Below are 103295 nucleotides of genomic sequence, written 5' to 3'. Positions count from 1 at the left end.
TAATAGGTAATAGTTAAATTCGTATTTACTCCTTCGATCTGAGTCGTACTTACCGTAAAGTCAAAATCCGTAAAGCCGTCCTGCGCTCCTTGATCACAAAGTGTATAATCTGCAGGGGCATTATAAGTTGGTAGCGGGTTTACCGTAATATCAAACTGAGCCTCTGTAATACAACCTGTCGTTAAATTCTCAACAGCTATGTATATCGTTTGAGTATTTGCTGTCGCATTATCATAAGCGGTTTCTGTAGCAATCACATTTGCATTAGCTAAATCTGTAGCGTTTGCATAATACGTTACATCAAAGTTTGCCGGACTAGGCTCATTTGATAAGATCGTTGCTTCATTATCCGTTAAGTTAAAAGTTGCGATACCATCTGTATCATCATCACAAACTTCTAAGGTCGGTAATGGATTTGGTACGTTGGCTCCTTCATTTACTTGTAAATCTACAGTAGTCGTATTGTAACATCCTGCTCCAGCATTATCTTCTACACGAATGTAAATCGTAGCCGTTGGAGAGGTATATAAGTTAGGCAAAGCAGGTGTTCCTGCATCTGCATCATTTTGAGTGGCGTGGTAAGTGATCGTAACATTTGGATCGTTATTTACCGTGGTATCTAAAGTAGATAAATCAAATTGTTCTTGACTGTCTCCATTGGTATCGCACAACTCATAAGTAACAGGCATGGTAGCCGTTGGTATAGCGATGACTTCTAATAATAAAGGCTCTACCGCATAACAATTAGTTGTAGTATCTTCTATACGTACATAGACGGTTTGATTATCAACGGTGGTATTTGTATAAGGGATTCCTAACTGATCTCCTACTAATCCTCCATCTGCTTCCGCTGAAGTTTCATAATAGGTAATGGTCAAATTCGTATTTATTCCTTCGATCTGAGTCGTACTTACCGTAAAGTCAAAATCCGTAAAGCCATCTTCTAATCCATCTTCATCACATAAGCTGTAATCTGAAGGTACGTTGTACGTAGGTAATGGAAGGATGACAAGATCAAAACTGAAATCGGTAATACAACCATCGGTATTTTCCACTCTAACATAGATAGTTTGTGAATTAGGAGTAGTATTGTCATAAGCAGTACTTCCTACTATTTCTATACCATTGGCACGATCATTTGCGCTTTCGTGGTAAGTAACAGTATAATCTCCAGGGTTAGGCTCATTAGAAAGAATTAAAGTTTCATTATCTGTTAGATTGAAGGTTTCTATTCCATCAGTATCATCATCACATATTTCGATATTAGGGATAGGCATGGGGATATTAGGGGCCTCTCCTACAGTTATAGATACAGGTACAATTTCAAAACAATTACCAATCAAATCACTTTCCATACGAACGTAAATCGTTTGTTGAAATGGTGTAGTATTTGTATAATTTGTAGGAGAAGCTATTGTATTAGCATTTCCAGCTATAGCATCATTTTGATCTTCATACCAAAAAATAGTCACATCTTGTTGTCCATTAAGTATTACAGAATGTTGAGTGGTTAAATCGAAAGTTGCAGTTCCGTTTGTTGTCCCGTGCTGACAGTCAAAAAATTCAATAGGAACTACAGGAGGAATAGGTTGCACTCCTATTTCTACATACACCTGATCGGTAGATTCACAGCCTGCTCCTAAATCAACTCCTAACTGATAAGTTCCTGTTTCCGTTACCGTGTAGGTTGGATTGGTCTCCCCTGGCAAAGGAATAAAATCTCCGACACTAGCATCGTATTCATACCATTGATAAGTTGCAAGAGCACTTGTACTAGTATACCCTATATCTATTGATTCATCATCACAATCTACTCCTCCATTAGCGAAAGTTAAATCTGGTCCTAAATCAAATCCAATAAAAAAACTACCCTCTTCGATAAAAACAGCCGCATCATAAGCAGAGTCATTTTTATCTTGAATTACCATTTTCATCTTATAATTAGTCAATGGGACTACTGTAGCAATTGCTTGCATTTTAACTGTATGGCCTTTTAAATTTACAGGCGCCGAATTCCCAGGTAAACCACCAGTGGCTCCATAGAACTTATCAAAATATGCAACATTAGCAGAAGGACAAGACAAATTGTATTGAATGTCTCTAACGGTTTCTACTGAAACGATATCACCTGATACTGGTACTGTAGCCATATTAATAACATTACCATTAGGATCTTCTAAAAAAAATGCGAAAGGATCTCCAAAGCCACATTGAAATGAACCATATTCATTAGAAGAAAAAACGTAATTAAAACTTACTTGGTCGCTCAATGGGAAAAATTCAAATTCTATGAGTGTTGCGTCAAAGTAACTAGCGCTACCTGCTTGTGCTATAGCATAAGCCGTTAATTGAGGATCAGAATTCCATCCTCCTCCTCCAAAACTAACATTTCCTAAGGGCCCCTCTGCATCTTCTGCGTGACCTGTAGCTAAAATTATACCTGACTTTAACGGAAAAGCTGAATTATAATTCTTAAAGTAAGCTATTCCATTTGCCGATGTAGATGATCCTGATTGAGGGTTAATACCTGTATATCCGTTAATATTTTTTGTAAAAGCACAAGGATTATCAATTAAAACATCCGTTACTAGTTGAGTAGTATTATATGTGGTATCATCTACAGAAATATATGTACATTGACTTGTTGATAATTGATTAACAGTGATCGCTAGCAATGCACTTTCACAATTCACTCCATAAGATTGTGAGACATAATAAGTAATTCCATTTACTAAAGGTGAACTTGAAGGGTCATTAATTACAATAGTCCCTGCTGCATCAGAATACCAAATTAAATTATTACCTTCAACCTCTAGCTCACTCAACATCATTCCAGGACAAAAATCTTGTGTTATATCTGCAATTGGGGGAGTTATAATTGCAGCTTCTACAGGTATTAGCTCACTTTCACACCCCCCTATAGTTTGACTTACATAATAAATTGTACCATCGACTAAAACTGTAGTCGTTGGGTTAGTTATGACTGTTGTTCCTGCGGCATCGGAGTACCAAGTTAGGTTTTGCCCACCAACAATAAAATCATTTAAAGTTTCCCCTGCACAAAATACCTGCTCGCTTTCTGCTACAGGAGAGACAGGATCTCTTTCTACAGTTATAGCAATTGCATCACTTAAGCAAGTTCCTACTTGATCTCTCACATAATATGTTGTACCATCAACTAATAATGTAGTAGGAGGTATAACAATTGTAGCACTTGTATTAGAATACCAAATGAGGTTAGTTCCATTTATATTTAAATCTGCCAAGGTTTCTCCCCCACAAAAAGTTTGTAATGAGGCTCCAATGGGAGCTGGAGGTGTTTTATTGGCTGTCACAGCGAAAAAGCTACTTTCACAACCATCTATTGTTTGCGTGGCATAATATGTATTTTGATCCTGCAATTGATAATTGGTAAGAGGTGGAATTGCTGGATATAAAGTTCCTCCAAAATTATAATACCAAGTAATATTATTTCCTACTGCAATTAAATCTAACAACGTATCACCATCACAAAAATCTTGAATAGCATTCCCAGTGGGAGGAGTAGGGGTGTCGCAAGTAATATTCAAATTATAGGTTGTACTTTGACTACCTTGAACAGCATCTGAAGTGATGACAATATAATAATCTTGATTTTGAGTAAGAAGTAATGAATTTACATCAATGTTATTGGTATTTGCTCCATTTACAAAACCGTCTATACAAGTTAAACCTATATCAGTACAATTTTGATAGATAAATAGCCCAGCGTATTGAGAGTTAATATTAGACAAACTTATATTTACAACCTTATCTTGAACTAAATTAAGATTATACACCACTTCATTACCTGTAAAAGCTGTTGGAGATGTTGTATTACATCCAGTAGCCCCTGCTAATCCTACTATATTATTTCCAAAGTTTACCGTATCATCAGCATCCATATAAGGAATGCTAGTCACAGATATTGGATTTGAACAATCAAACCCTTGAGCATTGATAAATAAAGAAAAATTCATAATACATATGAAACAGAAAAAGTATTTTTTTAACATATTAAAAATCTAAAATGGGTTAAATTAATTCAAGTTAAGCGTTTAAAAGTAATCATTATTCTTAAAAACACCTCTCTATCTATATAACAATTACCTAAAGAGAATTCCTATCTGAAAAATAAATTACCTTCTATGTTGATTATATCTTTATCACAATTATTTATAAAGCCTTTGAGTTATAAAAAATCTAAAATACTTATCTTTGCATCTTTAAATTGCTGTAGGAGACTTAAATCATGAAAATAGACAACATATTGGACAATATAGAAGAGTTTGGAGATAACCATATTGCATCAAGCACAGAAAATCCTATCAGGAAAGATGCATTTGACATCTCTGATGAGGAGAAAATTGGTTTAATTGAAAAAGATGTCAATCGCATTTTAGAGACTTTAGGAATGGACCTTACAGATGATAGTCTTAAAGGTACTCCTAAACGTGTTGCTAAAATGTTTGTTCAAGAAATTTTTGGCGGCTTAAATCCAAAGCGTAAACCAAAAGCTTCAGTATTTGAAAATAAATACAAATACGGAGAGATGTTAGTAGAAAAAAACATTACCGTTTACTCTACTTGCGAACACCATTTATTACCTATCGTTGGAAGAGCTCATGTAGCTTATATTTCTAATGGAACTGTTGTAGGTCTCTCTAAAATGAATCGTATTGTCGACTTTTTCGCCAAACGCCCTCAAGTACAAGAACGTATGACCATGCAAATCGTTAATGAATTGCAAGAAGTTTTAGGAACAAAAGATGTTGCTTGTGTAATTGATGCAAAACACCTTTGCGTAAACAGTAGAGGAATACGTGATATAGAAAGCAGTACTGTAACAAGTGAATTTGGAGGAAAATTTAAAGAACCTGCTACCAAAAGAGAGTTTTTAGATTACATTAATATGGATACTGATTTTTAACAACTTAAAAATCTAAAATCAACGATTACCCTTATGGCTTTATACCAAGAACAAGAATTAAAAATATACAATTCTCTTAAAGGCGAAAAAGAAGTTTTTCAATCTATTACCGATGGATACGTAGGCATGTACGTTTGCGGGCCAACGGTATATAGCAATGTTCATTTAGGAAACTGTAGAACTTTTATTTCTTTCGATTTGGTTTTTAGGTATTTAAAGCACTTAGGATACAAAGTACGCTATGTGCGAAATATAACCGATGCTGGTCACCTAGAGAATGATGCCGAAACAGGCGAAGATCGTATCGCTAAAAAAGCGCGACTTGAAGAAATTGAACCTATGGAAGTGGTTCAAAAATATACCGTAGATTTTCATAACACGCTTCAAAAGTTCAATAATTTACCACCCAGTATTGAGCCTACCGCTACAGGACATATTGTTGAGCAAATTGAAATCATCAAAGATATTATAGACAAAGGCTTAGCTTACGAAGCCAATGGCTCTGTTTATTTTGATGTTTTAAAATATAATGAATCTAACGAATACGGTATCCTTAGCGGAAGAAAACTAGAAGATATGATCGCCAATACTAGAGAATTGGCTGCTCAATCTGACAAGAAAAACCCGCAAGATTTTGCCCTTTGGAAAAAAGCCGAACCGCAACACATTATGCGTTGGCCCTCCCCATGGAGTATTGGTTTCCCAGGTTGGCATTTAGAATGTACCGTAATGAGCACCAAATATCTTGGAGAAGAATTTGATATTCATGGCGGCGGAATGGATTTAAAATTCCCTCACCACGAATGTGAAATCGCTCAAGGAAAAGCAGCTACAGGAAAAGACCCTGTAAATTATTGGATGCACGCCAATATGCTTACCCTTAACGGGAAAAAAATGGCAAAAAGCACTGGTAACAATATTCTACCTGAAGATTTGTTCACTGGGAACAACGATGTACTTTCCAAATCATACAGTCCTTCTGTGGCTCGCTTCTTTATGTTGCAAGCAAACTATAGGAGTATATTGGACTTTTCTGATGAAGCTTTAACTGCTGCAGAAAAAGGCTTTCAACGATTGATGGATGCAATTGCGATTATCCCACAATTAAAAAACCATGCTGGTTCTAGTTTCGACGTAAAGCAATGGAGAGAAGAGTGCTATAAGGCAATGAATGACGACTTTAACAGCCCTATTTTAATTGCAAAATTATTTGATGCTGTAAAACAAATCAATTCTATTGCTGCAGAAAAAGGTACAATCACTAAAGAAGATCAAGAGTTACTTAGTAAAACTATGCACGAATTTTCTTTTGATGTTTTAGGTTTAGTTCCTACCAATTCAAATAATAATGTAAACGATAATAACACAACACGCCTCGAAAATTTGGTAGAGTTACTTATCGAGTTAAGAAATAAAGCTAGGACGAATAGAGATTTTGCTTTGAGCGACCAAATTAGAGATGAATTAGCAAAACTAAACATTGAGCTTAAAGATAGTCGTGGAGGGACTTCGTTTAGCTTATAAATTAGTTTTATGGACTTTCAAAAGATTTTAATTGCTCCTTTTTTAGCTCTTATTAAAATCTATCAGAGTCTTATTTCACCACTTACCCCAGCTTCTTGTAGGTTTCAACCCACTTGTTCCGCGTATGCGAAAGAAGCTTTTATTACTCACGGAGTTTTTAAAGGCTTCATTCTTTCGGTAAAGAGAATTAGCAAATGTCATCCTTGGGGAAGCTCTGGTTATGACCCAGTTCCACCAAAGAGAAAATAAACATAAAACTTATTGAAATTCCGTGTAAACGAATTCATATTTTTATCTTTACTGCTTCAATTTTAAACTATACTTCATGTTAGCAAGTGCCATTGTTTGGGATCCCTCTAAAGGAATCGATTTAGGTTTTTTTATGATTCGCTATTACAGCCTTATGTATTTAGTCGCCTTTACTTTAGGCTGGTACTTAATGAAAAATATCTTGGAGCGCGAGCGTATGGGACAAAAAGAGCTAGACGCCATCTTTATGTATACGGTAATTGCTGTATTGGCTGGAGCAAGATTAGGTCATGTGATATTTTATCAACCCGAACTTTTTGTTGAAGACCCGCTTTCTATTATTTTACCAGCGAGATTTGTTCCTGAGTTTGAGTTTACTGGATTTCAAGGTTTAGCGAGTCACGGTGCTGCAATTGGAGTTATTTTAGCTATGTATTTTTATTCCAAAAAAGTAGTAAAAAAGCCTATTTTATGGACATTAGACCGCGTTGTGATACCTGTAGCAAGTGGAGGAGTTTTTATTAGAATTGGAAACTTTATAAACTCTGAAATAATAGGAAAACCTACAAATTCAGATTACGGAGTTATTTTTGCTCAATTAGGAGAAGACTTTGCTCGCCATCCTGCACAACTATATGAAGCGGGTTGCTACGTTATTGTTTTTATCATTCTTATGTTCTTATACTGGAAAACGAATAAAAGAGAAAAGCTTGGCTTTATCTTTGGAGTCTTTTTAGTACTACTTTGGTCGGTTAGATTCTTTGTAGAGTTCTTAAAGGAAGCACAGGTAGAAAATAGAGCCACTTGGGCTTTAAATACTGGTCAGTGGCTAAGTATCCCTTTTATTATTATAGGACTATACTTAATTTTTAGAAAACCAAAAACTACTTCAGCTACAGCTTAATTACTATGAAAAAATTAATAAAAAAAATATCGCTCGTAGGCGGAATTATATTAACACTTACTGCTTGTAAAGAAGAGAGAAAAGATAAAGTTATCACCACACCAGAAATCACCTTCCAAAAAGACGGAGAGCTTTATTTTATCAGTGCAGAAAAAGATACATTAAAACACTTAGAAATTGAAACTGCAGTAAGTTCATACGAGCAGCAAACAGGATTGATGTACCGGAAGCAAATGCAAGAAAATCGAGGCATGCTATTCATTTATGACAATGAAACACCGCGACCAAATTTCTATATGAAGAATACCTACATTCCTCTAGATTTGATTTATATTAATTCAAATAATACAGTGGTAGATATTAATAGAGAGGCAAAGCCTTTAGATGAATCTCCTATTCCTTCACAAGCGCCAGCAAAGTATGTTTTAGAGATTAACGGAAGCAAAGCACAAGAATGGAATATTAGTAAAGGAGATTCGATTATTCTTCATTTGGATTAAACCCTTTTTCTAGGTTTTAATAGAGATTGAATTAATTAGATTTTGAGAGTATTCAAGCGAAAAGGTTTTATGCAGTATATTCATTTGAAAAAACCTGTTAAGATTAAATCAGTTGTATAATCACAAGCCTTAATTAGATATGGGGTTGAAAAACAGCGTCAGTTTGGAGTTTTTAATCGAGTTTCAAATCACCACTAACCACAAGAACTAATAGATCAAAACTTAGTAAATAAAAAAGAGCCTTCTCGACTTGAGAAGGCTCTTTTTTATTTATTAAGATGTAAGGAATTAAATTACTTCTTCTCCCTCTTCTGTTTCTTCTTCTTTTTTAGCTAATAAGTCTTCACTCTTATTTTTAGCTGTGTCATACATAATTGGCGTTGCAATAAATAATGAAGAATACGTACCTACGATTACACCAATAATAAGCGCAAACATAAACCCTCTAATGCTATCACCTCCGAATATAAAGATTGCTAACAACACAATTAAAGTAGTTAAAGAGGTATTAATAGTTCTACTTATAGTACTATTTAATGCCGCATTAATGGTTCTACTAAATGGCCAGGTTTTATGCTCATTGAAGTATTCTCTAATTCTATCAAATACAACCACCGTATCATTCAATGAATATCCTACTACGGTAAGAATAGCTGCTATAAAAGCCTGATCAATTTCCATGCTGAATGGCATGATATTTCTACAAAGAGAGAATACACCAAGTATAATTAATACATCATGGAAAACTGCAGCTACAGCACCTAAACTAAATTGCCATCTTCTAAATCTAAATAAGATATATAGGAACACCACAAGTAAAGAACCTATAACCGCAAAATAAGAAGCACTCTTTATATCATCTGCAATAGTAGGACCTACTTTCATAGATGACATTACTCCCACAGTACTTTCCTCGCCATTAGATACATTAAACTGCTCATAAGTTAAACCTTTTGGTAAATCTTGCTGAAGAGTTTCATATAGTTTTCTAGAAATCTCATTATCTACTTCTGTACCTTCCTCGTCTACTTTATATTTTGTAGTAATCTTTAACTGATTATTAGAACCAAAAGTTTTTGCTTCTGCACTACCAAAGGTTTCAATTAATCTACCTTCAACTTGAGTAGCATTCACACTTTGATCAAATCTTACCGTGTAAGTTCTTCCTCCTACAAAGTCAACTCCTTGGTTAAGACCATTTACAAATAATGAACCTAAACTTACCACAATAGCAACTGCTGAAATGATATAAGCTAATTTTCTTTTTGCAATAAATTTTATTCCTACATTTTGGAATAGATTTTTAGTTGCAGCTGTAGAGAACGCTAAAGATTTACCGTTTTTACCATAACCATCTATAAATAGACGAGTAATGAAAATTGCTGTAAATAAAGACGTACAAATACCTATTAACAAAGTTGTCGCAAAACCTTTAATAGGTCCTGTTCCAAAAATCAATAAGATAATACCCGTTAAACCTGTGGTGATGTTAGCATCTAAAATTGAAGATAACGCATTTCTAAATCCGTCTTTAATGGCATCTATTTGAGCTTTTCCTTTTGCTAACTCTTCTCTAATTCTTTCAAATATAAGTACGTTCGCATCTACCGACATACCAATAGTTAAAACAATACCTGCAATACCAGGAAGTGTTAGTACAGCTCCTAACCCTGCTAAAACCCCGAAAATAAATAAAATGTTTACTGCTAATGCAACATCTGCGAAAGCACCAGCTTTACCGTAATAGAATACCATCCAAACCAATACAAAGCCTAGAGCTATAATAAAAGATAAAATACCGCTATCAATAGCTTCTTGACCCAAAGATGGCCCTACTACTTCACTTTGTACTATATCTGCTGAAGCTGGTAATTTACCTGCTCTTAATACGTTTGCTAAATCTTGTCCTTCAACTACTGAAAAATCTCCTGTAATTTCACTTCTTCCACCTGAAATTGGTCCTGTAGAAATTCCTGGAGCAGAATATACGATATCATCTAAAACAATGGCAATTTGAGATCGCTCATTAAATGCTTTAGTAGTCATTTCTTCCCACTTCTTAGCACCTTTACCGTTCATTTCCATTGACACTGCAATTCCCCCGTACTGATCGTAAGTTTGTGTTGCATTTGTAATCACACTTCCGCTAAGATCAGGTTCGTTTGCTTTGTTTGCTTTTAAAGCATATAAGTCGATTAACTCATCCTCTTCAGCAGATTTACCCCAAACAAACTTAGCATAACGTTGTTCTGCAGGCAATAAAGATCTTACTTGAGACATTCTTAAATACTTACCTACTAAAGCAGTATCTTTCACTGAAAAAGTTGCAATTACTGGTCCTTGTCCTCCACCTGCTTTGATAAGTCCGATAAGTGGATTATTTTGTGTAGCATCTGCAGCATCTTCTTCCTCCTCTGCATTTGCTAATAAATCTTCAATATCTGCATCTTGAGAAACTTTTGTAGAATCTGTAGCTGTAGAATCTACCTCTTTTTCAGTTTCTGTTTCTGGCTTTAAAATTTCTTTTAATCTGCTATCAGCTTGACTGATAAAAGGCGCTAATTCTTGCCCTTTAAATACGTGCCAAAACTCTAATTGAGCAGTACTTTGTAATAAACCTTTAACACGCTCAATATCTTTTGCCCCTGGCAATTCAACTAAAATTCTTCCAGAATTCCCTAAACGCTGAATGTTAGGCTGTGTAACCCCAAATTTATCGATACGTTTTCTTAAAACCTCAAAAGCAGAAGTAATACTCTCATCTATTCTCTTACGTACGATTGGCTTAACCTGAGAGTTATCCATCTCATAAGTAATATCATCACTTAAGTTTTTATTTGCAAAAATATCTGGAGAAGCTAAACGCGCATCTGGAGTTTCTTCAAATGCTTGAAAAAACAAGTCTACGTAATCATCTTGGCTATCTTTTTGTAACTCATCTGCCCTTGATAAAGCTTTCATAAAAGCAGGATCTTTTGAGTTGTTAGTTAACTCGCTCAAAATATCTCTTACAGATATTTGTAAGATAACATTGATACCTCCTTTTAAATCTAAACCTTTATTAAGCTCTTTGTCTTTTGCAGTGTTGTAAGTGATTCCTGCAATAATATTATTATTACCAATTGAATCTAAGTACCTAGTCTCTTCAATTTCTCTAAGAGCCGAGTAATCTTTTACTTCACTACTTATTTTTTGAGCTGCAAAAGCTTCCGCATCATCTTCTGCATTGTTAGCGATAAAAGTAAACGACAATTGATAAATACTTACCAATCCGAATAAAATTGCGAAGAGCTTTATGATTCCCTTATTCTGCATTATTACTTAAATTATTAATTAATCTTATTTTAAAAACGGACAAATATAGGGTTTCAAAAAAGAAATGGCAATAGTTTTTTTAAGATAAATTTCACAAAAAAAGCCTGTTAAGATAGAAATCTCAACAGGCTTGTAAATTATTTGTAATATTTAAGTGCTTATAGCTCTAATAAACCATTCGTTTTCTTCACTCCTTCTGCACTTTCTTTCAATTTATTCATTTCTGCTTCATCAAGCTTAATCTCTACAATTTTCTCAATTCCACCTTTCCCTAATACTACAGGAACTCCAATACATAAATCATTTAAACCATATTCTCCATCAAGTAAAGTAGAACAAGGGAAAATTTTCTTTTGGTCGCAAGCAATAGCCTGAACCAAACCAGATACCGCTGCTCCTGGTGCGTACCACGCACTTGTACCTAACATTTTAGTTAAGGTAGCTCCACCTACTTTAGTATCTTCAGAAACTTGATTTAACCTATCTTCTGAGATAAATTCAGAAACCAATACGCTATTTCTTGTTGCTAATCTAGTTAATGGCACCATACCTTTATCACTATGACCACCAATCACCATTCCATCCACATCAGATATTGGCGCTTCTAAAGCTTCCGCTAAACGGTACTTAAAACGTGCGCTATCTAAAGCCCCCCCCATACCAATAATTCTGTTCTTAGGAAGACCAGTTGTTTTGTGCACCAAGTAAGTCATAGTATCCATAGGATTACTTACTACAATAATGGTTACATCTGGAGAATGCTTTATAATATTTGAAGAAACTTCTTTTACGATTCCTGCATTTATCCCGATTAACTCTTCACGAGTCATTCCTGGCTTACGCGGAATTCCACTAGTAATTACAGCGATATCACTTCCTGCAGTTTTTGAATAATCGTTTGTACTTCCAGTAATTTTGGTATCAAATCCGTTTAAAGAAGCGGTTTGCATTAAATCCATTGCTTTACCTTCAGCATAATCTTCTTTAATATCCAACAATACTACTTCTGAAGCAAAGTTTTTAATTGCGATATACTCTGCACAACTTGCTCCTACGGCTCCTGCGCCTACAACTGTAATTTTCATTATATGATAAGTTTTAAGTGATTAATTTTAAAGTCGCTAAAATACGAAAAGCTTTTACTTTTTTATAATAATGTAAGGTTAAATGACCTCTAAAGTTTAATCAAATTCATCATTTTTATTAGATTCCAAAATTAAGTCCGACGCTAACAGCATCAAATTCCTGAAAGCTATATGAAGCGCTTAAACCTGCAAAGCCAACTTTTAAATTAAATCCTAACGTAGCTGAAAAACCATCTATACTGTTTTCTATCCCTATTGGATTTTTTACAGTTTGCCCCTCAAGCTCTCCTTCAAGAAGAATAAAAGTTCCGTCAAGATTACTTTTTGCATTCCCTGTCATATAGTTAAGTCCTCCATAAAAATTAATAACTGGTAAATTTGTAGAAACGATTCCTGAAAAATTAAGAGTATTTAAACTCGTGTTTACATTTGCTCCATTTCCTTGAACAAGCATTTGATCCAAATCATATTTTGCATCAAAATGAGTATAGCCTATTAAGCCAGAAATAGCAACAGGAAGAACTTTATCTGCTGGAGCTAAACTGGTGAATTCGTATTGTATCCCAGCGCCATACAAGTTTGTAGTAACATCATCGTATTCAATTTCTGGGGCAAATCTAGCTTTAAACTCAAACCCTTTAAATAAGCCTATAGATCCCTGTACGAAAGCTGCTGGCACAGCATTTAAAGACTGGTTAACTGCTCCTTGCGGAAGCATAATTTTAGCTGTCCCCACACTACCATCTGGAGTTGTATAGTCTATTAACACATTAATTTCGGGCTCGTTAATACCAAATACAGTCGCTACTTGCATTTCATTTTGTCCAGAGGAAAACCTAATGTTATTATAGTCGCTTGTTTTTAATAAAAAACTTTTTTTATCATCATCTACGAAAGCAGCATTACCTATAACTGAAATCTCAAAACCTAAGAATTTTTTCGCTTTCGCGGAATTATACCAGCCCGCATTCACTGCATAAAGCGCACCTCTCGCACCTGGTTTAAAATAAGAAGTCATAAAACGCTCGGTATCTTCTACTCCCGCAGTTAACAGCTCTTGTATACTATTTTGTGCAGACAACTGACTTCCAGCTAGAATACACATTATTAAAAAGATTTTTTTCATATTATATTTTTAGGGGGTTTACAAAAAATAACCTACTCCAAAGGTAACGTTAGAAAATTCTTGGATATTGTAAGAGAGGTTAAAGACTATATTCGGTAATTTATAATTAGCGCCAAGCGTTCCGCTAATTCCTGAGTTATTATTTTCTACAGAAAAATTATTTACTAAATCCTGAAAAGCTTCATACTCTTCTTCTAATTGATAGACACCATCAAACTTCGTGTCCGCTTTAGCTGTAAGATAAGCCAGACCGGCGTAAAAATTAAGTTTTTCAAATTTTGTTGACCCAATTACCGCAAAATTCCATGTATTTATTCTAGTATCAATTCCCTGATTCTCATCTTGCTCTCCAGATTCTTTTACATCATAAAAACCATTAAATTTTGTATACCCTACAAGGGCAGACATATAAACTGGAAACGCCTCTTCTTTACTGAACCATTTAGAAAATTCATGCTGAAGCCCAAAACCATATAATTGTTTTTCTACTCGACCATACACAATTTTAGGCGCAAAACGCACTTTAACCTCTGTAGCTTTAAAAACACCTATACTCGCTTGTAAAAAAACATTTGGAGCATAATCTACATTATCATCAATTCCATTAGGAAGCTCAATCGCAATAGGCTCATTCTCCCCATTCAAATTATAATCAATTAAAGCTACAATATCTGCTTCATTCTCTCCAAAAATCGTCGGCACTTCTTTACTTTTAGAACCATCTTCAAAACGCACATTATTATAATTTAAAGTATTTAAAGTAAATTTACTTTCATCCCTTTTAATAAAAGTAACATTCCCCACAACAGAAATTTCAAAACTTAGAACATCTTTTACTTTTGCAGAATTATACCAACCATTATTTAAATTATACATCACCCCTTTTGCAGCAGGATTAGCATACGCTTTACCAAACCTAGTTACATCTTCTATAGTGTTTTCCGCAAATTCACTCACATTATTCTGAGCATAAGTGGCTAATGCAATAAGAAAGATTATAAACGTAAAAGTTCTATTCATTTTATAAGAATGTAGTTAATAGGTTTGAAATTAACACAAAAAAGTCCGTATTTTATAAAAACACGGACTTTTTTATTCTGTAAAACTGCTTTTAATTAAGCATCAATATTTGCATAGACTGCATTTTTCTCAATAAACTCTCTTCTTGGCGGAACCTCATCCCCCATTAACATAGAGAAAATACGATCTGCTTCTCCTCCATTATCTATAGTAACTTGGCGCAGAGTTCTAAATTCAGGATTCATCGTGGTATCCCACAGCTGTTCCGCATTCATCTCACCAAGACCCTTATAGCGCTGAACACCTACACTACCAGCATATTCTTTGGTAATTTCATCGCGCTCTTTCTCACTCCAAGCGTAACGTTTTCTACTTCCTTTTTTAATTAAGTATAAAGGAGGTGTTGCGATATAAATATGTCCCGCTTCAATTAACTCTTTCATATAACGAAAGAAGAAAGTTAATATAAGAGTTGCAATGTGACTACCATCTACATCGGCATCACACATAATAACAATTTTATGGTAACGCAATTTAGAAAGGTTAAGCGCTTTACTATCTTCTTCTGTACCTATGGTTACACCTAAAGCAGTATAAATATTTCTAATTTCTTCGTTTTCGAAAACCTTGTGTTGCATCGCTTTCTCAACATTCAAAATCTTACCCCTTAACGGCAAAATAGCTTGAAAATTACGATCACGACCTTGCTTTGCAGTTCCACCTGCCGAGTCTCCCTCGACTAAGAACACTTCACATTGTTCAGGATCTTGCTCTGAGCAATCTGAAAGTTTTCCTGGTAAACCACCACCGCTCATTACAGTTTTACGCTGCACCATTTCTCTCGCCTTCTTTGCAGCGTGACGAGCTTGAGCAGCTAAAATCACTTTTTGCACTATCGTTTTAGCATCGTTAGGATTTTCTTCTAAATAAATCTCTAACATTTCTGAAACTGCCTGAGAAACTGCCGATGTCACCTCACGGTTACCTAGCTTGGTTTTCGTCTGACCTTCAAATTGAGGCTCAGCTACTTTCACAGAAACAATAGCTGTTAAACCTTCTCTAAAATCGTCTCCTGCAATTTCAAACTTGAGCTTGTCCAACATTCCAGAAGCATCTGCATACTTCTTCAAGGTAGATGTAAGCCCTCTTCTAAATCCAGAAAGGTGAGTTCCACCTTCATGAGTATTAATGTTATTTACATAAGAGTGTAAATTCTCGTTGTATGAGTTGTTATAAATCATAGCCACCTCAACAGGAATGTCATTTTTTTCACCCTCCATTGAGATTACATCACCAATAATTGGCTCTCTCGTACCATCTAAGAAACGGATAAATTCCTTAAGACCTTCCTCAGAGTGGAAATGATCACTTTTGTATTCGCCATTTTCCTCTTTTTCGCGCTTATCAATTAAAGAAATTTTAATTCCTTTATTTAAAAACGCTAACTCTCGCAATCTACTTGCAAGTGTATCATAATTATATCTAGTCCCCTCTTTAAAGATAGTAGGGTCGGGCTGAAAGGTAACCACTGTACCATTAAACTCTGTTTCTCCTACGTTTCTTACAGGATATAAAGGCTTTCCTTTTTCGTACTCTTGCTCCCAGATTTTCCCATTTTTATGGACTACCGCATGTAAATGATCAGAAAGTGCATTTACACAACTAACTCCTACACCGTGAAGACCACCAGAAACTTTGTAAGAATCTTTATCAAACTTCCCTCCTGCTCCAATTTTAGTCATTACAACTTCCAAAGCAGAAACTCCCTCTTTTTTATGAATATCAATTGGGATCCCACGACCATTATCTTTAGTGGTAATAGACCCATTTTCGTTAATAACTACATCTATAGCATCACAATGACCAGCCATAGCCTCATCAATAGAGTTATCTACCACCTCATAAACTAAATGGTGTAAACCTCTATTTCCAACATCTCCAATATACATAGATGGACGCATTCTCACATGCTCCATTCCCTCTAATGCCTGAATACTATCGGCTGAATAACTTTTCTTAACTTCTTCGCTCATATATATCAAAAATTAACATACCAAAAACAAATATAGAAAAAGCCAAGTTGTTACGGAAATCATTACCTTCTACAATAGTTGAAGTTATTAACATTTAAAATACAACTTTAAAAGATTTTAATTAACAAAATTTACTGGATTCTTTAACTAAAAGAAATATTTTAAAAGTTATTTTTACGGAAACTTATTTCATGAAAAATACAATTTACGTTTTATTAGTAGCCTTTCTTACCATCCCAAATCTTACAGCACAAGATTTCTCTGACATAGACAAAAGCCCTATGGATGTGACGATTATAAGAAATCAAAACCACTCCCCTATGGCTAGAGTGATTTACAGTAGACCTAGCAAGAATGATAGAGATATTTTTGGAGACCTTGTTCCTTACGGAAAAATTTGGAGGACCGGAGCTAATGAAGCTACCGAAATTACAATCTATAATGATATGTCTATAAGCGGACAAAAAATTCCTGCAGGAACTTATACCTTATATACTATTCCTAATAAAACAGAATGGACCATCATACTTAATAAGAATATAAATGTATGGGGAACCACAAGTAATTATGATTCAGAAAAAGATTTAATCAGGATCAAGGCTCCAGCAAGAACTGCTGCTGCGACTATTGAAGATTTTTCAATGGCTTTTCAACCTATTGACAATGGCGCTAATTTATTAATGGGATGGGATGATACTTATGTGGAAATTCCTTTTAAAAATGCTGAATAAGAATTAGAACATTTTATAAATAAAAAAGCCTCAAAAAATTGAGGCTTTTTTATTACGGAATATTTAGATATTTATGTGTTTGCAAAGACACTTTCCATTTAGGATTTTTCATTACATAATCTACAATGAGAGGAACAATTTTATCTCTAACACTCCACTCTGGCTGTAAATATAAAATACAGTTCTCACCAACCTTTTCGGCTTGTTGTTCCGCGAAAACGAAATCACTCTTATTATAAACAATTACCTTTAGCTCGTGTGCTTTTTTTGAAACTTCTGCAGTTGGTAATTTTAGCTTTTTAGGCGATAAACAAATCCAATCCCAATCTCCTGTAAGCTTATAAGCTCCAGAAGTTTCTATGTGAGTTTTAGCTCCTTTTTCTTTTAATGACTTAGTGATTCTTGTCATATCCCAAGTAAGTGGCTCTCCTCCAGTAATCACTATAGTATCGCTATATTTTAATGCATTATCTACAATGGTTTCGGTAGCCGTAGGCGGGTGCTTTTCCGCATCCCAACTTTCCTTTACATCACACCAATGACAACCAACATCACAACCTCCTATTCTTATAAAATAAGCTGCCGTACCTTTATGGTATCCTTCTCCTTGAATGGTATAAAACTCCTCCATTAAAGGTAACATCTCTCCTTTCTCTACAAGCTTTTCTATCTCTTCTTTCTTCATAAGCGCACAAAGATAGTCAATCCTATTCAAAAGTTTAATGAATAGATTAAAACCTTAAAACATTCAAGATAATGTTCTATAAATTTCTACGAGAAAATTACTATTCATATTTTTACATCTCGTTATAAAAACTAACTCATTATGGTTAAAAAATACATTTTAGCTGGTTGTTTACTTACTTCTATATTCACTTCTTGCTCTAACGAGAAAGAAGTAAATCCTTTTTTGATTTCTCAAGGAAATGTAGGTAAACTAAATACTGATACTCAGTTAAAAGATTTAGATTCTGTTTTCTCAGGTGATTCTATTGTTAAAAAAGCTGTAGAAAACGGATTTTCAAAAAGTAACGAGGTAACTATTTACGATAAAGAAGGAAACGAACTTCTATTATTAGACCCTGTGAAAGAATTTGACAGCACGAGTACAATTGGTAACATTCAAATTAAAGATAAGCGTTTTAAAACAGGAAAAGGACTTGGTTTAGAAAGCACTTTTAAAGATATCTCTACCAATTATAAGATTTCTAGAATCGAAAACACGTTACGTACGGCTGTAATTTTTTTAGACGAAATAAACACTTACGTAACTATAGATAAAGAATACATTAAAGGAGATGCTCGCTACAATACAGACATTCCTATTGAACCTAGCCAAATTCCCGATGAAGCTAAAATTAAGCACTTTTGGATTGGCTGGAAGTAATTTTAAAAAATCATTTTCTTGAAATACATTACCCTAATCTTCATTTTTTTAAGCTTTTTAAGCTGTAAAGAGAAATTAAGAGAACCCAGTAAAGAGGCTATAGACTATTATAATCTCCCCACTTTTGTTAATGACACCCTACAAGCTGTTATTGAGATTCCTGCTGGAACCAACAAAAAAATTGAATATCATATTCAACTTAGACAGTTTACAGTAGATTCTATAAATCACAAGCCAAGAAGTATTGAGTATCTTCCTTATTTAGGAAATTATGGTTTTATACCTTCCACTTATTCAGACCCAAAAAAGGGAGGTGATGGCGATGCGCTAGACATTCTCGTTTTATCTGAAAGTACACCTAGCGGAAGTATTATAAAAGTTATCCCAATTGGAGTTTTAAGATTGGATGATAACGGAAAGTCTGACGATAAAATTATCGCAGTCCCTGCTCAATTAGCACAGCAAATTTTGCCTATCAAAAGTTTTGAAGAACTTTCTTTAAATTATCCAGAAATTAGGAAAATGATTTCTGTATGGTTTCAAAACTATAACCCGAAGGACGAAATAACTATTTTAAGTTTTAACGGAGAGGACACCGCTTATAGCATCATAAAAAAATGGAGTAAACATTAATATTTCCTTTAGGAAATGTTAATTAGAAAAGAGAAAAAGCAAGTATTCCATAACTTTAACCTCTAACCAAATTTTTTATTATGATTAAGATTTTAGGGATTGTACTTACCGTTGCCGGAATGATTTGTTTAGTAATTGGAGTATTTGGTATTTTTGGAGAAATGAACATAGGTTTAAGTCCGTGGGCTTTTGCAATTATAGGTTTAATATTTTTCCTTTCAGGAATTGGTATTGTTAAGAGAAAGAAAGACACCGACGAGGTTTAGTATATAATTAATTTTCCGCTTTAGCGAATGAAAAAGAAATTTCAAAAATATCTGCCTAAGATTATAGGGATGCAACTTAATTCACAGCACCTCATTCAACCTCAAAAAGCAGCTTCTAAAGCTTTTTACTTATTTTGTTCTCCAAGAAGAGGACGAGTAAAACCAGAACAAGAAGATTTTTTAAACAACGCTAAAGCGGAAGTTTTTAATTTTCAGAATAAAAAAATACAAACCTACAGATGGTCAGGAAGCAAAAAAAGAATTTTATTAGTGCACGGCTGGGAAAGTAATACACATCGTTGGGAAGAATTTATAAAAAAACTCCAGAAAGAAGATTACGATATTTTCGCTTTTGATGCACCTGCTCACGGTTATTCTGAAGGAAAAATAATAAATGTCCCTCTTTACGCAAGCGCTTTGCAGGAAATGGTTAATCAAATTACACCAAGTATTATTGTGGGTCACAGTATTGGGGCTATGACAACAGTTTTTCATCAGCATCAATATAATAATAATAATGTTGAAAAGCTGGTTCTATTAGGTCCGCCGTCTGAGCTGAGCTCCATTATGGATGACTATCAAAAAATTCTTAAGTTAAAACCTCGAGTAATGAAAAGCTTAGAAGACTATTTTCATCAACAGCTTGGGTATCGCTTTAAAGAATTTTCAATTGCAAAATTTGCAAAGGCAATAAGACAACCAGGACTTATTATTCACGATGAATATGATAAGATTGCGCCCATTTCTGCCTCTAAGGCAATTAATAATGAATGGAAAAACTCTAAACTTATCATTACTGAAGGTGCTGGACACTCTTTAAATAATGATTCTATACATAACAATATTCTAAATTTTATCAATAACTAAATCGTACATTTTGTCGCAAGAAAACCTCATCAGAATTAACAAGTACCTTAGTGAAGCAGGCTTCTGTTCTCGTAGAAAAGCCGATAAATTAATTGAAGAAGGTAAAGTGACCATTAATGGAAAAATTCCAGAAATGGGAACAAAAATCGCTGAAGGGGATGAAGTAAGAGTTAGCGGTGAGTTAATTGTTCCAAAAGAAAAACCAGTTTACATTGCGTTTCACAAACCCATAGGAATTGTTTGTACCACCGATACTTCTGTAGAAAAAGATAACATCATAGATTATATTAATTATCCTACTCGTATTTTTCCAATTGGGAGGTTAGATAAACCTAGTGAAGGTCTTATTTTACTTACCAATGACGGAGATATTGTGAATAAAATTTTACGTTCAAGAAACAATCATGGGAAAGAATATTTGGTAAAAGTAAACAGACCTGTGACCGATGCTTTTATTGAAAGAATGTCTAACGGAGTTCCTATTCTTGATACAGTAACGAAAAAATGTAATGTAGAAAAAGTGAGTTCGCACGAATTTAGAATTGTACTTACGCAAGGTCTCAATAGACAAATTAGGCGTATGTGTGAATATTTAGATTATGAAGTAGTTAAGCTAAAGCGGATTAGGATCATGAACATCAAATTAGATGTTCCCGTAGGTAAGTATAGAGATTTAACTTCTGAAGAATTAAAAGGATTGAACAAACTCATTTCGTCTTCTAGCAAAACCGAAGAAGCCTCTAGAAATAAGCCTAAACAAGCTACTTCTAAAAAGTTTGACAGATCTTCAAGAAACAGACGAAAAAACTAACATATTTTTAAGGGTTTTATAATTTGATCTTGGTAACTTTAAATAAAAAATGGAAAAGCCAAGAATTAAAAACGAAGACCAATACGAAGCTTTAAGAGATAAAGGCTATAGCAAAGAAAAATCTGCAAGAATAGCGAACACCCCAAACTCAGGAGAAAAAGGAGGTAAAGCTAAAAAGTATGAAGATTGGACCAAAGAAGAGCTTTACAGTCAAGCTAAAAATATTGGGATTGATAATCGATCAAAAATGAATAAAGAAGAATTAATTAAAGCACTAAGAAACAATTAAGTCTATGAGAAAAGTGCCTCCATTTCATTTAGCCATTCCCGTAAAAGACCTTAAATCTGCTCGAGAATTTTATACCGATACCCTCCATTTCAAAGAAGGCAGAAGTAGTGATCATTGGGTCGATTACGATTTTTTTGGGCATCAGCTAGTTATTCATTTAGACCAAAACGAGCACCTGGCTTCAACTAAAAACCCTGTAGATGGAAAAAACGTACCTGTACCTCATTTTGGTGTAGTACTGCCTTGGGATATTTTTCAATCTTTTGCTGACCAACTTAAACAAAAAGAAATTGAATTTGAAATTGAGCCTTACACTAGGTTTAAAGGGAGAACTGGAGAGCAAATGACCATGTTTTTCTTTGATCCTTCTGGAAACGCATTAGAGTTTAAGGCCTTTAAAGATCCCGACCAATTGTTTGCTTCTTAAGTATATGAAAAAACTACAACCAGAATTTGTTAGACAAATTTTTACCCTATTACTCATCTTAGTTATAGGTTATCTTATTTTTATAGAAATGGTTCCGTACCTATCAGGTGTTTTGGGAGCAATCACATTCTATGTACTCCTAAAAAAATGGATGGCTAAATTGGTTAAAAAAGGATGGAACCAAGATTTGGCTGCTGCGGTACTTATGACATTCTCCTTTATCGGAATTTTAATTCCCATTTCTGGAATTGTACTTATGCTCACTTCAAAAATAGGGAAAGCGGTAAATAATTCAGAAAAAGTTGTCAATGCCTTTAAGCAACAAATGACCGATTGGGAACAGGCGGCCAATTACGAATTTACCAATCAAATTAATACCAGTGAGATAGGAAGCTGGGTATCTAACAATCTACAAAGTTTAGCTGGTGGTACCTTTGATGCTTTTATCGCAATAGGAATCATGTACTTTCTCCTCTACTACCTGCTCACCAATAGAAAAAAAATTGGCGAATCTATCAATGAATATGTGCCAATAAACGCAGAGAATTTGAGCCTTATTCGCAAGGAAAGTACAGAAATGGTAAAGGCCAATGCTATCGGAATTCCTTTAGTTGCCCTGTGTCAAGGTATTATTGCACTTATTGGATTTCTTATTTTTGGCGTTCCAGATCCATTTTTTTGGTTTGTAATTACCACCATTGGTTCTATGATTCCATTTGTAGGTACCGCAATAGGTATTTTACCAGTAACTATCTTATTATTTGCACAAGGCAACAACTGGCAAGCTGTAGCAATTTTAATTTACGGAACAGTAATTGTTGGAAGTACAGATAATATTATTAGATTATATGTACTTAGAAGACTATCAGACGTACATCCACTAATTACGCTTTTGGGAGTTGTCGTTGGAGTTCCATTGTTCGGGTTTATAGGTCTTATATTCGGACCTTTATTAGTATCCTTATTCTTACTTATTGTTAAGATTTACAAGAAAGAATATGGGAAAAGTAATACCCATGAATCAATCCCAAAAGCAGAAGACGAAGAACTTGATAAAAAAGCAGAATCTAAAAAACTATAACTATGGGAATATTTAACAGAAACAAAGAAGTTGATGAAGCTTTCGTAAGAAAGCAAGCATCTGAAGTATCTCCACAAGATCTAGATACTACTATTTCAAAAGAAAAACAAATTGATCAGAAAATTGCTAATTCTGGTGTACTTGAAAAATATGCCTCTTTAGCCAAGCTCATGCTAAAAATGTTGAAAGATTATAAAAATGGTTTATATAGAGAAGTTCCTTGGTTTACTATAGGTTCTATCATATTTTCACTTTTGTATGTCTTAAACCCTTTTGACCTTGTGCCCGATTTTATACCAGGCTTGGGATATATAGATGATTTGAGTGTATTAACTTTTGCTCTTAGATTTATAGAAACAGATTTACATTCTTATCTAGATTGGAAAATTGAAGAAGCAGAACAACCTGTATAAAAAAAGCCTCCAATTGGAGGCTTTTTTTTAAGATCTTTCTCTTAGACGATGACGTTCTCTCGCCAATAAAGTATTTTTAAGCAACATAGCGATTGTCATTGGCCCCACCCCTCCAGGTACTGGAGTAATATGTGAAGCTCTATTTTTTACATTTTCAAAATCTACATCTCCAGTAATCACATAACCTTTTTCTGCGGTCTCATCTGGAACTCTAGTAATCCCCACATCAATTACTACAGCATCATCTTTAATCATTTCTGCTTTTAAGAAATGAGGGATACCTACAGCAATAATAATAATATCTGCTTGAGAAGTAATCTGAGTAATGTTCTTAGTATACTTATGAGTTAAAGTTACCGTAGAGTTACCAGGAAAACCACTTCTTCCCATTAAAATACTCATAGGCCTACCTACAATATGACTTCTACCAATTACTACTGTATGCTTTCCTTTCGTAGGAATATCGTAACGCTCTAAAAGCTCTAAAATCCCAAAAGGAGTTGCTGGTATAAAAGAAGTCATATCTAAAGACATCTTACCAAAATTAGTTGGGTGAAAACCATCTACATCTTTATCTGGGTCAACCGCCATTAAGACTTGTTGTGTATTTATTTGAGGAGGCAAAGGTAGTTGTACAATAAACCCGTCTATGTTATCATCTTGGTTTAATTCCTCTATTTTGTCTAACAATTCTATTTCGCTTGTCGTACTCGACATTCTTACTAGAGTAGACTCAAACCCTACACGTTCACATGCCTTAACTTTACTATTTACGTAAGTTTTACTTGCTCCATCATTACCTACGATGATTGCTGCAAGATGAGGAACCTTCTCCCCTTTTTGTTTCATTTTTGAAACTTCTTCAGCAATTTCATTTTTAATGTCATTGCTAACTTTTTTTCCGTCTAAAATTGTCATTCTTATAAGAATTAAAAAGGGCTAAAGTTTTTGCACTTTAGCCCCAATTAGTCATTTATTGCATTCCTTTCATCATCTGCATCATACGCTTTCCGCCCCCACCTTGCATCATCTTCATCATTTTGCTCATCTGGTCGAATTGCTTTAACAGTTGATTTACTTGTGTTACTGAAGTCCCAGAACCTTTTCCTATACGTTTCTTTCTACTTGCGTTGATTACTGAAGGTTGAGTTCTTTCTTCGGGTGTCATAGAATGAATAATAGCTTCAATATGTTTAAAAGCATCGTCATCTATATCGATATCTTTCATCATTTTTCCCGCACCAGGGATCATTCCGACAAGGTCTTTCATATTCCCCATCTTTTTTACCTGCTGAATTTGTTTTAAGAAATCATCAAATCCAAATTGATTTTTTGCAATTTTCTTTTGAAGTTTTCTAGCCTCTTCTTCATCATATTGATCTTGTGCACGCTCTACTAAAGACACAACATCTCCCATCCCAAGGATACGATCGGCCATACGCTCTGGATAGAACACGTCTATAGCTTCCATTTTCTCCCCTGTACCAATAAACTTAATAGGTTTATTTACTACAGATTTAATAGAAATTGCTGCTCCCCCACGAGTATCACCATCTAATTTGGTAAGAATTACCCCGTCAAAATTCAATACATCATTAAAGGCCTTAGCGGTATTTACAGCATCTTGCCCCGTCATAGAATCTACTACAAAAAGAGTCTCTTGTGGCTGGATAGCGTTATGTATATTAGAAATTTCGGTCATCATCGCTTCATCTACTGCTAAACGACCTGCGGTATCTATAATAACTACATTATGTCCATTCTCTTTAGCATAAGCCAATGCCTTTTCTGAAATAGCTACTGGATTCTTTTCTTCTCTATCTGAAAATACCTCAACACCTATTTGATCACCAACTACGTGTAATTGATCGATTGCTGCAGGACGATAAACATCACAAGCAACGAGAAGAGGTTTCTTTGTTTTCTTTGTTTTTAAGAAATTAGCTAGTTTACCAGAAAAAGTAGTCTTACCACTACCCTGAAGACCTGACATTAAAATAATACTTGGGTCACCAGAAAGATTAATCCCAGCAACTTCGCCTCCCATTAATTTAACAAGCTCATCTTTAACAAGCTTCACCATTAATTGTCCTGGCTTAAGACTAGAAAGTACATCTTGCCCTAAAGCCTTTTCTTTTACCGTACTGGTAAACTCTTTGGCAATTTTATAATTCACATCGGCATCTACTAAGGCACGACGTACCTCTTTTAATGTTTCTGCTACATTAACCTCAGTAATCTGTCCGTGTCCTTTTAAGACGTGTAATGCTTTATCTAGCTTATCACTTAAATTATCAAACATAGTCTTTCTTCTATTTTTAAGATTTGCAAAGTTAAGAATTAGATGTTTAACTATAAAGTCTTAATGCATGAAAATAGAAATTTATAAAAGCAAAAAAGACTGACAATAAATTGACAGTCTTTTTACTAAAACAACAAAAAACTATTTACTTTCTGCGGTGTTCAAGATTTTATAAAAGGTCTAGTTTTATAAAATGAAAGATGGTTTAAATCTCAATCCCATTTCATAAGGGTAATTACTTATATAACAACACATTTACAAAAACTCCTAATAGCAACTCATATTTTTTTTTAATTTTACGGAAAACTCCAACTCATATGACTAAAAATTTACAAGACCATGTTTGCGAAGAGAGTGTTTTTGCTCGCATATATGAAAAACACGCTAAAAACATTCATGATTTTCTATATTATAAGTTTGGAGAACTGCTTCAGCCAGAGGACAAAATGCAAGAAGCATTTGTAAAGTTATGGCAAAACTGCAAAAAAGTTCCGCCTAGTAAAGCAAAAAGTTTTCTTTTTACTGTTGCAAATAACCTTATGCTTAATGAGGTAAAGCATCAAAAAGTAGTATTGAAATATGAAAAAAGAAAAACCCAGCATCAAGATCATCAAGACCCTCAATTTTTATTAGAGGAACAGGAATACCTCAAAAAATATCAAAAAGCGCTTGCTAGCCTTACTGAATCCCAACGGGTTGCTTTTTTGCTAAATCGTACTGAAGGCAAAAAACACAAGGAGATTGCAGAAATCCTCAATATTTCTCAAAAAGCAGTAGAGAAGAGAATTTATGGAGCCTTGAAAAAAATCCGTAAAGAAATAAAAGGAATTTAAAAAAGAAGTAGGATAAATTGCAAGGTTGTTGTTCTATAGGTAGAAAATAAAGCATGAAAGAAGAAGAAATCATAAAGAAGTGGTTAGATAACGAAACGTTATCTGGAGAGGAATTGCAATTTTTGCAAGAAAATGAAGCTTTTAAAGACTATCAAAAAATTGCTGAAAATGCAACCTATTTTAAAGCTCCGCAAATAGATATTCATAATGGATTAAAATCTGTTGTGGAAAAGACCAGAGAGAAAAAATCTAAGAAAGTTTGGATAAATCAGCTTACTAGGATCGCTGCTATTTTAGTGATTGCCATAGGATCTTACTTTTTATTTTTTCATTCTACACAAACTCAAATCGACACTTTAGCTAATGTCACAAAACAGGTAAGTTTACCCGACGACTCTGAAGTAATTCTAAATGCAGGAACATCAATCTCTTATAACAAAGATACTTGGACTGGAAATAGAGAAGTTCATTTAGATGGAGAAGCTTTTTTCAAAGTAGCTAAAGGGAAAAAATTTACAGTAATTACATCCTTAGGTGAAGTGAGTGTTTTAGGAACCCAGTTTAACGTAAGACAGAGAGATAATTCTATTTATGTAGATTGCTATGAAGGACTTGTAGAGGTGAAAATTAATAATAAACGTATAAAACTTCCTGCTGGGAACAGCATAGCTTTTCGTAACGAACAACTTAACGAATATGAAAATACTGGAAATTCTTCAACTTGGCTTCAAGATAAAAGCACCTTTAAGAGTGTGCCGCTAAGAGAAGTATTTAAAGAATTTGAAAGACAGTACGATATTAAAATTCAAACTAAAAACCTTACTTTAAATCAAGATAAATTGTTTACTGGTAGTTTTACTCATAAAAACATCGAAACCGCAATAAAATCAATTACTTTGCCGTTTGGATTAGACTATAGTATTCAAGAAGATGAGATTATCGTGAGTGCCCGTGAGTAAAAATTTATACGTATTCTTATTTATTATTTTAGGTTTATGTTGTAGTGTTACTAAAGCACAAACAACAAAAGATTCTATTGCTTTACCTCAAGTAATTATAGAATTAGAAAATAACTACGATTACAATTTTTCTTTTGCCGATAAAGATATAGAGGATCTATATGTTCCTCTATATGATACAAAAATGCCTTTTACAGATATCATTGCTTTTCTTGAAGCGCATACCCCACTTATTTTTGAAAAAATATCTGAAAGGTTTATTGCGGTTACAAAAAATAAAAATGTTTTAACTGCTGAAAAAATTGAAGAACTAGAAACCATAATTATTTCTAATTATTTAGCTCGCGGTATCACCAAAAAAGATCAAGGTGTTTTTGAGGTAAATTTTGACGATTTTGCGGTATTACCAGGTTTAATAGAGCCCGATGCTTTACAAACAGTAAGGTTTTTACCAGGAGTAGAAAGTATAAATGAGAAAATATCTGACCTCAACATTCGTGGCGGAACACAGGATCAAAACTTGGTTCTATGGGACGGGATAAGAATGTATCAGTCAGGACATTTTTTCGGACTTATTTCTGCGATAAATCCATACATGACACAAAAGGTTTCTTTAACTAAAAACGGAACCAATTCCGCTTACGGAAATAGTGTTTCTGGAATTTTATCGCTTTCTACCAGCGATAAAATTCAAAATGATTTTCATGCAGAAGCAGGTGTAAATTACCTAAGCGCTTATGGTTTAGTAGACGTTCCTTTGTTCAAAAACTCATCATTAAAAATTGCAGCAAGAAGCTCTATAAATAGTTTTTTTAAAACCCCTACTTATGATCAATATTACGATCGGGCATTTCAAAATACAGAAATAACAGATACGAGTGAACAAAGTATCAAAACAAACGATGAGTTTTCTTTCTATGACGTTAGTTTAAGGTGGCTTTACAAGCTTTCTAAAAAAGATCGTTTACGTATTAATTTCATTTATTTAGACAATGATCTTACTTTCTTAGAAAATGCCGTAGTAGACAATGATATTAACACAAAAACTAGTGAACTTTCTCAAAATAGTTTAGGCATCGGCATTAATTATAAAAGGAACTGGAGTGATGTTTTTAAAACAAACTTTCAATACTATTTTTCTGATTATCAATTAAATTCTAAAAATGCTAATGCAGTCACTTCTCAGGATCTTACACAAGAAAATGAAGTGATAGAGAATAGTTTTAAATTTACCACTTCGTATAAGGTAAATGGGAATATTCAATTAGAAAACGGACTGGATTTTATAAAAACTAGAATTGACAACGTTCAAAAAATGATTAATCCCTTATCGGGAAATTTCAGTCAGCTTTACGCAACCAATTATGCGTTGTTTTCTACTTTTTCGTTTAAATCTAATGATTTAAAAACTTCGCTTCAATTGGGTACTCGACTTAATTATTTTAATGAATTTGATTTATTTTTATTCGAACCTCGATTCAGTTTTAATCAAAAAATTTTAGATCATCTTTCCTTCGAGTTTCTAGGCGAAGCTAAAAGTCAATCGAGTACTCAAATCATAGATTTCCAAAAGGATTTTCTCGGTATAGAGAATAGACGTTGGCAGTTAGCAGATCAAGAAGAAGTCCCTATTCTTAAAAGTTTTCAACTATCTTTAGGCGTGCATTATCATAAAAATAATTGGCAAGCAAGTACCGAGGCTTATACTAAAAAAGTGACGGGAATCACTTCTAGAAGCCAAGGATTTCAAAATCAATTTGAATACGCTCCTTTAATTGGCGACTATTATATTCGAGGTATAGACTTTCTACTAAAAAAAAGATTCGGGAGAATAAATGCTTGGGCTAGTTACTCTTTGACCAACAACGACTATACTTTTGAAGATATATCTGAAGAGCCTTTTGATAGTAACTTAGAAATCACCAATTCGCTTTCTTTTACTACTTCTTATGAATATGATCAACTCAAACTTTCAGGCGGAATAAAATGGCGCTCTGGAAGACATTTTACTCCCTTAAGTGAAACAGGATTAGCTAACCATCAATTTGATTATCTAGCTCCAAACAGTGAAAATTTAGACCCTTATGTTCGAGTAGATTTTTCTGCAAGTAAGCAATTTCCTATTCATCCTAAAATAAACGCTTATGCAGGAATTTCAATATGGAATGTTTTAAACACAAAGAATATTGTAAATGCTTATTATGAAAGAAGAAATGAAGAAATATTTTTGGTTGAACAAGAAGGCTTAGGAATAACTCCAAATCTTATCTTTAGACTCATGTTTTAAGCAAAAATTAAAATTTTAAAATTGCTACTTCGCTTCATTTATCATTATCTTCGATTACCTAAACAAGGTTAAAAGATGAATAGAATTTGGAAAGCTTTATTTAAAAGATTCACGAACATAGAGGAGAAGATACCTGCTGAAGAATCTATATCAGACTTTCGAAATGCCAAAGCTTACCGAAAATTTAAAATTGCATCTAAGCAGCTCATTAAAGAATCTATTTTTATCCTTTGCGGAATTTTTTCTGCAGCCTTTGGATTAGAAAGTTTTTTACTCCCAAATAATTTTATTGATGGTGGAGCTACAGGAATCGCTCTTTTGCTTACAGGCTTAAGTGAACTTCCACTTTGGGGGATCATTCTATTAGTAAATGTTCCATTTGTTATTTTAGGTTACAATATCATAGGAAAACAATTTGCGGTAAAAACGGCTATAGCGATAAGTTTATTAGCGCTCATTATCGCAAATATTCACTTTCCAGAAGTAACCGATGACAAGCTATTAGTTGCCGTCTTTGGAGGGTTTTTTCTAGGTGCAGGAATAGGATTTTCAGTGAGAGGTGGTGCCGTAATTGATGGTACAGAAGTTTTAGCTATTTATCTAAGTAGAAAATTTGGAGCTACCATTGGCGATATTATAATTATAATCAATGTTATAATCTTTGGCGCTGCAGCGTACTTCCTTTCTATTGAAGCTGCCCTCTACTCTATGATTACCTATTTTGCAGCTTCGAAAACTTTAGATTTTGTTATCGAAGGTATTGAAGAATATATCTCTGTCAATATCATTTCTGTTCACAGTGAAGAAATAAGAGAAATGATTTTAAATAAACTTCGTCGAGGAGTTACCATTTACAAAGGTCAACGCGGAGTAAAACATGTCAGCGGAAATGATGATTTAGATATTATTTATACCGTCCTCACGCGTTTAGAACTCAATAAACTTAACAACGAGATAGCAAAAATAGACTCTAATGCGTTTGTGGTAATGACTCCTGTTAAAGACACTAAGGGAGGTATGATAAAACGCAGACCTCTTCACTAAATAAAAAAACCGAGTAAAAATTTTACTCGGTTTTTTAGTTTTTACATTCTTTCTGGAACATCTATTCCTAGTAAGCTAAATGCATTTTTTATAGTTTGCGCTACCGCTTTTGCTAATTGAACTCTAAATATTTTTTCTATTTCTACATCGGTTCCTAGAATACTTACATTTTGATAAAAAGAATTAAATTCTTTCACTAAATCGTAGGTGTAATTAGCAATTAATGCTGGACTGTGTTGAGCGGCAGCTTGCTGAATCACTTCGGGAAATAATTGCAATTGCTTCATCACCTCTTTTTCTTTAGCATCCAACGTATAATTACTTACATCTTCACCGTGATTAAAACTTGCTTTACGCAGAATGGATTGTATTCTTGCATACGTATACTGAATAAAAGGTCCTGTATTCCCTTGAAAATCTACAGATTCTTCAGGATTAAATAAAATACGCTTTCGCGGATCTACTTTGAGGATGTAGTATTTTAACGCCCCTAAACCAATAGTGTTATATAAACTCTCTTTCTCCTCATTGGTGTAACCCTCAAGTTTCCCTAAGTCTTCAGAGATTTTCTGAGCTGTTTGAGTCATCTCTACCATTAAATCATCGGCATCGACAACAGTTCCTTCTCTACTCTTCATTTTTCCGCTAGGTAAATCTACCATACCGTAACTTAAATGATAAAGGTGATTAGCCCATTCATAATCTAATTTCTTTAGTATTAAAAACAAGACCTTAAAGTGGTAATCTTGTTCGTTTCCTACGGTATAAACCAAGCCATTAATAGCATAATCTTCTACACGCTGAATAGCCGTCCCGATGTCTTGCGTCATATAAACTGCCGTCCCATCAGATCGTAAAACGATTTTTTCATCTAAGCCATCTTCAGTCAAATCTATCCAAACACTACCATCTTCTTTTTTAAAGAAAACTCCTTTTTTTAATCCTTCTTGAACGACTTCTTTCCCTAATAAATAGGTGTTACTTTCATAATAGTTTTTATCAAAATCTACCCCCATATTTTTATAGGTAGTTTCGAAACCGTCATAAACCCATTGGTTCATTTTTTTCCAAAGCGCAACTACATCTTCATCTCCTGCTTCCCACTGCAAAAGCATTTTCTTAGCTTCTAACAATAAAGGAGCTTCTGCTTTTGCTTCTTCTTCTGTTTTTCCTTGCTCTTGGAGTTCTTTGATTTGACTTTTATATTCTTGATCAAATTTTACATAGTAGTTCCCTACTAACTTATCTCCTTTAAGCCCGGTAGATTCTGGTGTTTCTCCGTTTCCAAATTTTTGCCAAGCCAACATACTTTTGCAAATATGTATTCCACGATCATTAATAATTTGGGTTTTATAAACCGTATTTCCTGCTGCTTTAAGAATTTCCGCGACAGCGTAACCTAATAAATTATTCCTTACATGACCTAAATGCAATGGTTTATTAGTATTTGGCGAAGAATATTCTACCATAATACTAGGAGATTTCTCCGTAGATTTTACAAAACCAAAATGTGCGTCATCTTTTATTACTTTAAATTGTTGAAGAAAATAATGATCGCTTATCACCAAATTTAAGAACCCTTTTACTACATTAAAACGAGCAACTTCTTCAACATTTTCTACTAAGTAGTTACCAATTGCTTCTCCTAAACTTACAGGATTGGTTTTCACTTGGCGTAACATAGGGAAAATTACGACAGTAATATCGCCTTCAAACTCCTTGCGTGTGGCTTGAAATTCGACATTTTCTAAATTAACCTGATGTAAAGCTGTTAACGCTTCTTTAATGTGTTGTTCTAATAATATTTGCATGAAAATTCACTTAAATTTGGAGCTGCAAAGATAATTTAAAAATTAGAGTTGACTAACCTCTACTTGAGCTTTCCTTTTTTAAAATTATTTATTTTTTAAGTTTTTTCATCTACACCCTCATATTTTAATCCTCTAATTTGTAAACCTTCCCTTTTAAATGTAATTTTAAGTTTGCTTAAATTTTGACTTCAATACACTTAATTACAAATGAGATTTCACATAAAAACAATTCTCGTAATTTTTATATCTGTATTTATGCTTACTGCCTTTACAAATACAGATAGCACTTACAATTTTGAAGTTAAAAAAGGAATTGATTTTTATAACGGAGATTATCAAGAAGCTTTAGAGAATGCTAAAGCGGAAAAAAAATTAGTGTTTGTATACCTTTATGCCAATTGGTGCGGAGTTTGTAAGTCATTGAAAAAAAATACTTTTCGAGATGCATCTGTAGGTGAGTTTTACAATAAAGAATTTATTAATTTGTCTTTAAATGCAGAAAAAGGTGAAGGAGCCGAAATTGCCAGAAGTATTGGATTGCGAAGCTATCCTACTTTACTTTATGTAGATGCTAATAATGGCCGAATTTTAAATCGAGTTTCTGGTTATAAAACTCCCATCCAATTTATTAATCTGGGCAAAATTTTCACTCAAAAACAATAACTAATTAACTCAGTCTAAGAACAAATGCTTTTTAATGTTTCTTATCGGAATCCTAAAATCACAAATACCATCAATCAAACAGTCGGACTTCCTTTTACTTTAAAAGAACGATTTGCATTAAAAGGAATTGGTTCTGGTAAATTATATATTAATTCTTCAAGTATAGAAATTCATAATTTATTGGTTTTAGATTCTTATCTTAATGTTTGTAATATTGAGATTAGACCCGATGGTATTATTCTTGGTTTTAGATCGCTATTAGAAAGCTACGCATTGATTATCCCTTATTATCAATTGAAAATCTATAAAGGTAAAGCAGAAGAATACTCAATTTACGGCAACAAACATTTTGTAAAAATCAAAGCCGATTCTCCAAAAATACATCGGTTTATGAAAAAAACATTAGCCTTAAAAGCAGATCATTCCAGTTCTTCTAATCAGGGTTATTATTAGCCTTTTGGTAACTTTCATTTAATTATTTCTTGAACTTCAGCATGGTTTTTAAAAGCATATTTGCCAAAAAAACGATGGATTTATTTATTTATGTTTTTGCCGCATTATTTTCGGTAATTAACCCACTAGGAACCGTTCCTGTCTTTGTTGGCTTAACCAAAGAAGATACTAATGCAGAACGTTCTAGAACCTCTTTACTAGCCGCTACTAATACCTTTGTAATTTTAGCAATCGCTTTTTTTACGGGAAAATACATCTTAAACTTTTTTGGAATTAGTATAGAATCGCTAAGAATTGCAGGCGGACTTATTATTGTGTCTTCTGGTTTTGCCTTGCTTACAGGATCATTTAACAAACACAAAGGAATGGATCGTGAAAAAGTAAAAAATGATGTGCAAGAACGAGATGGCGTATCTCTAACTCCCTTAGCTATTCCTATGCTTGCTGGACCCGGAGCGATTTCTTTATTAATTGGATTGCAAGAAGATCACCATTTAATCTTTGATAGATTAATTATAGTTTTAGCCATTGCTATTACTTGTACCGCTACTTTTTTAATGCTTAAAAGCGCTCACTTTATTGTAAAATTTTTGGGAGCATCAGGAATTAACGCTATCTCTAGAATTATTGGTTTTATTGTAATTGCAATTGGGATAGAATATATTAGCTCTTCAATAATGACAGTACTTGGGGTAGCACTCCTATAAGAGGTTACCTTTTTTTAAAGGCAATACCACAAACCAAAGTAAGAATACCTAAACATATCATGGCAAAGCTTTGGGTATTATCGGTCTTCGCCGGAATTTTACTCGCACCATCTTCCAAAGAAATATGAGGAAAAACTACCGTATAAAGTCCGTAACCAATAAGCACTATTCCTAAAATTAGCAAGACGATTTTTAATGTATTCTGCATTCTTAAAGCTTATTTCTATTTTTAGTGGAAAGTTAAGTATTTAATGCGTAAATTATCTTTAAAAAATCATGAAAATTCTTCTTACTGGAGCCAATGGTTATATTGGCATGCGCTTACTTCCTTTACTTATAGAGATGGAACACGAAGTCATTTGTGCGGTAAGAAGTGCAAGCCGATTTTCTATAGAAAAAGAAGTACTTGAAAAAATTGAGATTGTAGAAATAGATTTTTTAGAAGAAGTTGACAACAACTTACTTCCCAAAGATATTGATGTTGCCTACTATTTAATTCATTCTATGACTGGCTCTACTACAGATTTTGATGATCTAGAAGAAAAGTCTGCACTTAACTTTAATGCTTATCTAGAAAATCTTTCCGTAAAGCAAGTAATTTATCTTACTGGAATGGTGAATGAAGATGAAATGTCAAAACATTTGCAGTCTAGAAAGAAAGTAGGAGATATACTTTCACAAGGAAATTTTCACCTCACTTGCCTACAAGCTGGTATTATTGTAGGCTCTGGTAGCTCTTCATTTGAAATCATCAGAGATTTATGTGAAAAATTACCTGTCATGATCACTCCGCGTTGGGTAAATACGAAGACACAGCCTATTGCCATTAGAAATGTATTAGACTTCTTGACACTTAGCATAGGAAACGAAAAAACCTATGACGACTCATTTGACATTTCGGGTTCAGATGTGATGACCTATAAAACGATGATGTTAGAATACTGTAAGATTAGAGGTTTAAACCTGCATATAGTTGGCGTTCCTTTTTTATCTCCAAAACTATCCTCTTACTGGTTGTACTTTATGACTTCAACCTCATATATGCTAGCTGCTAATTTAGTAGATAGTATGAAAATTGAAGTGGTCTCAAAAGATAATAGATTAGAAAAAATGTTAGGTATACAACCTTTAACTTATACAGAAGCCATTAAAGCTGCCTTCGATAAAATTGAACAAAATCAGGTTTTATCGAGCTGGAAAGACTCTAGAGTTAGCGGTAGATTTACGAGCGACCTCAATAAATATATCAAGGTTCCCACACATGGATGTTTAATTGATCGGCAAGAAATGAAAAGCGATAACCCTAAAGCTTCATTAGAGAAAATATGGAGTATTGGCGGAAAAAAGGGATGGTATTACGGAAATAAGCTATGGAAATTTCGTGGTTTTTTAGATAAACTATTTGGAGGTGTTGGTTTAAGAAGAGGAAGAACCCATCCTAATAAAATTTTTACTGGAGATTCATTAGACTTTTGGCGCGTACTATTAGCCGATAAAGATGAAAAACGTTTATTACTTTTTGCCGAGATGAAAGTACCTGGTGAAGCTTGGTTAGAATTTTATATAGATGAGAACAATATCGTACATCAAACAGCCACCTTTAGGCCCAAAGGAATATGGGGTAGATTATATTGGTACAGCATGCTTCCGTTTCATTATTTTATCTTTGCAGGAATGCTAGAACGTATTGCTAAAAGTTAAATGAAAAACCGAATATTAAATTACATAAAAGAGAACACCCTACTTTGCTTTTCATTTATAAGCATTGTTTTTCTATCCTTATGTATTTTAATTAATCCTCAAAATTTTTACCAACTCATAGAAAGTTATTCGGTAAGTATTAGAAATTACTTTGGTGTTTTTTATTTATGGCTGGGCTTAGCTTGTGTAGTGTTTCTAATAGTTATTGCCATTTCGCCTTTTGGAAAAAAAAGGCTAGGAGGTTCTTCACCCGAATATAATTTTTGGTCTTGGACAGCCATGTTATACAGTGCCGGGATGGGTGCAGGTATTTTACTGCGAGCCGTTCAAGAACCTGTATATATGCAACAAAACCCACCTTTACAGACTTCTACCTCTTCAGAAATTATTGCTTTAGAATATACCTTTTATCAATGGGGATTCACTGCTTGGGCTTTCTATACTTTTTTTGCTCTCATTATAGGTTATTACGTTTACATGAAAAATAAAACTATTTTATTAAGTAATAGTTTTTCAGTCAACGATTACAGCAAAGTAACCCGCGGTGTAGATTATCTAACCGTTATGACTACTGTAATTGGAGTTGTAGCTGCCATTGCTTTAGGCACCACTCAAATAGAAGGAGGTTTACAATTTCTTTTTAAAAATAAAGTTTCTAACTATGGTTATATTTTTACATTTTTAATATTCATCTTAGCTTTTATTTCCGTCTATCGCGGAATTCATAAAGGCATCAAAAAAATCTCAAATCTCAATATTACAATAACCATTTTATTACTGGTTTTCATATTGTTGAAAAGTGATATTGGTCAAATTTTTCATAACTTTTTTACCGCTACTTATCATTACATCATAGATTTTATTCCGCTAAGTTTAGCATTAGGAGATCACAATCCTGGAAAAGAATTCTTAACCGATTGGACTTATTACTATTGGGCATTTTGGTTGTCTTGGGCTCCGTTTACCGGAATTTTTATCGCCCGAATTTCTAAAGGAAGAACGGTAAGACAGCTTATTTTTGGGGGCTTATTTTTGCCATGTTTAGGAAGTTTTTTATGGTTCTCCACCTTTGGGACCTCTGCCTTTCAAATCATTGATAATTGGGGTGTCTATAATGAAGAATTTGGTAATGTATTTACTTCGCTATTTGTGTTTCTAAGGGAATATCCGCTTAGCAGTGTAACCTCTCTAGTCACGATTTTGCTTTTGGTGGGCTTTCTAGTCACTTCAGTAGATAGTGCTATTTTTGTCCTTAGTATGTTTACCGATAAAGGAAAAGAAAACCCAAAGAAATCTCACCGACTTCTTTGGGCTATTGCATTATTCTTATTCACGGAGACTATACTAATACTCGCTAGTTACTCTGCCGCTGAAAATGTTCTTACTGCGATGCAAAAACTTCTAATTATTACTTCTTTGCCCTTTGCATTCTTAAGCGTTTTAATTGCTATTAATTTTACAAAAAGTATTTTGAAAAAAAGCTAAATTAAGCCTCTATTTTTGGTAAAAATACTTCTGCCATCATACAGCGAGCACTACCACCTCCAAGGGTTTCTATAGTTTCTAGATCACTGCTCAAAATTTCACAATGCTTTTCGATGGCGTCAATTTGTTTTGCATTAAGGCTTTTGTGAGCACTTGCACTCATTACTAAGTATTTCTTATCGAATACGCCTTTAACTTGCAACATATTGCCTGCAAAATTATGCATTTGAGCTTCGGTGATAGAGATGATTTCTTTACCATCCTCCTTTAAGCTCGCAATAAGTTTTTTACGTTCTTTTTTATCATCGATCGTATCTAAACAAATCACTGCAAAATTTTCGGCCAAACACATCATTACATTGGTATGATAAATGGCTTTACGTTCACCATTTACGGTTTGATTAGCAGTAAAGACAACTGGCATATATTCAAAATCTTCACAAAACTCAATGAATAAATCTTCATTAGCTCTTTCCGATAAGGCGCAATATGCTTTTTCATTTGCCCTATCTAACAATAAACTTCCCGTGCCTTCTAAAAAAACATTTTCATCTTCTCCTGCAGTATAATCTAATATATTATTAATAGTAAATCCTTTTTCTTCTAGGCTTGCTAAAATATCTTCACGGCGCTCTCTTCTCCTATTTTCAGCAAACATAGGATAAAGTCCGATATTTCCATTTTCATGAAAAGAAACCCAATTATTAGGAAATATTGAATCTGGCGTGTCATTTTCTTTAATATCATCAACTACAATAACCTCTACTCCTACTTTCCTAAGCTTACTAACAAAAGTGTCAAACTCCTTCTGAGCTTTTATTGTAATCGCTTCATTTTCTTCTTCTATAGACTTCTGAAAATAATTATTTACAGCAGTCTCTTCATTCATCCTAAAATTAACAGGACGAATCATTAATATACTATTGGTGATTTGTTTCATTGTATTCTTTTTGGGCGTTCGAGCGGGCTTTTCACTATATCTTTTTCTTGAAAAAAGAAAAAGGATGTCGTTACAATCCCTAACGCATTAATCTCTTATTAACGGTAAAGTTGAACAGCGTAATAGACCTTCCTGTTTAGAAATTTCTGCATACGGAACCTCTTCTACCGTGATACCCTGTGCCCTTAACCAAGCGTTTAATTTTGTAAAATTCTTTTCTGAAATCACTACATCTTCAGCTATAGAGAAAATATTACTATTCATAGCATACATTTGGTCGCTATCTATTTCAAAAACATTTTCTTTTCCGTAGAAATTAACTAACCATTCATATTCATTCTCATTTAAAAATCCGTTTTTATGAATAATAGCTTTATTTTTCCCAACCGGCTGAAAACAACAATCTAAATGCAAGGCATTTAATCTAGGATCGGTTGAAGATTTACGTAAATTAAAAGATTTCACTGTCTTGTTTGGAAACATTTCCTGTAAAGCATTTACAGCCTTCATATTGGTTCTTGCCGTAATGTAATTGCTGTAATCGCTTTCTCTATAAGTCCCTACAAAAATATAGTCTCCTATTGGCATAACATCACCTCCTTCAATATGATGATCTTCAGGAAAACGGTGAACTTTCTTCGGATCTATTTGATCGATTACATACTGTATAGCATCAATTTCTCTTTCTCTATCGGGTAAGATATTAGCTTTAAAAAATATATCATCAATTACAAAACCTATATCTCTAGTGAAAATTTGATTGTAATCTTCAATTTGTTCTGGTCGATATATTTTAACTTCATACTTTTCTAATACATCTCTAACCGCTGTCATTTCTTCTACCATATCTTTTTCTAAAGGGTAGGTTCCCGCTTTTATATATTCAGCAGATTTAGGATCGTAGGCTTCTTCTAATGTTGGCGTTGGTCCATTGCTGTTGGCTAAGCCCAAAATAACGGCCCTAAGCCGCGAAGTTTCGTTGGTAATATGAAGTTTTAACATAATTTCAAATTTTTACAAATATAAAAAAAGCTTCATATCTCTATGAAGCTTTTAACTTTACTTACTGCAAGTGATTATCTTTTAGAGATATCTTTAAAATCTCTTAGATTCTCTCCTGTATAAACTTGTCTTGGACGTCCAATTGGTTCTTTTTCTAAACGCATTTCTCTCCATTGAGCGATCCATCCTGGCAATCTACCCAAAGCAAACATTACCGTAAACATTTCGGTAGGAATACCCAATGCTCTATAAATAATTCCTGAATAGAAATCTACGTTAGGATATAATTTTCTATCAACGAAGTAGCTATCTTCTAAAGCTTCTTTCTCCAAACCTTTAGCGATATCTAAAACAGGATCTTCAACTCCTAATTGATTTAAAACATCATCTGCAGATTTCTTAATGATTTTTGCACGAGGGTCAAAGTTCTTATAAACACGATGACCGAATCCCATTAAACGGAATGGATCCTCCTTATCTTTAGCTTTACCCATATACTTTTTAGTATCTCCACCATCTTGTTTAATACCCTCAAGCATTTCAATCACCGCTTGGTTGGCACCTCCGTGAAGTGGTCCCCAAAGAGCAGAAATACCAGCAGATATTGAAGCAAATAGACCGGCGTGAGAAGAACCTACGATTCTAACAGTAGAAGTTGAACAGTTTTGTTCGTGATCTGCGTGTAAGATCAATAATTTATTTAATGCTGAAGAAACAACAGGATCTACTTCGTAGTTCTCATGTGGCTTCTTAAACATCATTTTTAATATATTGTCAACATAACCTAAAGAACTATCTCCATAATCTAGAGGCTGTCCGTTTTTCTTTCTTAATGTCCAAGCAACTAAAACTGGAAACTTAGCTAATAATTTAATAATAGCATTATACATTTCTTCATCTGAATCTACATTAACTGCACTTGGATTAAACGCAATTAAGGCACTCGTTAACGAAGATAAAACTCCCATGGGATGAGCCGATTTAGGAAAACCATCTAAGATTTTCTTCATTTCTTCATCTACATGAGATTCTTTCTTTATGTCTTTATATAATTTATCTAATTGATCTTGTGTTGGTAATTCTCCAAAAATCAATAAGTATGCTACTTCTAAAAAACTAGCTTTATCTGCTAATTCCTCAATAGAATATCCACGGTAACGTAAAATCCCTTCTTCTCCATTTAAAAAGGTTATTGCACTTTTACACGATCCTGTGTTTTTATAACCTGGATCTAAAGTAATTAAGCCTCCTGTATCTCCACGTAAAGATTTAATCTCGATGGCAACCTCATTCTCGGTTCCTACAACAACTGGAAAGTCATATTTTTTCCCGTCTAATTCTATAGTAGCTGTCTTTGACATATGTATAATATAATTTTTAATTTTAAGTGCTGCTAATTTACAAAAAATAGTATTAATTTTAAGACAAATCTCATTGTAAATTTGAGTGTGAACCCCTTATTGTTGTTAATTTAATCTTAATTTAATACATAAAAAAAAGCTTCACCAAATGGTGAAGCTTTTTTACTTATTTATATACTAAAAATTAGATCTTAAAAGCTCCTTTTTTCGGATAAAAAGCTACATCACCCAACTCTTCTTCAATACGTAATAATTGATTGTATTTTGACATACGATCACTTCTTGAAGCTGAACCTGTTTTAATTTGACCTGTATTTAAGGCCACAGCTAAATCTGCTATAGTATTATCTTCAGTTTCTCCAGATCTGTGTGACATTACAGATGTATATCCTGCATTGTGAGCCATATTTACCGCTGCAATGGTTTCGGTTAATGTTCCTATCTGATTCACTTTGATTAAGATTGAATTAGCTATATTCTCTTTGATACCTTTTTGCAAACGTTCTACATTGGTCACAAATAAATCGTCTCCCACTAATTGTACTTTATCACCAACTTTTTCAGTTAAAATTCTCCAACCTTCCCAATCATTTTCATCCATTCCATCTTCAATAGAAATAATAGGGTATTGTTGAGATAATTCGGTTAAGTATTGAGCTTGCTCTTCGCTAGTTCTTACTTCTCCTCCTTCTCCTTCAAATTTCTTGTAGTTGTATTTTCCACCTTCATAAAATTCCGCAGCAGCGCAATCTAAAGCTATCATAATTTCTGTACCAAAAGAGTAACCTGCATTTTCTACAGCTAATTTAATACTATCTAAAGCATCTTCGGTACCGTTAAGGGTTGGAGCAAAACCTCCTTCATCTCCTACAGCAGTACTTAAATTTCTATCGTGTAATACCTTTTTTAGTTGATGAAAAATCTCTGAACCCATTTTTAAAGCTTCCGTAAAGTATTCTGCTAAAACTGGCATAATCATAAACTCTTGAAAAGCGATAGGAGCATCACTATGAGAACCTCCATTAATTATGTTCATCATCGGTACAGGAAGTGTTTTTGCACTCACCCCACCAACATAGCGATATAACGGTAAACCTAGCTCGTTAGCGGCAGCTTTTGCTACAGCAAGAGAAACTCCTAAAATAGCATTGGCTCCCAATTTAGATTTGTTTGGGGTGCCATCTAAATCTATCATCAATTGATCAATTGCAGCTTGCTCAAATACTGAATGTCCTAGCAAATGGTTTGCAATATCTATATTTACATTTTCAACAGCTTTTAAAACTCCTTTCCCTAGGTAGTCTTTTCCACCATCTCTTAACTCAACTGCTTCATGCTCTCCCGTAGAGGCACCAGAAGGCACAGCTGCTCTTCCCATTATTCCGTTTTCAGTAATTACATCTACTTCTACTGTTGGATTACCACGAGAATCAAAAATTTGTCTTGCGTGAATTTCTATAATTAAACTCATATTCTTGTTGTTATGATATGTCTACAAATTAATACATTCTTAGAAAAACTAAGCTTTAGACTGATTTATATTTTCTATAAATTGATCGAATAAATAAGATGCATCGTGAGGTCCCGGACTTGCTTCTGGATGATATTGCACAGAAAAACAATTTTTATTTTTCATTCTTAAACCTGCGACTGTATCATCATTAAGATGTAAATGCGTAATTTCTAAATTTTCATTTGCCTCTAATTCTTCTTTATTAACAGCGAAACCGTGATTTTGCGAAGTAACCTCTCCTTTACCTGTTACCAGATTTTTTACAGGATGATTTATACCACGATGTCCATTATGCATTTTATAAGTAGAAACTCCGTTAGCTAATGCAATAACCTGATGTCCTAAGCAAATACCAAATAAAGGCTTATCATTTTTTAAGATATTTTTTGCTACTTCTATAGCTTCGCTTAATGGTTCTGGATCTCCAGGGCCGTTAGAAAGAAAGTACCCATTAGGATTCCACTCACTCATTTCTTCGTATGTCGAATTGTATGGAAACACTTTAATATAACAATCTCTACTTGCTAAATTTCTAAGTATATTCTTTTTTATTCCGATATCTAAGGCAGCAATTTTATAAGTTGCATTCTCATTTCCGATAAAATAGGGCTCTTTTGTTGAAACTTTGGATGCTAACTCCAAACCTTTCATGCTTGGTTTATCTGCAAGTTCTTTTTTTAAGGCATCTAAGTCATCAATTTTAGTGCTTATCACAGCATTCATTGCCCCATTATCTCTAATGTAAGCAACTAAGGCTCTAGTATCTACATCTGAAATAGCTAAAAGATTATTTTTCTTTAAGAATTCTTCTAGACTTAAATCTGCCTTGTCTCTAGAATAATTGTAGCTAAAATTTTTACATATTAAACCAGCAATTTTAATATCTTCTGATTCAATTTCTTCGGAATATGTACCGTAGTTACCAATGTGTGCATTCGTGGTAACCATTAGTTGACCGTAATATGAAGGATCTGTAAATATCTCTTGGTATCCTGTCATTCCTGTATTGAAACAAACTTCTCCAAATGAGCTACCTTCTTGGTCACCGATTACTTTTCCCCAAAAAACAGTGCCATCCTCTAATAACAATATGGCTTTCTTACGAATTTGATACTTCATTTTATTTAAATTTATAAATAGGTTAAAAAAAAAGGATAAACTGCGAGAGCTTATCCTTTTTTAAAAATATTTACATAAGAATCATCTTATTCTTCTTCCTTTGATGAGTCTTCTTTTTTAGCAGTTTCTGCAGTAGCTTCTGTAGCATTCCCAGAAGATTTTCCACGTCTACTACGACGAGTAGATTTCTTCTTAGTAGTACCTGAAGTGTTATAGATCTCATTGAAATCTACTAACTCGATCATTGCCATATCTGCATTATCCCCAAGACGATTACCTAACTTGATAATTCTAGTATATCCTCCTGGTCTGTCTCCAACTTTAGGAGCAACATCTCTAAATAATTCTGCTACAGCGTACTTATTACGTAATTTAGAAAAAACAATTCTTCTATTGTGTGTAGTATCTTCTTTAGATTTTGTTACTAAAGGCTCGATAAACTGTTTTAAAGCTTTCGCTTTTGCTACAGTTGTATTGATGCGCTTATGCTCAATTAAAGATCCTGCCATATTTGCAAGCATCGCCTTACGGTGAGCAGTTTTTCTTCCTAAGTGGTTTATTTTTTTTCCGTGTCTCATGACATTTTTATTTAATCATCATCTTGCTACCAAACTCATATTGATGAGGAGCAAAATATGACGTATTAATCTTTATCTAACTTGTATTTTGAAAGATCCATTCCGAAGTTTAATCCTTTTACATTCACTAGTTCTTCTAGTTCTGTTAAAGATTTCTTACCGAAGTTACGGAATTTCATTAAATCATTTTTATTATAAGAAACTAGGTCTCCTAAGGTATCTACTTCTGCAGCTTTTAAACAGTTAAGAGCTCTTACAGATAAGTCTAAATCTACTAATTTAGTCTTAAGTAATTGACGCATATGTAAAGATTCCTCATCATATGTTTCAGTTTGAGCAATTTCATCCGCTTCAAGCGTAATTCTCTCATCAGAGAATAACATAAAGTGATGTATTAAGATTTTAGCAGCTTCGGTTAGTGCATCTTTAGGATGAATAGATCCATCTGTAACGATTTCGAAAACTAATTTTTCGTAATCTGTTTTTTGCTCTACACGAAAGTTCTCAATGCTATACTTAACATTTTTTATAGGCGTATAAATAGAGTCCGTATAAATAGTTCCTAATGGTGCATTACCTTTTTTATTCTCTTCAGCAGGCACATAACCTCTACCTTTATCGATAGTAAGTTCTATATTAAGATTTACGCTTTTCTCTAAATTACAAATTACTAAATCTGGATTTAATACTTGAAATCCAGAAATGAATTTTTGGAAATCACCAGCAGTAACTTGATCTTTACCTGATAATGAAATAGTAACCGTTTCATTATCTATATCTTCTATTTGTCTTTTGAAACGAACTTGCTTCAAATTCAAAATAATTTCTGTAACATCTTCTACAACGCCAGAGATAGTAGAAAACTCGTGATCTACTCCTTCTACACGTACTGAAGTGATTGCGAATCCTTCAAGAGAGGATAACAGTACTCTTCTTAAAGCGTTACCAACAGTTAATCCGTAACCCGGTTCTAAAGGACGAAATTCAAATTTGCCTTCAAACTCGGTTGAATCAATCATGATAACTTTATCGGGCTTCTGAAAATTTAGTATTGCCATATTTTGAGTTCTGTCAATTAAATTATTTCGAATATAATTCGACGATAAATTGTTCGTTTATATTTTCTGGAATTTGAATTCTAGAAGGAATAGATACATAAGTACCTTCTTTCTTTTCTGTATTCCAAGTAATCCACTCATATACTGCACTAGAGTTCTCTAATGAAGATTGAATAGCTGTTAAAGATTTTGATTTCTCTCTTACTCCTACAACATCACCTGCCTTTAATTGGTAAGAAGGAATGTTAACGATTTCACCGTTAACTGTAATATGTCTATGAGAAACTAATTGTCTTGCTCCACTTCTAGATGGAGAAACCCCCATTCTAAATACTACATTGTCTAAACGCGATTCACAAAGTTGTAATAATACCTCACCGGTAATACCTTGTGCGCTAGTGGCCTTTTTAAACATATTTCTAAACTGACGCTCCAATATACCATAAGTATATTTAGCTTTTTGCTTTTCCATTAACTGGATAGCATATTCAGATTTTTTACCACGGCGTCTGTTGTTACCGTGCTGACCTGGAGGATAATTTCTTTTTTCAAAAGATTTATCATCTCCAAAAATAGCTTCTCCGAATTTACGTGCTATTTTAGTTTTTGGACCAGTATATCTTGCCATTTAATTTAATTTTTAGAAGGTGATTATGAATTAAGGTCTTAATATTAATCCTTCGATAATCTTAGTCTCCCTCTTAGTTTATACTTTTAAAATTATACTCTACGTCTCTTAGGAGGACGACATCCGTTATGTGGAATTGGAGTGATATCGATAATCTCTGTCACTTCTACTCCAGCATTGTGAATAGATCTAATAGCAGATTCTCTACCGTTACCAGGTCCCTTCACATAAACTTTAACTTTTCTAAGTCCAGCTTCTTGCGCTACTTTCGTTGCATCTTCTGCAGCTAATTGAGCAGCGTAAGGAGTATTTTTCTTACTTCCTCTAAAGCCCATTTTTCCTGCTGAAGACCAAGAAATAACATCACCACCTTTATTAGTTAAAGAAACGATGATGTTATTGAAAGAAGCTGTAATATGCGCTTCTCCAAAAGACTCAACGATTACTTTACGTTTTTTATTTGTTGACTTTGCCATGGTTAATTATTATTTAGTTGCTTTTTTCTTGTTTGCAACTGTTTTTCTTTTTCCTTTACGTGTTCTAGAGTTATTCTTAGTACGCTGACCTCTAAGTGGCAAACCTACCCTATGTCTAATCCCTCTATAACAACCGATATCCATCAAACGCTTGATGCTTAATTGAACCTCAGAACGTAATTCTCCTTCAATTGTGTAACTACCAACAGCTTCACGTATTCTTCCGATTTCATCATCAGACCAATCTGAAACTTTTGTACTCTCATCAACTTTGGCATTCTTAAGGATTTCTTGAGCCCTGCTTTTGCCAATTCCGAAGATATAGGTTAATGCTATAACTCCTCGCTTTTGTTTTGGTATATCAACACCTGCTATTCTTGCCATAATTAGCCTTGTCTTTGTTTAAATCTAGGATTCTTTTTGTTAATAACGTAAAGTCTACCTTTTCTGCGAACAATCTTGCAGTCGGCACTTCTTTTCTTTATTGATGCTCTTACTTTCATCTTTTTTGATTTTATCCGATTAGTAATTAATTTACTTTAAAAGGATTACTAATATTTTTTTCAGCACGCAAAAGTAATAAAAAAAAATTTAATAATCGATAAATCGAAAATTTAGTATCTATAGGTTATTCGAGCCTTAGTTAAATCGTAAGGACTCATTTCCAATTTTACTTTATCTCCAGGTAACAACTTAATGTAGTGCATACGCATCTTTCCCGAGATATGAGCGGTCACAATGTGACCATTTTCTAGTTCTACACGGAACATTGCATTAGATAATGCTTCTACAATGCTTCCGTCTTGTTCTATTGCTGGTTGTTTTGCCATAATTAAGCTACTGCTTTTCTATTTTTTCCAGATTTCATTAAACCATCATAATGCCTATTAAGCAAATACGAGTTTACTTGTTGAATGGTATCTATCGCAACACCTACCATAATTAATAACGACGTTCCTCCGAAGAATAGAGCCCAACCTTGCTGCACTCCTAAAGAGACAACTATTGCTGGGAATATAGCTATTAGAGCTAAAAATACAGAACCAGGCAAAGTAATTTGCGACATAATGCGATCTAAATATTCACCAGTTTCCGTACCAGGTCTTATCCCTGGAATAAATCCACCGCTTCTTTTTAAATCATCTGCCATTTTATTAGTAGGAACAGTAATTGCAGTATAGAAGTATGTAAATATGATAATCAATAATGCAAAAACTAAGTTATACCAAAATCCAAAAATATTATTAAACGCTGCAGTTACACCTTGTGCCATTTCTGAGTCTGAAAGACCAGCAACAGCGGCAGGGATAAACATAATTGCCTGAGCAAAGATGATTGGCATTACACCTGATGCATTTAATTTTAATGGAATGAATTGTCTAGCTCCACCAAATATATTTTTTTCATATCCTCCAGTAGCGTTTCTACGAGCATATTGTACCGGTATTTGCCTTACAGCCATTACTAACATTACCGAAGCAAAGATAATAGCAAACCAAATAGCCAATTCAATTAAGATCATAATCAAACCACCGTTAGACTCTGTAACACGAGATTGTATTTCTTGTAAAAAAGCTTGAGGAAGTGTGGCTATAATACCAACCATAATCAATAAAGAAATACCATTTCCAATACCTTTATCTGTAATACGCTCCCCTAACCACATTGCGAAAATACATCCTGTAGTTAAGATGATAACCGACGAAACAACAAAACTTACAGAATCTCCTAATAAGAATGCAGAATCTGGCAAAGTAGCAAACAGATTATAAATATAACCAGGCCCTTGAACCAAAGTAATTGCAATGGTAAGCCATCTTGTAATTTGGTTAATTTTCTTTCTACCACTTTCTCCTTCTTTTTGCAGCTTTTGCAAATAAGGAACTGCTATTCCCATTAATTGCACAACAATTGAAGCAGAGATATAAGGCATAATCCCCAATGCAAAAATGGAGGCATTAGAAAATGCTCCTCCTGTAAAGGCATTAAGTAACCCTAATAAACCACCATCAGTTTGATTAGCTAAATCTGCTAATTGAGACGCATCGATCCCGGGAAGAACCACTTGTGTACCAAAACGATAAACAAGTAAAAGCCCAAAAGTAATCATGATACGATTTTTGAGCTCTTCTATCTTCCAAATATTTTTTATTGTTTCAAAAAATTTCATTCTAAACTTGTTATAAGGTTATAGCTTCTCCTCCTGCAGCTTCAATAGCTTTTTGAGCAGATGCTGTGAACTTGTGTGCAGAAACTTTTAATTTCGCTTTAAGCTCTCCTCTACCTAATATTTTAACTAACTCGTTTTTTCTTGCTAAACGGTTTTCAACAAGAGTGTCCATATCGATAGAATCTGTAATTTTTCCATCATCTACTAACTTTTGAAGCGTATCTAGATTTACACCTTGATACTCTTTTCTATTAATGTTAGTAAAACCAAATTTAGGAACTCTTCTTTGAAGTGGCATTTGCCCTCCTTCGAAACCTATTTTCTTAGAATATCCAGAACGAGATTTAGCCCCTTTGTGACCACGCGTAGCTGTTCCTCCTTTACCAGAACCCTCACCACGACCTACTCGTTTGTTATTTCCTTGAACTGAACCTTTTGCAGGTTTTAAGTTATTTAATTCCATTTGTTCGTTTATTTTGCTTCTTCTACAGAAACTAAATGATTAACTTTATTTATCATTCCAAGGATATTGGCTGTATCGTCATGCTCAACAGTTTGTCCAATTTTCTTTAAACCTAAAGCCTCTAAAGTAAGCTTTTGATTCTTGGTACGATTAATAGCACTTTTTACTTTAGTTACTTTTATCTTTCCCATTTTATCCTTGAATTATCCGTTAAAAACCTTATCTAATGATACCCCACGTTGCTTAGCTACAGTTTCTGCACTTCTTAATTGAAGTAATGCATCAAAAGTTGCTTTTACAACATTATGAGGGTTAGAAGAACCTTGATTCTTAGAAAGTACATCATGTACTCCTACAGATTCTAATACCGCACGTATAGCTCCACCTGCAATTACTCCGGTACCTGTTGCTGCTGGAAGCAATAAAACTCTAGCACCACCATATTTACCTTTTTGCTCGTGAGGAAGTGTTCCTTTATTTAAAGGAATACGAACTAAATTCTTTTTAGCATCTTCTACTGCTTTAGCAATTGCTTCTGCTACTTCTTTAGACTTTCCTAAACCTTGACCTACAACACCATTTTCATCACCTACAACAACAATTGCAGAAAAGCCAAAAGCTCTACCACCTTTTGTTACCTTAGTAACACGTTGTACTCCAACTAAACGATCTTTTAAATCTAAGCCACTTGGTTTAACAAGTTCTACGTTTTTATAATCTTGATACATATCTTTTAGAATTTAAGTCCTCCTTCGCGAGCACCTTCTGCTAATGATTTAACTCTACCGTGGTATAAATACCCACCTCTATCGAAAGTAATGGTTTCTACACCAGCTTTAATTGCTTTTTCAGCAATTAATTTCCCAACAGCTTGTGATACTTCATTTTTAGTACCTTCTGTTGTAACACCTTTATCTCTTGAAGAAGCTGCTGCAATAGTTTTACCATTTACATCATCGATTACTTGAGCATAAATTTCTTTATTACTTCTGTAAACAGACAATCTTGGTCTAGCCTCAGTTCCCGAAAGGTTTTTTCGGATTCTTCTTTTGATTTTATTTCTTCTCTTTTCTTTTGAAAATGCCATAACTACACTATTAAGCTGATTTACCTGCTTTTCTTCTAATTTGCTCTCCTACAAACTTGATACCTTTTCCTTTGTAAGGTTCTGGCGTACGGAAAGAACGAATTTTTGCTGCTACCTGACCAACTAATTGTTTGTCAAAAGAAGTTAATTTTATAACTGGATTCTTACCTTTTTCAGTAATTGTTTCCACTTTTACTTCTGGAGCTAAATCTATCACAATATTATGTGAAAAACCAACAGCTAAATCTAATTTTTGTCCTTGGTTAGAAGCTCTATATCCTACCCCTACCAATTCTAGTTCCTTAGTGAATCCCTCAGAAACACCCTTTACCATATTTTGAATTAAAGCTCTATAAAGACCATGCTTTGCTTTGAAATTCTTCTTTTCAGAAGATCTTTCTAAGATTACTTCGTTCTCTTCAACTTTAATATCTATATCAGAAAAGCTTTGGTTTAACTCTCCTAACTTTCCTTTTACAGTTACAACACCATCATTTACGTTTACCGTAACTCCTTCTGGAATTGAAACTGGACTTTTACCTATTCTTGACATAATTTTTGTCTTTTAAATATTAGTAAACGTAACAAAGTACTTCACCACCAACTTTTTCTTTCTTAGCTTGCTTACCTGTCATTACTCCGTGAGAAGTAGAAATGATAGCAATACCTAATCCATTCAAAATTCTAGGAAGCTCATCTGATCCTGCGTATTTACGCAATCCAGGTTTACTTATTCTTTGTAACTTCTTAATTACAGACTCTTTAGTTTCTTTATCATACTTAAGAGCTATTTTGATAGTACCTTGAGCGGTTTCATCTTCAAATTTGTAACTAAGGATATATCCTTGATCGAATAATATCTTCGTCATTTGCTTCTTTAAATTAGAAGCAGGAATTTCTACAACTCTATGACTAGCAGCCACAGCGTTTCTAATTCTTGTTAAATAATCTGCAATAGGATCTGTATTCATCTATCTTAATTTACGGTTGTGGTTTTCATGTTAGAACCTTCAACCTATTTATAATTTTACCAGCTGGCTTTTTTTACACCAGGAATTAATCCCTTATTAGCCATTTCTCTAAACATTACACGAGAAAGACCAAATTGTCTCATATATCCCTTTGGTCTACCTGTTAATTTACAACGGTTGTGTAAACGTACAGGAGAGGCATTTTTAGGTAATTTTTGTAACGCTTCATAATCACCAGCTTCTTTTAAAGCTTCGCGTTTTTCAGCATATTTTTTTACCGTTTTTTGTCTCTTCACCTCACGGGCTTTCATTGATTCTTTAGCCATAATTAGTTCTTTTTAAAAGGTAATCCCAGTTCAGTTAACAATGATTTTGCTTCTTTATCTGTTGGTGCAGTCGTTACAAAAGTAATATCCATACCAGAGATTTTATTCACTTTATCGATATTAATTTCTGGGAAAATTATTTGCTCAGTAATTCCTAAGTTATAATTTCCTCTTCCGTCAAATCCAGTAGCTTTTATTCCGCTAAAATCACGTACACGTGGAAGTGAAGCCGTGATTAAACGATCTAAAAACTCATACATGCGATCTCCTCTTAACGTAACTTTTGCCCCAATTGGCATCCCTTTACGTAATTTAAATGAAGCAACATCCTTTTTAGATATTGTAGATACCGCTTTTTGACCTGTAATTGTAGAAAGTTCATCTACAGCATGATCAATTAGCTTTTTATCTGCAACAGCTGCTCCTACACCTCTACTAATAACAATTTTAGTAAGTTTAGGAACCTGCATTACATTCTCGTAACTAAATTCTTCTGTAAGAGCTTTAATGACCTTGTCTTTATACTCTTCTTTAAGTCTTGGTACGTAACTCATAACTAAATTACTTCATTAGATTTTTTAGAAAATCTCACTTTTTTATCTCCTTCCATTTTATATCCTACTCTCGTAGCATTACCATCTTTATCTAATAAAGAAAGGTTTGATATATGGATAGGTGCTTCTTTTTTCACAATGCCTCCTTGCGGATTAGATGCGCTTGGTTTCTCATGTTTTGAGATCATATTCACACCTTCAACAATTGCTTTATTTTTTTCAATTAATACTTTCTGTACTTTACCTTCTTGACCTTTATGATCACCAGCAACTACACGAACAGTATCTCCTGATTTGATTTTAAGCTTTGTCATTTTTTCTGTATTAAAGCACTTCAGGTGCCAATGATACAATCTTCATAAATTGCTTATCACGAAGTTCTCTGGCCACAGGACCAAATACACGTGTTCCTCTCATCTCACCCGTTGGGTTCAATAAAACACAAGCGTTATCATCAAAACGGATATAAGATCCGTCTGGACGACGCACTTCTTTTTTAGTACGAACAACAACCCCTGTAGAAACTGCACCTTTCTTAATGTTTCCATTAGGCGTAGCTTCTTTTACGCTGACAACTACTTTGTCACCAACAGAAGCATATCTCTTCTTTGTACCTCCCAATACTCTAATTACTAAAACTTCTTTAGCGCCGGTATTGTCTGCTACTCTTAATCTAGACTCTTGTTGTACCATAATTACTTCGCTCTTTCAATTATTTCTACCAATCTCCAACATTTAGATTTACTCATAGGTCTTGTTTCCATGATCCTAACTGTATCCCCTTCGTTGCAGTCATTTTTCTCGTCGTGTGCTACGTATTTCTTAGTCTTCAAAACGAACTTCCCATACATTGGGTGTTTCATTTTTTTAACCTCAGAAACCACAATAGATTTCTGCATTTTGTTACTAGTAACAACACCTATACGTTCTTTTCTTAAGTTTCTTTTTTCCATCTTACTTCAGCAGAATTATTGTAATTCTCTTTTTGTGATTTCTGTAGTCAAACGCGCAATAGTCCTTCTTACAGTTCTTAACTGAGCCGGATTATCTAAAGGCGTGATCGCGTGAGCCATCTTTAAATCTCTATAAGATTGTCTAGAGTTAGCCACTTGTTCCTGCAACTCAGCTACAGATAATTCTTTTACTTCTGATTGTTTCATAATTCAAAAATTATTCTTGATAATCTCTAGCTATTATAAATTTTGTTCTTACCGGTAATTTTTGAGCTGCTAAACGCAATGCTTCTTTAGCGATTGCTTGAGGCACCCCTCCAATTTCAAATAAAATTCTTCCCGGCTTAACAACTGCTGCCCAATACTCAACATTACCTTTACCTTTACCCATACGAACCTCTAAAGGCTTTTTAGTAATTGGCTTATCTGGGAAAATTTTGATCCATAGAGATCCTTCCCTTTTCATGTAACGAGTAGCTGCAATACGTGCTGCTTCAATTTGGCGCGCAGTAACAAAATTAGAGTCTAATGATTTGATTCCGAAAGTACCGTTTGAAAGTCTATGCCCTCTTCCAGCATTTCCCTTCATACGACCTTTTTGTTGCTTACGATATTTTGTTCTTTTAGGCTGTAACATTTCTTGTTCTTTAAAAAATTACTTTCTACGACGTGACTTGTTACCACCTCGTCCAGATCCAGATTTTCCTCCTTGCTTCTTAGACAATCCAACAAGTGGAGATAATTCTCTTTTTCCGTAAACCTCACCTTTCATGATCCACACTTTAATACCCAATCTACCGTAAGTAGTATGAGCTTCCACTAAAGCATAGTCAATATCGGCTCTAAATGTAGAAAGAGGAATTCTACCATCTTTATATGCTTCTGAACGAGCCATCTCTGCTCCGTTTAAACGGCCAGAAATTTGGATTTTAATCCCTTCAGCATTCATTCGCATTGCAGCAGCAATAGCCATCTTAATTGCACGACGATAAGAAATTCTATTCTCAATTTGTCTTGCAACACTTGCTCCTACTAGGTGCGCATCTAATTCAGGTCTTTTGATTTCAAAAATATTAACCTGAACCTCTTTCCCAGTAATTTTCTTAAGCTCTTCTTTTAACTTGTCTACCTCTTGACCACCTTTCCCGATAATTATACCTGGTCTAGCAGTAGTGATAGTAACGGTTACAAGTTTAAGCGTACGCTCAATAATTACTCTAGATACACTAGCTTTAGAAAGACGAGCATGGATATACTTTCTAATCTTATCGTCTTCAGCTAATTTATCGCCGTAGTCATTTCCTCCGTACCAGTTAGATTCCCATCCACGAATGATACCAAGTCTATTTCCGATTGGATTTGTTTTTTGTCCCATACTACTTCTTAGCTTTGTGTATTATTTTTAGATCCCAACACTAATGTAACGTGGTTTGATCTTTTTCTTATTCTATGTGCTCTTCCTTGCGGAGCTGGACGAAGTCTTTTTAACATACTTCCACCATCCACACGAATTTCTTTTACAAACAACTCTGCTTCTTCTACACTCGCATCTTCATTTTTTGATTGCCAGTTAGCTATAGCTGACAACAACAGTTTCTCTAATCTACGAGAAGCTTCTTTAGAATTGAATTTTAAGATTTGAAGCGCTTTCTCTACACCTTCACCTCTTACTAAATCCGCAACTAAACGCATTTTTCTAGGTGAAGTAGGGCAGTTATTTAGTTTTGCAAAAGCTATCTGCTTTTTAGCTTCCTTTATTTGCTCTGCTCTTTCTCTTTTACGAACTCCCATAGCTTCAATTATTTTTTACCTTTATTTTTCGCACCTGCGTGTCCTCTATAAGAACGTGTTGGTGAAAATTCTCCTAATTTATGACCTACCATATTCTCAGTTACATATACAGGAACAAATTGCTTCCCATTATGAACTCCTATAGTTTGCCCTACAAAATCTGGGGTAATCATCGAAGCACGAGACCAAGTCTTGATCACGGTTTTCTTTCCAGACTCAACATTTTGAGCAACTTTCTTCTCTAACTTATAGTGAACGTAAGGTCCTTTTTTTAATGAACGTGCCATATCTTATTATTTCTTTCTACGTTCTACAATATACTTATTACTCGACTTGGTTTTAGAACGAGTTCTGAAACCTTTAGCAGGAAGACCTTTTCTAGATCTTGGATGACCTCCAGAAGAACGTCCTTCTCCACCACCCATTGGGTGATCAACCGGGTTCATTACCACTGGTCTTGTTCTAGGTCTTCTTCCTAACCATCTGCTTCTACCAGCTTTACCAGACACTAACAATTGATGATCACTGTTTGAAACAGCTCCTATCGTCGCCATACAGTCTGCTAAAATCATTCTAGTTTCACCAGAAGGAAGTTTCACTGTAGCATATTTCCCCTCTCTCGCCATTAATTGAGCAAAAGCACCTGCACTTCTAGCCATTACAGCTCCTTGCCCAGGACGCAACTCAATACAAGAAATAATTGTACCTAATGGTATTTGACGTAAAGGCATCGCATTTCCAATTTCCGTAGCAACATCTGAAGCTCCAGAAACTAAATTTTGACCTACCTGTAAACCGTTTTGAGCGATTACGTAACGCTTCTCACCATCTTGGTAATTTAACAACGCAATAAAAGCAGTTCTATTTGGATCGTACTCAATAGAAGCGACAGTAGCAGGAATACCTGACTTATCTCTCTTGAAATCGATCACACGATAACGCTTTTTATGACCACCACCAATATAGCGCATGGTCATTTTTCCTTGACTGTTTCTACCTCCAGATCTTTTGTTCGGAGCAAGTAAGCTCTTCTCCGGCTTATCAGTAGTAATGGCGTCATACCCATTAACTACTCTAAAACGCTGACCAGGAGTGATTGGTTTTAACTTTCTAACCGACATTCTCTAATTCTTAAAGATTAGTATATAAATCTATAGTTTCTCCTTCCGCCACCTGTACAATTGCTTTTTTATAAGCATTTGTTTTACCAGTTACAATCCCCGTTTTTGTATAACGAGTTTTGCGATTAGGACGGACATTAATTGTGCGAACTTTTTCAACCGAAACGCCATAAGCAGACTCAACTGCATCTTTAATTTCAATCTTGTTCGCCTTCTTATTTACAACAAATGCAAAACGATTGTTTAACTCACTATCGTTAGTTGCTTTTTCAGTAATAATAGGTTTTATTAAGATACTCATAACGTCTATTTACTCAAATTCGTTTCAATTCCTTCTAACGCACCTTCTAAAAGAACAACTTTTTTAGCATTAAGTATTTTATAAGTACTTAATTCTGAACTAGTTATAACCTCAGAGGTTTTTAAATTGCGTGATGACAAATATACATTTTTATTTGAATCACCCAACACTATAAGAGATTTTTTGTTATCTGCACCTAATCCCTTTAAAACTTCAATTAAGTTTTTGGTTTTTGGAGCGTCAAAATTAAAATCTTCAACAACAACAATTTCGTTGTTTTTTGCTTTTTGACTAAGAACTGATTTACGCGCTAAACGCTTTAAGTTCTTATTCAATTTAAAGCCATAATTTCTTGGTCTTGGCCCAAACATACGTCCACCACCTTTAAAAATACCAGATTTAATACTACCAGCTCTAGCGGTACCTGTACCCTTTTGCTTTTTAATCTTTCTAGTACTTCCAGTAATTTCTGCTCTTTCTTTAGCTTTATGCGTTCCTTGTCTTTGATTAGCCAAGTATTGCTTTACATCTAAATAAACAGCATGATCATTAGGCTCTATTCCAAAAACAGCATCAGAAAGGTTTGCCTCTCTACCTGTTTCTTTTCCTTTAATATCTACAACTGCTACTTTCATTACTTCTGAATAGTTACGTAAGCGTTTTTATGACCTGGAACACATCCTTTAACGATGATTAAGTTCTTATCAGTCACAACCTTTAACACTTTAAGATTTTGTACTTTCACTTTTTCTCCTCCCATTCTTCCAGCCATACGCATTCCTTTGAATACTCTCGCAGGATATGACGCAGCACCAATAGAACCTGGAGCTCTTAAACGGTTATGCTGACCGTGAGTTGCTTGACCAACACCACCAAAACCGTGTCTTTTAACAACACCTTGAAAACCTTTTCCTTTAGAAGTACCTGCTACATCAACAAATTCTCCTTCAGCAAAATGCTCTACAGTGACTTCGTCACCTAATTTGTGTTCACTTTTAAATCCTTGGAACTCGACAACTTTGCGTTTAGCAACAGTACCAGCTTTCTTAAAGTGCCCTTGGGCAGCTTTTGTAGCAGCTTTGTCTGATTTGTCATCGAAACCAAGTTGAAGTGCTTCATACCCGTCAACCTCTGTGGTTCTGACTTGGGTAACTACACATGGTCCAGCTTGAATAACGGTACAAGGAATATTTTTCCCGTTCTCGTCAAAAATGCTGGTCATGCCGATTTTTTTTCCTATTAACCCAGACATAATTATTAATTGATTTAAATTATTTATTTAAAAGTATTCAGGACTGAAAATACTTTCCAATCCTGAATGTATTTTTCCGTTTTTCCTTCGCACGAAGCTCTGGACATGTTGTACTGAAATATTTCAGCAACTTAATTCGATCAGACTTTGATCTCTACTTCAACACCACTAGGTAATTCTAATTTCATCAACGCATCAATCGTTTTTGAAGAAGAACTATAAATATCTAATAGTCTTTTGTAAGAACTAAGTTGAAATTGCTCTCTCGCTTTTTTGTTAACGTGAGGAGAACGCAATACGGTAAATATTTTTTTGTGTGTTGGCAACGGAATTGGCCCCGTTACTACAGCACCAGTAGTTTTTACTGTTTTTACAATCTTCTCAGCAGATTTGTCTACCAAGTTATAATCGTAAGATTTTAATTTTATTCTGATTTTCTGACTCATGTTACTTGATATTAGTCGTTAGCTCCTTTTGCTGCTTTAATTACTTCTTCAGAAATATTTGAAGGAGTTTCAGCATAATGAGAAAATTCCATTGTAGAAGTAGCTCTACCTGAAGATAAAGTTCTTAACGTAGTTACATAACCAAACATTTCTGATAATGGCACTTCTGCTTTAATTACTTTAGCACCAGATCTGTCTGACATATCATTAACTTGACCTCTTCTTTTGTTAAGGTCACCAACGATATCCCCCATGTTTTCTTCTGGAGTAACTACCTCGTTTTTCATAATTGGCTCAAGAATTACAGCTCCAGCTTTCTTAGCTGCTGCTTTGTAACCCATTTTTGCTGCCAATTCGAATGATAACTGATCAGAATCTACAGGGTGAAAAGAACCATCTTTTAAAACAACTTTTAAAGAATCCATCTGGAATCCAGCTAAAGGTCCGTTTTTCATTGCTTGAGTAAATCCTTTTTCCACAGAAGGAATAAATTCCTTAGGAATACGACCACCTTTAATTTCATCAACAAACTGCAAACCAGTTCCTTCAAAATCACTATCAATAGGTCCCATCTCAAATACGATATCTGCGAACTTACCACGACCACCAGATTGTTTCTTATAAACTTCTCTGTGCTCTGCAGGTCTAGTTACAGCCTCTTTGTATTCTACTTGTGGTTCACCTTCGTTCACCTCTACCTTAAATTCTCTTTTTAAACGATCTACTAAAATTTCAATATGTAATTCTCCCATACCAGAAATAATAGTTTGACCTGAAGCTTCGTCTGTTTTCACAACGAACGTAGGATCTTCTTCAGCTAATTTAGCTAAAGCCATACCCATTTTATCAACATCTGCTTTAGTTTTTGGCTCTACCGCAATACCAATTACTGGTGCTGGGAAAGTCATTGATTCTAAAACAATTGGATGATCTAAATCTGTTAAAGTATCACCAGTTTTAATATCTTTAAAACCTACAGCCGCTCCAATATCTCCAGCCTCAATTCTATCGATAGGCTCTTGCTTATTAGAGTGCATTTGATACATTCTTGAAATTCTTTCTTTTTTACCAGATCTGTTATTTAAAACATAAGACCCAGCATCTAAAGTACCTGAATAAGTTCTAAAGAAAGCTAAACGACCTACGAAAGGATCGGTAGCAATTTTAAAAGCTAATGCAGAAAATGGAGAATCAACGTTTGGCTTACGAGACTCTTCCTCTCCTGTCTCAGGATTAGTTCCCTCAATTGCTTCAATATCTACAGGAGATGGCAAGTAACGCATCACTGCATCTAACATAGCCTGAACACCTTTATTTTTGAAAGCAGAACCACACATCATAGGAATAATAGACATATCGATAGTTGCTGCTCTTAAAGCTGCAATAATCTCATCTTCAGTAATAGAGTTTTCATCTTCGAAAAACTTCTCCATTAACTGCTCATCATACTCTGCAACAGCCTCAACTAACTGAGTTCTGTACATATTCACATCATCCATCAACTCAGCAGGAATTTCAACTTCCTCGTAAGTCATACCGTGATCCTCGTCATTCCAAATAATTGCTTTTTTAGAAATCAAATCAACCACACCTTTAAAATCCATCTCTTCGCCAATTGGCACTTGTAACGGAACAGGGTTACCTCCTAACATTTCCCTAACCTGCTTACACACGTTAAAGAAATCCGAACCTTGACGGTCCATTTTATTTACGAATCCTAATCTAGGAACTCTATATTTATCGGCTTGCCTCCAAACTGTTTCAGACTGAGGCTCAACACCGTCAACTGCACTAAATAAAGCAACCACACCATCCAATACACGCAAAGAACGCTCTACCTCTACGGTAAAATCAACGTGTCCAGGAGTATCAATAATGTTTACAGTGAATTCCGTATCACGATACATCCAAGTACAGTGCGTTGCAGCAGAAGTAATTGTAATACCTCTTTCCTGCTCTTGCTCCATCCAGTCCATAGTAGCAGCTCCATCATGAACCTCTCCTATTTTATGACTAATACCTGTATAATAAAGAATACGCTCGGTAGTTGTAGTTTTTCCCGCATCAATATGCGCTGCAATACCAATATTTCTTGTATATTTTAAATCTCTTTGTGCCATTTTATTTAGAATCTAAAGTGTGAGAATGCTTTATTTGCTTCAGCCATTCTATGCGTATCTACTCTTTTCTTAACCGCAGCACCTTCTTCTTTAGCCGCAGCTAAAACTTCAGCAGCTAATTTTGCAGCCATTCCTTTTTCATTACGCTTACGCGCAAAAGAAATTAACCACTTCATTGCAGTAGAAACTTTACGGTCTGGTCTAATCTGCATTGGGATCTGAAAGGTTGCACCACCAACACGTCTACTTCTCACCTCTACGTGAGGCATAACGTTTGATAAAGCATCTTTCCACAACTCTAAAGCAGTTTTTTCTTCGTCTTGATTTTTCTCCTCTACAATAGCAATCGCATCATAGAAAATCTTAAAAGCAACTGATTTTTTACCATCCCACATCATCATGTTAACGAAACGTGTCACTAACTGATCATTGAATTTTGGATCTGGTAAAAGAGGTCTCTTTTTTGCCTGTCTTTTTCTCATGTCTTCTCTTTAAAAGTTGTTAATTACTTCTTAGGGCGTTTTGCACCGTACTTAGATCTTCTTTGCGTTCTACCCTCAACACCTGCGGTATCTAAAGCTCCACGAACGATATGATATCTAACACCTGGTAAATCTTTTACCCTTCCACCTCTAACTAATACTATCGAGTGCTCCTGTAGATTGTGACCCTCACCTGGGATATATGCGTTTACCTCTTTACCATTTGTTAACCTCACCCTTGCTACTTTACGCATAGCCGAGTTAGGTTTCTTTGGCGTAGTGGTATAAACACGCGTACAAACCCCACGTCTTTGTGGACACGAATCTAAAGCAGCCGATTTACTCTTCTTAGTTATTTTGGCTCTTCCTTTTCGTACTAATTGTGAAATTGTTGGCATAATTTCTTCTACACTAATTATGTTAAAAAATATTTCCCCTATTTTTAGGGTTTGCAAATGTAGAAATTAATTTGAAGTATTCAAATTATAAATGATTAATTTTCAGTAAGATTTCAATTCTTAGAAAAATGTACGCTATTTTCTTTTTATCTTCGTTATCCTAAAAAACCATTCATTGAGGTCGAAACATCTTATACATCTATTCATTTTTTTCAGTTATAGTTTTTGCAACAGCCAAGAACTTTCATTGCTATTTTTCAGCGAAAGCGAAAGTGAAGAAAAAATTTTAAATGAAATTAATTATACAAAATCCCACTCAGATCTCAACTCTATAAAAAGAACCTTGGTAGATTTTAAGACGCTACTTTATAAACGAGGTTATATCGACGCAGAAATATCTAGAGGAAGTAACAATCAAAAAGAAATAAACAAAAAATACACTTACAAGGTTTCATTAAATAAAAAACACAACTCTATCTATATAGAAATCCCAGATAACTTTTCAAAAGAAGCAAAAGAGAAATTATTTAATATAACTACTAATGACAACCAAACTCGAATAGATTTAGAAAACCTAGAAAACAAACTCTATGAAATAAATAATTTTTTAGCAAATCAAGGAAAACCATTTACTTATTCTGAAATTTCTGAAATTTCAAAGAAAAATGATTCCCTTATCGGAAAGTTAACTGCAAATCAATCTCACACTCGAAACATAACCCATATCGAAATTAAAGGATATGATAAATTCCCGAAAAGCTACATTCGCCATTATTTAAATTTAAAAGAGAGACAAATCTTTAACAAACAAATTATAAACGAAAGAGTAGAACGCATCGAAAATTTAAGCTTTAGTGAATCTACAAGAAAACCAGAAGTATTATTCCAAAAAGACTCCACATCAGTTTTTCTATACCTAAAAAAAAGAAATAGCAATAATTTTGATGGGTACCTAGGTTTCGCTACAAATGAAGAAACCAATAATCTCGAATTTAACGGATATCTAAATCTTCAGTTAGAGAATAATTTTAATAGCGGAGAAAAACTCAACATTTTATACAGAAATGACGGAGAGCAACAATTAGAATTTGACGCAAAGCTAGAGGTCCCGTATTTATTCAACACTCCCCTAGGCATTGAATTAAACTTAAACCTCTTTAAAAGAGACTCCACTTACACCAACACAATACAAAGCATAAAAGCAAACTACCAGCTTAACCCAAAAATTAAACTAAATACCGGTTATTATTCAGAAATTTCAAACAACCTACAAAACGAAAACATAATTTCTACAAATGAGGATTTTGAAAGCAAACGACTTTTACTAGGAGGAGATATTTTTTTCAAACAATATCGAACTTTCTTTTTTAAAAGGAAATCTTTTTTAAAAACCGAAATTGGAATAGGTCATCGAAAAACTAACACCAACAAAGAACCACAGCAACTCTACAAAATCGAAGTCAATTATCAATACTTAATTAACAACCGGAATGCAATTTTCCTTAGAAACAGCTCTTCGTTTTTAAATTCAGATAACTACCTAAATAATGAACTCCCCCGTCTTGGCGGAATTAATACCGTTAGAGGATTTGAAGAAAACAGTATTAACTCAAATCTCTACAGCTCATTCCAACTAGAATATCAATATCTTTTATCTCCAGCAATTTACGCTCACACCATTACAGATATCACCTATCTTGAAACCCCTAAAATAGAAAATGCTGAAAACCTTATAAGTTTAGGTTTTGGATTAGGACTCCAAACCAAAGTAGGAAATTTGAGACTAATGTTTGCCAATGGAAAAACAAGTGATCAAAATTTTGATTTCAACAACACCAAAGTTCACCTTCAACTATCAGCAACCTTTTAACATTTCGGTAGAAATATTGGATATATCACAAACAAAAACTAAATTTTAAAGGAAAATAGTTGTGTAATTAAGTTTTTATTAAGATTTTTGGCTTTGGCTAATTCAAATAAATTATAAAAATGAGAACAAAGTTTAGTGGAATTTTAACGCTACTACTAGCGTTTGTCGTGCAACTTACGTTTGCACAAGAAAAAACAATTTCCGGGACGGTGACCGATGATCAAGGTCTTCCGCTACCAGGAGTTAACATTATTATCAAAGGAACTTCGTCAGGTACACAAACTGATTTTGATGGTAATTACAGTTTAGAAGCCTCAACTGGCGAAACTCTAGTGTTTAGCTATGTTGGTTTTGACACTCAAGAAGTTTCTGTAGGAGCGGCTAGCTCGTACGATGTAACTATGGCTTCAGGAAATGAGTTAGATGAAGTAGTTATTACTGCTTTAGGTATTAAGAGAAAGAAAGATCAAGTTACTTCATCTTACGAAGTGGTTGATTCTGAGCAACTAGTAAAAGCCAATAACCCTGATGTGGTTTCTGGTCTTACGGGTAAAGTTTCAGGTCTTAATATCAAGCAAGTCGGTAACGGAGTAAATGGAGGTAACAGAATTACATTGAGAGGTGCTAGATCTATTTCAGGTAACAACGAAGCGTTAGTTGTTATAGATGGAGCAATTTCTACTGCTGAATTCTTATCAACTATTGACCCTAATACTATTGAGTCTATAAACATCATTAAAGGTGCTAACGGTGCTGCGTTATATGGTTCACAAGGATCTAACGGAGCGATTATCGTTTCTACAAAGAGAGGTACCAAGGATGGAAAAATGCGTATCAACGTAAAATCTTCAATAGATTTTGAATCTGTAGCTTACGTTCCAGAAAGACAAACTAGATACGGTCAAGGATGGTCTGTAGTTAGTGGTTTTGAAAACATTACCTATGAAAATGGTGGATGGGGAGCTGAATTTGACGGTCAAATGACTCCTATAGGTCTTCCACAAGAAGATGGATCTTACATTATGGCACCATACAGTTCTAGAGGTGCAGATCATATTAAAGATTTCTTTAAAACTGGTGTTACGCAACAAAACTCTGTGAATATTTCTAGCGGTGACGAAGATGGATATGTATTCTTTTCTGCACAAAATCAAGATACTGAATTTGTTATTGAAAATGATAAGTTGAAAAAATCTACTTTCAATTTCAAAGGAGGTAAAACTCTAGGGAAGTGGTCTGTAAGTGGTAACGCTACATATAGCTATAGAGCAACAGAAGAATCATACACAAGTGCTACTGATGGATTATTTGGAGATCTTTTACAGACTGCATCTAACATTCCAATCGAGCAGTTCGCAAACTCTGGTAATGAAGGACATTGGAATGCATACTACTTGAATCCTTACTGGATTAGAGATAATAAAAGGAGAGAAATTGACGGAAATAGATTTAACCTTTTAGGTGAAATTAAGTATCAAGTTAATGATAACATAAGTGCTATCGTTAGAACAAACGCACTTTTTAACTTTACTGATCAATTAACATATAACAATGGATATACAGAACCTACAGCAATTACAAGCTTAACAGGGGCTGACAGATCTGAAGCTGCTTCTTATTCTAGAGCAATGACTAAGTATCAAAAATATTATACGGATGCTATCTTAAGTTTCAATTATGACTTAAATGAAGATTTTGTATTAGATGCTCAGGTAGGTTTAAACAATCAATATTTAAAAACAAGTAATATTGGTGTAGGAGGTATTGGCTTAACAGTACCTGGTTTATACGCAACAGATAACCTTACAGGAGAATTTAACCAAGCGACTACTTTTGACACTCAAGCAGAGTCTACTAGATACGGTGTTTATGGACAAGCTAACTTAGGTTATAAAGACTATTTATTTTTAAATGTTACAGGAAGAAATGACTGGACATCTACTTTAGATAGATCTAACAATAGTTTCTTCTACCCAAGTGCTGGTTTATCTTTCATTCCTACAAAAGCTTTTGAAAGCTTAAAAGGTGACGTTTTAAATTACGCAAAAGTGAGCGCTAACTATGTTAAAGTAGGTAATGATTATGCAGGACCTTATGATATTAACTTAACATTAAATCAAGCTGCAGGATACCCGTACAACGCTGGTAACTCATTTGTATACCCTTCTCTTATTACAGATCCACTATTAAAGCCTGAATTTACAGAAAGCTTAGAATTTGGTGTAAGCTTAGGATTCTTTAAAGATAGAATAACTTTAGATGGTGCTTATTACAATGGTTCTACTACAGATTTAGTAACTAATATCGCTACTTCTGCAGCTTCAGGACTATCTAGAACTATTATCAATATTGGACAAATGGATAACTGGGGTGCTGAAATAGATTTAGGTATAACTCCTGTTAAAACAGAAGATTTCCAGTGGGACGTAAACTTTGGTTGGTCTAAATCTTACTCAGAAGTTGTGAAAATTAGTGACCAATTTGACGAAGTATCATTAACTACAGGTGGTTTTGCTCAAGTATTCGCAGTAGAAGGAGAGCAGTTTCCAGTATTAAAGGGATCTGCATATGAAAGAGATGAGCAAGGAAGAGTAATTATAGATGCTACTTCTGGAAGACCTGTACAAACAACAAACCCTAAAAATTTAGGTTCTACAACTCCAGATTATATCTTAAACTTTAATTCATCTTTAAGATATAAAGGATTTACACTAGCAGCTACATTAGATTATAGAACTGGTCACGTATTTTACTCTTCTCAAAGAGAAAGTTTAACATGGAGTGGTCACTTAGTTGAAAGTGCGCAAGGAGATAGAGGAGCATTTATCTTCCCTAACTCAGCAGTAGCTAATCCAAACGGTGAAGGTTTTGTTGAAAATACATCTGTACCTAGTGGTGGTACTACTGCAGGAGACTTTATTGGATTCTATAGCAGTATGCAACAAATTGGTGAAAACCATGTATTAGATGCTACAGCATTAAAATTAAGAGAGCTTTCTTTAAGATATGATATCAACAAGAAATATTTAGAAAACACCTTTATTGATGCGTTTAGCATTAGTGCAGTTGGAAGAAATTTATTAACGTTATTACCTGAAGAGAACAGAGGTTATGCAGATCCAGAATCTAGTTTTACTGATGGGAACGGTCAAGGTATAAGTACTTTGGGACAATATCCTCCTACTAGAAGTATTGGTATGAGTATTAACGTAACATTTTAATTAAAAAAAAAAGTAATGAAAATAATATCAAAAACTATAATTGGTTTATTTGTTACGGCAAGTTTAGTTTCTTGTCAGGATTATTTAGATGTAAATGATTCGCCAAATAACCCAACAGCAGAATCTATTACCCCAGACTTATTATTAGGTGGAGCTATATCTACTCCTTATGCTAATACACTAGCTGCAAACCAATTGGGTAATGTAATGATGAACAACTGGGGAAGCAATGTAAATGCTTTTACTGGTGGTTTTGATGATGAATTTAGATTAAATTTAACTACAACGTTTTATACCACCGTATGGGATAATACCTATAGAGGTATAGCAACGCTTCGAAGAATCTCTTCTTCAGAGGAAGAAGTATATGACAACCATAAAGCTATTGCAACTATTGTTCAGTCATATTACTTTCAAAATTTAGTTGACCACTATGGAGACTTACCTTTTGAAAATGCTCTTCAATTTGGAGAAAATTACACTCCATCTTATGATGACGATATGGCTATCTACAGATCACTTGTAGAAGATTTAGATAATGCAATTGCTATGATCAACGATGCAGATGATGCAGATGCAGTTGTAGGTTCTGAAGATGTAATCTTCCAAGGAAATATGTCTAAGTGGGTACAATTTGCCAATACACTTAAATTAAGATTATTAGCAAGACAATTTACTTTAGCTGAAACTGACGGAGCTACAGCATCTTATTTAACTGAAGAGTTTGCAAATCTTGAATTAAATTTTGTAAATGAAGACGTAACTATAAACCCTGGATATGTAAATGGTGCTGGGAAACAAAACCCATATTATGCTACATACGGTTTTGATACTGAAGGAAATGCAGTTCAAAATAGAAATGCTATTGTTGCTGCAGATTACGCAGTAGAATTCATGCAAGGTCAGCAACCTAACAATCCGAATGTTACTGCAAATATTGCTACAGGAGTTTTTGACAGTAGAGTTAACGCATATTATGAGTTAATTGACAATACAGAAGTTGTAGGTGTTGTACAAGGAGCGAACAGTGATACTTCTGCAGAAGAATTATCTAAGTTTGGTACAGGTTTAATTATAGATTCTTCTCAAGATGGGTATTTAATGTTACAAGCAGAAATCCTATTATTACAAGCAGAAGCAATCTCTAGATCATATATTCCTGGTGATGCTAAGACTAAGTTCCAAGATGCTATTAGAGCTTCTTACGAATCTCTAGGTCTTTCTTCAAGTTCTGCTGAAAGCTACATTACAGATAGTGATAGTGAAAATTTAATTGGATGGGATGGAAGTCCTAACAAAATTGAAGCTATTATGACTCAAAAATGGTTAGCTACAAATGGAAGAACCGCACAAGAGTCTTGGATTGAATATAGAAGAACAGGTTTCCCAAATGTACCATTAGCTATAACTGCAGAGAAAGCAGAAAAACCAAACAGATTATTATATCCTACCTCAGAATATAATACAAATGCAGCAAATGTGCCTCAACAATCTCAAAGTGACGCATTTGACACAGCAATCTTTTGGGACGTAAATTAATAACTAAAAAAATTTTAAAATGAAAAATATAAAATTAATATTTATCGCTTTATTCGCTTCTACTCTTGCCACTTCGTGCTTGGTAGATGACGATGTGCCTAGAGATTTTGGTCAAAGCCCAACCATTGTTGGGTTTGAATCAAGTAGTGCTACTGAAAGTTACTTTAGCGACGAAGGTGCAATTTTAAGAGAGTATACTGTAGTATTATTAGGTAAAGGTGGCGACGGCTCTTTACCTGAAGAAGATATCACTATTACCTACGAGGTTAATAGTGCAGAATCAACTGCAACTGAAGGACAAGAGTTTGATTTTGTAGATAGTTCAGGTCAATTTGTAATCCCTGCAGGATCAACATTTGCATTGTTTCCTTTAAATGTAAATACTGGAGGACTAAACCCAGACAGCCCTACTCAACTTGTACTTGATCTAACTGGTACAACTTCTGAAGGAGCTGTGGTTTCTGAATTAGATAAGAGATTAATAATAACATTTGTTGGTTGTGAATCTAATCTTGGTGATTTTACATATTTCAACCCTAATGCAGGTAATGCTGTAACTTTTACACCTACAGATGAAAGTCCTGTAATTTTTGAAGTAAGTGCATTACCTTATTTAACATCAGGAGGGAATCCTATCCCATTTTTATTAAATGATGTTTGTGGAGATATCGTAATTGACTCACCTGTATTAGGTGGTGCTTATAGAGTTATTGGTGATGGTGAAGTTAATGATGATGGATCTGTAACCATAAGATACGCTTTATACCAAGCTGGAGAGATTTTTGGTGATTTCGATTATAGAGAACAGCCGTCAACTTATATACCTAATTAAAAAATAAAATATGAAAATTAATAATAAATCATTTTTATACATTACGGGGAGTTTATTAGCAATTGCTACTACTTTAACCTCTTGTAATAATGACGAAGCAGATCTTCCTGACACAAGTGGTCAGAAAGCATTGATTACTGCTACTCAAACATCTTATACTGTAGCAGAAGGAGACACCATTATGATGGAGTTTCAAGTAGATAAAGCTATAAATACCGTTATGGATTTTGAGTTTGTACTTAATGAGAACTCTACAGTAAATTTTGATGACATTACCGTAGGTGATGGAGCACAACTTGGAGATTTCGGTAATCCTAACACTTCTTATCTTTATACGGTTCCTGAATTTTCAGAATCTTTTATGGTTCCTGTTATTGCTAACAGAGATTTAACTGTCGGTGAAGGAGATGAAGTAATTTCATTAAACATGTCTGCAACTGGAAGAAGAACTGGATTAACTAAAGATGGAGGTATAAACATTGACATCACAGTAACTGATGAAATTACAGATGAATTTGTAGTAAGATTAGACTGGTCTGCAATTTATCTTGATGAAGATGGTGCTGAGCACGATTTCTGTGATTTTGATTTAGATTTAGAGATTTATGATTCAGCTGGTGCAACTGTAGCAGATAGCTATTCGAGCTGTCCAGAGATGATTTCTATAAATCCTGGAGATTTAGCTGACGGACAATATGAGATCGTAGCTAGTTTCTATACAGGGAATGGTGCTTCTATGCCAGTAAACTTTGATAGTATTCCTGCTTCTGTTACTTTAGCAAAAAGAGGTGTATCTAACAATGTGGTTGACTTATCTGGAATTTGGACTGCATTTGATGAAGGTTTAGACCCTAACGCAGATGGAGTAATTGACAATCCTCAGTATTATGAAACTGTAGCTAACTTAGAGATTAGCGGAAGTACTTATACTGTTACTAACCCAGAAACAGGAGAAGTTATTTTTCAAGGAAGAGGTGAGTAATTCACTTTTATAAATTAATATAAAAGCAGCCTATTTTAGGCTGCTTTTTTTTATTACTTTTGGTTTCTATGAGTGAATCAAAAATTTTTGGGCTTCATGCAGTAAAAGAAGCATTAGAGACCCAACAGCATTTAGATAAATTATTTATCCAAAAAGGGACTTCTAACCCTGGATTAAAAGAGATAGAACAATTAGCAAATAAAGCAAATGTTCAAATCTCTTATGTTCCAATAGAAAAACTAAACAAACTTTCAAAAAATGGAAATCACCAGGGAGTGATAGCCAATTCTTCACCTATTTCTCTAATTGAAATAGAGCAGCTTGTAGAGAAAGCATTCGACGTTACCCCTACTCCAATATTTATTTTATTAGATCAAATAAGTGATGTAAGAAATTTAGGGGCTATTATTAGAACCGCTGAAGCCATAAATGCTCAAGGTATCATATTACCTAAGCAAGGCACTGCTGCCATTAATGAGCAAACCGTTAAAACTTCTACAGGTGCAATCTTTAACATCCCCATTTGTAAGGTAGACCACTTAAAAGATGCTCTTTTCTTCTTGAACTCTTACGATGTCAAAAGTATAGCTGCATCAGAAAAGACAAACCAGCTTATTTATGATATCGATTTTAAAATCCCAGTTGCGTTAATTATGGGGAGCGAAGGAAAAGGAGTTTCTTCTGGACTTCTTAAAATGGTTGATTATAAAGCGAAACTGCCTATGTTAGGCTCTACTGATTCTTTAAACGTATCTGTAGCTTGCGGAGCAATCCTTTATGAAATTGTAAGACAGCGATTATAATTTTTATTTCTTATTAGATAAAGTATGATTTGACTTCCAGTCAAAATCTAGTTTTTGAGAATGATATAAATTTTGATTTTCACTTAGATCACCTTCTTCTAACTCTTCCTCTTTATATAATTCTGAAGATGGAATAAAGTTTCCGTTTTCATCAAAATGTTTCATAAACTCATCTTCATCTTCTCTATAAGTAGGTTTTTCCCACGAGTAAGCAACTGTAGGGATAGCCTTATTTTTATAGACAAATGCTAAAACGATTCCGCTAAGGAATCCTGCTAGATGACCTTCCCAGCTTATACCTTCTTTGCCTGGTAAAACTCCCCAAATTAAACTTCCGTAAAGAAAAACTACAATTAATGATAACGCAATAAGTCTATAGTGCTTAGACCAAATACCTTTAAAAAACAAAAAGCTAGATAGAAGATACACCATGCCACTTGCTCCAATATGTGTACTCCCTTGCTCTGCAATTAACCAAGTGATTAAACCCGCTAATAAACCGCCCCATATAATCAATTTCCAAGCTAGGGATTTATAGAAATATAGTAAAGACATAAAGAGCACTAACAAAGGAATGCTATTACTGTACAAATGATCTATGCTACCGTGAATAAATGGACTAAATATAATCCCCCTTAGCCCCATAAGCGTTTTAGGTTGTACGCCTAAATACGAGAGGTTAATATGAAACCGAATTTCAAACCAATAAACAATCCATAAAAAAAGCACCGAAAACAACGGAATTGCCACAGTAGATAAAGAAAACTCTAAATGTTGTTGTTTTTGCATGGATTAAGTTTAATATTTTATAGTCAAAATTTTAACCAAACTTGTGGTTAATGTAAAATTGTCAGCGTTATTCTTATTTGTACTTTTGTAAAATGAATAAACCATTAGCAGAACGCTTAAGACCTAAAAGTTTAGAAGACTATATTAGTCAGAAACATCTCGTTGGCGATAAAGGCTCCCTTAGAAATCAAATTGAAAAAGGGATTATTCCTTCTCTTATTTTATGGGGACCTCCTGGAGTAGGAAAAACAACCTTGGCCAATATAGTTGCAGAAACTACAGATAGGCCTTTTTACACGTTAAGTGCGATTAGTAGTGGTGTTAAAGATGTACGTGAAGTCATTGAAAGAGCTAAAAAACAAGATGGCCTTTTTACTACAAAAAACCCTATACTTTTTATAGATGAGATTCATAGGTTTAGCAAATCTCAACAAGACTCTCTCTTGGGAGCTGTAGAAAAAGGATGGGTGACTTTGATAGGAGCCACTACAGAAAATCCAAGTTTTGAGGTTATTCCCGCACTACTTTCAAGATGCCAAGTATACGTCTTAAATTCTTTTACAAAAGAAGATCTCATTCAATTGCTGGAAAGAGCTATTAAGAAGGATAAACTCTTGAGCTCGAAAAATATAGAACTCAAAGAAACTCAAGCTTTATTGCGTGCAAGCGGTGGTGATGCGAGAAAGTTGCTTAATATTTTTGAGCTTATCGTAAATTCAGAAGGGAAGAATGACATTCAAATAACTAATACACTGGTTGAAGAGAAAATCCAGCAGAATGTAGTTAGGTATGACAAAACTGGGGAGCAGCATTATGACATCATTTCGGCATTTATTAAATCTATCCGCGGAAGCGATCCTAACGCAGCTGTTTATTGGTTAGCTAGGATGATTGAAGGCGGCGAAGACCTTAAGTTTATAGCTAGAAGGTTGGTTATTTCTGCCAGTGAGGATATTGGAATCGCTAACCCTACAGCGTTAATTATGGCAAATAACACTTTTCAAGCCGTGACAACTGTTGGCTATCCTGAAGCGAGAATTATTTTGAGCCAATGTGTAGTGTATTTAGCTACTTCGGCTAAAAGTAATGCTAGTTATATGGCAATTAATAAAGCACAACAACTGGTAAAACAAACTGGAGATCTTCCTGTCCCACTACCATTGAGAAATGCCCCTACCAAGCTTATGAAAGAATTAGGCTACGGTGATGATTATAAATACGCTCATAATTATGAAAATAATTTCGCTGAAGCGGAATTTTTACCCCAAGATATTGCAGGAACTAAACTCTATGAACCCGGGAATAATAAACGAGAACAATTAAATAGAGAATTCCTTAAAAATCGCTGGAAGAGCAAATATGATTATTAAAGCTGCTTTTTAAAAATAGCCTTTTCTACTTTCCCAGATTTCCTATCAAAATACTCAACTTCTAAATCTCCATTAGAGGAAATGATTAAAGACCCATTTAAACGTTCTGAATTGTAAAGTATATTTCCGGTAGGAGTCTTATTTATAAAAGCTTCTTTATCTCCATTAGCATTGAGTAAAAGATACCCTGCCTCTATTTTTTTTAGGGTGTATATACTTTCTTCAAAAGTAAAATTTGATGGAGTTTCAAATAGACTTTTTTCTTTTATCTCTTTAGTTTCATTAGTGAGTGTCTTATACTTAGTCTCGTTTTTGGGTGTGTAGTTATAATAGAAACTTTTTAAAGGGTCAAAGGCTTCTCGTAAAGCTTCGTGATATGCCTCTTTAAAATTTTTATTTCGACTAGATCCTACTACAGACTCATAAACTACTCTTTTACGACAATCAATTAGCTTAAATTGTAAATCGGTCTTAAATGAAAACATTTGTTTATATTCTCCATCTAAATCTACTTTTAAAGCTAAACACTGATTCCATAATAAATCTTCTGGTAATTTTTCGTTATCAATTATAACGGTGTAACCTTCTCCCTTAAATAAATGCTTAGTTAAAGAGGAAAGCAGAAATTCATTATTCTCTTCTAAGAAATCGTACTGAATAGGAACTATAATATATTTATAATTATTAATCTCTGAAATGGATTCATCTTGAGCATTTATAGGTAAAGTAAATAATGCTAGTATAAATATGGTTAGAACGTTTAAATTTTTCATTATTATATTAATAGGGTTTCTAATTCTTTTAGGGTATTAATTTTTTGTCCGATATGATTTATTTTATCGTCTGGATCAAACAGAATGGTTTCTATACCCGCTCTATTGGCTCCTTGTATATCTGCTTCTAGATTATCTCCAATCATTAAACTTTGTCTAGGTTGTACTTGAGCCACAGATAAAGCTTTTTCGAAAATTAATGGGTGTGGTTTTTTTACACCGACATCTTCAGAGGTAGTGACTGTATGAAAGTAATGATGTATTTGCGCATTTTTTAATTTTAGTTGCTGTACTTCTTTAAATCCATTCGTGATAATATGTAATTTATAGTTGGCCTGAAGCTTTTCTAAAATCTCTAACGTTCCATCGAATAAAAAATTATAATCAGATAAATGTAAAATATAATCTTCAGATAAACGGGAAATAGCCTCGTCATTAATTTTAAAATTAACTCTTACAAATGATTCTTTTAACCGATTATACCTTAACTCCTCTTTGCTTACTTTATCTAAAGCATAAAGTTGCCAATACCTTTGATTAATAGGGATGTAAAAACTTAAAAAAACATCTAAATTGATATCCAAATCGTTTTTCAAAAAAATCTTCTCGAAAGTAAGTGCCGAATTTCTTTCAAAATCCCATAAAGTATGGTCTAAATCAAAAAATACATCAGTGATTCTATTTTTCATTTAGATACGTAATAAGGTTTAAATATTTTTTTTCTTTATCCCAGTTATCAAAATCTTTATTGTTCATTAAAATATTAAGAGAGCCTCCAACCATTCTTACCTCATCTTTAATTTTCTCCATCTTTGTTTTTAGCTCAAAAAAGGTATGATATTTAATACAATTGCTATTAAAAACTATGGGATCTAAAACTAAAGGTGAGATTCGCTCAAAATTTATGTCATAATAAAGATATGAGGAACAAGTACCAGCTCTAAAACCTAAGGTTTCTGCGTAGCTCATGGAGAAATCACGTTCTATTTCTAACTTATCAAAATTATTATATAAGGTAGGCAAGTTGAGATCGTAATTGTAGCTTCCTATTAATTTTAATGGGCGATTAACGATAGATTCCCACCTCTTTTTTTCGAGCTTTAAAGTAGAAAAATCATACAATGCCTCATAACCTGGTAACAAACCTATTTTCCCATAATCTCCCATAGATTTAATTAGGGCTTGGTATTTTATTTTATTGTAGCTAACATTTTTACTCTTAATAGAATAATTACTTAACTGAAATAAAAAATGCCACTTAAACTGATTTTGATGTGATTCTTTTACCAAACCATCATAAATATCGTATGGATCTTTTTTTAAATAAAACAATACTTTAAAGCGTTCTATAAAATTGGCGATATCCAATTTAAAAAAGTCTCTTATACTTGCTCCAATGCTTCTTACAATTCCTTTTTTTCTAAATTTAAATGCTTCCGCTACAGCTAAAATATTTTTATTATTAAACTCTCGCTTTACGGAATTTTCTTTAGGAAATCTATCTTTAAGCAACGTATTAAACTTGTAAGCCCATATATCTACTACTGGCTGTTCTAAAAAGCCATGTTTAAAACCTATACTTTCTTTATAAGGGTATCTTCCTACAGAATCTTTAACGTGAGGCAAATATTCTTCGTACCTGCTCAGCAAATAGAAACTGGCAGAAAAAATATCGAAAGGGACATCACTCTTATCTGATACTTTAAAAAAACAAGTGGTATTCTCCCATTCATGAAATTTTAATTCGGTATCATTAAAGCCTTGCTCATTTAATAAACCTGCTTCTTGAATAAAAAACTCATTTCCCATTTTTTGCTTTCCATAAGAAATTTTCATTCCTTCATGGGCAACAAATTCTTCAATTTTTGAAGTAAAACCAACCTCATACCCTAAAATACTTGAACATACTTGTCTAAAAGTATAGTTAATTCTAGGGGTAAGTGTCTTAATATAAATTAATAGCATTGGTCAACTTAAATTACCTTATACAAGGTCGTAGGAGATTATCAATATATTTTCATTTAAAGAAAACTTCTCGTTTTTAGCTAATTAAGAAAGTAAACCTTCATCAGCAAAGCTAAAATAAGATTTTTGAGTGACTATAAGATGATCTAAGATTTTAATATCCAAACTTTCTCCTGCAATTTTAAGCTTTTGCGTAAGTTGTTTATCTGCCGTGCTTGGCACTAATGTCCCCGAAGGGTGATTATGCGCCAAAATAATGGAAGTCGCTCCTATCTCTAAAGCGTTTTTAAAAGCTAAACGTATATCTACTAATGTGCCCGTAATACCGCCTTTACTTAATTGAATTTTCTGTAAAATCTTATTGGAATTATTAAGGTAAATTATCCAAAATTCTTCGTGATTAAGATCTCCAAGGATGGGTTGCATAACTTCAAAAACAGAATCACTAGAAGTGATTTGTTTTCTCTGCAAAGCCTCCTCCCCTCTTCTTCTTCTCCCTAATTCTAAAGCGGCCACTATAGAAATTGCCTTTGCCTCTCCAATTCCTTTAAACTTCATGAGTTGCTTTACGGAAAACTTTCCTAGCTCGTTTAGACTATTTTCGGCAGTAAGTAAAATTCGCTTTGACAATTCTACAGCACTTTCTTCACGATTTCCCGAACCTATTAAAATAGCAATCAATTCGGCATCACTTAAAGCTGTTTTTCCTTTATGAAGTAATTTCTCTCTAGGACGATCTCCTTCTGCCCAATGTTTAATTGAAAAAGCTTTTTTCTTTTCTTCCATTTCTAAAGATAAGAACAAAAAATAAATATTACTTTTATCTAAAACTAATTCTTATGCAATCCTTATTTAACCCTGAAGCTTATAAAGAAATTAAAAATCGGTTAAACTCACTCACCCCTGAAGCTGAAAAACAATGGGGAAAAATGACCGTATCCCAAATGCTACATCATTGTCAAAAACCTATATTAATAGCGTTAGAAAAGGAAACAATTAGTAAACCTCCTTTTTTAATTCGTTTTGCTATGAAATTAATGAAACCTATGTTGTACAATGACAAACCTTGGAAAAAAGGTCTCCCTACAGCAAAAGAATTAGAAGTTACTCAACCAAAAGATTTCTCTAACGAGAAACAACAATTAGATTTATTAATTGAAGATTTTCATGGACATAGTAATAAAGATGAGTGGAGACCTCATCCTGTTTTTGGCACATTTACCAAAGAACAATGGGGTAAGATGCAGTATAAACATTTAGACCATCACCTTACCCAATTTAATGTATAACTTAGCTAATAAGCTCTGATATAGAATCAAAATCCAATCCGCCGTAATTACCACTACTCATAAGAAGTAGTGTAGAATTATCAAAATTATGAGTTTTCAAATACTCTTGAAATAATTGTGGATTTGTGTATATTTTTAAATTAGAATGCTGAAAAGCTTCTTTTATATCTTTCTCTTCTACATTTTCTAATTTCTTGATAGCAACAGCTTCTGGAGAGTAAAATACTACAGCTTCATCTGCTTTATCAAGAGTGTTCTTATAATATTTTAAAAACTCGGCATTTAAACTGCTGTACGTATGTAATTCTAAACAAGCTATTAATTTTCTTTGCGGAAATTGCTCCTTCATCGCTTTTGTGGTTGCCACTACTTTTGACGGACTATGAGCAAAATCTTTGTATACTGTGGTTGTGTTTGTTTCAGCAATTTTCTCTAAACGTTTTGAAGCTCCTTTAAAAGTACTTATGGCTTCGTAAAACTCATCTTCATCTACTCCCATATGCTGACAAACCCATTTAGCTCCTGCCAGATTATTTAAGTTATGTTTCCCGAAGATTTCAATTGGCATATCCCCTTCAGGAGTTACCAAATAAGTTTCACCATCTTCAATAAAGTATTCTGGCGTTTGATAAGCATGTTTTCGTGTAGGTTTCGTAGCACTTTCAGCAACTTCCGTAACAACGGAATCTTCTTCATTGTAAACAAGAATACTTCCGTTCACCATCGTATCTACGAAAATTTGAAATTGTTCTTTGTAATTTTCAAAAGTTGGAAATACATTAATATGATCCCAAGCAATTCCGCTAAGAAGCGCGATGTTCGCTTTATACAAATGAAATTTAGGTCGGCGATCTATAGGAGATGACAAATACTCGTCTCCTTCCAGCAACATAAAATCGTTTTTCTTAGTAAGATGCACCATCGTATCAAAACCTTCTAATTGTGCACCCACCATAAAATCTACTTCTTTATGGTGATAATGCAAAACGTGTAAAATCATAGAAGTGATGGTGGTTTTACCGTGAGAGCCACCAATTACCACGCGTGTTTTTTCTTTACTATGTTCGTATAAAAATTCGGGATAAGAGTAAATTTTTAAGCCTAATTCTTGGGCTTTTAATAACTCTGGATTATCGGGTTTTGCATGCATTCCCAAAATTACCGCATCCAGGTCTTTAGTAATTGTATTTGAAAACCAACCCATTTCTTGCGGTAGTAATCCGTATTTATCTAATCTACTTTTTGAAGGTTCAAAGATGGCATCGTCACTTCCAGAAACAGTATCGCCTTTATGGTGAAGTGCCAATGCTAAATTGTGCATAGCGCTCCCTCCTATGGCTATAAAATGTACACGCATAGTTGTTTTTTATAATAAAAAGTAAAGATATAAAATTTGAAAGCTTTCTTAAAGGTAGAACTATATATTCGTCCAATTATAAGAAGGGTGTTTCTCTTGGGCTTCTTTTCTCAACTGCTGTGCTTGTTCTTTTTTGTTGATCTTATTTTCATAAAAATGAATCAACTCTTGATAGCAGGTTATTGAGCCTCCTACAGTTAATGCGTTTTTGTAATATTTTTCTGCAGCTTGAAAGTCTTTATCTTCGGTAGCTACATAACCTTTGGCAAGCCAACCATCTACTGGGCTAATTTGCAAAAGCTCATCGGTATATTTATAAGCTGTAGAAGTGTTTCCGCCCAAAATGCCTGGTAATTGCATATACAACTTAGCTAGTGCCCATCTTGCTTCAATATGATTTTCATCTAGCTGGGCAGCCTTTTTCAAATAATATTTAATGTCTGAAATATAAAAAGCCGCTTCCATTTTACTTAATGTTAGGGCTTTCATTCCCAAAGCTCCACCATATTTAAAATTGAAATTAGCGTCTTGTGGAAATGTTTCTACTAAATTTTCATACACCTCAACACTCTCATCCCAATTTTCCTGCTTAGCATATACATCCCCGATATATTCTTGAGCTTTCCAGTATTTATTTTCACCTATAGAAATGTTTTTAAAATCTAATAGGGCTGCCGTAAGATTTTCTCTCTTAAAATGCTTTACACCATTTTCATATGAGTTTTGTGCGCTCACTGCAACGGAACACATAAAAAGTAAAGCATAAATGATTCTCATAAATATAATTTTAATTCCTTGCAAAGTTCTTTAAAATTAAATAAGCAGCAAGATAGAAATATAAATTTTATAACTTTAGAGAAAATACTGTGCCATGCTTAAAAAAATACTTCTTTTACTTTTAGCTGTTTTTATAACCACGAATGTTTTTTCTCAACGAAGATTTGATAAATGGTGGGATGAAGTAGAAGAGTTAGAGAGAGCAGATTTATCTTTTGATGCTTATGAGAAAGCTCAAACCATTTTAAAAAAAGCAAATAGGAAAGAAAATGCAGAGCAGTTTATTCGAGCTTTTTTATATGTACAGAAGTTCAAATTACTTCTAAAAGATAACAGTAAAGAAGAGGTTTACGAAGATTTCTTGGCGGAAATAGATGAGCAGCCTTTTCCCATTAAAAACATTTTATCTTCTTATTTAGCCGAGAGTTTAAAACAACATTATAATATTAATCAGTATAAAATAAATAGACGTACTAAAACAGATACTACTTCATCTTCTTTTAAAACTTGGGATAGTGAAACTTTTAAAGAGAAAATTAATTATTACTATGAGCTCTCTCTAGGATCTAAAGAAAAGTTAGTTACAATTCCGTTAAGTGATTATAAAAATACCTTGTCTTATGGTGATAATTATAACAGATTTAGATCTAGTCTACTAGATCTTTTAGTCTTGCGATATTTAAAGGCACTGCAATTACCCAAATATTATACCCCCTCTAGAAATGACTTTATTATAGATAACCCTTTGTACTTTAGTCTTCCTTCCACATATAGTAATATAACTCTTAAAACTGAATATAAACACCATGCACGGCACAAAACGCTTCAACTGTACCAAGATTTAACCAAATTACATCTTCAGCAAAGCGACGAGCTTTCTGCATTAATTCTTACGCTAGATCGTTATCATTTTTTATTGAACAACGGAAATTATGATGATAATCAACAAGAATACCTCAATGCTTTAAAAAAGTTATTGAGTAGCACTTCCGTTAAGGAAGAAAAAGCCTGGGTCGCTTATAAGCTTGCATTATTTTATTATCAAAACGCTAACAAAAATACCAACTACGATTACTCGGAAAAAGCTTTACATCAAGTAGAATATGTATTATCATTAAAAAGCAACTCTATTCCAGAACGTGAAGCTTTAAAACTAAAGCAAAAAATAAGCTCTACTTCATTTAATGTAACCCTGCAAGAGAGTGTTATCCCTAATCAACCTATACTTACCCAGATAGAAGCTGAGAATATAGACACTTTACACTTATCAATTTATCAAATTAATAACCGTGATTATGATTACAAAGTGCGATATAGAATCTTAGACACTCTTATTCCAGAAAAAAAAGCTGTTCATTATCAAAAATTCGCACTTAAAAACCCCGACCCCTTTTACTCTTATAGTCATGAGTTTTTCATAGACAAATTACCGGCAGGGTTATATGTTTTTAGGTTCAGTAAAGAAAAAAAGCCTCACTTAGGTAAAGATGAACATATCTATTCTTTTGTCCACGCTACCAATTTAAGTTATTATAAATATGATTACGATAGTGAACAGCATTTATATGTAACACATAAAAAAACTGGACTTCCTATTTCTAATGTAGATGTAAAAGTAGAAAATAATGGAAATTACACCACAAATGATGAAGGTTTAGCCATTATAATAGGTGAGAATAAAAGTTATAGCGAAAAAACTTTACTTATAAATGGAAGGGATACTCTAGCTACTGGAGTTCGCTTTTCTAAAAAATACATACGTAATTACGAAGATGACGGTGAAATTAATGTAGCTATTTTCACCGATCGCAGTATTTATCGTCCTGGACAGATCATCTACTTTAAAAGCATTCTATCTTACCAAAAAGAAGAAGAAAGAGAAGTGGTCCCATTCCAAAAGGTACTTGTTTCTTTATACAATCCTAATAATGACCTCGTAAAAGAAATTGAGCTTACTACCAATGAATTTGGTTCGGTTACTGGTGAATTTATTATCCCTGAGAATAACCTTAACGGAAATTATCAAATCTATATTGATGAAGATTTTGATCGTGACTCTGATTATTATAATATAGATTTTGACGATGCCAATAAAAGAATTAGTGTAGAAGAGTATAAACGCCCCACTTTTGAAGTAGAACTCAGCAATCTTGACTCAACTTACGTGGTAAATGATTCTATCTCTGTAAAAGGAAAAGCAACCGCATTTTTTGGAGGAAATATTACCAATGCAAAAGTAAATTACAAAGTAGAACGGTCATTAGATTACAATCCTATTCTTAGGGCTAGTTCAAATACTATAAATATACGAACTGAAAGTACTAAAATTGCATCAGGTATTGTAAACTCCAACAATAAAGGAGATTTTATAATTCCTTTCAAAGCGATTCCCGACAGTTTAATTACAAGAAAATATAAACCTAGTTTTACATACGTTATTACGGCGAGTATTACCGATATTAATGGCGAAACACAAACAATAAGAAAAATTTATAATTTTGGATATCACGCTAGTAATTTAGAATTAATAACTAACTCCAAGATTCATTTGAATAATGAACAAACTTTAACTCTAAAAACTAAAGATCTCAATGCTAAACCTATAAATGCTTCTGGAAAATTGTTTGTTTATAAATATAAAACCCCTAATCGAATTATTGTTGAAAGGCCTTGGAAGACTCCAGATATTCAAAACGTTCCTAAAAGTGATTTTTTACAATACTATCCTTATTTTGCTTATGATAGCTTAGATGTAAGTTCAAATTGGGAAAAGGAATTAATGAAAACCATTTCGCTAGAAATTGATGGTCAAAAACAGCTCTATTATCAAGAATGGAAAGACGACCTTGCCTCTGGAAAATATCAAATTCTGTTTAAAGGAGTAGATTTTTTAGGAGACAGTATTACTGCAAAAAAAGAAATTCAGTTCTTCAATAAAAAAGATGAAGAACTTCTTCGTACCTCATCATTTGTCACTTTCACTTCTGAAGTAAAAAAACAAAAGAAGAGGAACTTGGTAATGCTTAATCTTTACACCCCGTTAGACAATTTAACGCTTTTGATTGACATAGGCTTTTTAGGTAAAGTACAGTTTAGAAAATTTATTACTCTCAAAAATGGAGTAAATAACATACCAATAGAGATTCCTAAAGAAGCAGAATATGTGAATTATAGATATATGTATATTTCAGAAGGAGTCGCAAATGAACAAAGAGCAACTATAGATGTTCCAAGAGAAAAAAAGGAAGAAAAAACACTTCAGTTCGAAGTACTTACTTTTAAAAACAAATTAGACCCAGGAAAAGAAGAAGTTTGGGAGTTAAAGATAATCGACAACAAAAATAAACCTGCTGAAGCGGAAATATTAGCAAGTATGTATGATGCTTCTTTAGATCAATTTAAAGAACATGATTGGATCGAAAAACTTCACAAAAATAGAAATCATATAAACTATACAAGACTTCCTTATGTAGATAATGACTATGATTACTTAGAAGAAGCACGCTTTACAAGAAGAAATCATACATATGGTCGTAATTTCATACTAGATCAATTTAGGTATACTCGTTTTAAATCTTTTGGATATCATTTCACACATACAGATTCTTATCAAGCATACTACCTTAAAACTTTAATTCATAAAAATAATACGAAAGAAAACGTAGTTTCTGGTACAATTACAGATAAGCAAGGATTACCACTTCCTGGAGTAAATATAATTATTAAAGGTACCTCAAGGGGAACTCAGACAGATTTTGATGGATATTACGAAATCAAATATAAAGAAGACCTAACTCTAATTTTTTCTTACCTAGGCTTTGAAACTCAAGCAATACTATTAAATAAACCTCAAGAGCTGAATATAGTAATGCAGGATGGGAATAGTTTGGATGCAATAGTAGTAAGCGCTTTAGGTGTAAAAAGAAAGAAAGATCAGATCACAAGTTCATATCAAATCGTAGATTCAGAGGCTTTGTTAAACACGAATAATCCCGATATCATCTCAGATTTGGCTGGTAAAATTTCAGGTTTACAAATTGAGTCTGATGATAGCGGTGAAAATAAAATAGTGCTAAGAGGAAATCGCTCAGTAAGCGGGAGTAAAGAGGTCCTCATTATTATTGATGGAAAAGTAGCCACTGTGGAACAATTTGGCTTTTTAAATTCCAATCAGTTAGCTAGTGTGGACATGATAAAAGGCTCGAATGGAGCCGCAATGTATGGTGCTCAGGGAGCTAACGGTGTAATCGTCGTAACCACTAAAAATGCGGTAAAAGATTTACAACAAGTTAAAGCTAGAACTAACTTACAAGAAACTGCCTTTTTCTTTCCGCAGTTAAAAACCAATAAAAAAGGAGAGGTGAGCTTTCAGTTTAAAAGTCCAGAGGCATTAACTCGTTGGAAGTTTCAAGCTTTTGCACATGATAAAAATTTACATCAGGCTAAATTAGATTTAAGTACGATCACACAAAAAGAACTCAATATACTACCTAATTTCCCACGCTTTTTTAGAAGTAAAGACAGTATTATTATTTCCGCCAAGATAAATAACCTAAGCGACAAAACCCTTAATGGAATTATTCAGTTAGAATTTACAGATGAACTCACCCAAAAGAAAATTAAGCTTATTTTAGACGCTATTTCTGTTAAAAATTTCAACATTCCCTCTAAAGGTAATACAGAGGTTAACTGGAAACTTGCTATTCCCGAAGGTTTAGAAGCCGTTCGTTATCGCATCGTAGCAAAAGCAGGAAACTTCTCTGATGGTGAAGAAAATATTATTCCAGTATTTACCAATCGCATTTTTATTACTGAGGCTTTACCCATTTGGCTCAACCCTAATGAAGAAAAGACCTTTAGTTTAGAAAATCTTAAAAACAACACTTCTCCTGCGCTCAAAAACCACCAACTTATTTTTGAGTACACTAGCAACCCGGTATGGACAGCGATTAAAGCTTTACCTTATTTGGTAGAATATCCTTATGAATGTGCCGAGCAAACTTTTGCGCGCTATTATGCTAATAATTTAGCTTCTCATTTGCTAAAACAACACCCCGAAATTGAAAACATTTTAAAAGATTGGGAGAAAAAAGGCGGACCCACATCTGACCTCAACAAAAATGCTGAACTTAAAAACATTCTTATTCAAGAAACGCCTTGGTTAAAAACAGCACAATCTCAAGAAAAGCAACAACAACGATTAGCTTTATTGCTCGATGCCAAAAAATCTATGCAGCGTGCAGAAGATAATCTGGACAAATTAGCATTAATGCAAATGTCTTCTGGGGCGTTTCCATGGTTTACTGGCGGCAGAGAAAACCTATCTATTTCTTTACATATCTTAACAAGTATGGAAAGGTTACAAAATTTGAATAAAGAACTGAGTACAAATAAAAAATATCAAAATATTAAAGACAAGCTCATCTCTTATTTAGATGATAAGTTAATACAAAATAAGAGCGATGAAAATTATTATGCCAGTCTACAACTCAATTTTCTATACGCAAGGAGTTTCAATTTCAGTAATGAAAATGAAAATTTAAAAAACTTCAGTAAGGAGGTTTTAAATTCTTACCAAGACCAATGGATTAGTTTATCTATTCAATCTCAACTCACATTGGCTTTAACAGCTTATCGCTTTGATCAAAAAGGGCTATCTAAAAATATTTTAGAAGCCTTAAAGCAAAATGCGGTCATCAATTCTAAATACGGAATGTATTGGAAAGAACTCACAAAAAGTTACGCTTGGTTCAACGACGCCATTGCCACACAAGCTTTGGCTATTGAAGCCTATCACGAAATTGAAAATGACACCAAAAGTGTGCAGCAATTAAAAACTTGGCTTTTAAGAAATAAAAAAACAGAGTCTTGGAAATCTACTAAAGCCACAACCGAAGCTATTTATGCGCTATTAAATTATAGCAAAAATAACGCTTCCGCGGAATTTCCCACGATAAAAATTGGAGATAAAAAAATAAACCCTACGCCTACTGAAACGGAAACAGGTTATTATAAAACTTCTTTTTCCGCTAAGGAAATTGAACCAGAAATGAGCCAAATAGAAATTAAAAACAATTCTGAAACGGCTCAATATGGTGGTTTATACTGGCAATATTTTGAAGAATCTGATAAGGTTAAAGACAATCAACAAGAACAAATTTCTATCTTGAAAGAATTATTGAAAAAAGTGGAAACCAATGAGGGAAGTATTTTAAAATCTGTAACTAAAGAATCTTTAGCGTTAGGAGATGTTATTGTAGTAAGATTAATAATTAACGCTAAAGAGAGTTTTAGCTTTATGCATTTAAAAGATATGCGAGCATCTGGTCTAGAACCGATTGATGTTATTTCTAAGTATAAATATCAAGATGGTTTGGCGTATTATCAAAGTACAAAAGATGTAGCAACTCACTTCTTTTTTGATAACCTAAGAAAAGGAACTTATGTACTAGAGTACAATTTAAAAGTAAATAACAAGGGTGATTTCTCTAACGGCATTACACAATTACAAAGTATGTACGCTTCAGAATTTAAGTCACAGACTAAAGGAACTCGATTGAAAGTAAACTAATTATCTTTTGGGAGGGAAGTTTTCTAGTGCTTTTTTAGCGATTTCCAAGAAAGCTTCTTCTCGTTCTATAGGAGTTAGTTGTTTGTCTAGTTTAGATTCTACAACGGCCTGCCAAAACAACTCGTTATTTACAGTATTTGCAAACTCAATGGTAACACTTATAAATTGCTGAGTTCCTCCAATAGGAATTCCGCCAGAGACTCCTCCTCCTACAGCGCCACCGCCTCCGCCTAACCCAATACCAATTGTATTGTTGCTACGTTGCTCAAAGAATTCGGCATAAAAATTAATTTTAAAATCTGAATCTTCTGTTTGCTGATATCCTTCAGCAATTAACGCTTGAGAAAGACTAGTAACAAATCGTTGCTCGTCCAATTCGTTGAGCCCTGTATTTAAATCGGTATAAAAAGAAAAACTTTTACATTGTTCAAAGTTCATCTGTTCATCGTAATCGTAAAATGCTTTGGGACCACCACAAGAAAAAAGAGTTCCTATCAAGGTAAAAAAAAGTAGCTGTTTCATCATTCATTATTTAATTAAAAATAGTAAAAATAAAACAGCTACTTATAAGTGTAACGTATTCTTAACAGTTAAGCTTTGTGCAAAGGATCTTTATTTAATACTTCCCACAGAGTATCTTTTAACTCTTGTAGACCTTGTTGCGCTACAGAAGAAATAAATACGTACGGTATTTTTTTAAAGGCTTTAGCGACTTCTTTCTCTAACTCTGCTTTTAACTCTTCATCGAGCATATCGCTTTTCGAAATTGCAAGTACGCGGTCTTTATCCAATAATTCTGGGTTGTAACGTCTTAATTCATCCAATAAAATTTCATACTGACCTTCAATACTTTCTACATCGCAAGGGACTAAGAAAAGTAAGGTCGAATTTCGCTCAATATGTCTTAAAAATCGATATCCAAGACCTTTTCCTTCTGCAGCTCCTTCAATAATTCCAGGAATATCTGCAACCACAAAAGACCTATAATCTCTATACTTTACAATACCAAGGTTAGGTTTTAGAGTGGTAAACTCATAGTTTGCAATTTTTGGTTTTGCAGCCGTAATCACAGAAAGTAAAGTAGATTTCCCAGCATTAGGAAAACCAACCAAACCAACATCGGCAAGTACTTTTAATTCTAAAGTAATATCTCGTTCCTCTCCTTCTAGACCAGGTTGCGCATATCTAGGTGTTTGGTTTGTTGAAGATTTAAAATGCCAGTTACCACGACCTCCTTTTCCTCCTGGAGCAATTACAATTTCTTGCTCATGACTTACGACCTCATCTATAGTTTCTTCTGTTTCGGTATCTCGAATAACGGTTCCTAAGGGTACATCAATATAGATATCTTCTCCATCTGCTCCCGTACTTCTTTGTTTAGAACCGTGCTCCCCGTGACCCGCTTTAATATGTCTTTTAAAAGTAAATTCATGAAGTGTCCAAAGGTTTTCATTACCTCGAATGATTACGTGTCCTCCTCGACCACCATCTCCTCCATCTGGACCTCCTTTCTCAATATATTTCTCTCGGTGTAAATGCATAGAACCTTTACCTCCTTTTCCTGAGGTAACATGTAGCTTTACATAGTCTATAAAATTCCCTTCTCTCATTTTAACCTTTTGGTTTTAAAATAAAACACTTTTAATGAATCTCTCGTTCAATTATTATAATTGGTCTATTACCTCACTTAATCGTGCTGTAATATCATCAATACTACCTACGCCATCTACTCCAAAATACTTACCTTGTTTTTCGTAATAAGATTTTAAAATTGCGGTTTCGTTGTAATATACTTTTATACGGTTTCTTATAACGCTTTCATCGGCGTCATCTGCTCTGCCCGACGTTTTACCTCTTTCTAATAAACGTTTTACAAGAACCTCATCTTCTACCTCTAAGGCCACCATAGCACTTACTGCGGTATTTTTATTTTTTAGCAACTCAGCAAGAGCATCAGCTTGTGCCTCTGTTCTAGGAAAACCATCAAAGATAAATCCTTTTACTCCTGCATTCTTTTCTACTTCCGCGTTAAGCATATCTATAGTTACCGCATCTGGAACTAATTGACCTTTATCGATAAAGGTTTTTGCTTTCTTCCCTAAGTCTGTTTCGTTTTTTATATTGAAACGAAATACATCTCCCGTAGAAATATGTACTAAGTTATATTTCTCTTTAAGAATTTCGGCTTGAGTTCCTTTTCCGGCACCTGGAGGGCCAAATAAGACAATATTTGTCATTTTGTTGATATTAAATTGTAAAATAATAAAGTGCAAAGATACAGATTACAGATTTAAACAAGATTGTTTCCTTTAATCTATTAGAAAGATTTATTTTTGCTCAAACAACACATTTATGAATTATTTTTCTTCTTCTTTTAAATTAGGTATCCTTGGCGGAGGTCAACTAGGCAAGATGATGCTCTATGACACTAGAAAATACGATATACAAACCTATGTAATTGATCCTAACCCTGAAGCTCCTAGTAAGTTTGCTTGTAACTTTTTTGAGCAAGGAGATTTAATGGATTATGATACCGTTTTGCAATTTGGAAGAAAAGTAGACGTACTTACCTTTGAAATTGAAGGCGTTAATGTAGAGGCTCTAGAACAATTAGAGAAAGAAGGCAAAAAGGTATATCCACAAGCTGCAGTATTAAGAAAAATACAAGATAAGGGAGTTCAAAAACAGTTTTATAGCGAACATAACATTCCTACTTCACCCTTTACCGTATATCAAGAAAAAGATGAGCTTACCGAAGCTTTAGTTAGAAAGGAATGGGAATATCCTTTTGTTTGGAAAAGCTGCACAGGAGGTTATGATGGTAACGGAGTAAGCATTATTCGTTCTGAAGAGGACTTAATCCCGGTTCCTGATGTACCGTGTATTGCTGAAAAAATGATTCCGTTTAAAAATGAATTAGCGGTTATTGTGGCAAGAAACCCTGCTGGGGAAGTGAAAACTTATCCGGTTGTTGAAATGGAATTTCATCCAGAAGCCAACCAAGTAGAATATGTAATCTGTCCTGCTAGAATTGATTCAGCAGTAGCGAAAAAAGCAAGAGAATTAGCTGTAAAAGTATCGGAAGCTTATGAGCATGTAGGATTATTAGCGGTAGAAATGTTTCAAACCCAAGATGATAAAGTTTTGGTGAATGAAGTCGCTCCAAGACCACATAATAGCGGGCATTATAGTATTGAAGCAAGTTACACCAACCAATTTGAACAACATATTCGTGCTATTTTAGATTTACCTTTAGGTAATACCGAAAGTAAAGTAGGTGGTGTTATGGTTAACTTGGTAGGTGATGAAAATCATGAAGGTCAGGTAAAATATCAAAACATTGAAAAAATCATGAAAATGCCTGGGGTAACTCCGCATATTTATGGTAAAAAGCAAACTCGCCCCTTTAGAAAGATGGGACACGTAACGATTGTTCATCGAGATATTAATGAAGCTAGAAAAATAGCTGAAGACGTTAAAAAAGAAATTAAAGTAATAAGCAGTTAGCAGAAAAATAAATTAAAATTATTACTTTTTATAAACAAGCTAAGGGCTTAAAGCCAATAGCTAAAAGCTAAAAAAATGAGTAAAGTAGGAGTTATCATGGGAAGTACGAGCGACCTCCCTATAATGCAAGAAGCAATAGATATTTTAAAAGGTTTTGATATCGAGGTAGAAGTCGATATTGTATCGGCACACCGTACTCCCGATAAACTTTTTGATTATGGTAAAAATGCTCACTTACGTGGAATTAAAGTCATAATTGCCGGCGCTGGTGGAGCAGCACATTTACCAGGAATGATTGCTTCCCTTTCTCCACTTCCTGTGGTTGGAGTGCCTGTAAAATCTAGAAACTCTATAGATGGCTGGGATTCTGTGCTTTCTATTTTACAAATGCCAGGTGGCGTTCCTGTAGCTACCGTTGCTTTAGACGGAGCTAAAAATGCAGGGATTCTTGCTGCACAAATTATAGGCACATCAGACAAGTGTGTTTTAGATAAAATCTTATTTTACAAAGAAGGTTTGAAGCAAAAAGTGATAGAAGGAGCTAAAGATGTGAATCAATCACAGGATTAAATAACTACTAATAAAAAGCTTTCCTTTAATGTGAAAGCTTTTTTATTTTAAAACGTACATCCAACTTTAATTCCGCCCCAATTTGCAACATCACCGCCTTCGAACTCTGGTGTGGTGGTGGTTCTGGTATATTCAAAATAAAGTGTTTTGGTTTTTACAATAAGTCCTAAATTAAACTGTCCTGTTAAACGCTTTACCTCGTTAGAAGAAATATTATAAACGCTACTATCATTAAAAAGTCCTCCTTGCAGACTCGCATCGTAACCAATGAACTTTATAAGCGGTTGTGCAAAAGCATATACTTCAAATTTATTTTTATTCTTTACAGAAGAAAATCCGTTATTAATAATTCCCAACGTGGCATTTGCACCAAGAGAAGCATTGGTAAAAAGGGTTCCTAAATTGATTTCAGATTGTCCCTGCAAAGAGAAAAAATCAGCATACCTAAAAAGCTGCTTCTCATAAGCCAATTGGTAATTTAAAACCAGATCATTCTTAATTTGATTTCTCCAACCATAAGGTATTTTATTTCCCGTTGCTTCATGAATACTTTGTTGCATTTCTCCGCCAAAAGCACCCGGACCTATAATTCCCAAACTCAAAGCAGAGACCAAACGAGAAGAATTTACCGTATCTTTTGCCACTAGAAAGCTTTTTAACATAATAGCCGCTGCAAATGGGCGATCTCCAACTTGTATTTCTCTACTTGCATAATCATCTGGCGTAAACCCAATATGTTCTAACGCCAAACCATAAATCAATTCGTTATTTTTCGGTTGTAAAAAAAGAAAATTGGCTGGATTTTTCTCTAAGAATGGTAACACCAATTCTAACTGATATCCTTGCGTATAGTTTTTATCCGCAGAAACGAAATAATCATTATCATAATTAAATCTAAAATACGAACTGCTTTTTATCTCCCTAAAAGAAGAAGTATGATCTATTTTTTGGGCGTAAGTTGAAAAACCCAACCCCATAATAAACGAAAATAAAAATGTTTTTACCATACTTTATTTACGCAAAACAACAGCATAGAGTTGTTAAATATCATAATTATTCTAGCACATTAATTATGAATAAATTAGTTAAATTAACTTCATTTTATTATCCTAACTTTTAGGATTGATATCCTACTTTGTACCTTTACATTCAATTAAAGAAAATAATTTATGACTCCAAATAATCCACTTTTGCAGCCTTTTGAAGAGGCTCCATTTTCAAAAATAAAAACCGAACACTACCAACCTGCGATAAAAGAAGCTATTGCTTTAGCTAATGCAGAAATTGATGCAATCACCGCTTCCGCGGAAGCGCCTACCTTTAAGAATACCATTGAAGCTTTAGAAAATAGTGGAGAAACCTTGGGTAGAGCTACCAGCATCTTTTTTAATATGAATTCGGCAGAAACCAATGATGAGATTCAGCAAATAGCACAAGAAGTATCTCCCTGGTTAAGTGAGTTTAGCAATGATCTTACATTAAATGAAGAGTTGTTTAAACGCGTAAAAGCAGTTTATGAACAAAAAGATAGCTTAAACCTTTCGGTGGAAGAAAATAGATTATTAGAAAAGCATTACAAATCTTTTAGCCGAAATGGAGCTAACCTAAAAGGAGAAGATAAAAAGAAATTAAGAGAAATAGATACCGAACTATCTAAGCTGTCGCTCACGTTTGGAGAACATGTTTTAGCCGAAACGAACAATTATGAACTGTTAGTGACCGACGAAAGCAAATTAGAAGGTTTACCAGAATCTGAAAAAGAAACCGCTGCACAATTGGCAAAAGATAAAGGTAAAGAAGATTTTATTTTCACCTTGCAGTATCCAAGTTATATTCCTTTTATGAAGTATGTAAAAGATCGTGAACTTCGTAAAGAACTTTCTATTGCTTTTGGTGCTAAAGGATTTCAGGACAACAAATTTAACAACGAAGATATTGTTTTAAAAATCGCTAATTTACGTCATCAACGCGCCAACTTATTAGGTTATAAAACCCATGCAGATTTTGTGTTAGAAGAGCGAATGGCGAAAACACCGGAAAAAGTAAACGATTTTTTAGAAGAACTTTTAGAGAAAGCTAAACCCGCAGCAGAAAAAGAATTTAAAGAACTAACAACTTTCGCTCAGGAGTTAGACAATATAGATCATCTCGAAAAATGGGATAGCGCTTATTATAGTGAAAAATTAAAGCAAAAATTATTTGATGTAGATGACGAACAATTAAAGCCTTATTTTCAGTTAGAAAATGTAATCGATGGAGTATTTACAGTTGCTAATAAACTTTACGATTTACAATTTAAGGAAGTTCAAAACGTAGACAAGTATCACAAAGAAGTTAAAACTTACCGTGTCACAAATGCTAAAGGAGAGGAAGTCGCTTTATTTTACGCTGATTTTCACCCTAGAGAAGGAAAACGCGGAGGTGCTTGGATGACGGTTTATCGCGACCAACAAAAGAAAGATGGCAAAAATATACGTCCGCACATCTCGAATGTATGTAACTTTAGTAGAGCCATTTCAAAAAAACCAGCTTTATTGACATTTAATGAAGTAACCACTTTGTTCCACGAATTTGGCCACGCTTTACACGGAATGTTAGCTGACACGACCTATACGAGTCTTTCAGGAGCTTCGGTATATTGGGATTTTGTGGAACTTCCTAGTCAGGTTTTAGAAAATTGGTGTTATGAGCCAGAAGCCTTGGCGCTTTTTGCAAAGCACTACGAGACGGGAGAGATTATTCCGAAAGAATTAATTGAAAAAATAAAGAAATCGGCGAACTTTCAAGAAGGAATGCAAACTTTAAGACAGCTCAGTTTTGGGATGTTAGATATGGCTTGGCACGGGATCGATCTTTCTACAGTTAAAAATGTAAAAGAACACGAATCTAAAGCTTTTGAACACACAAAATTATTCCCCGATGTGGCTGAAAACTGTATGAGCACTTCTTTTTCTCACATTTTCCAAGGCGGTTATTCTGCAGGATATTATTCTTACAAATGGGCAGAAGTATTAGATGCAGATGCCTTTGCCTACTTTAAAGAAGAAGGGATTTTTAATAAAGAAGTCGCCACCAAATTTAAAGAACATGTATTGAGTCAAGGAGGAACAGAAGACCCTATGGTTTTATACAAACGCTTTCGCGGAAAAGAACCTAACCCAGAAGCTTTGCTCAAACGAGCAGGTTTAATTTAAAACCTAAAAAACCGATTAGTTTTCATACTAATCGGTTTTTTTATTCCGCTTAAGCGAAAATAGAATTAACTTTTAATCCATTGAAGAATACTGTCATCATTGGGCAAAGTTCTAGGATCAATTACCTTTACCAATTTCCCTTCTTCATTGATTAGGTATTTTTGAAAATTCCATTGTACTTCAGAATCTTCCAATCCATTTTTAGATTTTTGAGTTAAAAACTGATATAAAGGATGCATATCATACCCTTTTACCGAAATTTTACTCATCATAGGAAAAGTTACTCCGTAGTTTCTTTCACAAAATTGCGCAATATCTTCATCGCTTCCTGACTCTTGGCTAGCAAAATTGTTCGCAGGAAAACCTATCACCATAAAGTTATCATTCTTATATTCTTTATAAATTTCTTCTAATTGTTCGTATTGAGGTGTAAGTCCGCATTTACTTGCGGTATTTACCAACATTACTTTTTTACCTTTTAATGTAGCAAGATCAAACTCTTTTCCTTCAATATCATCTACCTTAAATTGATATATCGTGTTACTCATTTCTTGTGTATTTTGAGCTAAAGCTATTATTCCAAACAGAAAGAAACAGCCAAAAATTATTTTATTCATTTTAAATAGATATTCAAAGCTTATAAAGGATTGTTGCTATTAGAGTCTCTTGCAAGTTCTACTTCATCCTCCTTTTCTCCAATTTTTGAATCGAAATAATATAATGATTCTGAAGTTGCTTTAGTTCCGCCTGCAATTTTCAACTGATCCATAATTTCTAACACCATAGCTTCTTCCTCAATTTGTTCTTTTACAAACCACTGACCAAAATTCCAAGTGGCCCAATCCTTTTCCTCTTGAGCTAGTGAAACAATTTCATAAATAGCACTGGTATTATCAATTTCGTGCTGAAAAATCTTTTCAAAACAGTCTTGAATATTTTTAGGATCTTCTGATGGTGCTTTTACTGCTCCAATTTTTGGTCTGCCACCACGTTCCATAATATATCCCATTACTTTAGTCATATGATCGCGTTCTTCTTGAGAGTGTCTAAATAAGAAATTAGCTACTCCGCCATAACCTTCGCTATCTGCCCAAGCTCCATACGCTAGGTAAACCTGAGAAGCATTCGCCTCTTTTTCTAACTGTTTATTTAGGATATTTTCTATTTTCTTTGATAGTCTGTTCGTTTCCATTATTTAGTTTTTTACTAATTTATAAAAACATAACTCCTTAAGACTTGCTCTTCAAAAACTTTTAACAAACAAAAATTGATCTTATTTTACCTTTTTAGGATTTTGTTTTACAAAGGCTTCCCAACCCGTATAGCTCTTTCCCACTTCTACTCTACCTTGATTGTAAAAGTGACAAACCGCAGCAGCTAAACCATCTGTAGAATCTAAATTTTTGGGTAAAGATTTTAGTTTTAAAGTACTTTGAAGCATTCTAGCGACCTGTTCTTTACTAGCATTTCCGCTCCCTGTTATGGCCATTTTTATTTTTTTAGGAGAATATTCGGTTACAGGTATATCTCTGCTTAATCCTGCAGCCATAGCTACACCTTGCGCTCTTCCTAGTTTTAGCATCGACTGCACATTTTTTCCAAAGAAAGGAGCTTCAATGGCAATTTCATCGGGGTAATAAGTATCTATTAACTCTATGGTTCGCTCAAAAATAAGCTTCAGTTTAACGTAATGATCATCGTATTTTTTTAGTATGAGCTCATTAAGCTGTAAAAACTCCATTTGTTTACCTACCACTTTTATAAGTCCGAATCCCATAATGGTGGTTCCTGGATCTATTCCTAAAATAATTTTTTCTGTTTTTAAACTCAATGTCTTTTTCCTAATTAATTATGCTAACTTCTAACAAAGCTAAACAATTGTTTTTAGTACTTCTTTGTATTGTGTATTTAAACCTTATTTTTGACTCACATTTACTACATCACTATGCTAATTATTGCCCTTATCATCTTATTGGCTTACATCTCTATTATGGTTTGGCTTTTTTTAGGCATAAAAAAACTACATTTTAAAAGAATTAAATCTCTATCTGCTGCGTCTAGTTTTAGTATTTGTATTCCTTTTAGAAATGAAGAGTTATACTTAGAGAATTTACTTCATTCCTTAAAAAGTATAGATTATCCCACACACCTATATGAAATTATTTTAGTGAATGATTTCTCTTCAGATGCTTCGGTAGCGATTTGTAAAAGCTTTTTAGAAGCACATCCTTATGTAAATGCTCAAATTATTCACGCTCAAAATCCTCACAGCACTTCACCAAAAAAAGAAGCATTATTACAGGCTATAAAATTAAGTACTAAAGAATATATAGTTACCACCGATGCCGATTGTGAAGTACCTCCAAAATGGTTACAGGGATTCAATAATAAAATAAAAGGAAAACAAGCCGATTTTATAGCCGGTCCCGTAAGTTATTTTTCTACTAAAAACTTCATTAATTATTTTCAACGTTTAGACTTTTTGAGTTTGCAAGCCGCAACCTTAGGCGGGTTTGGGCAGCAACATCCATTTTTGTGCAACGGAGCCAATTTATGTTATAAAAAAGAAACTTTTTTTAATGTAAATGCTTTTGCCGGAAACCACCATATAGCAAGTGGAGATGATATTTTTTTGCTAGAAAAAATGATTGAAAACAAAAAGATTATTCAATATGTCGCTTCCGCGGAAGCGATGGTCTTTACCCATGCTACAAAAAGTTGGAAAGGGTTGTTTTTGCAGAGATTACGCTGGGCTTCTAAAACCACCGCTTCCAAAAGCATTTACAGCAAAAGTATAGGAATAGTGATCTTTTTAGCTAATGCGGGCTTGATAATAATGGGAGTTCTTTGCATTTTTAAGTCGGCTTATTTGTTATTCTTTTTTGAATATTTATTCATCAAAATGATCATCGATTTTGTTGTTTTAATAAAAGTAGCGGACCTATTTAAATTATCTATTTTAAAAAAATATTACCTCTACGTTCCTTTTATCTATCCTATATTTATCTCTGTAACAGCTATTTTATCATTGTTTAAAAGCTACTCTTGGAAAGAAAGAACATTTAAAAAATAATAGATGATTCTAACTTAACTTAGCTAATTATTACTAAATTTGAGAAACACACTACCCAATATGAAACCATTTCTTACTCTTTTAATAGCTTTATTTTTATTTAACTTATCGAACGCTCAAGAAAATTATTCTTACCAAGGAAAAGAATATTCACTTATAAAAACGGTAGATGGAGAGCTCGATTTATTGTACAATATTATTGATGGTGAGTATCGCTATTTTATTTCTAGAAATGAAAGTTTAGAAGAGCTCACCAACACAAAGGTAGATGGTAAATATGCCGAGCAATACAAAACTACCTTAGAAAGCTTTACCGACGATGAAAATATTTCTACAAAGCGCGTAAATCTTACGTTATCGAGCTTGCAAGAATTTATTATTACATACAATAGTTTAAAAGATAAAGATTTTCAAGATCCTAGAAAACAAATTAGCGTCAACTCGCGTTTGGGCTTTTTTGGCGGAATAACCAATTTAGTATACACCACAAATCCTGGAAATGAAACAGCTCCTCTTCTTGGAGCAGAATGGGAAATTTACAGTGACGAAACCTTAAAAAGACATTCAGCTTTTGTTCAGTTTAGGTATGTTTTTGAATCGGAAGAATATAAATATTCTGAAGCGCAGATTTCACTTAATTACCGTTTTAAAATTATTAATTTAAGTGATTTCCATTTTTACGTTGTCACGGAATTTATCAATCTCAATTTTTACAATGAAAATTATATTATCATAGATCCTGAAGATTATTTAAATAACGAAGAAATTAATAGGAAAGATAGTGAACTAAATTTTCCTATAAGTTTTGGAGCTGGAGTTGCATATAAGATTACTCCAAATGGTTTTTTAACCTTTAGCTATAACGATGTAGTTTCTCTTGCTGAAGATACTAATGGAGAATTCCCTATAGATTTTACTTTAGGTTATAAATTTAAAATGTAATTTTTTACTCAGACTGAATAGTTAACGGTAACTGAAAACTTGTATTTACAGGAATTCCTCGTTTTTGAGCGGGATAAGTTTTAGGTAAATTGGTTACTGCTTTTTCTAACCAATTCTCAAATTCTGGTAATTGCTCTCTCAAATGTTCAGAAGCTTTTAAAGAGTCTATTTTTACCTCTCCTTTAGCTGAAACTCCTATCACCACCATTACCTTTTCATGGAGACTATCTTGCAAAACAACTTGATGTGTTTCTAAATTTTCATAAATGATTTGAGTAAGTCTTTGCTCAAAACAACGTTTTTGTTTTGCTTTTTCGTCACACTTTTCACATTCAGGAAAACTAGGATAAGTTTCCACATCATTCCAATTAATGTGCTTTAGTTCTTCTGCTGCAATTTCATCAGAAAAAACCTTCTTAGTTTCCATTTGTTGGCAACCTAAAAGAGAAAAAAATAAAAATACCCACGTAATCTTATACATAGGGTAAATGTAAGTAAATCAGCTAAAAAACAAAGAGTAGATGTTAAAATTCTTAATCTACTTTTTTAGATAGATGTTGCTCTTCTTTTAAATCCTTAATTCTTCTATTTGCTAATTCTACAAAGGATTGAACTCCACTATGGTTCTTAAATTTTTTTACAAATAATTCATAATAAGAAAGGCGCGTATTTAAATCGGCATAATAATTATCGGCTGCTATCGCCAGCTCAAACTGACTTCTCATTTTATTGGGCTCTTCTTCTAAAGCTAGATTAAAGTAATACATCGCTTTTTTGTAATCTTCTTTACCCTTATAAGTTAAACCTAAAGATTGATAGGACTCATCTAGTTTGGGTTTACTTAAAAGCAAAGCCATCAGTAAATGTTTCTCTGCTTCGGCTAAATCCTCTCTATGTAAATATAACTTTCCCACATATAAATGAGCGGTCGCGTTTTCTGAATTCAATTTTAAAGCACTTAAATAAGCTTCGATGGCAGGATTAATAAAACCCTCTTGGTAATAGCACATACCTAGTTTTTCAAATACATTTTCAGATGTATATCCCAAATTAATTACTTTTTCATAACGCTTTAAAGCGGAAGAATAATTACGCTGGGTATAGGCATTTAGAGCTGAAAGCAATTGCATTTTTATATTCCTAGGATTATTCTTTAAACCTCTTAGCGTAAGTTTTTCGGCTTTTTTGAAATCTTTTTGACTGTAGTAATAAGAAGCTAATTGATACAAAGCGTGTTGATGAAAGACATCGTGCTTTAAACTTCTTTCAAAATATAGGTAAGCTTCTGGGTCTTTTAAATTTTGTTTTATTAATCCCAATTGATAATAAAAATCTGGGTTTTGAGGATATTGCTGAATCAAATCCGTGTAAACGCTATCTGCTTTTTGATACTGAAAGGTCCGCCTCAACAATTTACCATAATTAGCTTTTGCAACCACTAAATTAGAATTTTGCTGAATCGCTTTTTGATAAGCTACAAGTGCTGCATTTAAATTCCCCCTAGCGTTTTGAGCCGATGCTATTTTTTGATACACATTGGCCGAAATATTTCCTTGCGCCTCATAGACTTGAATCGCTTTTTGATAATCGCCCACGCTATATAAACTATCGGCTAAAGCAAGGGTCGAAGTTTGTGCTTCGACCCGCTGAAAAATTGCTATTAAAATAAATAAACTCAGTATTCTTAACATCTAGTCAATTTTGAATATAATAGGTAAACTATATAAAACATTGACTGCTTTACCATCTTGCATTCCTGGTTGCATTTTTGGTAATTGAGCAACCACTCTTTTAGCTTCTTCCGCTAATTCTGGACTTGCCGCTCTTGCTTTTATATCTTCGATATCTCCAGTTTTACCAATCGTAAATTTAACATAAATTCTATTTGAACCTTTTTTTGCAAAACTTTCTACCGCTTTGGTATTAAAGTTTGAATTTACAAATTGACTTATTAAACTACTAGTACAATCCTTTATAGTTTCATTATTGCTAATTTGATCACAACCTGGATAAGCAGGAACGGTTTCAATAGATGAAAAAGAAACTCCATCAATTTCTATAGAACTCTTCTTATCCAAATCATAAACTTTTTTATTTTCTCCATCTGTAATGACCAATTTATGCATCACTTTGTCTTCAATTATTTTTTTTGATAATTCTCTAAATCTGCGATTTTCATCATCAGTCAAATTATTAATATCTTCCACTTCGATGACTCCATAATTCTCTGTCTCATCAGGTAAAAGCAATTCTGTAGGAGGAGCTGGCGGTGGCGGTGGGGCTGGAAGCTCAGATTGATTGATTTCTACGGTTTCTTCATTTTCTGAACATGACACATAAGTGAGCATGGCTACCATTAGTGGCAAAACAATTAAATACTTTAGCTTTGCTTGAGCAGCTGATTTTGATTTTTGTAACATAACGATTCGTTTTTTGATTAATGAATGATTAAAAAATTGATTGATGAATGATATTTGATGAGTCCCAAAAGCTACATTAAGTAGACTTTGGTAGTAATTAATTTTTGATGTATTCTGGGTGACGTATTCGTCGGCTATAAATTCATGCAGACTTGTTATCTGTTTTTGGTAAGCAAATACCGCAGGATGAAACCAAAACAAGAGTTTTAAAATTTCGAAGTAGAATAAATCAAGACTATGATTTTGCGTTACGTGAACCCATTCGTGCTGCAAAATATGTTGCCTTTCCTTTTCCTTAATTTCACTACCTATAAATATTTGATTGTAGAAGGTACAAGCAATTCTGCTGTTTTGTATTTCGCTATAAAAAATACCGTCTTGTTGTTTTTGAATTCCACTTTGCTTAAATTTTCTAAACTGATTCCATTTTTTTATCAGAAGTAAGAAAGCGATGCTAAAACCAATTCCGTAAAGAATTAAAAAACCATTTTGCCATAATATTTGGGTCCACTTAATGGCTTCTAAATTATGGGTCACGGCTTGAGTTTCTTCGGCTGCGACCGCAAAATCACCTAATAAAACGGGTGGTAAATTAATATATGCTGTCCCTGTTGAGTCTTTTGGTCTTAAAAAATCTAAGGTTATGAATGGCAACAGCAAGGCTAAACACGGCGTTAATAGTAAATAGAGGCGATTGTAGTCAAAAAAAGTTTCCTTTTTTAAAAACAATAGGTAAGCCACATAAAAGACTGCTAAGAATAAACTGAATTGTACTATATATAATCCCATCTTATTGTTTTTTATTAATTTCTTTTAAAATCTCCTCCAGTTCTGCGGTGCTCATATCATTTTTCTTTACAAAAAAGGAAAGCATACTCTTCATAGAGCCATCAAAATAATTATTCATAAGCTTGGTCATAGAAAATTTACTGTAACTATCCTTTTTAACCAACGGAAAATAATGATGTCCTCTCCCAACTTTTTTATAACCCACAAATCCTTTACTCTCTAAAATTCTTACAATCGTAGAAACTGTGTTATAAGCGGGTTTTGGTTTTGGCATCTCCTCTATAATAGATGCCACATTCGCTTCTTCTAATTTCCATAGTTGTTGCATTACCTCTTCTTCAGCTTTTGTCAATTCTTTCATATAGCAGTTTTTTCTTAAAAAGTTATTTTTAATTCAGTAAAAAATATACCTTTCTGATTCATTCAAATTATAATGAATATTCAAATATAACTAAATTTTTAGTTTAAACTAATTTATTAGTTGAAAATTTAATCATGGATTTAATTTTACTTCTTCTTGGATTTATTTTATGTGTAGTAGGAATCGTAGGAACTTTTCTTCCTGCTTTACCCGGTATTTCATTAAGTTGGTTAGGTATTTTGATGATCTACCTTACCTCTGTAGTTGAAATTAATTATGTCTTGTTAACGATAACTTTAATAATTGCTATTTTAATCATCGTCTTAGATTATGTAATTCCTGCTGCAGGAACCGAAAGATTTGGCGGAAGTAAAGCCGCAGCTATTGGCACCACTGTGGGGCTTGTTGTAGGTATTTTCGCTCCTATACCATTCGGTTTTCTTATTGCTCCGTTTCTAGGTGCATTTCTAGGCGAAATTATTTTTAATAAACAAAGCAATACTCAAAAAGCATTTCGAGCAGCTACAGGATCTTTTTTAGGATTTTTAGCCTCTACCTTTGTCAGTTTCTTTACTGCCTGCGTATATTTGGGGATATTTATTACAATTTTCATTAAAAACTTCCAATCCTTTTTTTAATATGACACATCAGGAAATTGCAGCCATTTTATTACAAGCCGAAATTACTCAAAAAGCTTGCGCTCCCATTCGTAGCCATTTAAAAGAACTCGATTTGGAGTCTGCCTATAAAATCCAGAAAATAAATGTAGATCAGAAAATAGCTAAAGGCGGAATTGAGATTGGTAAAAAAATTGGACTTACTTCTTTTAAAGTACAAGAACAGTTAGGAGTAGATCAACCCGATTTTGGAGTTTTGCTTCAGCATATGCAATTTCAACAAGGTGAAAATCTCGCTTTCGCGGAATTGATGCAACCCAAAGCTGAAGCTGAAATTGCTTTTATTTTAAAAGAAGATTTAAAAGGTAAGAATATCACTACTGAAGATGTGATTTTGGCGACAGATTACATCACGTCTGCCATAGAAATTGTAGGGAGTAGAATTAAAGATTGGAACATTAAAATAACAGATACCATTGCAGATAACGCCTCGTCGAGTCATTTTATATTAGGAACTAAAAAAGCCAACGTTCAAGAAATTGATTTAGAGAATAATAAAATGCAGCTCTTTGTAAACGATCAATTGGTATCTGAAGGAGATGGGACTTCTTGCATGGGCAATCCCTTAAATTCGGTAGTTTGGTTAGCCAATAAAATGAATGATTTAGGCAATCCGCTAAAAAAAGGAGAAATTATCCTTTCTGGAGCATTGGGCCCCATGGTAAACTTAAATCCTTCCGATAAGGTTAAAGCAAGCATTGAAGGCTTGGGAGATATTGATTTTCTAGTGCATTAAATCAATAAATTTTATAACCAAGTTACTTTATCATCTATAGGTTGACGATCTCCTTTTGGAGTTTCTCCTTCAAAATTTCCTACATAAAAAAAGCCTAAACACTTTTCTTCTTTTGTCATAGGAAGAAATTTAGGCATCTGTTCTATTAAGGATGGTGAACTCCAGTACCCACCTAAACCCAATTCAGTTGTCATTAACCACATATTTTGAACCGCCATGGCGGTTGCGGCTATTTCTTCCCATTCAGGAACTCTTTCTTTTTCATCTCGATGCATACAAATCACGATCACATGACTTGCTTGAGCTGGTTTAGATTTAATTTTTTCAAATTTAAACTCAGAAAATGCCTCGGCACTTTCTTTGTAAGCCTTTGCTAAAAAATCACCTAACTCACTTAGTTTATCATCAGTTATGACATAGAAACGCCAAGGTTCAGTTTTGCGATGACTAGGAGCCCAATTGGCAGCTTCTAAAAGCTGATTAATTTGTTCCGTAGTTACTTTATCAGAAGTATATTGTGCAGGAAAAACAGATCTTCTTTCCTTTATAGTTTTTAAAATCATCCTAATTAAATATCTTTTTGATTACATTAGAAATTCTATTTCGGTCTTCATCAGTTAAATTTGATCCAGAAGGCAAACATAAACCTTCATTAAATAGAGACTTAGCTACATTTCCTCCATAATAAGGACAGTCTTTAAAAATAGGCTGCATATGCATAGGTTTCCATAAAGGCCTACTTTCTATATTTTCTTTTTCAAAAGCCAACCTTAAATCTTCTCGATTAATTCCATTTGTCAATTCTGGATTTACAGTAATAGCACTTAACCAATGATTCGAATAGAAATCAGCATTAGGTTCTTCGAAAACTTGAATTCCTTCAATTGAAGCAAATAGATCTTTATAAAAGAAATGCATTTTTCTACGCAATTCGATGTGTTCTTCAAGAACCTCCATTTGACCTCTACCTATCCCCGCTGAAATATTACTCAACCTATAATTATAACCAATATGACTATGTTGATAGTGAGGAGCGTCATCTCTAGACTGAGTGGCATAAAACACTGCTTTTTTCTTTGTTTCCTCGGAAGAACAAACCAATGCTCCTCCTCCACTTGTGGTAATTATTTTATTTCCGTTAAAAGATAAAATACCAAAGTTAGAGAAAGTTCCACATTTTTGATTTTTATATGTAGACCCTAACGCTTCTGCAGCATCTTCAATTACTGGAATATTATATTGTGTGGAAAGCTCCATAATTTCATCCATTAAAGCAGGCATTCCGTATAAATGGACCACAATAATAGCTTTCGGTTTCTTTCCATGTTTAATTCTAGCCTCTATCCCTTCTTTTAAAGCTTTAGGACACATATTCCAGGTCTGTTTTTCACTATCAATAAATACGGGTTTCGCGCCTTGATAAGTAATTGGATTCGCTGAAGCGGAAAACGTAAAAGATTGGCAGAGTACTTCATCTCCTAAACCAACACCTAATTGAATTAATGCTAAATGAATTGCTGCAGTTCCACTACTTAATGCTGCTACTTCTTTACCATTTCCTATAAAATCTTTTAAATCTTGTTCAAAACCATTTACATTAGGTCCTAAAGGTGCAATCCAATTTTCATCAAAAGCGGTATTGATATATTTAATTTCGTTTCCGCCCATATGCGGAGAAGACAACCAAATTTTAGATAAATTCATTATTGAGGTATTATAGATCTGAAGAGTAAATTTATTCTATTTCTTTTAGAATAAATCATAAGAATAAGATTTAATTGACTTTAAAAAAGGGGTAAAAAAAAACCCTCCACTTGTATCAAGTGAAGGGTTTATAAACTTACCAATTGGTAAGTAAAAAAGGCGGCGACATACTCTCCCACAATTAGCAGTACCATCTGCGCTAACGGGCTTAACTTCTCTG

At 33.9% G+C, this 103295-nt stretch carries 108 protein-coding genes; 40 read left to right on the top strand and 68 right to left on the bottom strand.

From position 1 onward, the window contains the following. On the bottom strand, positions 1-3998 hold a 3998-nt coding region (locus tag FT986_RS14945; protein ID WP_147865739.1), incomplete at its 3' end, for a choice-of-anchor L domain-containing protein. A 272-nt stretch (positions 3999-4270) separates the two neighbouring features. Here FT986_RS14945 and folE point away from each other — a divergent pair. The 5 genes from folE (at position 4271) to FT986_RS14920 (ending at position 8125) form a co-directional block, all read left to right on the top strand. Continuing rightward, positions 4271-4948: a GTP cyclohydrolase I FolE gene (gene folE, locus FT986_RS14940; RefSeq protein ID WP_111541831.1), complete on the top strand. Its 678-nt coding sequence runs from the start codon at positions 4271-4273 to the stop codon at positions 4946-4948. 33 nt (positions 4949-4981) lie between these two features. Beyond that, positions 4982-6472, top strand: a complete 1491-nt coding sequence (gene cysS, locus FT986_RS14935; protein ID WP_147865738.1) for a cysteine--tRNA ligase — start codon at positions 4982-4984, stop codon at positions 6470-6472. A gap of 9 nt (positions 6473-6481) precedes the next feature. Beyond that, positions 6482-6721: a membrane protein insertion efficiency factor YidD gene (gene yidD, locus FT986_RS14930; RefSeq protein WP_147865737.1), complete on the top strand. Its 240-nt coding sequence runs from the start codon at positions 6482-6484 to the stop codon at positions 6719-6721. A 76-nt stretch (positions 6722-6797) separates the two neighbouring features. Further along, entirely contained in the window at positions 6798-7625 is an 828-nt protein-coding gene (gene lgt / locus FT986_RS14925; protein ID WP_147865736.1) for a prolipoprotein diacylglyceryl transferase, read from the top strand. A 5-nt stretch (positions 7626-7630) separates the two neighbouring features. Further along, positions 7631-8125, top strand: coding sequence for a DUF192 domain-containing protein (locus FT986_RS14920; RefSeq protein WP_147865735.1), 495 nt, complete (start codon positions 7631-7633; stop codon positions 8123-8125). Between the two features lie 288 nt (positions 8126-8413). Here the strand turns inward: FT986_RS14920 and secDF are convergent, their stop codons facing one another. The 5 genes from secDF to gyrB all read right to left on the bottom strand — a co-directional run bounded on the left by secDF (position 8414) and on the right by gyrB (position 16704). Then, positions 8414-11440 carry a protein translocase subunit SecDF gene (gene secDF / locus FT986_RS14915; RefSeq protein WP_147865734.1) on the bottom strand — a complete coding sequence of 1009 codons (3027 nt, stop codon included), beginning with the start codon at positions 11438-11440 and terminating at the stop codon, positions 8414-8416. A 158-nt stretch (positions 11441-11598) separates the two neighbouring features. Continuing rightward, positions 11599-12525, bottom strand: a complete 927-nt coding sequence (gene mdh / locus FT986_RS14910) for a malate dehydrogenase (RefSeq protein WP_147865733.1) — start codon at positions 12523-12525, stop codon at positions 11599-11601. A 118-nt stretch (positions 12526-12643) separates the two neighbouring features. Further along, positions 12644-13651, bottom strand: a complete 1008-nt coding sequence (locus FT986_RS14905) for a DUF6588 family protein (RefSeq protein ID WP_147865732.1) — start codon at positions 13649-13651, stop codon at positions 12644-12646. 18 nt (positions 13652-13669) lie between these two features. Continuing rightward, a complete protein-coding gene (locus FT986_RS14900) occupies positions 13670-14671 on the bottom strand; it encodes a DUF6588 family protein (protein WP_147865731.1) in 1002 nt (333 codons plus the stop codon). A gap of 95 nt (positions 14672-14766) precedes the next feature. Next, complete coding sequence (gene gyrB, locus FT986_RS14895) at positions 14767-16704, bottom strand: DNA topoisomerase (ATP-hydrolyzing) subunit B (protein WP_147865730.1); 1938 nt, start codon at positions 16702-16704, stop codon at positions 14767-14769. A 191-nt stretch (positions 16705-16895) separates the two neighbouring features. Here gyrB and FT986_RS14890 point away from each other — a divergent pair, with 191 nt between their 5' ends. Further along, the gene (locus tag FT986_RS14890) at positions 16896-17435 is read left to right on the top strand and encodes a DUF2911 domain-containing protein (RefSeq protein WP_147865729.1); all 540 of its coding nucleotides are present in this window, start codon (positions 16896-16898) and stop codon (positions 17433-17435) included. A 52-nt stretch (positions 17436-17487) separates the two neighbouring features. Here the strand turns inward: FT986_RS14890 and FT986_RS14885 are convergent, their stop codons facing one another. Further along, entirely contained in the window at positions 17488-18120 is a 633-nt protein-coding gene (locus FT986_RS14885) for a 7-carboxy-7-deazaguanine synthase QueE (protein ID WP_147865728.1), read from the bottom strand. A gap of 141 nt (positions 18121-18261) precedes the next feature. Here FT986_RS14885 and FT986_RS14880 point away from each other — a divergent pair, with 141 nt between their 5' ends. The 9 genes from FT986_RS14880 (at position 18262) to FT986_RS14840 (ending at position 23609) form a co-directional block, all read left to right on the top strand. Further along, positions 18262-18822, top strand: coding sequence for a hypothetical protein (locus FT986_RS14880; RefSeq protein WP_147865727.1), 561 nt, complete (start codon positions 18262-18264; stop codon positions 18820-18822). 18 nt (positions 18823-18840) lie between these two features. Next, positions 18841-19455 (top strand): inorganic diphosphatase, encoded by a 615-nt coding sequence (locus FT986_RS14875; protein ID WP_187248650.1) that lies wholly within the window; start codon positions 18841-18843, stop codon positions 19453-19455. 80 nt (positions 19456-19535) lie between these two features. After that, on the top strand, positions 19536-19721 hold the full coding sequence (locus tag FT986_RS14870; protein ID WP_111541845.1) for a hypothetical protein: 186 nt from the start codon (positions 19536-19538) through the stop codon (positions 19719-19721). Positions 19722-19748: 27 nt separating this feature from the next. After that, a complete protein-coding gene (locus FT986_RS14865; RefSeq protein WP_147865725.1) occupies positions 19749-20588 on the top strand; it encodes an alpha/beta hydrolase in 840 nt (279 codons plus the stop codon). Positions 20589-20598: 10 nt separating this feature from the next. Then, on the top strand, positions 20599-21399 hold the full coding sequence (rluF, locus tag FT986_RS14860; protein WP_147865724.1) for a 23S rRNA pseudouridine(2604) synthase RluF: 801 nt from the start codon (positions 20599-20601) through the stop codon (positions 21397-21399). Positions 21400-21448: 49 nt separating this feature from the next. Continuing rightward, positions 21449-21688: a Rho termination factor N-terminal domain-containing protein gene (locus tag FT986_RS14855; protein ID WP_147865723.1), complete on the top strand. Its 240-nt coding sequence runs from the start codon at positions 21449-21451 to the stop codon at positions 21686-21688. A 4-nt stretch (positions 21689-21692) separates the two neighbouring features. Then, a complete protein-coding gene (locus tag FT986_RS14850) occupies positions 21693-22115 on the top strand; it encodes a VOC family protein (protein ID WP_111541849.1) in 423 nt (140 codons plus the stop codon). Between the two features lie 4 nt (positions 22116-22119). Further along, positions 22120-23196 carry an AI-2E family transporter gene (locus FT986_RS14845; RefSeq protein WP_147865722.1) on the top strand — a complete coding sequence of 359 codons (1077 nt, stop codon included), beginning with the start codon at positions 22120-22122 and terminating at the stop codon, positions 23194-23196. A 2-nt stretch (positions 23197-23198) separates the two neighbouring features. Continuing rightward, complete coding sequence (locus FT986_RS14840; protein ID WP_255505994.1) at positions 23199-23609, top strand: YkvA family protein; 411 nt, start codon at positions 23199-23201, stop codon at positions 23607-23609. A gap of 27 nt (positions 23610-23636) precedes the next feature. Here FT986_RS14840 and FT986_RS14835 read toward each other — a convergent pair whose 3' ends face one another. Both FT986_RS14835 and ffh read right to left on the bottom strand, forming a co-directional pair. Further along, on the bottom strand, positions 23637-24527 hold the full coding sequence (locus FT986_RS14835) for a bifunctional 5,10-methylenetetrahydrofolate dehydrogenase/5,10-methenyltetrahydrofolate cyclohydrolase (protein ID WP_111541851.1): 891 nt from the start codon (positions 24525-24527) through the stop codon (positions 23637-23639). A gap of 55 nt (positions 24528-24582) precedes the next feature. Continuing rightward, positions 24583-25911 (bottom strand): signal recognition particle protein, encoded by a 1329-nt coding sequence (ffh, locus tag FT986_RS14830; protein WP_111541852.1) that lies wholly within the window; start codon positions 25909-25911, stop codon positions 24583-24585. Between the two features lie 317 nt (positions 25912-26228). On the opposite strand from ffh, the gene FT986_RS14825 reads away from it, so the two are divergent. The 4 genes from FT986_RS14825 to FT986_RS14810 all read left to right on the top strand — a co-directional run bounded on the left by FT986_RS14825 (position 26229) and on the right by FT986_RS14810 (position 31034). Continuing rightward, positions 26229-26744 carry an RNA polymerase sigma factor gene (locus tag FT986_RS14825; protein WP_147865721.1) on the top strand — a complete coding sequence of 172 codons (516 nt, stop codon included), beginning with the start codon at positions 26229-26231 and terminating at the stop codon, positions 26742-26744. 53 nt (positions 26745-26797) lie between these two features. Beyond that, entirely contained in the window at positions 26798-27703 is a 906-nt protein-coding gene (locus FT986_RS14820) for a FecR family protein (RefSeq protein WP_147865720.1), read from the top strand. Further along, positions 27696-29990, top strand: coding sequence for a TonB-dependent siderophore receptor (locus FT986_RS14815; RefSeq protein WP_147865719.1), 2295 nt, complete (start codon positions 27696-27698; stop codon positions 29988-29990). The genes FT986_RS14820 and FT986_RS14815 overlap by 8 nt, the downstream gene beginning before the upstream one ends. A 75-nt stretch (positions 29991-30065) precedes the next feature. Further along, positions 30066-31034 carry a YitT family protein gene (locus FT986_RS14810; RefSeq protein WP_147865718.1) on the top strand — a complete coding sequence of 323 codons (969 nt, stop codon included), beginning with the start codon at positions 30066-30068 and terminating at the stop codon, positions 31032-31034. 41 nt (positions 31035-31075) lie between these two features. On the opposite strand, the gene argS is transcribed toward FT986_RS14810, so the two are convergent. Next, the gene (gene argS, locus FT986_RS14805; protein WP_147865717.1) at positions 31076-32845 is read right to left on the bottom strand and encodes an arginine--tRNA ligase; all 1770 of its coding nucleotides are present in this window, start codon (positions 32843-32845) and stop codon (positions 31076-31078) included. Positions 32846-33052: 207 nt separating this feature from the next. Here argS and FT986_RS14800 point away from each other — a divergent pair, with 207 nt between their 5' ends. The 3 genes from FT986_RS14800 (at position 33053) to FT986_RS14790 (ending at position 34668) form a co-directional block, all read left to right on the top strand. Beyond that, positions 33053-33508 (top strand): thioredoxin fold domain-containing protein, encoded by a 456-nt coding sequence (locus tag FT986_RS14800; protein ID WP_147865716.1) that lies wholly within the window; start codon positions 33053-33055, stop codon positions 33506-33508. A gap of 24 nt (positions 33509-33532) precedes the next feature. Next, positions 33533-33961 (top strand): hypothetical protein, encoded by a 429-nt coding sequence (locus FT986_RS14795; protein WP_147865715.1) that lies wholly within the window; start codon positions 33533-33535, stop codon positions 33959-33961. A 74-nt stretch (positions 33962-34035) separates the two neighbouring features. Next, complete coding sequence (locus FT986_RS14790) at positions 34036-34668, top strand: MarC family protein (RefSeq protein WP_147865714.1); 633 nt, start codon at positions 34036-34038, stop codon at positions 34666-34668. 4 nt (positions 34669-34672) lie between these two features. On the opposite strand, the gene FT986_RS14785 is transcribed toward FT986_RS14790, so the two are convergent. Next, complete coding sequence (locus FT986_RS14785; RefSeq protein ID WP_147865713.1) at positions 34673-34876, bottom strand: DUF3185 family protein; 204 nt, start codon at positions 34874-34876, stop codon at positions 34673-34675. 68 nt (positions 34877-34944) lie between these two features. Here FT986_RS14785 and FT986_RS14780 point away from each other — a divergent pair, with 68 nt between their 5' ends. Both FT986_RS14780 and FT986_RS14775 read left to right on the top strand, forming a co-directional pair. Then, positions 34945-36369, top strand: a complete 1425-nt coding sequence (locus FT986_RS14780; RefSeq protein ID WP_147865712.1) for an SDR family oxidoreductase — start codon at positions 34945-34947, stop codon at positions 36367-36369. Further along, positions 36370-37854, top strand: coding sequence for a BCCT family transporter (locus FT986_RS14775; RefSeq protein ID WP_147865711.1), 1485 nt, complete (start codon positions 36370-36372; stop codon positions 37852-37854). Between the two features lies 1 nt (position 37855). On the opposite strand, the gene ctlX is transcribed toward FT986_RS14775, so the two are convergent. The 37 genes from ctlX to rpsL all read right to left on the bottom strand — a co-directional run bounded on the left by ctlX (position 37856) and on the right by rpsL (position 60964). After that, complete coding sequence (gene ctlX, locus FT986_RS14770; protein WP_147865710.1) at positions 37856-38794, bottom strand: citrulline utilization hydrolase CtlX; 939 nt, start codon at positions 38792-38794, stop codon at positions 37856-37858. A gap of 87 nt (positions 38795-38881) precedes the next feature. After that, on the bottom strand, positions 38882-39796 hold the full coding sequence (locus FT986_RS14765; protein ID WP_147865709.1) for a dimethylarginine dimethylaminohydrolase family protein: 915 nt from the start codon (positions 39794-39796) through the stop codon (positions 38882-38884). Positions 39797-39870: 74 nt separating this feature from the next. Beyond that, positions 39871-41157 carry a citrate synthase gene (locus FT986_RS14760; protein WP_147865708.1) on the bottom strand — a complete coding sequence of 429 codons (1287 nt, stop codon included), beginning with the start codon at positions 41155-41157 and terminating at the stop codon, positions 39871-39873. A gap of 184 nt (positions 41158-41341) precedes the next feature. After that, complete coding sequence (gene eno / locus FT986_RS14755) at positions 41342-42628, bottom strand: phosphopyruvate hydratase (RefSeq protein ID WP_147865707.1); 1287 nt, start codon at positions 42626-42628, stop codon at positions 41342-41344. Between the two features lie 48 nt (positions 42629-42676). Next, entirely contained in the window at positions 42677-43789 is a 1113-nt protein-coding gene (gene carA / locus FT986_RS14750) for a glutamine-hydrolyzing carbamoyl-phosphate synthase small subunit (RefSeq protein ID WP_147865706.1), read from the bottom strand. Between the two features lie 86 nt (positions 43790-43875). Next, positions 43876-44367, bottom strand: coding sequence for a 50S ribosomal protein L17 (rplQ, locus tag FT986_RS14745; protein WP_147865705.1), 492 nt, complete (start codon positions 44365-44367; stop codon positions 43876-43878). Positions 44368-44432: 65 nt separating this feature from the next. Beyond that, on the bottom strand, positions 44433-45425 hold the full coding sequence (locus tag FT986_RS14740; protein WP_111541870.1) for a DNA-directed RNA polymerase subunit alpha: 993 nt from the start codon (positions 45423-45425) through the stop codon (positions 44433-44435). A gap of 22 nt (positions 45426-45447) precedes the next feature. Next, positions 45448-46053 (bottom strand): 30S ribosomal protein S4, encoded by a 606-nt coding sequence (gene rpsD / locus FT986_RS14735; protein WP_111541871.1) that lies wholly within the window; start codon positions 46051-46053, stop codon positions 45448-45450. A 92-nt stretch (positions 46054-46145) separates the two neighbouring features. Continuing rightward, a complete protein-coding gene (gene rpsK / locus FT986_RS14730) occupies positions 46146-46529 on the bottom strand; it encodes a 30S ribosomal protein S11 (protein ID WP_111541872.1) in 384 nt (127 codons plus the stop codon). Between the two features lie 9 nt (positions 46530-46538). Then, positions 46539-46913: a 30S ribosomal protein S13 gene (gene rpsM / locus FT986_RS14725; protein ID WP_111541873.1), complete on the bottom strand. Its 375-nt coding sequence runs from the start codon at positions 46911-46913 to the stop codon at positions 46539-46541. Positions 46914-46915: 2 nt separating this feature from the next. Continuing rightward, positions 46916-47032 (bottom strand): type B 50S ribosomal protein L36, encoded by a 117-nt coding sequence (ykgO, locus tag FT986_RS14720; protein WP_010519235.1) that lies wholly within the window; start codon positions 47030-47032, stop codon positions 46916-46918. A 111-nt stretch (positions 47033-47143) separates the two neighbouring features. After that, positions 47144-47359 (bottom strand): translation initiation factor IF-1, encoded by a 216-nt coding sequence (infA, locus tag FT986_RS14715; protein ID WP_068589225.1) that lies wholly within the window; start codon positions 47357-47359, stop codon positions 47144-47146. Positions 47360-47361: 2 nt separating this feature from the next. Continuing rightward, entirely contained in the window at positions 47362-48699 is a 1338-nt protein-coding gene (gene secY, locus FT986_RS14710; protein ID WP_111541874.1) for a preprotein translocase subunit SecY, read from the bottom strand. Between the two features lie 10 nt (positions 48700-48709). After that, the gene (rplO, locus tag FT986_RS14705) at positions 48710-49162 is read right to left on the bottom strand and encodes a 50S ribosomal protein L15 (protein ID WP_111541875.1); all 453 of its coding nucleotides are present in this window, start codon (positions 49160-49162) and stop codon (positions 48710-48712) included. Between the two features lie 8 nt (positions 49163-49170). Next, positions 49171-49353, bottom strand: a complete 183-nt coding sequence (gene rpmD, locus FT986_RS14700) for a 50S ribosomal protein L30 (protein ID WP_111541876.1) — start codon at positions 49351-49353, stop codon at positions 49171-49173. A 12-nt stretch (positions 49354-49365) separates the two neighbouring features. Further along, entirely contained in the window at positions 49366-49890 is a 525-nt protein-coding gene (rpsE, locus tag FT986_RS14695; protein ID WP_111541877.1) for a 30S ribosomal protein S5, read from the bottom strand. A 5-nt stretch (positions 49891-49895) separates the two neighbouring features. Next, the gene (rplR, locus tag FT986_RS14690; protein ID WP_111541878.1) at positions 49896-50249 is read right to left on the bottom strand and encodes a 50S ribosomal protein L18; all 354 of its coding nucleotides are present in this window, start codon (positions 50247-50249) and stop codon (positions 49896-49898) included. Positions 50250-50259: 10 nt separating this feature from the next. Continuing rightward, a complete protein-coding gene (rplF, locus tag FT986_RS14685) occupies positions 50260-50802 on the bottom strand; it encodes a 50S ribosomal protein L6 (RefSeq protein ID WP_111541879.1) in 543 nt (180 codons plus the stop codon). A 19-nt stretch (positions 50803-50821) separates the two neighbouring features. Further along, positions 50822-51220, bottom strand: a complete 399-nt coding sequence (gene rpsH, locus FT986_RS14680) for a 30S ribosomal protein S8 (RefSeq protein WP_111541880.1) — start codon at positions 51218-51220, stop codon at positions 50822-50824. 56 nt (positions 51221-51276) lie between these two features. Beyond that, on the bottom strand, positions 51277-51546 hold the full coding sequence (rpsN, locus tag FT986_RS14675) for a 30S ribosomal protein S14 (RefSeq protein ID WP_111541881.1): 270 nt from the start codon (positions 51544-51546) through the stop codon (positions 51277-51279). Positions 51547-51548: 2 nt separating this feature from the next. Further along, positions 51549-52100: a 50S ribosomal protein L5 gene (gene rplE, locus FT986_RS14670; protein ID WP_147865704.1), complete on the bottom strand. Its 552-nt coding sequence runs from the start codon at positions 52098-52100 to the stop codon at positions 51549-51551. 2 nt (positions 52101-52102) lie between these two features. Further along, complete coding sequence (gene rplX / locus FT986_RS14665; protein WP_111541883.1) at positions 52103-52414, bottom strand: 50S ribosomal protein L24; 312 nt, start codon at positions 52412-52414, stop codon at positions 52103-52105. Between the two features lie 10 nt (positions 52415-52424). Continuing rightward, complete coding sequence (gene rplN, locus FT986_RS14660; RefSeq protein ID WP_111541884.1) at positions 52425-52793, bottom strand: 50S ribosomal protein L14; 369 nt, start codon at positions 52791-52793, stop codon at positions 52425-52427. A 2-nt stretch (positions 52794-52795) separates the two neighbouring features. Then, positions 52796-53053, bottom strand: coding sequence for a 30S ribosomal protein S17 (rpsQ, locus tag FT986_RS14655; protein WP_111541885.1), 258 nt, complete (start codon positions 53051-53053; stop codon positions 52796-52798). Between the two features lie 15 nt (positions 53054-53068). Beyond that, positions 53069-53260, bottom strand: coding sequence for a 50S ribosomal protein L29 (rpmC, locus tag FT986_RS14650; protein WP_111541886.1), 192 nt, complete (start codon positions 53258-53260; stop codon positions 53069-53071). A gap of 10 nt (positions 53261-53270) precedes the next feature. Continuing rightward, the gene (gene rplP / locus FT986_RS14645) at positions 53271-53690 is read right to left on the bottom strand and encodes a 50S ribosomal protein L16 (RefSeq protein ID WP_111541887.1); all 420 of its coding nucleotides are present in this window, start codon (positions 53688-53690) and stop codon (positions 53271-53273) included. A gap of 18 nt (positions 53691-53708) precedes the next feature. After that, positions 53709-54428, bottom strand: a complete 720-nt coding sequence (gene rpsC / locus FT986_RS14640; protein WP_111541888.1) for a 30S ribosomal protein S3 — start codon at positions 54426-54428, stop codon at positions 53709-53711. Between the two features lie 8 nt (positions 54429-54436). Further along, a complete protein-coding gene (rplV, locus tag FT986_RS14635; RefSeq protein WP_111541889.1) occupies positions 54437-54844 on the bottom strand; it encodes a 50S ribosomal protein L22 in 408 nt (135 codons plus the stop codon). Between the two features lie 8 nt (positions 54845-54852). After that, entirely contained in the window at positions 54853-55131 is a 279-nt protein-coding gene (gene rpsS / locus FT986_RS14630) for a 30S ribosomal protein S19 (RefSeq protein WP_111541890.1), read from the bottom strand. 6 nt (positions 55132-55137) lie between these two features. Beyond that, positions 55138-55965, bottom strand: a complete 828-nt coding sequence (rplB, locus tag FT986_RS14625) for a 50S ribosomal protein L2 (protein WP_111541891.1) — start codon at positions 55963-55965, stop codon at positions 55138-55140. 10 nt (positions 55966-55975) lie between these two features. After that, positions 55976-56266, bottom strand: coding sequence for a 50S ribosomal protein L23 (gene rplW, locus FT986_RS14620; protein WP_111541892.1), 291 nt, complete (start codon positions 56264-56266; stop codon positions 55976-55978). A 5-nt stretch (positions 56267-56271) separates the two neighbouring features. Continuing rightward, entirely contained in the window at positions 56272-56901 is a 630-nt protein-coding gene (rplD, locus tag FT986_RS14615; protein WP_147865703.1) for a 50S ribosomal protein L4, read from the bottom strand. Then, complete coding sequence (rplC, locus tag FT986_RS14610; RefSeq protein ID WP_111541894.1) at positions 56901-57518, bottom strand: 50S ribosomal protein L3; 618 nt, start codon at positions 57516-57518, stop codon at positions 56901-56903. Before rplC ends, rplD begins: the two co-directional genes overlap by 1 nt. A gap of 140 nt (positions 57519-57658) precedes the next feature. Then, the gene (gene rpsJ / locus FT986_RS14605; protein ID WP_111541895.1) at positions 57659-57964 is read right to left on the bottom strand and encodes a 30S ribosomal protein S10; all 306 of its coding nucleotides are present in this window, start codon (positions 57962-57964) and stop codon (positions 57659-57661) included. Positions 57965-57975: 11 nt separating this feature from the next. Next, on the bottom strand, positions 57976-60084 hold the full coding sequence (gene fusA / locus FT986_RS14600) for an elongation factor G (protein WP_147865702.1): 2109 nt from the start codon (positions 60082-60084) through the stop codon (positions 57976-57978). A gap of 5 nt (positions 60085-60089) precedes the next feature. Next, positions 60090-60566 carry a 30S ribosomal protein S7 gene (gene rpsG, locus FT986_RS14595; protein WP_111541897.1) on the bottom strand — a complete coding sequence of 159 codons (477 nt, stop codon included), beginning with the start codon at positions 60564-60566 and terminating at the stop codon, positions 60090-60092. Between the two features lie 23 nt (positions 60567-60589). After that, a complete protein-coding gene (rpsL, locus tag FT986_RS14590) occupies positions 60590-60964 on the bottom strand; it encodes a 30S ribosomal protein S12 (protein WP_010230128.1) in 375 nt (124 codons plus the stop codon). 247 nt (positions 60965-61211) lie between these two features. On the opposite strand from rpsL, the gene FT986_RS14585 reads away from it, so the two are divergent. The 6 genes from FT986_RS14585 (at position 61212) to rlmB (ending at position 70211) form a co-directional block, all read left to right on the top strand. After that, a complete protein-coding gene (locus tag FT986_RS14585; RefSeq protein ID WP_187248649.1) occupies positions 61212-62834 on the top strand; it encodes a POTRA domain-containing protein in 1623 nt (540 codons plus the stop codon). A gap of 119 nt (positions 62835-62953) precedes the next feature. Then, positions 62954-66055 carry a SusC/RagA family TonB-linked outer membrane protein gene (locus FT986_RS14580; protein ID WP_147865700.1) on the top strand — a complete coding sequence of 1034 codons (3102 nt, stop codon included), beginning with the start codon at positions 62954-62956 and terminating at the stop codon, positions 66053-66055. A gap of 15 nt (positions 66056-66070) precedes the next feature. Further along, positions 66071-67594, top strand: coding sequence for a SusD/RagB family nutrient-binding outer membrane lipoprotein (locus FT986_RS14575; protein ID WP_147865699.1), 1524 nt, complete (start codon positions 66071-66073; stop codon positions 67592-67594). 19 nt (positions 67595-67613) lie between these two features. Continuing rightward, positions 67614-68426, top strand: coding sequence for a hypothetical protein (locus FT986_RS14570; RefSeq protein WP_147865698.1), 813 nt, complete (start codon positions 67614-67616; stop codon positions 68424-68426). Between the two features lie 10 nt (positions 68427-68436). Beyond that, positions 68437-69408 (top strand): hypothetical protein, encoded by a 972-nt coding sequence (locus FT986_RS14565; RefSeq protein WP_147865697.1) that lies wholly within the window; start codon positions 68437-68439, stop codon positions 69406-69408. Positions 69409-69476: 68 nt separating this feature from the next. Next, positions 69477-70211, top strand: coding sequence for a 23S rRNA (guanosine(2251)-2'-O)-methyltransferase RlmB (gene rlmB / locus FT986_RS14560; protein WP_147865696.1), 735 nt, complete (start codon positions 69477-69479; stop codon positions 70209-70211). Between the two features lie 3 nt (positions 70212-70214). On the opposite strand, the gene FT986_RS14555 is transcribed toward rlmB, so the two are convergent. Further along, on the bottom strand, positions 70215-71000 hold the full coding sequence (locus FT986_RS14555) for a rhomboid family intramembrane serine protease (protein WP_147865695.1): 786 nt from the start codon (positions 70998-71000) through the stop codon (positions 70215-70217). Positions 71001-71092: 92 nt separating this feature from the next. Here FT986_RS14555 and FT986_RS14550 point away from each other — a divergent pair, with 92 nt between their 5' ends. Then, positions 71093-72370 carry a replication-associated recombination protein A gene (locus tag FT986_RS14550; protein WP_147865694.1) on the top strand — a complete coding sequence of 426 codons (1278 nt, stop codon included), beginning with the start codon at positions 71093-71095 and terminating at the stop codon, positions 72368-72370. Here FT986_RS14550 and FT986_RS14545 read toward each other — a convergent pair. From FT986_RS14545 to radC, 4 genes are all read right to left on the bottom strand, one after another. Then, positions 72367-73143 (bottom strand): hypothetical protein, encoded by a 777-nt coding sequence (locus FT986_RS14545; protein WP_147865693.1) that lies wholly within the window; start codon positions 73141-73143, stop codon positions 72367-72369. The two genes, FT986_RS14550 and FT986_RS14545, sit on opposite strands and share 4 nt — an antisense overlap. A gap of 2 nt (positions 73144-73145) precedes the next feature. Further along, positions 73146-73832 carry a YjjG family noncanonical pyrimidine nucleotidase gene (locus tag FT986_RS14540; RefSeq protein ID WP_147865692.1) on the bottom strand — a complete coding sequence of 229 codons (687 nt, stop codon included), beginning with the start codon at positions 73830-73832 and terminating at the stop codon, positions 73146-73148. Beyond that, positions 73822-75108: a carbohydrate esterase gene (locus FT986_RS14535; protein ID WP_147865691.1), complete on the bottom strand. Its 1287-nt coding sequence runs from the start codon at positions 75106-75108 to the stop codon at positions 73822-73824. The genes FT986_RS14540 and FT986_RS14535 overlap by 11 nt, the downstream gene beginning before the upstream one ends. Before the next feature lie 84 nt (positions 75109-75192). Then, positions 75193-75894, bottom strand: coding sequence for a DNA repair protein RadC (radC, locus tag FT986_RS14530; protein ID WP_147865740.1), 702 nt, complete (start codon positions 75892-75894; stop codon positions 75193-75195). A gap of 53 nt (positions 75895-75947) precedes the next feature. On the opposite strand from radC, the gene FT986_RS14525 reads away from it, so the two are divergent. Then, positions 75948-76397: a DUF1569 domain-containing protein gene (locus FT986_RS14525; RefSeq protein ID WP_147865690.1), complete on the top strand. Its 450-nt coding sequence runs from the start codon at positions 75948-75950 to the stop codon at positions 76395-76397. A gap of 1 nt (position 76398) precedes the next feature. Here the strand turns inward: FT986_RS14525 and murC are convergent, their stop codons facing one another. Together murC and FT986_RS14515 are read right to left on the bottom strand one after the other, a co-directional pair. Continuing rightward, a complete protein-coding gene (murC, locus tag FT986_RS14520; protein WP_147865689.1) occupies positions 76399-77754 on the bottom strand; it encodes a UDP-N-acetylmuramate--L-alanine ligase in 1356 nt (451 codons plus the stop codon). A 60-nt stretch (positions 77755-77814) separates the two neighbouring features. Continuing rightward, positions 77815-78531 carry a lipopolysaccharide assembly protein LapB gene (locus FT986_RS14515; protein WP_147865688.1) on the bottom strand — a complete coding sequence of 239 codons (717 nt, stop codon included), beginning with the start codon at positions 78529-78531 and terminating at the stop codon, positions 77815-77817. A 94-nt stretch (positions 78532-78625) separates the two neighbouring features. On the opposite strand from FT986_RS14515, the gene FT986_RS14510 reads away from it, so the two are divergent. Beyond that, on the top strand, positions 78626-85102 hold the full coding sequence (locus tag FT986_RS14510; protein ID WP_147865687.1) for a carboxypeptidase-like regulatory domain-containing protein: 6477 nt from the start codon (positions 78626-78628) through the stop codon (positions 85100-85102). Here FT986_RS14510 and FT986_RS14505 read toward each other — a convergent pair whose 3' ends face one another. The 3 genes from FT986_RS14505 to FT986_RS14495 all read right to left on the bottom strand — a co-directional run bounded on the left by FT986_RS14505 (position 85103) and on the right by FT986_RS14495 (position 87339). After that, positions 85103-85624, bottom strand: coding sequence for a DUF4136 domain-containing protein (locus FT986_RS14505; protein ID WP_187248648.1), 522 nt, complete (start codon positions 85622-85624; stop codon positions 85103-85105). It abuts the gene before it with no gap. Positions 85625-85692: 68 nt separating this feature from the next. Continuing rightward, entirely contained in the window at positions 85693-86712 is a 1020-nt protein-coding gene (gene obgE, locus FT986_RS14500) for a GTPase ObgE (protein WP_111541914.1), read from the bottom strand. 54 nt (positions 86713-86766) lie between these two features. Next, entirely contained in the window at positions 86767-87339 is a 573-nt protein-coding gene (locus FT986_RS14495) for an adenylate kinase (RefSeq protein ID WP_147865685.1), read from the bottom strand. 115 nt (positions 87340-87454) lie between these two features. Between FT986_RS14495 and FT986_RS14490 the strand changes: the two genes are divergently transcribed. Beyond that, a complete protein-coding gene (locus tag FT986_RS14490; RefSeq protein WP_147865684.1) occupies positions 87455-88609 on the top strand; it encodes a 5-(carboxyamino)imidazole ribonucleotide synthase in 1155 nt (384 codons plus the stop codon). Between the two features lie 75 nt (positions 88610-88684). Then, the gene (gene purE, locus FT986_RS14485) at positions 88685-89179 is read left to right on the top strand and encodes a 5-(carboxyamino)imidazole ribonucleotide mutase (RefSeq protein ID WP_147865683.1); all 495 of its coding nucleotides are present in this window, start codon (positions 88685-88687) and stop codon (positions 89177-89179) included. A gap of 47 nt (positions 89180-89226) precedes the next feature. On the opposite strand, the gene FT986_RS14480 is transcribed toward purE, so the two are convergent. Continuing rightward, entirely contained in the window at positions 89227-90186 is a 960-nt protein-coding gene (locus tag FT986_RS14480; protein WP_147865682.1) for a lipid A deacylase LpxR family protein, read from the bottom strand. 162 nt (positions 90187-90348) lie between these two features. On the opposite strand from FT986_RS14480, the gene FT986_RS14475 reads away from it, so the two are divergent. Continuing rightward, positions 90349-92373 (top strand): M3 family metallopeptidase, encoded by a 2025-nt coding sequence (locus FT986_RS14475; protein ID WP_147865681.1) that lies wholly within the window; start codon positions 90349-90351, stop codon positions 92371-92373. A gap of 65 nt (positions 92374-92438) precedes the next feature. Here the strand turns inward: FT986_RS14475 and FT986_RS14470 are convergent, their stop codons facing one another. The 3 genes from FT986_RS14470 to ruvC all read right to left on the bottom strand — a co-directional run bounded on the left by FT986_RS14470 (position 92439) and on the right by ruvC (position 94204). Further along, positions 92439-92990, bottom strand: coding sequence for a glutathione peroxidase (locus tag FT986_RS14470; protein ID WP_147865680.1), 552 nt, complete (start codon positions 92988-92990; stop codon positions 92439-92441). Between the two features lie 20 nt (positions 92991-93010). Then, positions 93011-93565: a ferritin gene (locus FT986_RS14465; RefSeq protein WP_147865679.1), complete on the bottom strand. Its 555-nt coding sequence runs from the start codon at positions 93563-93565 to the stop codon at positions 93011-93013. An 81-nt stretch (positions 93566-93646) separates the two neighbouring features. Next, positions 93647-94204: a crossover junction endodeoxyribonuclease RuvC gene (gene ruvC / locus FT986_RS14460; RefSeq protein ID WP_147865678.1), complete on the bottom strand. Its 558-nt coding sequence runs from the start codon at positions 94202-94204 to the stop codon at positions 93647-93649. Between the two features lie 90 nt (positions 94205-94294). On the opposite strand from ruvC, the gene FT986_RS14455 reads away from it, so the two are divergent. Both FT986_RS14455 and FT986_RS14450 read left to right on the top strand, forming a co-directional pair. Then, a complete protein-coding gene (locus FT986_RS14455) occupies positions 94295-95446 on the top strand; it encodes a glycosyltransferase (protein ID WP_147865677.1) in 1152 nt (383 codons plus the stop codon). Between the two features lie 60 nt (positions 95447-95506). Then, the gene (locus FT986_RS14450; protein WP_147865676.1) at positions 95507-96388 is read left to right on the top strand and encodes a hypothetical protein; all 882 of its coding nucleotides are present in this window, start codon (positions 95507-95509) and stop codon (positions 96386-96388) included. A gap of 4 nt (positions 96389-96392) precedes the next feature. On the opposite strand, the gene FT986_RS14445 is transcribed toward FT986_RS14450, so the two are convergent. The 4 genes from FT986_RS14445 to FT986_RS14430 form a co-directional block, all read right to left on the bottom strand. Next, complete coding sequence (locus tag FT986_RS14445; RefSeq protein WP_187248647.1) at positions 96393-96815, bottom strand: hypothetical protein; 423 nt, start codon at positions 96813-96815, stop codon at positions 96393-96395. A gap of 106 nt (positions 96816-96921) precedes the next feature. Beyond that, positions 96922-98079: a lipopolysaccharide assembly protein LapB gene (locus FT986_RS14440; protein ID WP_147865674.1), complete on the bottom strand. Its 1158-nt coding sequence runs from the start codon at positions 98077-98079 to the stop codon at positions 96922-96924. Beyond that, on the bottom strand, positions 98080-99597 hold the full coding sequence (locus FT986_RS14435; RefSeq protein ID WP_147865673.1) for a M56 family metallopeptidase: 1518 nt from the start codon (positions 99595-99597) through the stop codon (positions 98080-98082). A 1-nt stretch (position 99598) separates the two neighbouring features. Beyond that, positions 99599-99958, bottom strand: coding sequence for a BlaI/MecI/CopY family transcriptional regulator (locus tag FT986_RS14430; protein WP_111541928.1), 360 nt, complete (start codon positions 99956-99958; stop codon positions 99599-99601). Positions 99959-100092: 134 nt separating this feature from the next. Here FT986_RS14430 and FT986_RS14425 point away from each other — a divergent pair, with 134 nt between their 5' ends. Together FT986_RS14425 and FT986_RS14420 are read left to right on the top strand one after the other, a co-directional pair. After that, positions 100093-100596, top strand: coding sequence for a DUF456 domain-containing protein (locus FT986_RS14425; protein ID WP_147865672.1), 504 nt, complete (start codon positions 100093-100095; stop codon positions 100594-100596). A gap of 1 nt (position 100597) precedes the next feature. Beyond that, positions 100598-101371, top strand: a complete 774-nt coding sequence (locus tag FT986_RS14420) for a 2-keto-4-pentenoate hydratase (RefSeq protein WP_147865671.1) — start codon at positions 100598-100600, stop codon at positions 101369-101371. Between the two features lie 11 nt (positions 101372-101382). Here the strand turns inward: FT986_RS14420 and FT986_RS14415 are convergent, their stop codons facing one another. Together FT986_RS14415 and FT986_RS14410 are read right to left on the bottom strand one after the other, a co-directional pair. After that, on the bottom strand, positions 101383-101934 hold the full coding sequence (locus FT986_RS14415) for a nitroreductase (protein WP_147865670.1): 552 nt from the start codon (positions 101932-101934) through the stop codon (positions 101383-101385). 1 nt (position 101935) lies between these two features. Then, positions 101936-103075 (bottom strand): DegT/DnrJ/EryC1/StrS aminotransferase family protein, encoded by a 1140-nt coding sequence (locus tag FT986_RS14410; protein WP_147865669.1) that lies wholly within the window; start codon positions 103073-103075, stop codon positions 101936-101938. Positions 103076-103295: the final 220 nt, after the last annotated feature.

The organism is Mesonia sp. K4-1, from assembly GCF_008017825.1.
Classification (GTDB): Bacteria; Bacteroidota; Bacteroidia; order Flavobacteriales; family Flavobacteriaceae; genus Mesonia.
Note: the sequence above shows the minus strand (reverse complement) of the source record. Positions and strands in the feature narration are given on the sequence as shown.

What these genes read in the sequence shown, in the direction of transcription:
- rplV (WP_111541889.1), bottom strand. Translation starts at nt 54,844, where the DNA reads ATGGGAGTTCGTAAAAGAGAAAGAGCAGAGCAAATAAAGGAAGCTAAA.
- secY (WP_111541874.1), bottom strand. Translation starts at nt 48,699, where the DNA reads ATGAAATTTTTTGAAACAATAAAAAATATTTGGAAGATAGAAGAGCTC.
- rpmD (WP_111541876.1), bottom strand. Translation starts at nt 49,353, where the DNA reads ATGGGAAAGATAAAAGTAACTAAAGTAAAAAGTGCTATTAATCGTACC.
- FT986_RS14540 (WP_147865692.1), bottom strand. Translation starts at nt 73,832, where the DNA reads ATGAAAAATAGAATCACTGATGTATTTTTTGATTTAGACCATACTTTA.
- cysS (WP_147865738.1), top strand. Translation starts at nt 4,982, where the DNA reads ATGGCTTTATACCAAGAACAAGAATTAAAAATATACAATTCTCTTAAA.
- murC (WP_147865689.1), bottom strand. Translation starts at nt 77,754, where the DNA reads ATGCGTGTACATTTTATAGCCATAGGAGGGAGCGCTATGCACAATTTA.
- FT986_RS14555 (WP_147865695.1), bottom strand. Translation starts at nt 71,000, where the DNA reads ATGCAAAAACAACAACATTTAGAGTTTTCTTTATCTACTGTGGCAATT.
- FT986_RS14440 (WP_147865674.1), bottom strand. Translation starts at nt 98,079, where the DNA reads ATGTTAAGAATACTGAGTTTATTTATTTTAATAGCAATTTTTCAGCGG.
- FT986_RS14885 (WP_147865728.1), bottom strand. Translation starts at nt 18,120, where the DNA reads ATGAAGAAAGAAGAGATAGAAAAGCTTGTAGAGAAAGGAGAGATGTTA.
- FT986_RS14445 (WP_187248647.1), bottom strand. Translation starts at nt 96,815, where the DNA reads ATGGAAACTAAGAAGGTTTTTTCTGATGAAATTGCAGCAGAAGAACTA.
- rpsQ (WP_111541885.1), bottom strand. Translation starts at nt 53,053, where the DNA reads ATGGAAAAAAGAAACTTAAGAAAAGAACGTATAGGTGTTGTTACTAGT.
- FT986_RS14900 (WP_147865731.1), bottom strand. Translation starts at nt 14,671, where the DNA reads ATGAATAGAACTTTTACGTTTATAATCTTTCTTATTGCATTAGCCACT.
- rplW (WP_111541892.1), bottom strand. Translation starts at nt 56,266, where the DNA reads ATGAGTATCTTAATAAAACCTATTATTACTGAAAAAGCAACTAACGAT.
- FT986_RS14510 (WP_147865687.1), top strand. Translation starts at nt 78,626, where the DNA reads ATGCTTAAAAAAATACTTCTTTTACTTTTAGCTGTTTTTATAACCACG.
- FT986_RS14505 (WP_187248648.1), bottom strand. Translation starts at nt 85,624, where the DNA reads ATGAAACAGCTACTTTTTTTTACCTTGATAGGAACTCTTTTTTCTTGT.
- FT986_RS14580 (WP_147865700.1), top strand. Translation starts at nt 62,954, where the DNA reads ATGAGAACAAAGTTTAGTGGAATTTTAACGCTACTACTAGCGTTTGTC.
- FT986_RS14565 (WP_147865697.1), top strand. Translation starts at nt 68,437, where the DNA reads ATGAAAATTAATAATAAATCATTTTTATACATTACGGGGAGTTTATTA.
- rpsH (WP_111541880.1), bottom strand. Translation starts at nt 51,220, where the DNA reads ATGAATACAGATCCTATTGCAGATTATTTAACAAGAATTAGAAACGCT.
- ffh (WP_111541852.1), bottom strand. Translation starts at nt 25,911, where the DNA reads ATGTTTGATAATTTAAGTGATAAGCTAGATAAAGCATTACACGTCTTA.
- FT986_RS14850 (WP_111541849.1), top strand. Translation starts at nt 21,693, where the DNA reads ATGAGAAAAGTGCCTCCATTTCATTTAGCCATTCCCGTAAAAGACCTT.
- FT986_RS14865 (WP_147865725.1), top strand. Translation starts at nt 19,749, where the DNA reads ATGAAAAAGAAATTTCAAAAATATCTGCCTAAGATTATAGGGATGCAA.
- eno (WP_147865707.1), bottom strand. Translation starts at nt 42,628, where the DNA reads ATGAGTTTAATTATAGAAATTCACGCAAGACAAATTTTTGATTCTCGT.
- FT986_RS14905 (WP_147865732.1), bottom strand. Translation starts at nt 13,651, where the DNA reads ATGAAAAAAATCTTTTTAATAATGTGTATTCTAGCTGGAAGTCAGTTG.
- ctlX (WP_147865710.1), bottom strand. Translation starts at nt 38,794, where the DNA reads ATGAAACAAATCACCAATAGTATATTAATGATTCGTCCTGTTAATTTT.
- FT986_RS14740 (WP_111541870.1), bottom strand. Translation starts at nt 45,425, where the DNA reads ATGGCAATACTAAATTTTCAGAAGCCCGATAAAGTTATCATGATTGAT.
- rplQ (WP_147865705.1), bottom strand. Translation starts at nt 44,367, where the DNA reads ATGAGACACGGAAAAAAAATAAACCACTTAGGAAGAAAAACTGCTCAC.
- carA (WP_147865706.1), bottom strand. Translation starts at nt 43,789, where the DNA reads ATGAAGTATCAAATTCGTAAGAAAGCCATATTGTTATTAGAGGATGGC.
- rpsG (WP_111541897.1), bottom strand. Translation starts at nt 60,566, where the DNA reads ATGAGAAAAAGACAGGCAAAAAAGAGACCTCTTTTACCAGATCCAAAA.
- rplO (WP_111541875.1), bottom strand. Translation starts at nt 49,162, where the DNA reads ATGGAATTAAATAACTTAAAACCTGCAAAAGGTTCAGTTCAAGGAAAT.
- FT986_RS14435 (WP_147865673.1), bottom strand. Translation starts at nt 99,597, where the DNA reads ATGGGATTATATATAGTACAATTCAGTTTATTCTTAGCAGTCTTTTAT.
- FT986_RS14550 (WP_147865694.1), top strand. Translation starts at nt 71,093, where the DNA reads ATGAATAAACCATTAGCAGAACGCTTAAGACCTAAAAGTTTAGAAGAC.
- FT986_RS14870 (WP_111541845.1), top strand. Translation starts at nt 19,536, where the DNA reads ATGATTAAGATTTTAGGGATTGTACTTACCGTTGCCGGAATGATTTGT.
- rplE (WP_147865704.1), bottom strand. Translation starts at nt 52,100, where the DNA reads ATGAGTTACGTACCAAGACTTAAAGAAGAGTATAAAGACAAGGTCATT.
- FT986_RS14545 (WP_147865693.1), bottom strand. Translation starts at nt 73,143, where the DNA reads ATGAAAAATTTAAACGTTCTAACCATATTTATACTAGCATTATTTACT.
- gyrB (WP_147865730.1), bottom strand. Translation starts at nt 16,704, where the DNA reads ATGAGCGAAGAAGTTAAGAAAAGTTATTCAGCCGATAGTATTCAGGCA.
- secDF (WP_147865734.1), bottom strand. Translation starts at nt 11,440, where the DNA reads ATGCAGAATAAGGGAATCATAAAGCTCTTCGCAATTTTATTCGGATTG.
- FT986_RS14430 (WP_111541928.1), bottom strand. Translation starts at nt 99,958, where the DNA reads ATGAAAGAATTGACAAAAGCTGAAGAAGAGGTAATGCAACAACTATGG.
- FT986_RS14765 (WP_147865709.1), bottom strand. Translation starts at nt 39,796, where the DNA reads ATGTTAAAACTTCATATTACCAACGAAACTTCGCGGCTTAGGGCCGTT.
- rplF (WP_111541879.1), bottom strand. Translation starts at nt 50,802, where the DNA reads ATGTCAAGAATAGGTAAAAGTCCAGTTTCAATTCCAGAAGGAGTTACG.
- rplC (WP_111541894.1), bottom strand. Translation starts at nt 57,518, where the DNA reads ATGTCTGGGTTAATAGGAAAAAAAATCGGCATGACCAGCATTTTTGAC.
- FT986_RS14425 (WP_147865672.1), top strand. Translation starts at nt 100,093, where the DNA reads ATGGATTTAATTTTACTTCTTCTTGGATTTATTTTATGTGTAGTAGGA.
- rplN (WP_111541884.1), bottom strand. Translation starts at nt 52,793, where the DNA reads ATGGTACAACAAGAGTCTAGATTAAGAGTAGCAGACAATACCGGCGCT.
- FT986_RS14760 (WP_147865708.1), bottom strand. Translation starts at nt 41,157, where the DNA reads ATGTCAAAGACAGCTACTATAGAATTAGACGGGAAAAAATATGACTTT.
- rpsE (WP_111541877.1), bottom strand. Translation starts at nt 49,890, where the DNA reads ATGTATCAAGATTATAAAAACGTAGAACTTGTTAAACCAAGTGGCTTA.
- yidD (WP_147865737.1), top strand. Translation starts at nt 6,482, where the DNA reads ATGGACTTTCAAAAGATTTTAATTGCTCCTTTTTTAGCTCTTATTAAA.
- rpsJ (WP_111541895.1), bottom strand. Translation starts at nt 57,964, where the DNA reads ATGAGTCAGAAAATCAGAATAAAATTAAAATCTTACGATTATAACTTG.
- FT986_RS14790 (WP_147865714.1), top strand. Translation starts at nt 34,036, where the DNA reads ATGGATTTATTTATTTATGTTTTTGCCGCATTATTTTCGGTAATTAAC.
- rplD (WP_147865703.1), bottom strand. Translation starts at nt 56,901, where the DNA reads ATGAAAGTAGCAGTTGTAGATATTAAAGGAAAAGAAACAGGTAGAGAG.
- folE (WP_111541831.1), top strand. Translation starts at nt 4,271, where the DNA reads ATGAAAATAGACAACATATTGGACAATATAGAAGAGTTTGGAGATAAC.
- lgt (WP_147865736.1), top strand. Translation starts at nt 6,798, where the DNA reads ATGTTAGCAAGTGCCATTGTTTGGGATCCCTCTAAAGGAATCGATTTA.
- FT986_RS14470 (WP_147865680.1), bottom strand. Translation starts at nt 92,990, where the DNA reads ATGAATAAAATAATTTTTGGCTGTTTCTTTCTGTTTGGAATAATAGCT.
- FT986_RS14785 (WP_147865713.1), bottom strand. Translation starts at nt 34,876, where the DNA reads ATGCAGAATACATTAAAAATCGTCTTGCTAATTTTAGGAATAGTGCTT.
- infA (WP_068589225.1), bottom strand. Translation starts at nt 47,359, where the DNA reads ATGGCAAAACAACCAGCAATAGAACAAGACGGAAGCATTGTAGAAGCA.
- FT986_RS14475 (WP_147865681.1), top strand. Translation starts at nt 90,349, where the DNA reads ATGACTCCAAATAATCCACTTTTGCAGCCTTTTGAAGAGGCTCCATTT.
- FT986_RS14810 (WP_147865718.1), top strand. Translation starts at nt 30,066, where the DNA reads ATGAATAGAATTTGGAAAGCTTTATTTAAAAGATTCACGAACATAGAG.
- FT986_RS14880 (WP_147865727.1), top strand. Translation starts at nt 18,262, where the DNA reads ATGGTTAAAAAATACATTTTAGCTGGTTGTTTACTTACTTCTATATTC.
- mdh (WP_147865733.1), bottom strand. Translation starts at nt 12,525, where the DNA reads ATGAAAATTACAGTTGTAGGCGCAGGAGCCGTAGGAGCAAGTTGTGCA.
- FT986_RS14825 (WP_147865721.1), top strand. Translation starts at nt 26,229, where the DNA reads ATGACTAAAAATTTACAAGACCATGTTTGCGAAGAGAGTGTTTTTGCT.
- FT986_RS14420 (WP_147865671.1), top strand. Translation starts at nt 100,598, where the DNA reads ATGACACATCAGGAAATTGCAGCCATTTTATTACAAGCCGAAATTACT.
- rplX (WP_111541883.1), bottom strand. Translation starts at nt 52,414, where the DNA reads ATGACAAAGCTTAAAATCAAATCAGGAGATACTGTTCGTGTAGTTGCT.
- FT986_RS14515 (WP_147865688.1), bottom strand. Translation starts at nt 78,531, where the DNA reads ATGAGAATCATTTATGCTTTACTTTTTATGTGTTCCGTTGCAGTGAGC.
- rplB (WP_111541891.1), bottom strand. Translation starts at nt 55,965, where the DNA reads ATGTCGGTTAGAAAGTTAAAACCAATCACTCCTGGTCAGCGTTTTAGA.
- FT986_RS14570 (WP_147865698.1), top strand. Translation starts at nt 67,614, where the DNA reads ATGAAAAATATAAAATTAATATTTATCGCTTTATTCGCTTCTACTCTT.
- FT986_RS14845 (WP_147865722.1), top strand. Translation starts at nt 22,120, where the DNA reads ATGAAAAAACTACAACCAGAATTTGTTAGACAAATTTTTACCCTATTA.
- FT986_RS14410 (WP_147865669.1), bottom strand. Translation starts at nt 103,075, where the DNA reads ATGAATTTATCTAAAATTTGGTTGTCTTCTCCGCATATGGGCGGAAAC.
- FT986_RS14795 (WP_147865715.1), top strand. Translation starts at nt 33,533, where the DNA reads ATGCTTTTTAATGTTTCTTATCGGAATCCTAAAATCACAAATACCATC.
- rpsD (WP_111541871.1), bottom strand. Translation starts at nt 46,053, where the DNA reads ATGGCAAGATATACTGGTCCAAAAACTAAAATAGCACGTAAATTCGGA.
- FT986_RS14495 (WP_147865685.1), bottom strand. Translation starts at nt 87,339, where the DNA reads ATGACAAATATTGTCTTATTTGGCCCTCCAGGTGCCGGAAAAGGAACT.
- FT986_RS14480 (WP_147865682.1), bottom strand. Translation starts at nt 90,186, where the DNA reads ATGGTAAAAACATTTTTATTTTCGTTTATTATGGGGTTGGGTTTTTCA.
- purE (WP_147865683.1), top strand. Translation starts at nt 88,685, where the DNA reads ATGAGTAAAGTAGGAGTTATCATGGGAAGTACGAGCGACCTCCCTATA.
- FT986_RS14920 (WP_147865735.1), top strand. Translation starts at nt 7,631, where the DNA reads ATGAAAAAATTAATAAAAAAAATATCGCTCGTAGGCGGAATTATATTA.
- rlmB (WP_147865696.1), top strand. Translation starts at nt 69,477, where the DNA reads ATGAGTGAATCAAAAATTTTTGGGCTTCATGCAGTAAAAGAAGCATTA.
- FT986_RS14415 (WP_147865670.1), bottom strand. Translation starts at nt 101,934, where the DNA reads ATGATTTTAAAAACTATAAAGGAAAGAAGATCTGTTTTTCCTGCACAA.
- FT986_RS14840 (WP_255505994.1), top strand. Translation starts at nt 23,199, where the DNA reads ATGGGAATATTTAACAGAAACAAAGAAGTTGATGAAGCTTTCGTAAGA.
- obgE (WP_111541914.1), bottom strand. Translation starts at nt 86,712, where the DNA reads ATGAGAGAAGGGAATTTTATAGACTATGTAAAGCTACATGTTACCTCA.
- fusA (WP_147865702.1), bottom strand. Translation starts at nt 60,084, where the DNA reads ATGGCACAAAGAGATTTAAAATATACAAGAAATATTGGTATTGCAGCG.
- FT986_RS14800 (WP_147865716.1), top strand. Translation starts at nt 33,053, where the DNA reads ATGAGATTTCACATAAAAACAATTCTCGTAATTTTTATATCTGTATTT.
- FT986_RS14465 (WP_147865679.1), bottom strand. Translation starts at nt 93,565, where the DNA reads ATGGAAACGAACAGACTATCAAAGAAAATAGAAAATATCCTAAATAAA.
- FT986_RS14835 (WP_111541851.1), bottom strand. Translation starts at nt 24,527, where the DNA reads ATGACAATTTTAGACGGAAAAAAAGTTAGCAATGACATTAAAAATGAA.
- FT986_RS14450 (WP_147865676.1), top strand. Translation starts at nt 95,507, where the DNA reads ATGAAACCATTTCTTACTCTTTTAATAGCTTTATTTTTATTTAACTTA.
- FT986_RS14775 (WP_147865711.1), top strand. Translation starts at nt 36,370, where the DNA reads ATGAAAAACCGAATATTAAATTACATAAAAGAGAACACCCTACTTTGC.
- FT986_RS14525 (WP_147865690.1), top strand. Translation starts at nt 75,948, where the DNA reads ATGCAATCCTTATTTAACCCTGAAGCTTATAAAGAAATTAAAAATCGG.
- rpsS (WP_111541890.1), bottom strand. Translation starts at nt 55,131, where the DNA reads ATGGCACGTTCATTAAAAAAAGGACCTTACGTTCACTATAAGTTAGAG.
- FT986_RS14575 (WP_147865699.1), top strand. Translation starts at nt 66,071, where the DNA reads ATGAAAATAATATCAAAAACTATAATTGGTTTATTTGTTACGGCAAGT.
- rpmC (WP_111541886.1), bottom strand. Translation starts at nt 53,260, where the DNA reads ATGAAACAATCAGAAGTAAAAGAATTATCTGTAGCTGAGTTGCAGGAA.
- FT986_RS14820 (WP_147865720.1), top strand. Translation starts at nt 26,798, where the DNA reads ATGAAAGAAGAAGAAATCATAAAGAAGTGGTTAGATAACGAAACGTTA.
- FT986_RS14855 (WP_147865723.1), top strand. Translation starts at nt 21,449, where the DNA reads ATGGAAAAGCCAAGAATTAAAAACGAAGACCAATACGAAGCTTTAAGA.
- rpsK (WP_111541872.1), bottom strand. Translation starts at nt 46,529, where the DNA reads ATGGCAAAGTCAACAAATAAAAAACGTAAAGTAATCGTTGAGTCTTTT.
- FT986_RS14890 (WP_147865729.1), top strand. Translation starts at nt 16,896, where the DNA reads ATGAAAAATACAATTTACGTTTTATTAGTAGCCTTTCTTACCATCCCA.
- rplR (WP_111541878.1), bottom strand. Translation starts at nt 50,249, where the DNA reads ATGGCATTTTCAAAAGAAAAGAGAAGAAATAAAATCAAAAGAAGAATC.
- FT986_RS14535 (WP_147865691.1), bottom strand. Translation starts at nt 75,108, where the DNA reads ATGCTATTAATTTATATTAAGACACTTACCCCTAGAATTAACTATACT.
- rpsN (WP_111541881.1), bottom strand. Translation starts at nt 51,546, where the DNA reads ATGGCTAAAGAATCAATGAAAGCCCGTGAGGTGAAGAGACAAAAAACG.
- FT986_RS14490 (WP_147865684.1), top strand. Translation starts at nt 87,455, where the DNA reads ATGAATTATTTTTCTTCTTCTTTTAAATTAGGTATCCTTGGCGGAGGT.
- argS (WP_147865717.1), bottom strand. Translation starts at nt 32,845, where the DNA reads ATGCAAATATTATTAGAACAACACATTAAAGAAGCGTTAACAGCTTTA.
- radC (WP_147865740.1), bottom strand. Translation starts at nt 75,894, where the DNA reads ATGGAAGAAAAGAAAAAAGCTTTTTCAATTAAACATTGGGCAGAAGGA.
- rpsL (WP_010230128.1), bottom strand. Translation starts at nt 60,964, where the DNA reads ATGCCAACAATTTCACAATTAGTACGAAAAGGAAGAGCCAAAATAACT.
- FT986_RS14780 (WP_147865712.1), top strand. Translation starts at nt 34,945, where the DNA reads ATGAAAATTCTTCTTACTGGAGCCAATGGTTATATTGGCATGCGCTTA.
- ykgO (WP_010519235.1), bottom strand. Translation starts at nt 47,032, where the DNA reads ATGAAAGTAAGAGCATCAATAAAGAAAAGAAGTGCCGACTGCAAGATT.
- rplP (WP_111541887.1), bottom strand. Translation starts at nt 53,690, where the DNA reads ATGTTACAGCCTAAAAGAACAAAATATCGTAAGCAACAAAAAGGTCGT.
- rpsC (WP_111541888.1), bottom strand. Translation starts at nt 54,428, where the DNA reads ATGGGACAAAAAACAAATCCAATCGGAAATAGACTTGGTATCATTCGT.
- rpsM (WP_111541873.1), bottom strand. Translation starts at nt 46,913, where the DNA reads ATGGCAAGAATAGCAGGTGTTGATATACCAAAACAAAAGCGAGGAGTT.